The sequence below is a fragment of the Halopseudomonas pelagia genome (assembly GCF_009497895.1).
Classification (GTDB): Bacteria; Pseudomonadota; Gammaproteobacteria; order Pseudomonadales; family Pseudomonadaceae; genus Halopseudomonas; species Halopseudomonas pelagia_A.
In genome coordinates this window covers 57,672-173,014 of record NZ_CP033116.1, presented here as the reverse complement: position 1 = coordinate 173,014, position 115,343 = coordinate 57,672, and the positions used below count along the sequence as shown (strand labels likewise).

Sequence of the window (115,343 nt, the reverse complement as noted above, 5' to 3'; positions counted from 1 at the left end):
CGCATGACGCTCTATACCATCCTCGGCAGCTGCATTGGTTTTATCATCGTCATTGCCCTGTCGATGTTCGGGATTGGTGCGCTGCTCAACGCATCGCTGGCCTGGCTCACCGTGCTCAAATGGGTCGGCGGCGCTTATCTGGTCTGGCTTGGCATACAGGTTTGGCGCTCACCGCCCATCGGTATAACCGACTACACCGCAGTAGCATCCAGATCTCCAGGTTCGCTGTTTCGCCAGGGCGCACTGGCGGCCATCAGCAACCCCAAGGTGATTCTGTTTTTTGCCGCCTTTCTGCCGCAGTTCATTGATCCGTCTCGCAGCCTGCTGGTTCAGTTTGTCGTATTGGCGGGCACTTTCGCTGTCGTCGAATTCAGCATCGAGCTGGTGGTCGCCAGCCTGGCCAATCGCATCAGCAAGTGGCTTACCAAGGTTGGCCGTCGTTTCAATCAAGGTTGTGGTGCTGCGTTTATTGCGATTGGGGTGGCGTTGCCGTTGCCGTTGCGGTCTTAGGTTACGGTAGGCTCTTGATGTCGGCTTCTGGTCGCAAACCGCCGCTCGCAAAAATCTGGGCACAAAATCAGTCAAAGAAAAACGGAATTGGATATTTCGGTAAGGGAAGGAAGTGACTGTTTGGTGCGCACAAAACCGTGCTATCGATGACAGGCTGGATTGGCTGCGAATCGCTTTGGCGATTCTTGGGGCTGTGCCCCGTCGCTGAAGCTCCGCCCAAATCGCGGTGCGATTTGTCGAACGTTTGGTTCTCATCTGCAATCCGATCCACCATACAAACGACAAGGCCCAGCATTTGCTGGGCCTTGTCGTTTGTATGGCGCACCCGACTGCCTTCGGAGGGCAGTACCGCCTAAATGGCTTGATAGGTCTTAATCTGTATAATCTCATGTAAACCGCATATGTAAAGCCTTTCAGAAGATTTATCAGCTTTGAAATTTAAATCAATTAGCGTAAATTAATGCCTATATCTTTGGGCCCACGAGAATAACGGGCACAGGATGCAGACAAAAAGCGCTCAAAAATACAATAATTTTGAGTATTGCCTAAAATTCCGGGTCGCAGATTAACCTCCTGCCTCGTCGGTGATGGTCGCGAACTCCTGCCGGCACCCGATACAGGTGCTAGAGGGCGTGAGCCCAAGAGATCATCGAAATAACCAACCCCTGGGCCCTTTAGGAAAACACGATGCCGTCGTACAGAGACCTGCAGCTCAGCAACCTTGTCCCCCACCCCGTAATAGCAGAGTCGGTGAATGCATCCCTGGCGTTCGAGGACCCGCAACATCTCGCGCGATTCAGTGATGAAATGTTGGAGGTCTTGCAACGATCACAGCCCGCGCATGTTGTGCAGGAAAAGCCAAAGCCCGAGCATGACGTGCAGGAAAAGTCACAGCCGGCGAGATATCTGTTTTTTGCTGGGTGGCGCCTGTTTCATGAACTGCGCCGACGCGGCGTCAAAAAGATCTGCGCGGTTGTTCATGAAGAATCCCCGCTAAATATGGAGGCGTGGGCAATAATGGCTGAGCTGGGGGTGCTGAGCGCCGCGGGCAATAATGAGCGCTACAGAACAGAGGCCTACCGTCTGCTGAGTACCCAAAAAGCGCTATGGCCAAGAATTTTCTCCGGTGACAGACCACGTACACCGGCTACAGCGCTTGAACGTCTGTGTGGTATATCACGAGCTGCCGCACAGAGAATCGCCAACCCAGCAGACACCCAGTTAGAACCAAGCCTGTTAGAACAAATACTGAATGAAACGCGAGAGCAGCAGTGATTCAAATACTGATGAGGCTGGAGCATGACGCACACACTACTAATGTCCTCGTGCGACGGGCGAACGAAATTCTATCTGGATGCGTGCTGGATTCTGAATATGGTAATGATTTAAAAGGCCTCGCAGAGCAGTATGCCAGTGCCTACCCGCACGATGATGATCCTTGTGAGGAGCATTTAAAAAACCTTCTTGGACAGCTGCGGGAGAAGAAGCAAATCACGGAGGCGCAAGCCGAGGCTTTTTTGTGTACACCTCCTCCGTCAGCATCACTACAAAATTTGCAGTCCTTCGTCCTATTAGCCGCCCTTGAACACCAAAAGACATTTGGAGATTTGGGAAGGACGCTGCGAGCAATGTCTGCGTATCGTCTACTCGTCGAGGATCGTACAAAAACTAGTAAACGTCTGAATAGCCTCGAGGTTGAAAAGCTGCTGCCTATTGCAAGCCGCACCTTGGAGAGCCTGTTAGGAAGCATTGATCTGATCTTGGGCAGCCTGGCCGCCTCACATAAAAGCTACGCCCAGCAGCGGCTGATGCCAGTGCGGCGAATACTGGAAGATGTCGTTTCGAGAAATCTTAAGAACAAACGTACACGACGCAACGCTTCTGAAGATGAGGGAACTGTCTCGGTCGGCGGTCAAAGAAGCGGTGGTTCTCTGATATATACAGTCTCTCAATCAGTCAGCACGCGATATGCGCTTGAGACAGACGAAACACCAGGTTATATCGAATTGTCGCTGCAGACGACCCTGTCGGACGTAACACAAGAGACCTCAGAGTACCGTGCGGACCACCAAACCCCGGGTGTTTTTCTGGCAGCACAGGCTGAAAAAAATGCTCCAGCCAGTTTGCGGAGATCGTATGCCCTGAGTGCTATGCACGCGAAGATCGTAGCCGGCGCCCTTGAAAGGCGCGAAAAGAGACTGGTTTGCCTGACTAACAGACTAACCAAATACGAAGTGGGGATACTGCTGTCGGAGCTCGCAAGCCGGATGGAATTCTGCGATGTTTCATACATGCTATATCTGGTACTGGCGACAGGTCGTAAGCCCGAAAAGCTTCTACAGGCTAGGCAGGTAGCTCGAACCGGTGATTTTCATGAAACCGGCGATGCATACCGTTTAGGACAGTCAGGCAGTATCTACTGGCTATACCGCTACGAACTACCACCTCATCGGCTACCCGAAAAGCAACAGCGACTGCTGGATCAGCAAAAAGCTGCCGTGGTGATGCCAGTGCCCTGCGCCGCGAAGGCGGTTCGTACCCTTCCTGATGGCAAAGAGTTAGAGCTTCAAGCTGAGGAGCTTCTCAAAAGGATCAATAAAGCGAACTCTACCAAGTTGTCGGTCAGCAAAATTGCTGATCACTTGGCGAATTACCTACATCGTCAGGGAGTAGATGATGTTCTGACCGCCCTGATTATTGGAAGCCCTGACATCCAGGAGGCAGGGCTTTATTACACCCAATATGACACCGTTTCCATCTATAGGGCTTATCAAAGTTACCTGAAAACCGAGCTGAGGACTGAAACTCCAGATCCAGATGAGAGTAAATCTGAGCTTGGCGGCTCGCAGTTGGTGGTCAAGGAAGAAGCAGTTATCGCAATTTTTGACCACCTACAGAAAAGCCTTCAGCGATTAAAAGACCGAAGCTGGATCGAAGCACACAACCGGTACGTGATGTACACAATTCATCTCTTGAATATTGCTACTGGTCATCGCCCCGTTACAGATCCCTTTGATGACATCGACCACATCGACCTAATAAGTAAAAAAATCTTCATTTCAGATAAGGAGTCGCGACTGACGTCCAGCTCTGCGCGGACCCTCGTTCTGCCAGACACCGCCGTAACCCAAATCAAGCTCTACAACAAACACCTGGAAAGACTGCATATCCAGATGCAGAGCTTATCCCCTACATTTGCTAAACAGCTCGGAGACGCACTCAATGGGAAAGACCGACTGTTCTTCTTCATACGGCAAGGTGACATGACTGACGAGTTCAGCATGGTTTCTGTCTCCCCTAAAAGTGTTGAAGATCTCTGGGAGGGTACTTTAGGTCTGCCATCGAACTGGCACCGTCATTTTTTACGCAGCTACCTGCTAAGGCAAAAAGAGGTTACTGGGGAATCAATCGATACCTGGATGGGTCATGCGAAGCCAGGACAGGAAGGACTAACCCGATATAGCGGAATGAGCATTAAGGCGCTGGAGACGATTGCTCTGGTGATAGAGCAGCTCTTCAGTAGGTTGGGAATTATCCCTCTTACCGGCCAAGGTCGTGCTCATGAGTAGGCCTCTGTATGGCTCGGCTTTGCGGGCAAAAAGAAATAACATAAATTACTCGAATGCTGAAGCGCAGGTGCATGACGCTATGCCCGGCTTGATAGCTACTCACCTGCCTGCACTATCGGGATGTCCACTTGATCGTGAGGAGTTTGGTGCTCAAGTACATAACTTTCAACGCTTTCTCAGGACGGAATACCCTGATATTAAAAGGTTTAAGATCGCTTACGAGTTTCTGGCTGATTTTGTAGCGAAAGGCAATGAGCAAGGTTTATGGCAACTGGACATACCGGCAATTATTGTCAGTGTTTCGAGGACGACCACTAGCCGAAGTCATCACAATTTCAAGGCAGGCATCAGGGCCGGCAAGCTGTACCAGAGTTGGCTGCACCAGTTGGCTATCGAAAAGCATTCATCAGATCCAGAAACCAGGCTGGCCGATGTACTTATTTCAGCACTTTTTTATGGAGGCTTGGCAAATCCCCGAGCAGTTACCAGCCTCGCCAATGTGCTCGTTAGTGAGCCTAAGCCATTACAAATTGCCGGGGACAACGGTGCGTTTGCTTGGATAGATTTGATCTTAATTGGTGATAAAGACCCCTTGAATGATAAGGCTTCTGACGAAAGCGGTACAAAATGGCAATCACTCCATAGGTTTTATCCAGACAACAGAACACTCGGACAGCTCGTTCAGTTTCAGCACATAAAGAAATACACCGACCTAAGAGAATCTGGAGAGCGTAATCAATCTGACGTTTGGGAGATTCTGAGGAAGAGGCTGGCAGGCAGCACTCAAAAAAATTCGATCACTAGTCTCAGCGCCTTCTGCCAAGGTGCTCAAGCGGTTACAGAAACATTACCTGATGTTGAGTTGCCGCAAGCATTGCTAGAGTGCGCAGCGGGTCGTGTTGGTTCAGTGTCGCTACCGTCGAAATTGTTACAGAAGTGGCTTCTGATAACTCTTGACGACGCCACGCCGAAGACGTTTTCCCTAAGCGGCGTGCAGATCGCCTGGAAATGTGGCCAGCCAAAAACCTCTCTAAACCACGGAACCCAAAACAGCTACTCAGATTCCGGCGAAAAGAGATCAGTAGACGCTCTTATAAAGCAAATTAGTGCTGCTTTGCAGGCAGAGATTTCCGGAGTAAAAAATACGCCAGCTCGTGCCATAGCGCGGCTGCAGGAAATAGGTGGTCAAGCGCTCCCGTTGAACGCTGCCCTTCTGGTCGACTGGCTCCTCGACTGTCTTGTCACACGCAAAATCAAGGTGTCTTCGGCTTCGCGTTACTTTTCCGAGTTGGGAAGTCTTTGGCTGTTTCATACAAACGAAGCTGACATCGATGATATGGATGAAAGCGAGCTCGAACAGGTCTATCGGCAGATACTTACTTTCAAGCCTGGGGAGAAAATCAAGTCCCTGAATTATCTCCAAGCTCGCTTGCGGGATTTACATCGATTCGCAACCCAGTCGGATCATTACGGACTACCCGAGTTAACCGGCTTTTTTGAGTGCGCGGGCGATACACAGTTACAGCCACAGGTCAGGACAGGGTACATCCCGGAGCACAACTACCAAGCCATGATTCGAGGCGTGCGAAACCTGACGGGCGTTGACCGAGACACAAAGGAAGGTCTTGCTGTGCTCCTGATCCTGGCATACCGCACCGGCCTGCGGCGAGGGGAGCTGCTCAAGCTGAGACTGTCAGACATCGAAAAGTCTGATGAGTACTGGTTCTATGTGGTAAATAATCGCTACGGGAACAATAAAACCGACTCGGCACGTCGAAGAATTCCCGTTTACTTACTGCTGCTGCCTAACGAGCTAGAACGGTTTCGTCAGTATTTAAACCACCGTCTTGCTCAAAACAAGAATCACATAAACACACTGCTTTTTTCAGAACCGCATGCAGTGAGTGTACCGTATAGAGGCAGCATCGTTTCAGGCCTCACCAAGGACCTTCTAAGCTTCCAGGGCCTGGATGAGCTGTCATTCCATCACTTCAGACACAGTACTTTGACAAACATATTTGTCGTGATGGAGGAGAATCCGGACTTAATTCAAAAGCTGACCGGATACAGTGTTGATCAGGCCAAAAAAATACGCTCTGAGTTGTTCTGCTCAAATCCGATGAGTAGTCGAGACAAGTACAGTGCGATAGCCGGGCTTGCTGGGCACCTGGTGCCTGATACAACATTTTTGTACTACGTTCATGAGACAAGCCTGCTCTTCTGGCAGCAGCTTGCTAAATTCGATCCAGTGCTGGACAAAGAGCAAATTTCTCGTCTAAGTGGTCTTTCGTCTAAGGCCATAAATCCGTATTTCATTGCTAATGACGAAACAGTCAGGCTTTCAGCTATGCGGCCCGAGATTTTGAAACGGCTTGCGCCGATGTCTCGGACCTTTAAGACAAAAACGTTAAGCACTGTTGCGACTGAAGAAGCTCCCTACACGCCTTTGAGACCGAAGCCAACAGTTCGTGATTGCCACGCTGTACTTCGTGATCTGGAGGATGGTGACCCTGTCCTTACGCTTTCTGTGCGTTATGCCATTGATAAAAACAAAATACTTGGATGGCGTGAGGCTGCTAAGGAAATACAAAGTTTAACTACAAAGGCCGGAAACAGTCGACACTTCCCCAAGGATGTGGTCCCAAAGGCCATCGGAATCCCCTTGGCGCCGATAAGACCTCAAGATAGAGCGACCGCGGCTGAGACTGATAAGGTGATCTCGCTTCTGCGGGACGCATACGGCGAAGACAGTATAGGAATTAGGTGGTGTATAGAATATTGGAAAAATAACACGAGCCAAGCGAAGCCAGGTACACGGTTTACCCATTTTGAAGATGCAGCAAAATTTGTAAATTCACTTGAACGGGTCATACCTAAAGGACGCTGGGGCTTGAATATTTTAGTAGCTCCAAAGGTTTCCATTGAAGAGCTGGATACCTGGCGTTCGCTAGGCATAAGCTACCAAATGCAAGAGGTCTCCCAGGGCAGCTCGGTTCAGGCATATCTGAGATTAAGGCATATCAACGAAAAAGAAATCATTGGTAAAAGGAAGCACATAAAGCAGTTTTCCTCGCAGCTGCTGAACTATGTGTTTCACATGCTTGCGATAATGGTCGACGGAGTCGGTTATGAGCAACCGCAGTGCGCCGGCGCAAAGCAGTAAATAGTTAAGGTTGGAAGCAAGTATGTGTGTCCAATTGCCGATAAAGATTAGGAGCTATTCCACGGTCTATGGTGCTACCGTATGGAAAGAATCATGAGCTTATGAAGAAATTGCTGCGCTGACTCGCCAATGCGCCATCGAAGAGGCAGTCCGCCAGCTAAAAGTCTGAAAAGATACAAAGTGCTGGATATAAGGCGTTCAAAGAGGCACGGCGGAATATAATTTAATACTGATGATGAGCTAAACTCGGCTGAGATCGCGTCAGCCCAGTGGCGGCTTGGTAGCCGCCAAGCACAGGAAGATTTGATGACTGTCCCGAATAAGTTGACCACTATAAATCCTCTCTCAAGAAGTCAGTAATAACACCGCCTTCAAACCCATAAAACCTGACCTTGTCGGAATATCCCTGTATGCAGAAAGGGCAAGTTAACCACTCTATGGAATTATTGATGTTTTTGCCTGGACTCAGCTTTTCGGCATTACGATACAGGTAGGAGTTCACTCCACGCCACTCAAAGAATGCTGACTCTGAGTCATCGCGTTCATCTCGCTTTCTAAATTTATATGCCTTGAAGCCATAAAGTAGGATGTTTAGTTCATGCTCGGATAAAGTTACAGCAGGCTTTGAAAGATCAAATAGCTCCTCCTTGGCGAAACGCTTAATCGTCGCCTTAGGGATCACTTTATGTAAGGGGTAGTGCATGAAATCACTTTCGAGAACGGAGCATGAGGAATTGATCCACTCTCTTAAGGGGTAGCTCTGAATGTGGCCGTAACCGCTGCAATAGTGGCAGGAGTTCCTATATAAATTAAAAGCGAACTCGTGAGGGAAGGCTCGATCTACTACGCGCTCATGAAGGCTTAATAAGCGTACTGTGTGATAGTCAAAGTTCCCGTTTGTCCTAGGCACTATTACCACGCCGGCTCCATTCAAGTAAGCTGACTGCAGCGAATCGGCACACACCCTAAATGACCAAGGATTATCATCGCAGTCGATATTGCGCTTGTCGAATTTCTTGAGAATTTCTCGCTGCAGTGATATCGGTACTCGTGGGAAACGCTCTAGTAGCGCAATGAACGGATTGAAGAAAAACCGGCGCTCCTTCTGCAATGCGCGCTCCAACGCTTCTCGACTTCTGTGTAAAAAAATATTGTCATCAGGGGTTACAAGGTTAAAATATTCACTGAATTTCTCTTCGAGAGCAAAGTTTTTCTGCTTGATAAAAAGTGGAAGGATTAACCCATAACGTTTTCCGTTTAGCTCCTTAGGAAACTCGTCATCCTCGATGTGAAGATCAGTTTCTTCACAAGGAATTAGAAGACCGTTAGGCGAACCAGACTCTGTCAATATCCGCGCGTGATTGAGACTGGGGAATTCTTTCTCTCCTATTTGCCCTTGAACCACCGTGGAGTCGTCTTTAAGCCCAGAGCCCTCGCCCATATCTATTATGAATTCGCACCTGTATATAAAATGAGGATTGTGCTCGATTACTAATACAGTCGCATCTGACAGAAAATCCTTCAGTGTTTCGAAAAGGTCTTTCACTGCTTGAGGGTCAAGCCCACGGCAAGGCTCGTCCAGGATCACAAACGAGCTACTAGAGTTGCGGTCAGACTGATGCGCCATTAAGAATCTGGCGACTTTTAGTCTCTGCAGTTCGCCACCGCTAAGACTTCCGGTCTTTCGCCCCAAACTAAGGTGAGAAAGAGAAAGCCGTTTCAAAATATTTATCGCTGCAGAGAGAAAGGCTAGTCCGCCGTCCAAAGGAATTTGGTCTAGGTCGGCGGCCAATAGATCAGTAAGAGTAATTCCCTCAACACCTAATAGCGCTATTTCAGATCTGAAGCGACTACCAAAGCACAGACTGCAGACCTGTTCGGCAACAATACCCGTGCCTTGGCAGTGACCGCATGCCCCCGTTGAATTAAAACTGAAATCGCTTTCAGCTAACTCGCAACCGTCACTTTGGGCATAAAACTTTCGTATTTTATCGAATACGTTAAGGTAGGTAGCCACAATAGAGTTTGAGGCGCCACGCGGTGGAGTGCTGTCAAGCAGAACGACGTTTTCACTACGCTGCAGTAGTGCCGGGTAGATTAGTTCGCGACATAATGTAGACTTTCCTGCCCCACTGGATCCGATAATTGCGGTGAAAGCACTATAAGGAATACGTACCTTTTCCAAATGTAGAGATCGTAAGCGTTGTAACTCGAGGGTGATATATTTAAAATCGGCTGCTGGCTTGAAATTTTTAACCAAATTGCCCAAGCCAGCGACTGATTGAGCGTAATCGTCAGCTACGCAGTAAAAACCGCCCCTATGTCCCGGACCAGGTCCAATCTTTACTGTCCTATCAGCGATCGTGCGATACACCGGGTTATGGTCCACAATGAGAATCGAATTGTTGCGCGCTCTTAGCTGATTGATGAGTTGGAGTATTTTTAGGTTGTCACGATATTGTAGGTTCGAGGAGGGCTCATCAATAATTACGAGGCGTCCTGAATATTGATTGATTAGTACAGGCAGTAACCTCATTCTTTGAAGTTCACCTGAGCTCATGCTCAAAGTAGGTCTGTTCAGATTGATGTGGTCAATGGACAGCGCCGATAGGTAATCCAGCACGACTCGTAGCTTGTGCATGCCATCATCCTTATTAGTAACCGGAAATAGTAACTCGGTAAGTAATTTGGATGGTGTTAGCCCGAAAAAGTAGGCTATGGACTTTCCATTGAAGGTGACCGATCGAGCCTGCCAGCCTAAGCCACTTCCCTCGCAGTCATTGCATGGCTCAATAGAAATAAATTGCTGAGCTGCGGGGTCGTTATTGTTTCGGGCTAGCTTGTCTTTCAAAATATTCAGAATTGTTGATTTGTGCTCATTACTGAGAGAGCAATATGACTTATTAACATCGATTCCTTCCTTCTTCAGCAAGGCTAAGAGGCCAGAAGGTAGAAACTTAAAACCTTTGTAACGTCCCGATGGGGAGAGCGGGACATTCAGGAAACCGTTTTTTAATGGAGCCTGTCCATCAACGGTCCGTTCAACATCGTAGTGAGTCACAGTTCCAGTGCCGCCACATACTCGGCAGCATCCTGAGTGGGACGACATTGCTGAGCGTGAAAACAACAGTTTGGATGGCAACCTAAAGACCGTCCCGTCTTCTAGCGCAACGCCGCATTCGTTGAAATCTATCTCAAGGGAGTCATCCATCAGTACTGGGACTGCTTTGCTTTTTTTCAACAGAGCTGGGGCATCGCCAATATCTAAATCAATGAAGACCTCACATGCAGTAAGCTTGGAGGTGACCAGCTTGCCCAGAGCAAGTGGCCTCAGTGCATGTTTTCCTTCTGCCCGAAGGAAAACCTGCTTGATCCCAGCATTACGTAGAAGGTCTATTTGGGTACGTCCAATTTCCTCATAGCGAGCAATGCAACCTAGTATTCGAGCCTGCGGGTGATACAGCTGACGAAACTGTATGATAGTCTCAATACTCGGTTTAGAAATCGTGCTCCCGCGATAATGAATCTCGCCCCGCTGAACGAATAGCCTGATCAGCAAATCATTGAGTCCTGTTCGTGTTCCGAAGGTCGATGACGCAGAAGGCATGACGGAGCGCTGAGAAATTATGGCTGACTCAGGCATGCGAGTTGCGGCCTGAAAATTAGGGCGGACACAGTAATCAAAGAGATTATCGCTCTTGCGGCGTAGCTTGCTCTGCCGCATTGCCTCAGCCGCTATTACCTGATTGACTAAGGTGGATTTTCCAGACCCGCTAACACCATTAATCAAAATCACTTCTGCGGCTTCTGCATAGAAGTCAATGTTCTTGAGATTGTTCTCGGTAATACCGGTGATTTCAAAGAAGGTCTTTTTCGCGCTCATATAAATCGAATACCTGCCTGATGATCTTCTTGTAGGATTGGCACATGGGACTCTTTCCCTCTACACGATAGAGAGGGCAACCACCCGCACAAATCAGTCGGTACTCGCATTGCTGGCAGTCATCGCTCAAACCAAAGTGTCTTTCCCTGCCTTTTTGAATAATATCCAGAAGCCCCTTGTCATCATCGAGATGCCCCAGCGGCTTACCCTTGCCAAATTCGGTATGGCAAAAATAGACTGAGCCATCTAGATAAATGGCTGCAGCATTCTTACCCATCGAGCAGGGGGTTGAGCTGGGGTAATGGGTACGCAAATCGGAGACAACAATACGCCTACTTACTGGAAAGCCATCATCCACACCGGCTTGGATCACATCAGAGACTTTCTCCATAGCAGAAAGGAACTCACCGGGATTAATGTACCCGCCTTTAGCATCGGCAAGACGGAAGGTGATATCGTTCTCTATTAGATAGCCCACCAGATCCGGAATGCCCTTGTGATTTTCTGACGTTACTGTGACCATTACACTTGGAGTGATACCCGCATGTTGCAACCGTTTGATGTTCTTATCGACAACCTCAAAGGTACCCTTTTGTGTGCCCGTGTAAATTCTGTTCTTGTCATGGTAGGCGGCGAGGCCATCAAGAGAGACTGAGATTGCAATATCGTATTCCTTAATGAAATCGATCATCGAATCTGTCAGTGTTGTAAGATTGGTTATTAGCCGCAGCTGCAGTTCGATTTTCTCTTCCGCCAGTACCTTCTTGAGTTTGGCAACATTCGCATGCCACTTTTTGAACGCCATCAAGGGTTCGCCACCTGCGAGTTTGATGCTCACAGTACGCAGGCCTTTTACCTCCAATAGCTTGCGCGTAAGGACGTCAAACAGATCGGAGCGAAACAGCTGATTGCTATTCAATGATGGGATATAGCAATAGCTACAAGCTAGATTGCAGCTATCCGTTACCTGCAACCAGAAATTGAGATCTTCAACATATGGAAGATGTTCTAAGGAGTCAGAAGGAGTGAAGGGGACTAAGATATTTTCGCCTACTAGTCGTGCGAAGGTGGCTTTGTCCGCATCACTTTCACTGATTCCCCCTGTTTTTTCTGCTCTTTCTAATAGTGCAACTGAGAGTTCATCTAAGACGACTATATCGTCTCGATGCTCTTTTCGAATAAAAAAAACTATCCCGTGACCTGCAGCGGTCTGATTCTCAATACTGTACCGAGTGTTGAAGCCATAATTCATAGGTTAAACCTGATGCTAGCCATTTTCCGTGCGTGCCATTCACCGGTCAAACCTTCGAACTTGATACTGCACTCTCCGCGTCGGTGCAGAACATGATGATTTGATAAAAGCAGCAGATCGCCGCTCTCTAGGCATATGTCAGACGTGATATCCATCATTACAGCATGCAGCATGCTCACCACGGACATTTCGGCCGAGCCCCACTGCATCTGTTTTTTACCCAACAACAGTTCGTGAAACCGGAAAATGGTTTTTCCGTCTAGATCGTCTAGGATCGGTTGCTCAAAGCGGCCTCGTTCAGCAAGGTCATACACTAATCTGTATTCCTTAAGGTCCTGCTCGCTCAACCCAAACGCTTGCTGCACCCGCTCAACAAAAGATCGCATGTGTACCACTTGGTTGCGGCCATAAAGTGGGTGCCTGGGGTCTTGTTGAAGACAAAGCAATGCAATGTAGGCTGGAGGATTCGGTTGGAACATGAAATCCGAGTGGAAACCACCGCAAAGCATCTGCTCAGAAAAATTTGGGCTCTCAGGAAGTACGCTGTATTGGTGGCAAAGCACTCCCATCCGGTTGGAATAATACAGCTGGCCACCCGATAGCCGATCCAAGTCACATTCAAGCCGCGAAACATCAGTTCCGTATTGGCGTATAATTTGGAAGCCATTTTCGGAGAGCGCAACTTGGTCCAGCTGCAGAGCGCTGCTCCGAATTTTCTTTTCGCCGGGCCAACGCACCACATTATGGCTGATAGGGTGCTCACTCACCGACACGAATCACGCGCGTCTAAGGGCATCAGACAGTCCTGACGATGTGATCGTCAAATCGTCGATATGGCAGGGGCAAACTTGTGGACATTTTTGTGCGGCACTATCGGCACCGTAAAGCGGCTCGTCAAATAGCTGCTCCCATAGGCTTGTAGACACGCTTTGTACCTGAAGCCATTGCTGTCGGTTCTCTTCGCCGAGCATGCCGAAATAAGGATAATGGTGAAGGTACTCACCAAACAGCGCATTGCAATCATCCATATAGGCTCTGGTATCAAGGATATGTAGGTGCCAAATTTCATCAATATCCCCGTTAGGCACCATTTGCACACCACCCAGCGCCTTAGTCACTGCCATGTAACGCTTATAGTTTTGCACGGCTTTTTTGGCACGCACTTGAGTCCATTCTCCCCTTTTCACATCCAATATTTTTTCAATAGCTAAACTGAAATCCCAAGCTGCAGTCACCGCCAAGGCTTGCTCAAATACCGCTTCATCAAATTGTTGGGACACGATAATCTCCTTTTTCTCGCACTCCGAAGCGCAAGGCCTGTTTAATTTATTTTTGGGCCAATGTGTTACAGCCGCATCTAGGGTAAGACACCTGTATAACATGCTAAGCGGCGGACTGCGGCGACGCAAGGCGTATTCTCGTCTCGGCGGTCTCGAGGGCCATATACGCATTTAACAACTGACTAACGGATCATCCTGATGGTAGTGCAGAGCGAAAGATTGAGCCTGCGCTTAATCAGCTATAGATAATATCGTTATAAATTTCTAGTTTGCTGCAATAACGGCTCACGAGGCTGAGTCTTCAAATCGGTAGCCACACGGCTTCCTGCTCGAGTGCCAGTCCCGTCTGGCACATGCGAACCGTTAGCGGGCTCAGGTACTGCGGTAATAGCGACACAACACTGTTGAACTCGCGATAAGTATCCTGCCATAGCCTGTGGCTGCCGTAGCGTTCCAGCCTGGTTTGCCAGTCAGGCATCAACCAGCATTCGCAGGCTTCACCGAGCAGCGCGACAAGCCGCGCAACATTGGCCAGCCCGACACCGTCATAGTCCGGGAACAGTATCACGCGGCTGGCGCGTGGTTGCCTCGCCAGCCAGGCTAGGAGTCGGCCATCCAGCTGTCCGCCGTAGTACAACAAGGTCGCTTGGGTATCTGCCGGCAGCCAGTCGGTACGATCGAACAGCGCCTGGTTTTCCACCAGCCAGAGCGGCTGTGAGGTTTGCCAGCTGTCCTCGGCCTGTAGTCGCAAGCTGGCTGCGCCGTAATTCTGGGTCAGCTGGCTGAGGGGGAGCTGGTTGCCGTTTTCGTCCTGATGCCAGAACACTCGGTCACCGACTGCCTTCAGCTGGGGGTAGTAGCTGTCATGCTGGTGATTGCGTGCCTTGCTGTTTCGCGCATGAGCGATGTGTTGCGCGCGAAGCGGTAAACTTTCAGTGTTTGGCATCTCGACCTGGGGGGAGAGTCCGGCTAGGTGGATGTTAAACAGTTGCGAATCGCTGACGCGGTACACATCGCCGCGCCCCTGCCGTTGGCAAGTCACCGCGCCGGTTTGCCGGGCAAAGCCATCAAGGGCGCTGCGTTGAGCGGGGGTGAACTGGCTGGCGGGCAGTGTTGACTGGCCGTGCAGCTTGAGCAAGGCGGCGCGCAGAGTGCTATCCATGCTCAGGCTTCCACTGGTTCGATGATCTGCCAACTGAAGCGGCTGATCTGGTTGCTTCCATTACGCTGGTGGATCGGGACGCAATAGCGCACTGTGGTCAGCGGCGCGGGGGAGGCAAAGATCAACGAAAAACCGAACTCCGCAGCCGTGTCGATCAGGCTGCGCTGGTTGCGGGCATCCAGAGCCAGCGCCTCGTCCAGGTAACAGATGCCTTGAATGGGCCGGCGCTGATCTTGCATCAGGTGCAGCATTGCCAGACCGGTCACCAGCTTGGCCATCAGCACGGTGCCGTTGGAGGCGGCACTGTCGAGGTCATCAAAGCCTTCAGGCTCACGATCCGCCTTGCCGACCCAGAAACGCAGGCGGAACAGATCAGCCACCCGCAAGCCGTGACGTGCGTTGCCCTCCTCGATCAGCAGGGCCTTGGCACGGTTTAGCTGGTCATCGTCGAGCACACTCTGCTGGTTGAACAGCTCGAAGGTATCTCCATTGTTCACGGTGGCCGCGGTATTGATCAGTAACTCGATGGCTTCGACCAGGGTGGTTTCGTCTTCCGGTTCGATCTTAAACACCGCCAGATCGGACAGTTGGCGCCCGCTGATCTTGCGGTTGAACTCGCGCATGCGCCTCTTGAAGGCAAGCAGCCCGTCGCGCAGCTCGCGCAGGCAGGCAGCCACGTTTACTACCGCCGAACGCACTTTCTTTTCCAAGGCTTCGGCTTCTTGCGGCAAGTGATGGGCAAATTCAATCAGGCGGGCGATTTCACTCTCCTGATCGCCAACAAATTGATATTTGGTCAGTCCGCCGGTATGGATTTCACCCAGCAGTTGGCGAATTTGTCCATCGAGATCCAGCAACTGGCGGCAGTCCTCCAGATAGGTCTTCAGGCGCTCAGCCAGCTGTTCCAGCGGGAACTCGGGTTGTGCCAACCACGGCTGGTGCGGTAGGTCGGCCAGCCAGATAAAGGAACCTTCGTGATCAATGCGTTGGTTGCGGCGCTGTTCGATCTGCCGGTGCTGTTGCTGCAAGACATCTAGATCCTGCTTTCGCTGTTGACGCTGCTGATCCAGCGCCCGGTGCCTGTCTGCCGACTGCGCCAGGCTGGCAGAGAGTTCGACGAGCCTGTGCGTCAGGGATTCAAGCCGATCCTGGCGCGCGGCTTTGCTGTGTTGCAAGTCCTGCATGTGTGTGTAATCGCGTAGTTCACTATCCAGCTCTGCCAGTTCTCGGTCCAGTGCATGGCATTGCTGTTTTACACTTTCCAGTTCCCGGACAGTCGTCAGTTGCTCTCGAAGCAGAGCCTGTTGCTGCTGTAAGTCCTGTTGTAGCTCGTCAAGTTCTTCCAAGGTGCGTTGTTGATACTGTGTTGGCAGGGCTTCCAGCCGCAGGCGCAGGCCGGATAAGTTGAGCTGCCCGGTATCAGTGCCTGCCAGCGCCACTGCCAGTGCATGGCTATCGAGCTGGTAATCCACTGCGCCTAGGGTCAGCACCGGTTTGGCCAGTAGCCTGGTAAGTCCATCAAGTTGTTCTGCCGGGATCAGGCTGGCCAGTTGCTGATACAGATTCTGTCCCTGGGTACGTATCTCCTGGACCAGTTGGGCCAGCTCCGTATCCAGTCGAGCCAACTCTCGCTCAATGGCTACTGGTGAGCGTTTCTGTACCTGACTGATACGTCCCATTAGCGCATCGCGCTGTTCCTGGAGTTTGCGGCGGCGCGACTCAAGCGTGCTGCGCTCGGGAATCAGGGCAAAGCGTTGCTGCAGTTCGTGCAATTGTTCGCATTGCTGCCGCAGCTGTGCCTGTTCCTGTTTGCACTGGGTCTGCTCTACTGCCGACTGAATGTCTTGCTCGCGCAACTGCTGTAGCGCTTCATCGCAATGCACCAGCTCATGCTGCAGTGTGTGTCGGCGGGTCTCATAATGCTGCTGCCACTGCCCCAGCGCCGCATCAATCAGCGGACGCCAGCACAGCAACTTGCCGCGCAGTATCTGTCGGGCATCCTGTCGCCGTTCCAGTTCGCTCAAGGAGGGTTGCTGGCGCACGGCGGCTTGGTACTGGCTGCGCTCGGCGTTGAGGTCGGCGAACGCCTTGTCCCACTCAGCCTTGAAATCTATGCTGGCATCTGGCAAGTCACGGCGGAATATCTGCAGGAGGTAGTCCTTCACTTCGCTGGAGCGCAATTTGTCCAGCCTTAGTGTACGGGTGAGCACGCGCTGAAAAACGCTGGCGTCGTTTGCGTGCTCGAGTCTGAACACGCAAAAGTCCTGTTGGCTAGTGAGTTTGCGGCTGCGTCCCCCGTACACCATGTCGGCGAATTCGCTTCCGCTGTAGCTGAATACCCTGCGTCCGTGGCTGCCCAGATGGCTGGCTAGTTGAGGCTGCGCAACCAGTGTGCCATCCGGCAGACAGAACTGTTCGGTCTTGAGCGGGCCGGCATAGGCAAAGTATTCGTAGTCGAAGCTGACCCCTTTGCCTACGCAGCCGAGTACCACTGTTCCGGACTCCGGCAGGGTGACTTCCAGGAGCACATAGGCGCTGTTGTTGGGGAAATAGAAACGCCGGCTCTTCTCCACATCGTGCGCACCAAAGTCCATGCGGCGCCGGTCGATAATCAGCAAGAACTGCAGGGCATTGATCAGGCTGGTCTTGCCGGTGTTGTTGGGGGCGACCAGTGAGACAGCGCCATCCAGTGGCAACTCGGCGCGCGAGTACCCGGCACTACCCAGCAAGACAAGGCGTTGGAAGCCGTACTGCATCAGTCCTTCTCCCCGTCGTCCGTTATCTCAAGGGCAGTATCCTCGTCAGCAACCGGGCTTGCCTCATCGCTGTCGTCCTTGGCGGTCAGTGCCAGGCCTTCGAAGTGGTCAAGGTAGCGGCACACCGCAGGCAGCAGTCGCCAGCCGTTTGGCTCGGCCACGGCGAAGCCCAGGTTGCAGGCGCGAACCAAATGATCTTGAAGAGCATCAGGGTGCAGGCCCTCAGCGTCCAGCAGCTCTTGCTGTTGCTTGTAGACTTCGCTCAGCCAGTCGCTGTCGATCAGCCAGTCAGTAAAGCGTTGCAGGGCTTTGCCTGCATTGGACTGGGCGTCGAAGATCACCATGAAAAGCAAGGCCAGCTGGCGGCTGGCTTTGCCTATGTTGCTGTTGGCTTCTCCGCTGTGGAACCAGGCAAAACCTCTGGCATCCAAACGCAGGTCAAACCCCAGCGCGACAAACAAGGCGGTATAGCTGTCTTCTTGTTGTTCCAGTTCAGCCCACAGCGCAGGCTCTGCCAGCCGGTTCAGGTGCTTGCCGGAAAGAAACAATCGAAATAGCTCCGCCAATGCCGGCATCTGCGACAGTGTGCCTGTCAAAGGGTGAGAAATTGTCATTCTGGCGTACTCACACGGTGGGGGTGGTGCAACACACGGATTGTCTGTAGACGGGTTTTTACGGGGTGCGCTGCCGGCTCGAACTGCCAGTCTGGTTCGTGTTGCAGGTCATGGAACAGACGCAGCAGGGTGGCATCCTGTAGGTCAGCGTAATGGCTGTTCAGCCAGTCGAGCAGGTCTTCCACCGGCAGGCTTCGGGCCAGGTGTGCACGAATAGCAGCTTCTTCGACGTGCTCCAGCAACTGCATGGCCTCACTGGGCTCGTCCTGTGGAAAAACCACGGCCTGCGGTTGGTAGGCTCGTGCGGCAGCCATGACCATGCGCACTTCGTCGCCTAGCTGCAGCTTAAAGCCGCGCTCGTTGCGCCAGACGGGGAGTGCCGTATTGTCGGTATAGCGAGACAGAGCACGCCGCAGCCCACGCTTGCGAACCTGGCCCAGCAGCAGACTGATCGCGCTACTCAGCACATTGTGTTGACGTAGCTCTTCGCGCAAGGGCAGCAGAGTGTCGGCACACTGTTGTGCGACCAGTCGACCAAAGCGCCGCAGCTCTTTGGCTTGATGTGCTACCTGACGCAATTGCAGGCGATGCGAATAAAGCACGCCTTGTACCGAGAGCCTTTCCAGCCCCAAATCGAGGGCGTGCTCCGCGTCCTCCAGGTAATGATAGAAGGTGCCCTGCGGGCCGGTGTCCATCATCTGGTTCATTGGTTCCACATACTGATCATAGGCTTCCAGTACACGGCGGTAGCGCTGGCTGATCGGCATACTACTATCGGCGCTTTTGGCGTTTTCGGCCAGCTCAAGCAGTGCGTGTCGGTCCTGATCAAGCTGCAGGCTGATCTGGCGAAAGAGTTCAGCGAGCTTGTTGGCGGCGGAGCGCACGCGGTCCATGTCTGCTTCCGCCATCCCTTCGTTGAGTACCTCGGTGGCCTCGCGGATGGCGATGACTCGTGCCTGCAGCACAGCAGCCAGACCGAGTTCGTGCTCGCGGGTGAGGCCCCGCACGAACTCCAACACATAGGCGTTTAGCTGAAGATCACTACTGCGCGGTAGAGTTTGCAAAATATTGGCGTTGACGAGCGCACGCAGCACAGCACCCTGCGCTTCAACATCAGCTTGTGCAGACACCCTGGCGATGCTGTTCAATACCTGATCGCTGGTCAGCACGGCAAATTCGCGTGATAGCCGCATCAGGATCTCCACGGCGTCCCAGTGTGTATAAAGTGAATGGACCAATGAGCGTGGAGTAGTGGTCACCTTAGCCTTGCCTTCCATGTGTGGCGTTGTGATTTCTGCGAGTGTTATCCATAGCTGCATTGTGCACTAATTGCATGGGATTCTGCAGGGCGGTCTCAGGGACCAAGTGCAACACATGAGATAGAGTGCTGCCAGAAAATCGCCTATCTTGTTTGTATCAATAACCTGAGTGGGTGTTGTCAATGATTGATATCTCGGAGTCTCTCAATAGGGTTCCTGCCAATCAATTGAAAGTCGGCTTTTGGCAGGCTGCAGAAAGCTTGGCGAAACTAAGAGAAGCCGAGCACATAGCAATCATACGGACAGGGCTGCCTTCGGCGACGATCCGTATGGCCGCGGCGGCTCTCAACGTCAATCGCCAAGTCTTGTGCCGCGCACTGAGCGTGTCTATATCGACGGTCAATCGGATACTAAAGAACGGCAAACGGCTGGATGCTGTGGCTTCAGAACGCGTCGTTCGATTGTTGCAGATAGCCCTATTGGCGCGTGACTTATTTGAGAGCGAGGAACGGGCTGCGCATTGGCTGTTAACTCCTAATGATGCGTTGGGCGGAGCGAATCCCTTCACCTTCTGCGACACGGAGCTAGGTGCGAGGCAAGTTCGGCGCACCCTTCGCTCAATCGAGTGGGGACATGCGGCATGACATACCTCAGTTGCTAGAGCCAACCAGGCAGAAAAGTCACATAGCGGATGCTATTTCCGTCTAAGCTCCACATAAGATTTATTCGCCCTTGATTCTATAGAAATGTTGACCGGCCGCTATAGACCGATTGTTCGGCGTCTACATCAGCCCAGCAGATTTCACTGAAGGGCGGTCTCAGGGACCAACAGCACACCGGCCAGAGTTAAACTAGACCGCCTCCATAATACTCAGTGTGAATCAGGTGTGTAGCATTAACTGAAGATCCACAATAATTAAACCGCTAAAAGTAGTAAGCACAAAACCAGTATAGCTAAGAAAACCGTTTCGGCGCATAGCAATAGAATTGGCCGCCACCCAACTATCGCCAGCTCTTTTAGTGATGTCTTCACCCCTAATGCCGAAATAGCCAGCATCAGGCAGCCACGCGATATCTCACCCATGGTATCCGTTAACAAAGAGGGGATCACACCCACGCTGTTGATCACTACCAGTACCGCAAAAGCAATCAAGAACCCCGGCAGCAACTGAGCGCGGTTTTTTCCGAGCACTTTTTGTTTTGATTGACGGCGGTAAAAGAGCCATCCAATAATCATTACAGAAGGTACCAGCAAAGCTACGCGCATTAGTTTGACGAGCGTCGCTGTATCACCCGTCAACGGCGAGATCATATAACCTGCACCTACTACTTGTGCAACATCGTGAATGGTTCCACCCAAAAATACTCCCGTCTGTTCTTCTTTAAGCCCCAGGAAGGCAGTTAAGATGGGATACAGAATCATCGCCAAAGTCGAAAGCCCGGTTACTCCGACCACCGTCAACAACGTGTCTCGCTCACTGTTTTCATGCTTGGGCAATATGGCCGAAATAGCCAGCGCTGCCGACGCTCCGCAGATAGCCACTGCTCCACCCGTTAGCACTCCAAAGTCTGATCTCAGCCCTAATAAACGAGCAGCTAGCCAACCGAAGCCTATAGTTGCCGCCACTGCTAGTATCGCACCCAGCATCACGCTAGAGCCCAACCCACCAATTTGGCCAACGGTGATACGCGCGCCCAGCAGCGCAACGCCTAGGCGTAATATTGTTTTGGATGCGAATTCTATACCTGGCACGCAACGTCCGTCGTCGATGAGAAAATGACAGGACATACCGAACATCAGCGCAAACAGCAGTGCTGGCCCACCATAGTGCTCGGCAATAAAAGAAGAGGCCAGAGCTATGACTAGGCTGATGAGTATTCCTGGCAGCAGCCCACGGGCCTGGCTCAACAATGTGCGAAAGTAATCGGAAAAGGCGTGCTGTGTATATTTAGTCATTTACCCATCTCTGAGCATGCCTCGCATGTTTCGCATTGAGGGCTCCGAACAGGCGTAGCTGTGTATGCCATTAGCTGCATAGTGGCGAGAAGAATTGAACTGGCTTCACAACCAACTGCGTTAAGTTATTTTTCTGCTGTCGTTGCACTGTGAGCTTGCCATCGCTGAGCTTGCTTAGTGGTGGCTGCAAAACCTTTACGCGCGCTGATAAATAAAACGCAGCCAAGCCCACTTGAAACGAGTGTGACTATTAGAATGGCGTACTTGATATCTGTCGGGTCACCCAGCACATAGTCCGTCAACACCCCTACGCTAACCGGACCTATGCCCGCGCCGATGAAGTTGAGAGCACCAGTGAAGAGGGCGATGAATTGTCCGCGCATAGGCAAAGGTGACATTTCAATGATTAGTGCTGGGCCTATCCCAAGTAGACAGAACCATAGCGTTGCTATCAATGCGACGAAGGGCAATGCCATGCTTGCGTTTGCCGATAACAGCAGGGGCGGGCTGACTATAAATAGAGCTCCACAGACGAGTATGGCCACCCTCAGGTTACCGTTTACTATGCCGCGATTACGCCAGTACTCGCCAAGCCAGCTGGCTGCCATAACCCCAATGGGCGAGCAGATACACAAGATAAGGCCCATCCAAGTGCCGATCCGTGCGTAGCTCCAACCATACTCACGTACAAAGTAGGTTGGCAGCCAGGAGCTTCCACCATACGTCGCGGCGTAGAAACAACCTGCGCCGAGAACAATACCCGTGAAGCTGCGCTTATTTGATCTCAGATATGTGAACACTTCAGGGAGGGGTACGGAACGGCTCATGGCATGTGTGGCGACAGATCGTCTGTCCTTCCTTGGCTCTGGAACCCCCTGCATCAACACTAGTACCACCAGCCCAGGTAAGCCGATGCACATTAGCGTCAGTTGCCACGGCTCCAGCTGTCCTATAAAGGGCAGTGTGAGTGGATGGGCAGTAAAATAGCCAAGCACCAAGCCTGTGGTCAGCAAGCCAATGCCAGCACCAAAAGGACCGGCGGTACCAAATGCCCCTAATGCTCGTCCACGTTTTTCTGCGGTAAAAAACTCGCTTATTAAAGACACTGCTCCGGGAAGTAGCACGGCTTCACCCACCGCGACGCAGGCACGTGCCAGCAGCAAATGCCAAAACTCAGTAGCGAGACCACTTGCAGCGGTAGCGATACACCAGAGGCCAACACCGACGCTGATAATGAGACGGCGGTTGCCGCGATCAATCAAACGCGCGATAGGCAGACCTACGATGGAATAGAACAGAGCGAAGGTAAAACCATGCAATATACCCATCCAGCTGTCATTGATTTGCAATGACTGCTGGATGGGACCGATCAGTAAGGTGAGGACCTGGCGATCCATAATCGAGAAGATATAGCCCAGCAGCAGAACGCCGAGAGAGTAAACCGCCCGGTTGCGACTAGGCAAAAAGGCCTTTGCTGCGAGCTGGCTGGCATTGATCAGATTGGCATCGGTACTCATTTTATGTAGGCCCGCGTCGCAAAAGTTGTTTAACCGTGGGCGCAGATAACCCGTGCATCGGTCCCTTGGGCTTAGCCATTTTTATGGCTTCAATTAACGACCTGCTGCCATAAATTATTTGCCTTCCAGATTCTTTCCTTCTGCCAATGTGCGGGCAGGTCAGCCCCAGTGTGTTGAATTACCTTACCAATGAGGCGTCTCAGCTCAAGCGTCTCCGTCAGGTCAAGACACTCTAGCCCTTGTATTTCAGCAGATCGCGCCGAGTTGAGCCATTGCTTCGCCAAGCATTGGCCCTCCGGGGTAAAATATGCGCGATCTAGCCCATCGTGCTCTCGCCGAAATTCTAGAAAGCCTTTCGTCACCCATTCGTCGAGATGCTCAGGAGTCAATTGCTTACCTATAAAGCCGTGTAGTTGGTAGAGTTCCTCGGCAGTCCTACCATCACCAAGACTGAGTATTGCTAGCAGCTCGTAGTCTTCGTCCTGTAAATCTTGACGAACCAATTGCTGCCTAATAAGCAGCTGAATCTGGTAATAGGCGCGACCAAACAGAAATCCCAACCAATCGTTTTGGGAAGCTGAGTCGGCGTGGTCAGCCTGTTGTTGCAGTTGCCGATATCCACCACTATGAAAAACCAAAGGTGCGGCGACGCGATGTTCAAATGAAAGCACCTCCCCAACCAAAATTACGTGGTCTCCACCTTCATATTGATGGACAGCCCGGCATTCGAAGCGGGCGGAGCAGTCTTGTAACAGGGGTACCTCGCCCTTACCCCGTGTAAGCGATAAGCCGGCGAACTTATCACTGCCGCTTTTGGCAAATCGGTTTGATAGCGAGGTTTGATCTGCCGCTAACACATGCACCGCAAAGTGATCGGATGAAATGAAAGCCGGTGCGGATAAAGCGTTATGACTCAGGCTCCATAACACCAAGGGTGGATCCATGGAAACTGAGTTAAAGCTGTTGGCAGTAAGGCCATAGTCCAAGCCATCCTCGCCGCGAGTGGTAATGATCGTCACACCTGTAGAAAAGGTGCCGAGTGCTGTACGCAGCTGCTTGGCGTTGAATTCAGGAGCATTACTCATAATGTGATCCTCGCATGTGTTGGTCCAGTGGCTAACAGGAAGCTGATCAAGAACACAACAAAGGCATCACCAAACGGCCGAACCGTTCTGCTTCTTCATGGTGTGGATAACCTGAAAGGCAGAAACCCGAGCAACCAGCATCTACAAATTCCTGCAATTGCGAAGCAACCTGCTGCGGGTTGCCCACCACCGCAACGCCAGCTCCAGGCCGGACCTCGGTAATACCAGTCCAGAGATGGGGAGTCATCTTGCGTCCGACTGTTTTGGATAGTTCGGCTGCACGCCTGTTAGCAACGGAATCGGCTTTTGCCGCTGTTTTCGCCATCTCAGCCATGGCAGTGTTTTCTGTCCCCGCAATCAATGCGTCCGCAGCAGCCCAGGCCTCCTCCTCGGTCTCGCGGCAAATGATCTGGAGCCGCATGGCGAAATCAATGTCATCCCGCCGACCATATTTGGCTGCACGGTCACGCATTTCCTTGATCTGTTCAGCAATGCGTTCCGGATAGTCGCCCCAGAACAGGTGGGTAGATGAGTGACGGGCGGAAATATCAGCGGCTTGTTCAGACCCGCCGCCTAGGAAGAACGGCGGATGCGGCTGCTGGAAGGGCTTCGGCATGATCTTCGGGCCGTGTACTTGATAGTACTTGCCGGTGTGCTCCACATCTTCCTCAGTCCACAGCCGCTTCATCAGCTCCACTTCTTCCAGCATCTGATCGTAGCGATCCTCTTTGGCCTCCAATTGGCCTTCAGCAAAGGCATCCTTTTCACTGATACCGGCAATCAAATTCAAATAGATACGTCCCTTGGACATCTGGTCGAAGGTCGTAATCATTTTGGCTTGTACGACCGGATGTACGTTCCCTGGCTTGACTGCCAAGAGCATTTTCATCTTTTCGGTGCGTGCTGCCAGATGACTGGCGACTACCCAGGCATCCCAACAGACTGAACTGACTGGGATGAGCATGTACTCGAAACCCGCTTCTTCAGCGGCGAGGGTAACTCTTTCAAAATGATCTAAAGATTGGGGAATACTCTGGTTAGGATCACCAAATGCAGTGGTATCGCCCAAGGTAGGGCAAAACCAACCCATGGTAAGCGGCTTTTTATTTGACATTATTGGGCTCTCTGCTGTGTGGAGGACAGTGTTGAGTAGAGCAATTTAATTGCGATGTTTGAAATGAATATGTAGGATTTCAAGTATGAATGAAATGCATATCCGTAATATCGATCTTAATCTCTTAGTACTGTTTGTGACCCTTTGGGAGACGCGCAACGTCACTCGAGCCGGCGAAAGGCTCGCCCTGAGTCAGTCCGCAGTCAGTCATGGTCTCCGTCGTTTACGCGAGCGGCTGGGAGAGGAATTGTTTGTCTATGGGCGAGAGGGGCTTCTGCCTACGCCTAGGACTAGCGAGCTGATAGTCCCCATACGAGAAGCGTTGGAGAAAATAGATCAGGCTTTACGAGGTGGTGATCATTTCATACCCGAGCTAACCCAGCGTAAGTTTCGTATTGCAGCCAGCGACTATGTCGAGTTTGCGATTATGCCCAAGCTTATCGAGCAAATTAGTCGCCTTGCGCCTGGCGTAGTTTTGCAAATGCAGCCACTCCCGGCTCCAAATACCGGGCAGATACAGAGCATGCTTGAAAGTGGTGAGATTGACTTAGCTATAGACGTTAATCCAATCACCGGCGCCACCATGCGTTTTGAGCACTTAACTGGCATACCATTAGTTACTTTAGTATGGCAACGCGAAGGGCTGCCCTCTGGGCCTGTACCGCTGGATCTTTACTTAGAGCGTCCGCATGTTGTGATTGGAATGCAGAGCTATGGTGGTAGCGTAATTGATCAAGCTCTCACCGCGCAGGGGTTAAAAAGGCGTATTGGTGCCGTGGTCCAAAACTTTATGGCTATGCCCGCTATTGCGGCTCAAACTGGCTATCTCTGCAACCTGCCCAGCCCGCTTGCACGAGTATTTGCTGACGTCTTCAAATTGAGCTGCCACGCTACGCCTGTAATATTCCCGGAGCCCGAGCTCAAGCTATATTGGCATAGCCGATTTGACAACGATGACAGTCTGCAATGGTTACGCGGTCAGATGTATGACTGTGCCACCCTGCCTATTCCATAAATCCCCGTGTGGTTTAGTAACATGCGATGGAATGCCCCGGGTTTTTGGACACGTTGAAGCCTCATGCTGAAGCGGCCTCGAAAGCCTCTGGGCTTAAGCCGCCCAGATGGTTGTGGCGCCGATTTCGATTATAAAACACTTCGATGTAATCAAAGATATCTGCGCGAGCTAAGTCTCTGGTTTTGTAGATGCGCTTCCTAATGCGCTCTTTTTTCAAACTACTAAAAAATGACTCCGCGACAGCATTGTCCCAACAATTGCCGCGCCGACTCATACTGGGTTCAAGGTTGTGGTGATGACAGAATCGTCTCCAGTCGTCGCTACCATATTGAGACCCCTGATCTGAGTGAACCAGCACTCGGCTAGTGGGTTTGCGACGCCAGACAGCCATCATGAGCGCGTCTAGAACAATCTCGCGTGCTAGCGTCGGTTTCATGGACCAGCCCACTACTCTGCGTGAGAACAGATCCAGTACGACTGCCAGGTATAGCCACCCTTGCCAGGTCCTAATGTAAGTAATATCGGTTACCCAAGCGGTGTCTGGTGTGGTCACCTTAAATTCCCGGTTAAGCGTATTGGGTGCCAGGATCGATGGTCGGCCGTTCACAACTCTTGGCTTTTTATAACCGTGTATCGCTTTGATATTATTGGTCTTCATGATGCGATGGACTCTGTGCTTACCGCACGTCTCACCAGCCTCTTTCAGGTCCATTGATATCCGCCGATAGCCATAGACGCCAAAGCTGGCACCGTAAGAAGCATGTATCAAAGGCAGCAGCCGAGCATCTTCGACAGCTCTGTCGGACAACGGCCGGAAACGCCATGCGTAGTAGCCGCTTCGCGAGATATCAAGCAGGTTGCACATGGTGCGCACCGGAAACTCGCTACTGTGGTCAGCAACAAATCGGTACTTCACTCGGGTTGGCTTGCGAAGTACCGAGCGGCCTTTTTTAAGATATCTCGCTCCTCCTCAGTTCGTCGAAGCTGGGCTCGCAGCTTAAGAATTTCCTTCTTTGCGTCGTTGAGCTCTGAGGTCTGTTCGTCGGATTTACTTGGCTTGATGGCCTTGACCCATTTGTGAAGGCTGTGGGCAGAGACACCCAGTCGCTCCGAGACCTCGGCTACTGGGTAACCCCTCTCGACGATCTGCCGGACCGCTTCGTCTTTGAATTCGGGTGAATATCGCTGGTTACTCATCACTTCCTCCTATGCTCAAATAATAGGCTAGAAGTGTCCAGGTAACCCGGGGCATTCCACGAAAACCCTGGAGGGGTCTCCGAAACTTGGGGCTATTCATTCGGTGGTAGCCTTGACCACTAACCATGAACGTGAAAAATTTTCTCCGACAGCGCGCTGACCATGCCCCGCGATGCTCATTCTCATTCACAATGTTAGCTTTTGGGGCTGGCAACTATCATTAATGACGGCCACTTGTGACCGATATCTGGCCCTCAGTGCAGGCTACAACCGGCTAAAGCCTGCCATTTCTCAATTCAGGCCAATGGTTTGTTCAGCGAGTTATCGAATTCCCGTACCGTACGCTCTTAGAACGCACACTGTTGCATCATTTTTAAATAGCACCATTGCCGATTGACGTCGCAGACTCCGAGCACTATGGTCTGAATAGAATCAACTCAGCATGCAGAACATCATGATGGTTATCGCTCAAGAACATAGTCTCCCTAGCGAGAATGCGAAGCACATGATTGGCTTGCGCGCGGCCGTTACTATTCTTGAGCATTGGAAAGCCAACCGTAACCAGATCCAGCAGGTATTACGCATTTCCCGGGCTACCCTGCTCCGAACAAAGGGCGAAGCAACCGCATCGAGGCTGGACTGTGACCAGCTTGAGCGCATCAGCATTGTGCTGAACATACACGCAACCATGCGCACTCTTTTTAAAAATCCAGCAAACGTCTATGGCTTTATGGGGCGCCCGAATGGCAACGAGTTTTTTAATGGGCGAGCACCGTTGGACGTTATCTCACATGGCAGTATGCTGACGCTTGTTGAAACCTATCGTCGAATTAATCGACTGCGCAACGGCCTTTGGTAAATCCTGAGAGGCCAGCTGTCGTTTATCCAGCACGTGCTGGCAGCACGCTATAGGCGATAATCAGGCACTCAGACAGGCGATGGCTTTTCACCAATTTCGAGCTCCAACACTATCGGTGGATTATTTGGCTCGTATCGCTCATTACAGGTACTCGCATTGACCAGGCTTAGCGGTCCCCGCTGGTAAACGCCGTAACCTTCATGAATATGTCCAAATATATGAGCTTTTAAGAAAAGACGGTCAATCCGCTCCAGAAGGTCAAGACATCCTACATTTCTAAACCCAAGCCCCATCTCGACTTCATCACCAATACCCTGTGGTGGCCCATGGGTAATAAGAACATCAGTGTCGTCAGGGATGAGTGCCTAGGCACCATAAAGCGGTTGCCCCCGGTCCAGCATTAAGGCCCAATTCCAAAAGATGGGTGTCCAGGGCGAACCCCAAAATCTAACACCCTCAATCACAACACCGCTATCTTCCAGGTAAATCGCGTTGCTAAGTACGTCGCTTGCCAGCTCTGGGCTGTCTTGAAAGGCCCAGTCATGGTTGCCGGCAATGACGATCTTGTGTTTGTGAGGCAGAGTGCCCAGCCAATCATCTAGCTCATGAACATTGTCCAGTGTGCCTTGGCCAAGACTGTCTCCTGCGTGAATAAGGACATCGCCATCTGGAATGTCCCGGATGCTGCTGTGCATGCTATGGGTGTCGGATATGCATACTAGCTTCATGGGTTTCTCACATTAAGAGCCTTCAACTGCTCCTGCAGCCGTAGCTGGGTTTCAATTGATGAAAGGCCAAGCATCGGATCTGTCTGCACGAGGTTTTGATGTTGGCCAGAGGGCCATCCGGCAGCGTCATCATCGATAGCCAGCCAGGGCATAGCAATGGCTCGCCGACTGAGGTGCGCAGAAATCTGGTCGTAACGAGATTGCTGATCCCACTCAATGATGCCATCGGGGGTTGTGCTCATCGCTGAATGCCAGGTGGCACCAATAACCCTTTCCGCGAGGTGAGCAGGCAAAAAGGCTAATGCTCGACGAAACCCCAATTCTCGTACCCAGCTGGTGGACAGGACAATGCTCAAGTCGGGATACGGGGCCAGAGCTTCAATAAGTACCGGCGCCCACATGAACAGCTCGCCCGGAGCTCTTAGCTCAATGTGCCCATTCAAACGGCGGTATACGGCATCCGGGTGTAGGACCCCGTCATAGTCGAGAAAAATGAGTATCTCAGTTTTCATCCAGATCGTCCGCCAGCGACCAATTTAGAAACGGCAGCAACCGTGCGATGTTCCTCGCATCATCTATGCCCCGGTGTGGCTGACCGTCAAATGTCAGTCCGTGGTAAGCAAGGGCGCTGGCAAGGCTGGTTTTTTTGCGCTGCTTGGTTGTGCGTCGCCAGAGCTTTTTTAAATTGAGGTGCGGAAGGTGCAGTAGCTTCGAATCAGCGTTATCGAGGGCGCACTGAGCTGTAAGGTGATTCAAGTCGTAGTTGCCCCAACTACACCAGATTAAGTCTGTTCCGGTGTCCTCAAGCCAGACGTTCATTTGCGCAATAACACTCGGCAGCGTCAAGGCGTTATCAACCATGCCTTGAGTAATATGAGTCAGCTCGGTGCAGAACGCACTGAGTACAGGCTGGCGTTCAGGCCGGACAATGAAGGCGCGCTTATCCAGCACCGCGCCCTGTCGATTGGTCAGCGCGCAGCCAATCTCAATAATTTCCATGGTGTGGATGCTCTGCGGCTCACCCTCTGGCGTTGCTGACTGCCAGCAGGTTGCTTCAAGATCAACCACAAGAATGGGCGAGTGTTCGTCTGGCATGGCTAACCCTTGAAGTAGTTATCGCGTTCTACCAAGCCAAAAGGCGCGCTTGACTCACCTGTTTCGTTAGCAGTGTCATCAACCATTTTCTGACGGCGCAAATGAGATAAGGTGGCGAAAAAGCACGGCTCGCACAGATGAACCTCATATCGTTCACCATCATGCTGGGATCCATAGCCCCAGTCGGCAGATAACACCCCAAACTCCGCTGAGCCGCCAGGGGGTATTGTTGAGCAGCTGCAGACATCACACATCACATCGGTGATGACTGGAGACAGTTTTTCTTCAATGATCTTCATGGTTATCCGCTGTAGTCATTGTTAGGAGAGATGACTGGTCATGATTGGTAGTTGCTGAGCGGCTGAATTCCTTGAGCGCTGCTCAGAACACGTATCCCTCAATGATCCTGAACAGGTCTTCTATGACCATTTCACAGGACGCGTCGCTATCTTTGATGCAGGCCAACGGGGTAGTTCCTGCCAATCTCGACGTTCGCTTGTGCAAATAGTGTCTTGCTTCATCAGGGGTGCCAAAGGTCAACAGTGTTAGAGCCAGGGTTTCAGTTGCCTGCCGATATGCAGGTCGAGCGCCGGAGGATCGAAGTTCCAGGATATTTAGCATGGCTGGGACGCGGCTTACAGTGCTTTCAAATTCGGCTAGCCGTGACGCCGGCAAACCATCACGAATGTTCATCTCGCAGACTCCCTCTTGCGGTAGCAGCCGGTGACGAAAAAATCGCCGCCGGCTGATGCTCAGAAAATACTCATGATCGCTTCGAAGGAGGTGGTCTTACGCTTCCCATCACCCACCAGAATGTAGACGGTGTTACTAGTTTGAAAAAAGCAGGGCGGTGTAAATTTAATCAGGGGCGAGGTCCTAACCCAATTGCCCGACTCGAAACGCCGACTGCTGTCGTACATGACGTGATGTGCATACACCATCACAGGTTTGATATTCCGCGTCTCCAGATCCTTGATGATTTTATCGTCGATATCCAGGTCAGCCCAAATCCAGTCGCGTACGATGCAATAGGGCATGTACTTGGCAAAGGCTTGCCCCTGTTCTTTGGCTTCTTCCAACGTAAGGGTGCCGCCCTGCATGGGTTCGCCCTCACCGTATAGCAGGTCTGTCATTTCTTTAAGATCAGTCATATTAGATTCCGTCATGTATGCCTTGGCTATCAGTGGTGGTACGCAAGAGCCAATAGCTGTATGTATAGCCAGTATTTATACTGGCATGGCTTTGATGCTTGTCAAGCGACCGAGCCGCTTTTGAACAGGCCAGTTAAGGGCAGATGCTCAGTCGGGCCGCGCCTCTGGTATTCAGGGCTTACACTACAAACCCTGAATACCACATGACCTACGGCGGGCTCGGCAGCCAGTAGCTGCTGGTGGGCCCGGGGCCTTGATCCTTGGCGAAGGTTTGCCACGCGGGTAGCTTGCTGAACGCCCTTTGACGATTGCTGGCGGCAGCGCTCATTACGTCAGCTTGTCTAATGGTTAGCGCAATCGGCATCAAAGGCCTTTGCTGTTTGGGGCGAAGTATCCAGTCAAACAGGTAGCGCAGTGCATTGGCTCCGTCAGGCCAATGCGTGTCGAGCTGAGCTAGCGCTGGTAATGCCAGTTCCAGCCCCAGTAGTTCATGGCTTACCAGATAACCCGTCTCGGTTCGGCTTCCGTCAGGATGAAAGCTGCGGACCTTGCCGAGGTCATGCAGCAGCCCGGCAACCGCTGCTAGCCAACGTTCATGCTCGGGAAAACAGCCGCTTGCGGCATAAACCGATTGCGCGACTTCCAGGCTGTGTTCGGCCAGCCCACCGGGATAACAGTGGTGATGGCGGGCACTGGCGGGAAGATTGAAAAAAGAGCAGCCAACTGCGGGCACTCCCAATACCTGATAGACAAACCTCTTCAAGGGCGGAAACGGGCAGAGCTCCAGCCATTGCTCAACGCCCATCACAGTATCCATCGAGCTGACCCGGCTGACTGGCAGGTGACATAGCGATTCAAAGTTCTGCGGTGTCATTACCTGACTATCCTCGCCGAGCAGATAACTACCGTGTCTGGTCGCCTGCATGCTGACGGCAACCAAACCTTTGGAGGGCCAAGTCGCAGGGTGATCTTCCACGCCCAGCAGTACCTCATGGCAGCCGAACAGATTTTCTAAAACAAGAAAGATGGCTGATTTCAGAGGTGACACCTGGTAAGCCTGCTGCGGTACCAAGCAACCGGCCAGGCAGAACACCTCATGATCCTGCCCATGAATAATGGGCGGGTTATATTGATTCATCAGGCAGCCCCCCAGCGTTCCATCGTGCTTTCCAGGTGGTCCAGCAGGTAAGGTAAAACTGCTTTGCCGCACTCTTCCTCCAGCTGCGGAAGTGTCTCTTTAACCCAGGTTTCCAGGGCATCGAGGTTGGATGCCTCATGTCCGCGACCAATCAGAAAGACCAGCGAATCACCGTCAGGGATGCGCAAAGCGACCTGAATAGCGCTGGCAAGGCGGCGGCAAGTGCGGTTAGAGACGTTAAGCATGGTCCTTCTCCTGTGCTTCAGTCTGGCTGGTGTGGTTAAGCTCATTCATTAACAGACGCTCCATCGCTGAGCCGTCACGGCGAGTCAGATTGGGTACATAACGGGAATACACACGGAACAGCATTTCTGTCGTGGTATGCCCCATTTGCCGTGCGATCCATTCGGGCGCCTCGCCTGAAGCAAGCCAGAGTGTCGCCGCAGTATGTCGGGTCTGATAGGGCCTGCGTTTTCTGAGGCCTAGATGACGTAATAGCGGATACCAAACCCTCTGGGTGATATTGCGATGCGCCATTGGCTTGCCGTTTCGTGTACTGAACACATATTCGAACTCGCCGGTGGCTTGGTGTTGGGACTGTAATGCCTCATAGACCGGCCCCGACATATCGATGGTGCGGAACGAGCCATCATTTTTGGTGTAAACCAATTCATCTTTGACCAGCGCCTGGCGTACCAGGATCTGCCGTCGTTCAAAGTCAACGTATTGCCACTGCAGGCCATCAATTTCACCAGTGCGCATGCCGGTCAGAAACCGCACGATGTAGTAGTTCTTGAAGTCGGCCCTGACGGTGTCGAGAATTTGCTTCACCTCATCGAAGGTGAAGGGCTCAACATCCGTCCTGGGTACCTTTATGGATTTGATGCCCAGATAAGGTGAGGTAAACTCGAAGCGGTCGGCTGCTTCATTAAGGATCATGCGCAAAGGCGTCATGATGTGGTTGATTCGCTCGGCTGAGAGAGGCTTGTCTTTTCCGTTTCTGACTTTGGCGAGCTGGGACCGAAATGACAAAATCTCTGCTTTGGTGATGGAGCCGACCTCTTTTTCTCCGAACATCGGTTTCAGATGTGCGCGCAAAGTCGACTCAATCGTGCTTATGTGTGAGTTGCGCCATTGAGCACTCATTTCCGACAACCAGACCTCGGCAAAATCAGAAAATAGCGGGGTGGCTTTGACTTGGGCCCTCGCCCTCTGGTTGGCGGCCTCGTCAAATTTCTTAGCGTTGCTGCTACCTGGAAAGTACCGGCTGTACTCGAAGGTGCCCAAGGTGATTTCCGCCTCGATCCTTTTTAGAATTCCCTCCAGCTTGCGTCTGTTGACAGGATTGTCGTCCAGGGCGGTCTGCTCTCTGCAACGGGTGTTCTGGAAGCGGAAGTCGAAGAACAGCTTCCCGGTCGTATCTCTCGCTCGAATGCTAGCCATGCATCACACCTCCATTTGCCATTGGGATGCTGAAACTGGAAGCGCCGGAACTTACTGCCATATCCCGCTCAATGGCGTCCCACAGGTACAAGATTTTTCGGCCCCCAAAGGGCCGGATGTAATGGGTGCCTTCAAACAGCACGGAGTCCTTGAGGCGATCGCGAATGGTACGGGCGTCGTATTTGATACGTGCGGCTAGTTCGTCGGTAGTTAGGTATATCTGTGACATGGCAATGATCCTCTGGTAATGTTTGTTGCTGGAGGTCATCAGGTCCTCTTGAAGAGCGATATGATCTCCTGAAGATCATTATGCATGCAAAAAGACCTTCTGCAAGTCTTTTTGTTCTCCTGGGGGTCAAATAGTCTTTTGGTGGGAAAATGATCAAGTGCCATTTGTCGAGATTGATGGGCGAGAAAAAGCTCAAAGTAATCGACGTCGCTCGGGATACAGGTATTAACCGTGGAACCATTACGCGCCTGTACCATGAAACAGCCACCCGTATAGAGCTGGATGTTATTGAAGAGCTTTGCAGATACCTGGGCTGTGAGGTGGGGGACTTGCTTGAGCTTCAGTCAAGAACTGAATCACCCTTGGATTCATAGACACCCCCCGAGCGACAGCTGGGTTCTACCCCGTTTCCTCGGACGGTTATAAAACGGTTACGAGCTTTCAATCCTGGGCATCAACTCTTCCTCGAACTGATGTACTAGGGGCCATTGTCCCAGGGGATTAAAGTCGGCTTACCGGCCATTCGATGATCTGGTTTAAGGCACTGATCACACGCTCGGAAGACATTGACAAATTCATCTCCATTCCACGTCTTTGACGGTTAGCCACCCAGCGTATTGAACAGGCGATAGCTTCGACCGTTCCTGAAGTGGTCGTGCATGAAGTCCATGGACAACACTCGTTGATCGCTGAAGGCACCGATGCTTTCGGGGGATTACGGCACCCAAGGGGTGCGCGCCGCTCCGCAGACTCAGTCAGAGACGTCGCGCGTGATGCTAACTCGGCGTTGATGCGGCTGTTTCGAGCGGGCCGGCTAAATCAGTCCGTTGGCCATCGCAGCCGCCGCGGCCTGAGCCCGATTGTTCACGCCCAGCTTGGCGAAAATATTTTTCATGTAGCTCTTGACGGTCTCCGGAGTAATGCCAAGCAGTCTGGCCATTTCCTTGTTTGACTTGCCTTGGGCAACCAGCGCAAGAATGTTGCGCTCTTTGCCGGTGAGGCCGATGGCGGCATGTTGCAAGATAGCATTGGTACGCGATTCCCTGGAGGGGAGTGCGTAGCGTTTGAGCTGGGCTTGCTGGGAGTCGCTCAGGGCTTTGCGCTCCAATCCGTGGGCGGCCAGCTCTTCTAGTGCCTCGCGTACGGGAAAGTCTGCGAGAAGTTGTGGCGCTTCACAGGCCTCGGCGAGTCGGCACGCCTCCAACAGGTAGTCGATTGCGCCATCTGGCGCGTTGCGTCGCCAGTGCAGCAAAGCCAGTCCTGCATTGAGTTGAAGTTGCATCAGGCGGCGGTTGCTGCGCTCGGCGCCTTCGATCAGCGCCTCGGCAGCGCCAGTGCTGGCCTGCAAGGGCAGGCCAGCTGCTTCGCACCAGAGTATTGCGAGCGTGGTCTGGTATGAATATCCCTCCCATTGGCCGGGGCTGGCGGCCGCGTTTAGTGCTTCGAGTTTCCGGGCGCAGGCCAAGGCTTCGTGCTGCTTGTTTTCAAGTAGGCTGATGCGCGTGCGCTCAAGAAGTAATTCCGCACTCAGTCGCGGCCAGTCTCGGGAGTGCGCGAGACGTTCGCCCTCATCCAGGTAATGGCGAGCTCGTTGCTCGGCTGCGTTGTGGCTGCTGAGGCGGCTGGCGGTGATGATCGTGCTGACGACGCAATCTAGGGATCCGCCTAGCTTGATGAGTTCGGTGCTTTTCAGGTTCAGCCGCCCAGCCTCCACAAGGTCGCCCTGCTGATAGCGAACCGTCGCCAGAAAACTTGACGGCAAAGCACGCAATACCGGGTGCCCCCAGGCCTCGTCATTAGCCAGGCGCAGGCCTTCCTTGTAGGTCGCCGCGGCCTGCGAAAGACGCCCCTGCACGTGCTCACCCAAGCCCACCACGCATAGTCTGTACACCTTATTGAACAGGCAACGGTGGCTATCCGAAGGAGGGTAGAGCACTGGCGGGACGCTATAAAACGCTTCCCAGTTATTGGCGTGTAGATGGCTGAAACACACCACATTTAGAAGCGTGTTGTAGATCCACGGACTTCGTTCGAGATGCTGCAGGCTGGCCTGGGCGAGGCGGCCGCCTGCTTCGGAATGATCTTCCATCGACAGGATCATCCCCTCAAGCGCCTGACATTCCCAGTACAGCTCGCTATTCTCGATCTGCGTTGACTCGGATCGGACGCTTTCCAGCTGTTCGCGCGCTTCAGTGCAGCTCATGGCCAGACCGGCAGCCCACGCCAGGGCAAGCCTTAAGGCTACTGATGGCCGCAATAGGCGGTCGCGTAGTTGGCGTTGCCAATCAAGCAAAATAGCGAAGTCGCCGCGCTCCACCATGCCCATGGCGCAATAAGCGATCCATTCCTGCGCGCTGTCATTATCGCCGGCCGCTAGGGCGCAACGCACCGCGTCAGTCCAGGCGGATTGATCGGCAAACCACCAAGCAGCTCTGCGCAGCGCTGCGATGATGTCCTGCGGGGAAAGGCGGCGCTGAAGGTGCTCGCAAAAGAGCGGGTGGAGGCTGAACCACTCACCGGTCTCGTCAAGCCCGGTAATGAACAGCTGAAGCCGCTCGAGCTCCGCAATGAAAGTTCGCCCCTCTGCTCCGTCGATCAGGCGTTCGACCAGCGGCGCGTTGAACTTCTTGACTGCAGCCAGGTGCGGTAATTGCGCTGAGAGCTCTGGCGTCAGTCGATTGATCAGCTCGTCGAACACACCGCTGATGCTCTTTGTCAGTCGTGGGTTGTCGGCACGACGTTGGGGGTGGTTGATCAAGCTGGCGCGCAAAGCGGTGATCCATCCCTCGGTGGCAGCGTGCAGGTCAAGTACGTCGCTAGCGTCGAGAATCGGCACCCCGGTGCGCAGCAGCAGATCCCGAGTCTCCTCGACATCGAATCGGAGTTGATCGGTGTTCACCTCCAGACAGGCATGGCAATAAATATGAGCGAAGAGGCAGGCAGGTAGATTGGTACGACCGCAAAGCACCAGATGCAGATTGTCCGGTGCAAAGCGGATCAACTGCTCTAAGGCTTCGGTGAGCACCGGTTCGGGAACGCAGTGGTAATCGTCGATGAATAAGAAGCACTGCTCTCGCCGCCGCGCCAAGGCGTTCAGCAAGAGCGTGCTCAAGTGGCCGGCCGGAATCAGCGATAGGTCTTTGGGCAACTCTGCTTCGTCATCACCTTCAAAACCTCGTTCAACGGCGGCAGCCACGTACCGGAGAAGCCGCTCCGAGGTGTTATCGGCTTCGTCTAAGGAAAGCCAGGCGACGCGTGCACCACGAACGACTGCGGCTTCGGCCCACGCGCTGGCGAGCGTGCTCTTGCCAAAGCCAGGAGGTGCTTTGATAACGGTCAGAGTGGTTTCTGCAACCCGCTCGATGAGTTGTTCGAGCCGAGGGCGCGGCAGTGTCCCTCGACCTTGACGGGGGGGGACCAGTTTCGTTCTCAGCAAGGGCGATATCATTGTTTTTGTTCTGGCGTCGTTACTCATCTCATCTCGCGCACCCCATCAGGGGGGGCAACAATAGATTTTCCGATCAGTATTGTTTTTGTCGGTATGGCTGTGACAGCAATATCACGTCGCGCGTTTCCATTCCACCAGCAAGAAAACGCATGTCCGATTCGGCCATGCGCCCGACTCGAACTGAAACGGAGAACGACCATGACCAGCTATCTAGACCAGAATCGTTTGGACGGCAAAGTCGCCCTGGTTAGCGGCGCAGCGCGGGGCCTGGGCACCGAAATTGTCGAAGCCTTGCTGCAGGCGGGGTGCAGCGTAATGCTGACGGATGTGCGCGTTGAGCTGGGGGAGAGTCAAGGCGACTGACCTGGCTAATGCTCGCGCTGAATTCATGCGTCATGACGTAACGCAGGAAGTGGAGTGGGTAGCTGCGGTCGAGGCGACGATCAAGCGCTTTGGCGGCCTTGACATTCTAGTTAACAATGCCGGAATCGAGACCTCGGCGTTGGTGACTGAGTGCGAGCTGGAGGATTCTTAGCGAACTATGGCAACTAACGTGGATGGTGTCTTTAGGGCATGAAGCACGTCCTGCGCGCTATGCGTCCGGGCGGGGCAGGCGGGCGCGGCGGATCAATCATCAAGTTGTCTTCGATAGCCGGCCTGGTCGGCTCGCCGAGCCTGACGGCCCATTGCGCTCCAAAAGGTGCGGTACGCCTGATGACCAAGGCGGCTGCTATCGAGGTGGCCCAATTGGGCTATGGCGTACGGATCAACTCGGTGCACCCCGCGATCATCAAGACCTACATGGGCACCAATGTGGTGAACAACCTGGTGCGGGTCGGCCTTGCTCCGGACGAGGAGAGCGCCGATGCGTTTGTCCAATCCCTGCACCCGATGGGATATGGCCAGCCTCGTGATGTAGCCGCAGCCGCGCTTCACCTCGCCAGCCCGGCTTCAGCATGGATGACCGGAGCCGAACTGGTGCTCGATGGTGGTGTAACAGCTACCTGATTGCGGCATAGTTAGCGACACGATGGGGGCAAAAGGAAAGGAACGCTTCGAGTCAAAGTCGGAGCGTTCTTTCTTGCCGTTCACTTCAAAAAGCCAGGGCTCTCGAAGGCAGGGTTCGGATAGGTATAGATACCTTTTCCGTTCTGTTTTCCCATTCTCCCCTTGTCTAGGAACTCACGCTTTAGCCACTCAGCGATCCTCGCAGCGCCTTCATCTCCCGCTTCTGCATAGGCCTTGTTGAGGTTGTAGGGTGTATTAGGGCCTATCATGTCCAGAAATCCGAACGGACCCAGTGGAGCACGGCTGGAAATCATCCAGGTCTTGTCTACCGTTTCCGGTTCCGCAACCCCATCAACAACCAACTCCAGGGCGGCCCTCAAAAACGGTACCAGCAACGTGTTCAAAACATAACCGGGTTGCTCTTTGTGAATAGGGATGGGAACCATGGCGATCGCCTTGGCGAACTCGATCACCTCGTCGAATACCTCAGAAGAGGTGCCGGGATGCTTCATGACCTCGGCCACGTTGAGTTTCGAGATATCATTGGCAAAATGCAGGTGCAGGTACTTCTCAGGGCGGTCCGTATGGTCTATGAGCTGGCTGGGGATGAAGGTGGAAGAGTTGGAGGCGAAGATGGCTTCCTTGCGTGCGACTCGTGATAAGTGTTCATAGAAGCCTTGCTTGACTTCGAGCACCTCGGGGATCGCTTCGATTACCAGGTCAGCTTGTTCTACCGAGGCTGCCAGGTCGGTGTACGACGAGATGCGATTGGACGCAGCGTCCAGCTCTTTTTCTGTTCCGTATTCATCTTCCAGGTATCTTGCCTTCAAAGCGTTGAATCGGTCTCGAGCCTTGTGCACGGCTTCGTCATTGATGTCGTAGACCGAAACGCTGAACCCTTGGAACGCTGTCTGGAAGGCGATTTGACTACCGAGTACGCCACTTCCAGCTACAGTTACACGCTTGATATTCATATGTAGTCCTTTCAAGAGTAGTTTCCAATCGACCTTGGGCCGGCCGGCAGCGAACTCGCTGTCATGCGTCCAGTTGGCGATATACGCCAGCTTCGAACTGGTTGAATACTTCCATCATCGCCGGATCAGCAAAGGGCAGAATCTGGGTCATGATCACTCCGGTTACTTGCCTGGCCGGGTCCACCCAGAAGTACGTATTGGCCAGGCCGGCCCAACCGAGGCTCCCTGCGCTACGGCCTTCAGGCGTGGCCTCGGTGTTGATCAGATAACCCAGCCCCCACCTCTTCTCCATGCCCGGGAAGAACTCCACATCCTGGGTTAACTCGGGCATCGCTGAGGTCATCTTTCCGGCTTGCAAGTCACCAATGTGGTTCTGTGCCATCAGCCGAACAGTCTCGGGGCGGAGGATCTGCAAACCGTTGAAAGTGCCTTCATTGAGTATCATTTGCAGCAGCTTCAGATAGTCCCGTGCGGTACCGAACAGACCGCCGCCGGCCAGGTAAAACTCTGGGTCTTCAGGTAACTCAAACGGGATCGGCTGCAAGGAGCCGTCTGGCAGACGGGCGTGCATGGGCATCAGACGCTCACGTCGTTCCGAGGTCGGTGCGAAGGTGGTGTCCACCATGCCCAAGGGGCCGAAGATGTGTTGCTGAAAATATTCCTCGAGGCGCTGTCCGCTGGCCGCTTCTATGACCTTCCCGACCCAGTCCAGGCTAATTCCATAGTGCCAACGCTCGCCAGGATCGAACATGAGTGGCAAGCGAAAGGCATTCGGGGTACACGTGGTTACGTCCGGAATTGCTTCTTTTTGAACATATTTCAACAGTTGGGCTTCGCCAAAGGCATAGCCGAATCCCGAGGTATGGGTGAGCAATTGCCGCAGGGTGATCGGCCCCTTGGCAGGTCGCATCAGCGGACGACCGTCAGTGGCGAAACCCTCCAGTACCTGCGGATTGGCCAGCTCAGGTAGCAGCTCTCCTATGGGCCTATCTAGCTGCAGCTTGTTCTGTTCCAGGAGCTGCATGGCGGCGATAGAGGTGATAGGTTTGCTCATCGAAGCAATCCAGAACATCGAGTCGGCACTGACTTGGACGCTTTGCTCCTCGCCGGACTGACCGTAGGCGCCCTCATAAACAACGTTGTCCCTAGTTGCGGCCATCGCCACGACGCCAGGGATATTTCCACTCTGCACAGCCTGAGCGAGAGTTTCATCAATAGTGAAGCCGGCATCCGAGTTGGGGCTCACGCCATGCTCTGCCGGCTGTTCTACGATATTCGTACTCACAGTGTTGCCTCCTTCAGTTTGCATCTGACCGAGAATTGAGCCGCCAGCGAGAGTGCCTTACAAGCGGCCCAGCACCTGGTTTTTGCCTGATCCGCTCAGCGAGCGGTCGATTATTAACTCCAGATCTGACCTTACGGAGTGGCCTCGGCCAGGTCGGCGCTTGCTGTCTGAGCTGGCTGGGCGCTTTCGATCCGATCACCCAGCATCAACGTGCCTTTAGCGTCGATGCGGGCGACATAGCCAGACGGGAGCCATTCGTTCTGTTCGACCGGGACTGGGTTGTCGAGCGACCCATCCCCACAGGTTGGCCCGCAGACCAGCAACTCGCCTTCGGTAACGCCATCGTTAGGCAGAGTCTGGCCGTTCGTGTCCACGATCTTGATCTCGATGCCATGCATGGCCCGCGCATTTGCGGTTTTGAGATCCGGCTCGCCTTCCTGCACTGGGTAGATGTCCTTCTTCGGCGCTTCGCCGATATCGATGCCGGCGGTGCGCAGCTCGTTTCTCAGATCCTGGCGGAACTGATGGTACTCAACCTGGACCGCATGTCGCTGGCCGCCCTCGAACTCAACGTGGGGATTGTCGAGCTGATGCTGTATAGCTGCTTTCATGTCGCTCGGGCGCTGATACAGCCCGAGGATTTCGGCACAAGCCAGTTTCGCCTGCCTGTCCGCCATGGGCCAGATACAGCCTGTGGGCTGGAACAGCCCGATGAAATACAGGTTCTGGTAATCGGCATGCATCATCTTGTGATACAGCGGTACCTTCTCCAGGTGTTTGAAGTTGATGAAGTCGGTATCAAAGAAGGGGAAGGTGGTCCAGTAACCCGTGCAGGCACAGATAAGATCGAATGCCTCCCGCGATCCGTCGGTGAATTCCACCTCCTCGCCATGCAGTGCCTTGATGCCTGGGCGCGGCTTTACCCGACCGTGGCGGATGAAGTCGAGCAGGTCCGAATTCAGGGTAGGGTGGTGGCTCATGACTGGGCGCTTGGGCTCGGGCAGTCCCATCTTTTTATAAGATCCCTGCAACATTCGAAGCAGGTTCGAGACCATGTACTGGCCGACCGCTGTCGGCACCCAGGGATCCCGGGCCATATAAGCATCAGTCGGTACGCCCCCGAACAGAAACTTCGGCAGGAACCATTGAGGGCTGCGCATCGACAGGCAGACCTTGCTCGCAATGCGGGCGGATTCTACAGCGACGTCGCAAGCGGAGTTGCCTGCACCAATCACCAGCACATTTTTACCGCGCCATTCCTCGGTCACGCCCTTGAAGTCATGCGAGTGCATGAACTTTCCGGAAAACTCACCTGGATAGCTGGGGTTTTTGGGGTCCCAATGGTGCCCATTGGAGACCATCATTACGTCGAATATTTCTGTGTGTTCGACGTTTTGATTATCAAGATAGCAAACCTGCCAGAGACCAGCAGGAGTGCGACTAACACGCTGAACCGTATGGTTGAAACGAATCTGGTCGTAGGCTCCAAAGTGTTTCGCATAGGACTCGAAGTAGGCCTGGAGCTGACGATGATTGGGATACTCCGGGTAGTCGTCCGGCATGGGGAAGTCTTCGTATTCAGACCAGGCCTTGGAACTGATGATATGGGTATTCTCGTAGACGCTGGAATGTCCTGTCTTAGAATTGAATACCCAATTGCCGCCGACTTTGTCGTTCTTCTCGAAGACCACCACATCCAGTCCGGACTGCACGCAGTTCTTGGCGGCGGCGATGCCGCTAGGCCCGGCGCCGATCACGCAGACTCGCCGGGTCTCGTCGAAAGTTTTTTGTTGTTTCATCTCGTTCCCCTGCAATTGGTTGATAGGATCCGCCGCAGCCGATCTCTATAACCAAGGTGAATGAAGCTGCGTCCGGCTTTAACCACCCGTTTGGGGGAAAGGAGAGCGGTTCGCTATCCGGAATGGCGCAAGGTTTATTTTCGCTCCTGGTAGCTGCCGGAGCACTACCGGGTGTTTGTGGGCGCAGCCCAATGGCAGGCTATCAACCTATAGAAGCTGATATCCCTCCGTGCTTGGCTAGTCCTGAAGTAGCGCGGACCGGTATCTCTTCGGGTTTGAGCGCCAGCACTTTTCGACGATGATGATCTCTTGCGTGACTCCATACACTGCTCTCTACGCTAGTTCATTGCAAAACGCCCTGGCACTGGGAAGAATCTGGATACCGACAAACTGAAAGCAGAAAAAATCAAAGCCAGTGTTCGTGCCAAGCTCGAGCATCCCTTCCGGTACATCAAGCAGGTTTTCGGCTATAGCAAAGTCCTATCTAGTCCTGGCCAAGAACAACAACCGGCTGCATTTCCTGGCCGCGTCCAGCCACCTGCAGATCGGTGAAAAATACCTGTTGGCGTAAGGCTAATGCGCTTGTTTTCCGCCACAAAATGGGGGGAACGGAAAAAACACAAAAATAATAGAAAAAGAGCGTCTGAATCTTCGATTCTTTGCTGGTAAAAACCAAGATCGCAAAAAATCACCGCAGAGCTTCCCTTTTTGCAGAAATCGGATGCAGGAGTGCTAAAAATGGCTATTTTCCGGGGGGGGAGGGCATGCATTGTCTGTACTGCTAAAACAATAATAAAGGGACATGACGATGAACCAACTTAAGAATGCAACCCGTCTTTTACTGTGCGCTGGTACCTGTCTACCGCTCAGTGGCCTGGCCGCCGACGGCGGTTTTTTCGAGGACGCCACGGCCACCCTGCAGGCACGCAACTACTATTTCAGCCGCGACTTCTCCGACATCGTCGGGCCCAACCAGCAGTCCAAGGCGGAAGAGTGGGCCCAAGGCTTCATTATCAAAGTGAATTCCGGGTACACGCAAGGCACAGTCGGTTTCGGTATCGATCTGCTGGGACAGTTGGGCATTAAGCTCGACAGTAGCCCTGATCGGGCGGGTACCGGCTTGCTCCCCCTGGATAGCGGCGAGGCGGCTGATGATTACAGCCGTCTTGGAGCGGCGTTGAAGGTGCGCCTGTCGCAGACCGAGCTTAAGGTTGGCGAGCAAACCCCGAACCTGCCAGTGCTTACCTTCAGTGATATCCGCCTGCTGCCCCCGACTTACCAAGGCGCTAGCATCATTTCCCGAGAGTTTGATGGATTGACCCTGCAAGGAGGTCAGTTCCGTTCCGGCAGTTTACTGAATGCGGCTGGCGAAAGCAAAATTCGTGCCAAGCTTGGCCATTTGCCACAGCTGGGGGCTGGTGTTGCGACTGACCGATTCAACTACGCCGGGGCCGATTATATCTTCAACAGTAAGCGTACCTCGGTCGGCGTCTGGTACGCGCAGCTGGAAGATATCTATAACCAGCGTTTTTATAGCCTCAAGCACAGCGAGCCGGTGAGCGACTGGGTACTGGGCGCGAACATAGGCCTCTTCGACTCCAAAGAAGACGGTGAGCAGTTGCTGGGCAATATCGACAATCAGGCGGCTTTTTCCCAGTTTTCGGCCAAGTTTGGCGGGCACACCTTCATGGTCGGCTATCAGGCTATGTTCGGCGATGACGCTTTCCCTCGCGTCTTCAACAACGTCTCGCCGCTAGGCAATGAAGTCCCCACTTATGAGTTCGCCGGAGCTGACGAGCGCTCGTGGCAGGTTCGCCATGACTACGACTTCGCTGCTCTGGGTATTCCCGGCTTGGTAACCACCGTGCGCTACATCAATGGCAACAACGTTGACACTGGCAGGGGCTTCGAGGGCAAGGAGTGGGAGCGTGATCTGGATGTTGGTTACAACTTTCAGCACGGCTTGCTTAAGAATCTCGGCTTGCGTGTGCGCAACGTCACCGCGCGCTCCAACTACCGCTCCGACATCAACGAGAACCGTTTGATCCTCAGTTACACCTGGAACTTACTGTAAGTCTTGCTTCCCGGCGGCCGGTCCGTCGGGAAGCAAGGCGAAAACCGATAAGAACAGCCTTGCAACCTTGGAGAGTTACCATGTACAAGAATAAGAAACGCCCTGTTATCTTCAACAGCCTTCTGATCGGCGCCCTGCTCGCCGCTCTGTGCGGGCAAGCTCAGGCGGTGGAGCCTATCAAGATTGGCCTTTTAATGTCCTACAGCGGCACATTTGCCGCCCCTAGTGAAGCTACTACCAATGGTTTGAAGCTGGCTGTTGAGCAGTCCGGCGGCCTACTTGGCGGACGTCCAGTCGAGTACGTAGTGGTCGATGATGAAGCTAATCCAGGTAAGGCGGTGCAGAACATGCAGCGCTTGGTGTCCGGCTCCAATGTCGATGTGGTGGTCGGCCCGGTACATTCCGGCGTAGGCATGGCTGCGGTTAAGGTCGCTCGCGAAACCGGTGTGCCGCTGATCATTCCCAACGCCGGTTTCAACGCGGCCACCGGCCCGCTGTGCGCACCGAACATTTTCCGAACCTCCTTCACGTCCTGGCAGACCGCCTACCCGATGGGCCAGGTGGCGGTGGACAAAGGCTACAAAAACATCGTTACGCTAGCCTGGCGCTACGGTTTCGGCACAGAATCGGTGGATGGCTTCAAGGAGGGCTTCGAAAAGGCCGGCGGCAAGTTGCTCCAGGAGATTTACTTGCCATTCCCGGATGTGGAGTTTCAGGCTCAGCTCACTCAGATTGCCGCGCTCAAGCCGGACGCGGTCTTCGTTTTCTTTGCCGGTGGCGGCGCCGCCAAGTTCGTCCAGGATTACGCGGCGGCCGGTCTGCAGGGCAAGATCCCGCTGCTCGGCTCAGGCTTCCTCACCGAGGGCACACTGGCTGCCCAGGGCAAGGCGGCCGAGGGTCTCCTGACCACCCTCCATTATGCTGAGAGTCTGGCTACCGAGAAGAATCTAGAGTTTCGCGATGCCTACCGGCAGAGGTTCAACAAGGAGGCGGACGTCTACGCGGTGCAGGGCTACGACACCGGACTGCTGCTGGCTCAGTCGCTGCAAGCGGTCGGTGGCAACAGCCGTGACCGCCAAGCCTGGATCGCTGCGATGGAACAGACTCGGGTCGACAGTCCGCGCGGTGAGTGGGGTTTTTCCAAGGCGCATAATCCGGTGCAGAACATCTACCTGCGCGAAGTGCAGGGCGGCACCAACGTCGTGGTTGGTACCGCCACAGAGTCGTTGGCCGATCCGGCGACGGGATGCAAAATGAACTGAGGGGGAGCGCTTCTTCCCCCCAGCCTATCTCCCCTCGGACAGGTGGCTTCAATGGAACTATCCACTATTCTCATCCAGCTCCTGAACGGTCTGCAGTACGGCCTGCTGCTGTTTCTCATCGCCAGCGGCCTGACCCTGATCTTCGGCATCATGCACATCATCAATCTGGCTCATGGCGCGCTCTATATGGTCGGCGCCTACTTGGTGTACTGGTTGACCGGGCTGGTCGGCGATCTATTTCTTGCCATCCTCATCGGCGTGCCCATGGCGGCCGCACTGGGGGTACTGATCGAGCGTTTCCTGATTCAGGCGCTGTACAAGCGCGATCACCTCGACCAGGTGCTGATGACTTTCGGCCTGATCATGGTGATTGACTCGCTGCGCAGCATCATCTGGGGTAACGACGTGCATAGCGTGGCCATCCCCGCGCTGCTCAGCGGCTCGATCCAATTGACCCAGACCCTCGAGTACCCGGTGTACCGGCTATTCATCTCCGCAGTGTGCGCAGTGATCGCCCTGGCTATGTACCTGATCCTGCAACGCACCCGCCTAGGCATGATCATTCGCGCCGGCTCCAGCAATCGCGAGATGGTCCAGGCCCTGGGTATCGATATCCGCCTGATCTACACCTTGGTGTTCGCCGCCGGGGCGGCGCTGACTGCCTTCGCAGGAATGATCGCAGCGCCGGTGTCCTCGGTGTATCCGGGCATGGGCAATCAGATCCTTATCATCGCGTTCGTGGTGGTGGTAATCGGCGGCCTAGGTTCGATTCGCGGTGCCTTTTTCGGAGCCTTGCTGGTGGGCATGGCTGCCACCTGGGGCGCGGTGCTGGTGCCGCAATACGCCGGCATGGCGGTGTACGTACTGATGACCGCGGTGCTGTTGTTCAAGCCGCGCGGGCTGTTCGCCTAATAACCAATTTCAGGACTTTCTTATGCAAAAATTACCTCGCCCGGTCCTGCTGCTGCTTGCGCTGTTGCTGCTGCTGATGGCCGCCTACCCGTTGTTCGGCGTAACTCTGGCAGGTGAAAAGCACGACTTCTATCTTCAACAACTGACCAGCATCATGATCCTGGCCATCGTCGCACTGGGCCTCGACCTGCTAGTCGGTGTCAGCGGCATGGTAAGCCTAGCCTCCGCCGCGTTCTTCGGTATGGCCGGTTATGCCCTGGTGCTGTTCTCCCCCGAATACGAGGCGCTGAGCATCTGGATCGCCTTACCGTTGTGCTTAGGCCTCACCGCCTTGGCCTCGCTGCTGATGGGGGTGCTGATTATCCGCACCTCGGGGATCTTTTTTATCATGGTGACCATAGCCTTTTCGCAGATGCTCTATTATTTGTTTCACGATGCTACCTTCGCCGGTGGCTCGGACGGTATCTACCTGTTTATGAAACCGGAGGTCGCTATCGCCGGCGTTCAGTTGCTCGACCTAGGGAACCGTACTACCTTGTTCTATGTGGCGCTGGCCTCCCTCGGATTTTTGTTGGCGCTGCTGCGCACCTTCCTGCGTGCGCCCTTTGGCCGGGTGTTGCTGGGCATCAAGGAGAATGAACAACGGGTCCGCGCGATGGGCTACAACCCATTATTCTACAAACTGGCGGCGTTCGTCATTGCCAGCACTATCGCCGGTTACGCCGGCATGCTGTCGGCAACCCAGTACGGCTTCGTCAGCCCCGATCAACTGAGCTGGCAAATGTCGGCACACATCTTGGTAATGGTGATTCTCGGCGGGATGGGCACCCTGTTCGGGCCGATTCTCGGTGCCTTCGCCTTCGAGGGTCTGCACCACTGGTTCGCCAGTCTGACCCCACACTGGGAGCTGCCGATGGGCGTGGTGGTAATCTGCATGGTTTTGTTGTTGCCACGCGGGATCGCCGGCCTGTTGCTGCAACTGGCGCAGCGCAAGCCGGGCGACACCACCAAGTCGCTAGCGGATTCCGTCAGCGAGGAGGCTGAACAATGAGCGACCTGATTCTGGAAACCCGTGGCCTGACTAAAACGTTCGGTGGCCTGACCGCCGTCAGCGGAATCAGCCTGCAAGTGGCCCCCCGCGAGATCCACGCGATCATAGGGCCCAACGGGGCGGGCAAGAGCACCATGGTCAATCTGCTCTCCGGTCACCTGCTCCCCTGCGCCGGCCAGGTGATATTCAACGGCCAGGACATCACCGGCCTGGCGCCGAACAAGGTGTCGCACCTGGGCGTAGGGCGCAGCTTCCAGCGCACCAACATCTTTCCCAGCTTTACCTGTCTGGAAAACTGCCTGCTCGCCGCGCAGTCACGGCTGAAGAACTCCTTCCGCTTCTTCCGCCGCGGCGACCGCTACCCGCTGGTGCGCGAGCGCGCCGAAAAAGCCTTGGAGGCGTGCGGCCTGAGCAGCAAGGGTCACAGCATCGCCAGCTCCATGAGCTACGGCGAGCAGCGCCAGTTGGAGATTGGCATGGTGCTGGCCACCGAGCCGAGCTTTCTATTGCTGGATGAGCCGATGGCCGGCATGGGCAAGGAGGAGTCGAACCGGGTGGTTGAACTGCTCGCCGAGCTGTCGCGCGACTACTCGCTGTTGCTGGTCGAGCACGATATGGACGCGGTGTTCAGCATCGCCAAGACCCTGACCGTGATGGTCAACGGGCAGATGCTGGCCAGCGGTCCTCTGGATCACGTGCGTAACGACCCGGCGGTGCAGGAAGCCTATCTGGGTGACGGCGAGGAGCAGTTCTGATGAGGACTACAACGACAGCAACCCCGTTGGTCGAGGTGCGTGGCCTGCACACCTTCTACGGCAACAGCCATGTGCTACATGGCGTCGACCTGCAAATCGCGCCGGGGGAAACCCTGGCCCTGCTCGGGCGCAACGGCATGGGCAAGAGCACCACCATACGCTCGCTGCTCGGCCTAACGCCGGCGCGCAGTGGCGAGGTGCGGATCAAGGGCAAAGACGTCACCGGCAGCGCCCCGCACCAGATGATCCGCCGTGGCATCGGCTATGTGCCGGAGGGCCGCGGCATGTTCCCCAACCTGACGGTGCGCGAAAGTCTGCTGATGGCCGCACGTCCCGGGGTCAACGGGCGCCGCGGCTGGAGCCTGGATCGGGTGCTTGAAACCTTCCCGCGCCTAGGGGAACGCTTCGCTCATCTTACCGGCAATCTCTCCGGTGGTGAACAGCAGATGGTCGCCATCGGGCGCGCACTGATGACCAACCCCGAGCTGATGATTCTCGACGAAGCCACAGAAGGCCTAGCACCTCTGATCCGCAAGGAAATTTGGGAGGTGATCCGCTTGATCAAGGCCAGCGGCATCGCTACCCTAGTGGTTGACAAGAACGTCAACGTGCTGCTCGACCTTGCCGACCGCAGCATGATCATGGTCAAGGGTCGGGTGGTCTATGACGGACCCAGCCAAGATCTCAAAAGCCATCCCCAGATCCTGCGGACACATATCGGTCTTTAGTTCCGGGAAGGATGCCCTAGTGCCCGGCTCTGGCTACGCCGATACCTTGCAAGGGCAACTGTGTCGACCCTTGCAAGGAGTGTCATTTTGACGTTCTTTTCGGCCCGTCAGGCGGGAATGCCTGGAACTCCGGACGTATCTATCCCATGCTCAATAACCGTTTGCGGGTCATCCACAGGTTGGCTAGTGCGAACAGGGTCTACAGGCGGCAGTATTTTTGGGTTTTTCACGGAAGTCCGGGACAAGCTCGGACTTTTCGTTTTCGAATGAGGTGAGGCGGTGCCATCTCGGTCATGATGGTTGTGCGACTAACGCCACGATTCGAGAGCGCCGCCTCATATCAGATCATACCGATTGGCTGCCGTTATGGCAGGATTTTCACGTTCTCTACCTGCAAGTTTTTGATGACCATGTCTGCGTCTCGCTGATACCGGACGGGGCGCGGTTAACCTGCGGTGTCTGCGGTAATCCCTGTCGCCAGATCCATGAGCGCGTCAGGGGGCGCCTCAGGGATCTCCCTATGCTTGGCCAGCCGGTGATTCTGGATCTGGACCCTCTATCGCCTGGACTGCAATGGCTGTGTACCCTGGCTTGATCGGCTTGATCGGCATGCTCGGCTGAGCCTGCGCCTAGGCTCAAGCTGCAGCTAAATGCCGCGCTTGCCTGCCGGTAGACCACGTGGCAGAAATGTTTGGCTTGCATTGGAATACGGTCAGACGATTGGATCCTCAGCGTCTCCAAGCACTGGTGGCCTCACTGACAACAGTCCAACCGCGAGGCTTGATCATGGATGAGTTCGCCCTGTTCAAGGAGCATTGCTACGCCAGTGTGATCCTTGGTGCCAATACGCGGCGCGTTCTGTATGTAGCTCAGGACCTCACACGCCGGGCCATCCAACCCTTCTTCGAAGAGCTTGGTCCTCAGGGTTGCGCCCGGATCGAAGCCGTGCACATGGACATGAACACCGCTTTCGATCTAGAGGTGCGAGCCCAGTGTCCGTGGGCACGGGTCGTCTATGACCTGTTCCATGTGATCGCCAAGTACGGCCGTGAAGTGATCAGTCGGGTTCGCATGGACGCCGCCAATCAGTGGCGTCATGACCGACCTGCACGTCGCTTGGTGAAGCAAACGCATTGGTTACTGCTCCGTAACCCGACCTCACTCAACGAGCGGGAATGGGTTCGACTCGACGAAGTATTGCGGGCGAACAAGCCGATGATGACGGTACACGTTATGAAGGAAAGTCTGCGGTCGCTCCGGACAATGCCTTATGCCTGGGAATGAAGAAGACGCTGGCAACAAAGGGCATGCCCATACTGCGGAAAGCGGCATCCCAGCCTTGATGCGATTCGCCTCGGTGCTGAAGCCTTAATAGCGAGGAATCCTGGCGAGAGTGCGCTGGCCGATGCATACCGGCCAGCTTGAAGGTATCAACAACAAGATGGGTGCTACCCCGTTTTATAAGGTTCGAGGAGGCCACATTCTGGAAGTGAGGCGGCGACAGCGCTTGAATCAACCGCTGTTTCTGGTCTTGCAAGAAACGGATGCAGTAGTGCGGAAAGTGGCTATTTTCCGAGAGGCGTAACTCTTAATCTTTATAACTTAAGCAATAACAACGGAGTCATGGCGATGAATCTAGAATTCGAATACCTTAATGGTCTGCTTGAAGAAAGCAAGGATGAGGGCATCTACCGCTGCAAGCGTGAGATGTTTACCGATCCTCGGCTGTTCGACTTAGAGATGAAGCACATCTTCGAGGGCAACTGGATCTATCTTGCCCACGAGAGCCAGATCCCTGAGAAGAACGACTACTACACCACGCAGATGGGCCGGCAGCCGATATTCATCGCACGCAACAAAGACGGTGAACTTAATGCGTTCATCAATGCCTGCAGCCATCGCGGCGCCACGCTCTGTCGCTTCAGAAGCGGAAACAAGGTCACTCACACCTGTTCGTTCCATGGCTGGACCTTCAGTAACTCTGGCAAGCTGCTCAAGGTCAAAGACCCCAAGGACGCCGGCTATCCGGACAGCTTCGATTGCAACGGCTCGCATGACTTGAAGAAGGTTGCGCGCTTTGCTTCCTACCGCGGATTCCTGTTCGGCAGCCTGCGCGAGGATGTCGCCCCGCTGGATGAGTTCCTCGGCGAGTCGAGGAAGGTCATCGACATGGTCGTCGACCAATCGCCCGAAGGCCTTGAGGTGCTGCGCGGTTCCAGCACCTATGTTTACGAAGGTAACTGGAAAGTGCAGGTAGAGAATGGGGCCGACGGCTACCACGTTAGCACTGTGCACTGGAATTACGCCGCCACCCAGCAGCAGCGCAAGCTAAGAGAAGCGGGCGATGATATTCGCGCCATGAGCGCCAGTAGCTGGGGCAAGGGTGGCGGTGGTTTCTACTCCTTTGAAAACGGCCATCAGATGATCTGGGCGCGCTGGCCCGACCCGAAAGACCGTCCGCTGTTCGCCGAGCAAGATCGGTTAGCCAGCGCGTTCGGTAAAGCTCGCGCCGACTGGATGATTGGTATGTCCCGCAATCTCTGCCTCTACCCGAACCTCTACCTGATGGATCAGTTTGGCTCGCAGTTGCGTATCACTCGGCCGGTGTCGGTGGATCGAACGGAAGTCACCATCTATTGCATCGCGCCGAAAGGCGAAGGCGCCGAAGCGCGTGCCCGCCGCGTCCGTCAGTACGAGGACTTCTTCAATGTCAGCGGCATGGCCACCCCGGACGACCTTGAAGAATTCCGCGCTTGCCAGCAGGGCTTCGCCGGCAGGGGAATGAACGACATGTCCCGTGGGGCGACGCACTGGATCGACGGTCCCGACGAAATTGCTAAGGAGATTGATCTGCACCCGCTGATGAGTGGCCCGCGTATCGAGGACGAAGGCCTATTCGTCATTCAGCACAAGTACTGGCAACAGCAGATGATCAAGGCAGTGAAGGCGGAACAAGATCAGCTGATCCATGTGGAGAGTGCGTAAATGACCATTTCCTACGACACAGCGCGTGATTTTTTTTACCGCGAAGCACGCTACCTCGACGACAAGCAGTGGGACAGCTGGCTGGAGCTGTATGCCCCCGACGCCACCTTCTGGATGCCGGCTTGGGATGACCGCGATCAACTGACCGAAGATCCGCAAAGCCAAATCTCGCTGATCTGGTACGGCAACCGCGGGGGTTTGGAAGACCGCGTGTTCCGCATCGAGACCGAGCGCTCCAGTGCCACCATTCCGGATACCCGTACCAGTCACAACATCAGCAACATCGAGCTGCTCGAGCAGGCCGATGGTTTCTGCAAGCTGCGCTACAACTGGCACACGATGAGCTTCCGCTACAAAACCGTCGACCATTTCTACGGAACAAACTTCTACACCCTTGACGTGCGGGGTGCGACTCCGCTGATTAAGGCCAAGAAGGTCGTGCTGAAGAACGACTACATCCGCCATTTGATTGATGTATACCACTTCTGAGGTGCCTCTATGACACACAAGGTTGCACTGAACTTCGAAGACGGCGTCACTCGTTTCATAGATGCCGCTGTCGGCGAGGCTATTGCCGATGCGGCTTACCACCAAGGTATCAACCTCCCCCTGGACTGCCGAGACGGTGCATGCGGCGCCTGCAAATGCTTCGTCGAAAGCGGACGCTACGACCTCGGTGAGGAATACATCGAGGATGCGTTGAGCGAAGCCGAAATAGAGCAGGGCTACGTGCTGACCTGCCAGATGCGCGCGGAAAGCGACTGCGTAATACGCGTCCCGGCCGCATCGGTCGTCTGCAAGATCCAGCAGTCCAATTATCATGCCGCCATCAGCAATGTGCGTCAGCTGTCCGAGAGTACCATTGCGTTGTCGGTCAAAGGCAACTCGCTGAGCCAGTTGGCCTTCCTGCCCGGACAGTACGCCAATCTAAAGGTGCCCGGCAGCGATCAGGTTCGTGCCTATTCCTTCAGCTCACTGCAAAAGGATGGCGAGGTTAGCTTTCTAATCCGCAACGTGCCGGGCGGACTGATGAGCAGCTTCCTGACCAGCTTCGCCAAGGTTGGCGATAACGTCAATCTGGCCGGTCCGCTGGGCGTGTTCTATCTGCGCGATATCAATCGGCCGCTGTTGCTGCTTGCGGGTGGCACCGGTCTCGCGCCGTTCACCGCAATGCTGGAAAAAATCGCTGAACACGGCAGCGAACACCCGCTGCACCTGATCTACGGCGTCACCCATGACCACGATCTTGTGGAGATCGACAAGCTCGAGGCCTTTGTCGCGTGCATCCCCAACTTCACATACAGCGCCTGCGTGGCCAGCCCGGACAGCGTGTACCCCCAGAAGGGTTATGTGACCCAGCACATCGAGCCCCAGCACCTTAACGATGGTGAAGTGGACATCTACCTCTGCGGTCCGCCGCCGATGGTCGAGGGGGTCAGCGAGTACATCCGCGAACAGGGCGTTCAGCCGGCGAGCTTTTATTACGAGAAGTTCGCAGCCAGCGTCTAACAGTACCTTTGGTTCGCGTACTGGGTAATGGGGTCTGTTTTATTCAAGTAGTAACCAGGAGGCGATATGGGTTGCTCTGTCGCATCCCCTGGGTTTCAGTCGGGCTACGCCTGCCACCCATTAATTGAGGTCTGGACTATGAACAAGCGTTTTCAAGACAAAGTCGCCGTGATCACCGGGGCTGCCCAGGGCATCGGTCGCCGTGTGGCCGAACGGATGGCAGTTGAGGGTGGTAGGCTGCTGTTAGTAGACCGCTCCGAGCTAGTACATGAGCTGGATGACGAACTGGCCGGCGTCGCTGAGGTGCTGACACTGACCGCCGACGTCGAACAGTTTGCCGAGTGCCAGCGGGTGATGGCAGTGGCGGTCGAGCGCTTTGGTCGTCTGGACATTCTGATCAACAACGTCGGTGGCACCATCTGGGTCAAGCCGTTCGAGCATTACCACGCCGACGAGATCGAGGCCGAAGTGCGACGTTCGCTGTTCCCCACTCTGTGGTGCTGCCACGCCGCGCTGCCACTGATGCTCAGGCAAGGCAGCGGCGCTATCGTCAACGTTTCCTCCGCCGCCACGCGCGGAGTCAATCGCGTGCCCTACAGTGCGGCCAAGGGCGGGGTCAACGCACTGACCGCCTGCCTGGCCTTTGAAACCGCCGAGCGCGGCATCCGCGTCAACGCAACCGCACCAGGTGGCACCGAGGCGCCGCCACGGCGGATACCTCGCAACAGCGCTGAGTCGAGCGAGCAGGAGAAAGTGTGGTACCAGCAGATCGTCGACCAGACTCTCGACAGTAGCCTGATGAAACGCTACGGCAACATTGACGAGCAGGTTGGGGCGATTTTGTTCCTCGCTTCTGAAGAGGCCACCTACATCACCGGGGTAACTCTCCCCGTGGCAGGGGGAGACCTCGGCTGATCTTCATGTCTAGTTAAGGAGCGTTGAACATATGGAGTCGCTAAACATGAAGTCTCTGAAGCTCATTATCGGGGTTACTCAGGTATCACTCTAGAGCTGTTAGTGCGGCTTCCGTCATGTTTCGGTACGTCTGAGGTGAGCCATGGGCAACTGGTACGAGGTGCGTGAGCGGATTAGCGGCCAGGTTTTCCGCTGCCTGCCGGAGCAGTCGGTGTTGCGCGCCATGGAGATCCAGGGCAAGCGCTGCCTACCGGTGGGTTGTCGGGGTGGTGGTTGCGGCTTGTGCAAGGTTCAGGTGATCAGCGGTGAATACCAGTGTGGGCCGATGAGCCGTAAACACGTGCCCGACGCTGCTCTTGCCTGCGGCGAAGCGCTGGCTTGCCGTCTGTATCCGCTGAGCGACTTGACGATTGAGTGCCGCACGCCAAAGGCGTCGGCCGAGATACAACAACAAACCCAATGAGGAAATAGTCATGAGAAAAGGTGTAATGCGCCCCGGTCACGTACAGCTTCGCGTCCTCGACATCGACGCTGCAGTTAAACACTACACGGAGTTGATGGGCCTAATCGAAATGGATCGCGACGCACAGGGCCGTGTGTACCTGAAAGCCTGGACCGAGGTCGATAAATATTCCTTGGTGCTACGCGCTGCTGAAGAGCCTGGCATGGACTTCATGGGATTCAAATGCATCAGTGAAGAAGCGCTGGATAGCCTGCGCGCCGGCCTGGTTGCGTTCGGTTGCGAGGTAGAGGACATACCAGCGGGGGATCTGCAGGACTGTGGTCGCAGGGTGCGCTTCGTGGCGCCTACCGGACACAACTTCGAGCTGTTTGCGAGCAAGAAACAGACCGGCAAATGGGGCATCAATAACCGCAATCCGGAAGCCTGGCCCCGCGAGTTGGCTGGCATGCGAGCCACCCGCTTCGACCATTGCCTGATGTACGGTCCGAACCTGGAGGAGACTTACGAGCTGTTCCGCGACGTGTTGGGATTCGATCTGGCTGAACAGGTGCTGACACCGGACGGGAAGCGGGTAGCACAGTTTCTCACGGTGAGTACCAAGGCCCACGACGTGGCGTTTATCGAACACCCTGAGCCGAAATTTCATCATGCGTCCTTCTATCTGGACAACTGGACTGACGTGCTCCGTGCGGCTGACCTGATTTCAATGACCGACACCTCGATCGATATAGGCCCGACTCGGCATGGGCTGACTCATGGGCAGACCATCTATTTCTTCGATCCATCGGGTAACCGCAACGAAGTGTTTGCCGGAGGCGACTACCACTATCCGGATCATGAGCCTGTGACCTGGGATGCCGAGGCATTGGGCAAAGCTATTTTCTACCACGACCGGGTTCTAAACGAGCGGTTTATGACTGTACTGACTTGACCATTTTGTTTGTCACCAGGATTGCGCAACTATGAAAGACATCAAACATTTCATTGACGGTGAGTTCGTCGGTTCGACGAGCGGTAAAGCCTTCGACAACGTTAACCCAGCCAATGGCCAAGTGTCGAGCCGGGTACATGAAGCAGGCCGTGAGGAAGTCAATGCGGCAGTGGCTGCCGCGCGAGCTGCGTTCAAAGGCCCCTGGAGGCGGATGACCGTCGACCAGCGCACCGAGATACTGCACAAGGTGGCAGACGGTATCAATGCGCGGTTTGAGGAGTTTCTTGAGGCGGAATGTCAGGACACCGGCAAACCCAGATCGTTGGCCAGCCATATCGACATTCCGCGCGGCGCCGCCAACTTCAAGGTGTTCGCCGATTTGATCAAGAATGTTCCAGCCGAGTCGTTCGAGATGCCCACGCCAGATGGCACGGGCGCCTTGAATTATGGCATCCGTCGACCCAAAGGTGTCATTGGCGTCATCAGCCCATGGAATTTTCCGCTGTTGCTAATGACATGGAAGGTCGGCCCCGCACTGGCCTGTGGCAACACCGTGGTGGTCAAGCCTTCCGAAGAGACACCCACGACTACGGCGCTGCTGGGTGAGGTGATGAAAGCGGCCGGCGTCCCAGATGGGGTGTATAACGTGGTGCATGGTTTCGGTGGCAATTCCGCTGGAGCTTTTCTCACCGAGCATCCGGATGTAGATGCATTCACTTTTACCGGTGAAACCGGCACTGGCGAAACCATCATGAAGGCCGCAGCTAAGGGCGTGCGCCAGGTCTCTCTGGAGCTGGGCGGCAAGAACGCCGGCATCGTGTTTGCCGATTGTGATATGGACAAAGCCATCGAAGGTACGCTGCGCTCGGTCTTCGCCAACTGCGGTCAGGTGTGTTTGGGCACCGAGCGTGTTTACGTCGAACGCTCGATTTTCGATGAGTTTGTCTCCCGCTTGAAGGCCGGAGCGGAAAGTCTGGTGATCGGCCCGCCGGATGATGAAACCAGTAATTTCGGTCCGCTGATCAGTCTTAAGCATCGCGAGAAAGTGCTGTCTTACTACCAGAAAGCCCGTGACGAGGGCGCCACTGTGGTTACCGGTGGCGGCGTCCCTGACATGCCGGCCGAGCTGGCGCACGGCGCCTGGGTGCAGCCGACCATCTGGACCGGGCTGAAGGATGATTCGCCGGTGGTGACTGAAGAGATCTTCGGCCCCTGCTGCCATATCCGCCCGTTTGACAGCGAGGCCGAAGCCGTCGAGCTGGCCAACAGCCTGCCCTATGGACTGGCTTCGGCAATCTGGACCGAGAACGTTACCCGCGCGCACCGCGTTGCGGCGCAAGTCGAAGCAGGTATTGTCTGGGTCAACAGCTGGTTTCTGCGTGACCTGCGCACCTCGTTTGGTGGTAGCAAGCAGTCCGGCATCGGCCGTGAAGGGGGTGTGCACTCACTGGAGTTTTACACCGAACTTAAAAACATCTGCATAAAGCTATGAGGCGGCCATGAACGCACCACTGACTACCAACCCAACCAGCCCCGAACTGGGCCGTGAAATTCTCGCTGGCGGGTATCGCACTAACGTACACGACAATGGTGAAGGCTTCCCGGTGATGTTGATTCATGGCTCTGGGCCTGGCGTCACGGCCTGGGCTAACTGGCGGCTGATCATGCCGGAGCTGGCGCAACAGCGCCGTGTGTTAGCACCTGACATGCTCGGCTTCGGTTACAGCGAACGCCCCGAATCACCCAATTATTGTCGCGACACCTGGGTGGAACATGCCATCGGTGTGCTTGATGCGCTTGGCATCGAGCAGGCCGACGTGGTTGGCAATTCCTTCGGCGGCGGTATAGCCCTGGCGTTAGCAATCAAATATCCCCAGCGGGTACGACGGTTGGTGCTGATGGGCAGCGTCGGGGTCAGCTTTCCGATTACCAAAGGGCTGGACGAGGTATGGGGCTACGATCCGTCTTTCGCCAATATGCGCCGCCTGATGGATGTGTTCGCCTTTGATCGCAATCTGGTCACTGACGAGCTGGCCGAATTGCGTTACCAGGCCAGTATTCGACCCGGTTTTCAGGAGTCGTTTGCGCAAATGTTCCCGGCACCTCGCCAGCGCTGGGTAGATGGCTTGGCAAGTGATACTGCGGCAATACAGGCTTTGGACCACGAAACCCTGGTGATTCATGGTCGTGAAGACCTGGTGATTCCCCTTCAGGCATCGCTGGAACTGGCCAACCTGATTGAGCGAGCACAGCTGCATGTCTTCGGCCAGTGCGGACATTGGACCCAGATTGAGCACGCCGGGCGCTTTGCGCGGCTGGTTAACGATTTTCTCACCGAAGCGGACACCGCTTCAGGAGCGCACTGACAATGGAACAGCAACAAATTGAACAGCTCGGAGATGAGCTTTATCAGGCAATGAGCAAGCGCGAGATGGTCAGCCCTCTGACAAGCCGTGGCTTCGACATCAGCCTCGATGACGCCTACCACATTTCTCTGCGCATGCTGCAGCGCCGCCTTGACGCTGGTGAGCGGGTAATCGGCAAGAAAATCGGTGTTACCAGCAAAGTAGTGCAGAACATGCTGAACGTGCACCAGCCGGACTTCGGCTACCTGACCGATAGCATGGTTTACAACAGTGGTGAAGCAGTGCCCATCAGTGAGCGGCTCATTCAGCCTCGCGCCGAGGGCGAGATCGCTTTCATCCTGAAAAAAGACCTGATCGGTCCGGGTGTAACCAATGCTGACGTCCTGGCTGCCACCGAGTGCGTGATGCCTTGTTTCGAGATTGTCGATTCACGCATCCAGGATTGGAAGATCGCGATTGAAGACACAGTAGCGGATAACGCGTCCTGCGGCCTTTTTGTATTGGGCGACCAGGCAATCTCCCCGCGTAAGGTCGATCTGGTCACCTGCGGCATGGTGGTTGAGAGGAACGGCCAGGTGATCAGCACCGGCGCTGGTGCAGCGGCGCTGGGCTCGCCAGTCAATTGCGTGGCATGGCTGGCAAATACCCTGGGCCGGTTCGGCATTTCACTGAAAGCCGGTGAGGTCATCCTCTCAGGATCGCTGGTGCCGCTGGAGCCCGTCAAGGCCGGTGACTTCATGCGCGTGGATATCGGCGGCATGGGCAGCGCCAGCGTGAGATTCATTTGACCTGATCTCAGGTCATTGGCACAGACAGCATTTCCCCTAGAGGGTAATAAATCATGAGCAAGAAACTGAAAGCCGCGATCATAGGCTCAGGCAATATCGGCACCGATCTGATGATCAAGATTTTGCGTAACAGCCAGCATATCGCCATGGGTGCCATGGTCGGCATCGACCCGGAGTCCGATGGCCTGGCGCGCGCTGCGCGCATGGGCGTGGCCACCACCCACGAAGGAGTGGATGGTCTGGTCAAGATGCCGGAATTCGCTGACATAGATTTCATTTTTGATGCCACCTCGGCTGGTGCCCACAGGCACAATGAGGTGCTTCTGCGCGGCCACAAGCCGGGTTTGCGGATCATCGACCTGACCCCGGCTGCCATCGGCCCTTACTGTGTGCCGGTAGTTAATCTGGAGCAGAACCTGCATGAGACTAACGTCAATATGGTCACCTGCGGTGGCCAGGCAACTATACCCATGGTCGCGGCGGTATCGCGCGTAGCCAAGGTGCACTACGGCGAAATCGTCGCCTCGATAAGCAGCAAATCTGCTGGACCAGGCACCCGCGCCAATATCGACGAATTCACCGAAACTACTTCCAAGGCGATTGAGGTGATTGGCGGTGCAACACGTGGTAAGGCGATCATCATCATGAATCCAGCCGAGCCGCCGCTGATTATGCGCGATACCGTGTATGTGCTCAGCGAGTTGGCCGACCAGGTCGCAGTCGAGGCCTCTGTTGAAGAGATGGTTCAGGCGGTGAACAGCTACGTTCCTGGATATCGTCTGAAGCAAAAAGTGCAGTTCGATATCATCCCCGAAGATCAGCCACTGAACATTCCCGGTCTCGGTCACCTGAGTGGATTGAAGACTTCAATCTTCCTCGAAGTGGAGGGCGCAGCCCATTATCTGCCGGCCTATGCCGGTAACCTCGACATCATGACATCTGCAGCGCTGGCGACCGCCGAGCGCATGGCGCAGTCGATGAATCAGGCCTGAGGAGGACAAGACCATGACATTCAATCCCGGCAAGAAACTCTATATCTCCGATGTGACCCTGCGTGACGGCAGCCATGCCATCCGCCACCAATATTCGATCAAGAACGTGCAGGACATCGCTCGCGCGCTGGACAAGGCCAAGGTCGACTCCATCGAAGTCGCCCACGGTGACGGACTGCAAGGCTCTAGCTTTAACTACGGCTTTGGCGCTCATACCGATCTGGAGTGGATCGAAGCCGCCGCTGACGTTATCAGCCATGCCAAGATTGCCACGCTATTACTGCCCGGGATCGGCACTACCCATGATCTGGATAACGCCTACCAGGCCGGCGCACGAATTGTGCGCGTGGCCACCCACTGCACAGAGGCTGACGTATCCAGGCAGCATATCGAACACGCACGAAAACTGGATATGGACACCGTCGGGTTCCTGATGATGAGCCATATGCAAACCCCGCAGGGCCTCGCGCGACAAGCGAAGATGATGGAAGACTACGGCGCCACCTGCCTTTACGTGGTCGACTCAGGTGGCGCAATGAGCATGCAGGACATTCGTGATCGGTTTCGTGCATTGAAAGATGTGCTCAAGCCGGAAACCCACACCGGTATGCACGCTCACCACAACCTCAGCTTGGGTGTGGCCAACTCCATCGTCGCGGTGGAGGAGGGCTGTGACCGCATCGACGCTAGCCTCGCCGGTATGGGCGCCGGCGCCGGCAATGCGCCGCTGGAAGTTTTCATCGCCGCTGCTGAGCGCCTAGGTTGGGAGCATGGCACCGAGCTGTACACGCTGATGGATGCTGCCGACGATATCGTTCGTCCACTGCAGGACCGCCCGGTACGAGTCGACCGCGAAACCCTGGCGCTGGGTTATGCCGGAGTTTATTCAAGTTTTCTGCGGCACTCTGAAGTGGCCGCACAGAAATACGGCCTCAAAGCCGTGGATATTCTCGTCGAGCTGGGAAAACGCCGTATGGTCGGTGGCCAGGAGGACATGATCGTTGACGTGGCGCTGGACCTGCTGGCCGCCCGCAAGGAGCAAACAGCATGAGCGAACAACAACGTACCTTGACCCGTGAACAGGTGCTGGCACTGGCCGAGCACGTGGAAAACGCCGAGCTGAACTGCCAGGACATCACCAAGGTCACCAATGACTACCCAAACATGACCTTTGCCGATGCCTATGACGTGCAGTGGGAAATTCGGCGGCGCAAGGAGGCCCGAGGCAACCGCATAGTAGGCATGAAAATGGGCCTGACATCCTGGGCGAAGATGGCCCAGATGGGCGTTGAAACACCGATATATGGCTTTCTCGCTGATTATTTCAGCGTGCCGGACGGCGGGGTGGTGAATACCGCAGAGCTGATCCATCCGAAGATCGAAGCCGAGATATCCTTTGTGACCAAAGCTCCGCTTAAAGGGCCAGGCTGTCATATCGGCGATGTGCTGGCGGCGACCGACTATGTGGTGCCGACGGTTGAGGTGATCGATTCGCGCTACGAGAATTTCAAGTTTGATCTTATCAGCGTGGTGGCCGATAACGCCTCTTCCACGCGATTCATTACTGGTGGCCAAATGGCCAGCGTCGAAGATGTTGATCTGAAGAACTTTGGTGTAGTGGTTGAAAAGAACGGCGAAGTGGTAGACGTCGGTGCGGGCGCTGCAGTGCTCGGTCACCCAGCCTCAAGCGTGGCCATGTTGGCCAATCTACTTGCTGAACGTGGCGAACATATCCCGGCCGGCACTTTCATCATGACGGGCGGCATCACCGCGGCGATATCGGTGCAGGCTGGTGACAACATCACGGTGCGCTATCAAGGTTTGGGCAGCGTGTCGGCCCGCTTTATCTGAGGGTTTTCAATATGCCAATCGCACAGCTACATATTCTCGAAGGACGCACGGACGAGCAGAAAGAAATACTGATCCGTGAGGTCAGCGAAGCGATCTCTCGCGCGCTGGATTCTCCGATGCCCAGCATTCGGGTCATCATCAGCGAAATGCCCAGGACCCATTTTGGAATCGGGGGCGAACCGGCCAGCAAGGTCAAACGCTGATGGACGGGGTGGGCGTGCAGCAGGCCGCAGCGCCCACGCGCGTGCCGGCCCTGTATGTGTCCTGCCGCGACGGCCTGAGGCAAGCTTTACGAAATAGAGCGACAAACCAAAGACTTACCACCGGATAAGATGCAGGCCACGAGGGCTGCCAAAGCCCGCCCTCTTGCTGAGTCAACTAAGAACAGCGCTATCGACGAGATACTGCCGCATAACTGGATACCAGCGATCCAGGTGTGATCGCCGGATACGTACATCAGGACCTCGTCGACACTGTAGTAACGCGCAGTTAAGAGAGGGGGCAGGCTCTCCTAGGGAACAAGTCCCTTGATTTTGATTCGACGCAAGGTGTCGGAAGGATGCTCGAGGTAAGTACTCCTATAGTTTTCGGCGAAACGTCCCAAATGAAAGAAGCCGTAGTCTAGGGCCACTTCAGTGACACTACGCACATTAGCACTGGGATCGCTCAGTCGGGCGCGTACGCATTCGAGCTTGCGGTTGCGTATGTAGTTCTTCGGCGTGGTGCCCGCATGTTTCTCGAACAAGGTGTAGAGCGAACGCGGACTCATCAGCGCGAGCTCCGCCATCCGCTCAATGCCGATGTTCTCTTTGATATTGTTATCGATAAACTGAACGACTCGCTCGAAGGACGGGCAGCTCTCGCTGAAGGCATCGCGGCTAACATTACTGTCCAGCATCTCGAGCAGCTTGGTAGCAATGAGCCCCGTATAGTACTCCTGGACTCGAGGCATCGACTTATTACGCTCTGCTTCATCACAAACCAGCCCGAGCAGATTGATAAAACCATTGAGTTGCTGAAGGTTATGTCGCGGGGTGAAGCGGACCCCCTCACTCGGTTTGTTCCAGTAGCTCTCACTGCATGCCCGATCAAGGACCACCGAGGGCAATTTGAGGATGAATTTTTCGCAATCCTCCGAATAAGTCAAATCCGCTCGCTCATCCGGATTGATCAGCAATAGTTCGCCAGGCGCAAAATCGTGTTTTTGGCCACAGCCACTCCACAGGCAATGACCCTTAAGCAATACCTGCAGGTGATAGCAGGTTTCCAAGCCTGGGGAGATCACCCTTACGCTACCGCCATAGCTGATTCGACACAGCTCGAGGCTGCCTAAGGTGCTGTGGTTCAGGTTGGCCTCCAGCCGCCTGCTCTTGGGCCAGTGAATATTGTGCGTACCGATATGTTGGTTAACATAGTCGGAAACTGCATAAGGATCTGAATTGACAAAAATCCGGCTTTTCTCGCTTAACAAGTGAATGCCCATAACTCACGGTGCTCTTGTTTTTATTTATGTAGGTTACGAATGATTCGAGACTAAGGCAGATTGTCACACACTTCTGATACGCTAGCCATATCTCACACCAGCTGTGCTTGTCAACATAATTGACGCGTAGACTGTTCATTTATACCGAGTCGTTACCATTTTGCTAGGGAAGCGCTGAACCAATGATGTTTTGGAGCCCAACGCGCCGTTCTACCGATTTTTCAAAATGCGAACGCTCGTTGCGTCAGACAATTCGAGGCAAATCCTTTGCATCACGCGGCTTTTTCCTCGTATTTGGCCCGTCCCGGGATTATTTGGCCCATCAGGACGCACCTTGGGTGCAAACCTCCAACAATCGTCGGCGCGCCAATACCAGATTGGCCATATTGAACATGGTAAACAACTTCGCCTCACTCTTTGACAGTCCCCGGTAGCGCGTCACCCTGTGCTTGAAGAGATTCTTGACCACGTGGAAGGGATGTTCGACCTTAGCCCGAATGCTCGCTTTGACTTTCTCGGCCTTTTCGCGTAGTTGACCACGCTCGTCGCCCGGCAGAGCCGTGCGGTGGCTTCTTTTCATCGCCACATGCCAGCTCACCGGGATGTCTCGATTTTCTTCACGCTTGCGCACCCCCTGGTAGCCAGCATCGCCAAATACCAGTGTTTCCTCTCCACGCAGCAGCGCACAGGTCTGGCTCACATCGCTGACGTTGCCCGCCGTGCCAACTACCGCATGCACCAGGCCCGACTCAGCGACAATTATCTTGGCCGGTTGATCTGATAGGGTCCAGCACAGCAGAACGGAGGAGTCGCTGTGTCGGGCGAACACATTACAGATCAACAGATCAGGTTATTTATGCATCATCGCAAAAGCCATACACAGACAGTCGCGGCGGCGAAGGCTGGTATCTCGGAACGCTCCGTTCGCCGCATAGACCATCAAGCACACCAACCCCTGAAGAAAGAGCGTGCCTGGGGTACCCGTAAAGACCCGCTGGCGGAGGTCTGGGACAGCATCGTGTTGCCGCTGTTGGGGTCATCGCCCGACCTCACCCCGGTGGGTATTTTTGATCACCTTTGTGAGAACCACACAGATCAGTTCGATCCCCGTGCACGACGTACATTGGAGCGGCGTATCGGTCCCTGGCGACAATTACACGGACCGGCGCAGCCGGTCATGTTCCTCCAGACCCATGGAGACTTGGGCATTGCTGACTTCACGTGGGTTAAAGAGCCGGTAACCATTGCAGGCGAGGTCTTGCGGCATAAGTTATTCCACTACCGCCTGGTCGCCAGCGGCTGGGCATACGGCCAGATCACCTATGGTGGTGAGAGCTTCAGCGCGTTGTCAGACGGCTTGCAAGAAGCCTTCCGGAGTAGTCGCGGCGTGCCGCGACAATTACGTACCGACAGCCTGCGTGCCGCCTACAAGAACCGACAGGAACAAGACGACTTCACCGAGCGATTTAACGAGCTCTGTGGTCATTACGGGGCCCAGGCTACCCGTAATAACCGGAGGCGTGGCCCACGAGAATGGTGCCATCGAGTCGCCCAACAACTACATCAAGCGGCAGCTCAAACAAGCTCTGTTGCTGCGCGGCAGATATGAATTTAGCACTTCTGAGGCCTACGAGAAGTTCGTTCACACCGTGGTGGAAAGGCGTAACCGCTGGATCAGTACCGCGTTCAAGGCAGAGCAGCAAAACCTCCAGCCACTGCCCCACCATGACAGCAGCACCTACAGTGAACATATTCTGCGGGTCAGTCGCACCAGCACCATCGCATTGAAACGGGTGACCTATACCGTGCAATCACGGCTGATCGGTAGCCGGCTAATGGTGCACCTGTTCGATGCCCGGTTAGAGCTATGGTGTGCAGGTGTACACACGCTGACGCTGTCTCGCATCTACGCCAGCGCAGCGTCAATTACCACCATGTGATCGAATCGTTAATGAAAAAGCCTCGCGCGTTCCGCCATGCCCAGTGGCGCGACGACCTGCTACCCAGCGACGATTACCAGCGTATCTGGCAGCATGTCGATGAGGCCTTTAGTGCGGACAAAGCCTGCCTCTACGTCGTAAGGCTGCTGCACCTGGCCAAGAAGAGCGGCCGCGAAAGCGCCTTGGGGCGCTATGTGCTCGCCGGCATTGAACGCGGCAAACTCCCCAGCCTGCTGGAGTGTGAGGACCGCTTCCTGGGCTTGAATCTGGCCCTGCCGGTCATGGTGATCCATCAGCATGCACTGGCCGACTATCAGGCGCTGTTGCGCACAGGAGGCCGCCATGAATGACGTAACGGCTTCCTTGCCATTGATGCTAAAACACCTGCGTCTGGGCAGCATCAAGGATCACTGGCAGCCTCTAGTGGACAAGGCTGTGACGGAGCACTGGCGTCCGGAACAGTATCTGAGCGAGCTCTGCACGCTGGAGCTTGCCTTGCGGGAAGACAAGCGCTTACAACGCTATCTGAAAGAAGCCACGTTACCGCCCGGCAAGCAGCTGGGCAGCTTTAACTTCGCCGTAGTGACCGAGGTGACTAAACCCCACATCAGCCAACTGATTAGCCAGACTGACTGGGTGAAGCGCGGTGGAATGCCCAAGGCAGGATTTGCTAAAGATGAGGCAGCACAGGCAGCAAGTTTTGGATCTCGTCTAGCCAGTAATGCTAATTGATCAGCGAAAATGTCATCAAAACCCCGTTGTGTACTCAAAACTCTTCCAGAGTCTCTTTTTGCACAATCGATTAGTGTTTTCAGTTTTGCCATTCCACGGCCAATGAAAAGATACCACTTGCCATCTACCTACTGATAGGTAGTATAATTGTAGAGGATCCACTCTAAACCCATACAGGCTACCTAATGAAAATCTACGACACCGAAGGCTTCCCGAACCCGCTGCGCGTTCGTATCGCCCTGGCAGAAAAAAACGCAACTCACAAAGTGGACTTCATCCCGGTGGACGTGATGGGCGGCGAGCACCGCTCTGACGCGTTCAGAATAAAGAACCCGGATGCCACCGTACCACTGCTGGAACTTGATGACGGCACCTGCATCGCCCAGTGCAACGCCATCACCGAGTATATCGACGGCATCTTTGATGGCCCGTCTCTCACGGGCACAACCCCAAAGGAGCGCGCACGTATCGCGATGATGAATCTGCGGGCAGAAAACGGTCTGATGAACGCCGTAGGTGCCTATTTCCACCACGCCACCCCTGGACTTGGTCCGGATCTGGAAACCTGGCAATGCGCCGAATGGGGCAATAAACAGAAAGAATTTGCCAGCGCAACCATGGCCTACCTTGACAGCGTTCTGGCAGACAATGATTTTCTCGCAGGCGATAGCTTCTCGGTCGCTGACATCACCGCCTTTGCCGGCCTAGGGTTTGCGGATTTCGCGAAGGTCGAGATTCCCGAGGCCCTGACCCACCTCCAGGCCTGGCGCGCAAAAGTCGCAGCCCGTCCTTCAATTGCCAGGTAATCCGAAACCTTCAGCTTTAAAGCAAGCGTTGAAGACATGAACGGCGCAAGAGGGATGAATATCATGAAGATCAATGCAGATTTCTCCAAACCGGTTGTTGTGCATTCCGACCAGCTTGAATGGCAGTCCTCCCCCATGAAAGGAGTAGAGCGGCGCATGCTGGACCGGATCGGGGAGGAAGTTGCCCGAGCCACGACCATCGTGCGTTATGCGCCGGGTAGCCATTTTTCGGCGCATACCCATACCGGTGGAGAAGAATTCATCGTACTCGATGGCGTGTTCCAGGACGAGCACGGTGACTTTCCTGCCGGGACTTATGTGCGTAACCCGCCAACCACATCACATATTCCTGGCTCTGAAACGGGCTGCACGATATTTGTGAAACTGTGGCAGTTCGATCCGGCCGACCGCACCCAATTCAGCAAGAATATGGAGGCCGAAATAGGCGCCCCGGTGGACGGCGTTGCCACCGCAAAGTTGCATGAGAACGATCGTGAGATCGTGACCTACAGCCAGCTCGATGCGGATGCGACGCTGACTTCTGAGGCACAAGGCGGAATCGAGCTGCTGGTGATCGAGGGCTGGGTTACCACCAATGACGAGTTGCTGGCCAGGCATGACTGGCTTCGCCTCCCTGAAGGACACAGATTGTCCTTGACGGCCGGGGACGACGGCGCTGAAATCTGGATGAAAACGGGGCATCTGCGATTTGCCAGGTCACCGACACTATAATGCACTAATTCAGGGTTGCAGGACTACGCGGAAGGTGATCAGAAGAAACCCTGGTCATTGGTTGCGACCCGATGTTTGCTGGCTATCGGGCCACCATCAAGCCTGACAATAGCGCAATTGAAACACTTTAACAGGCGAATGACCATGAACCGGGATACCAGAAAAGACCTTATGGATCGTGCAGAACACATAGTCCGATCACGAGGCTTTGATGGGTTCAGCTATGCTGACCTGGCTGAGGCCATAGGCATCCGAAAAGCCTCGATTCACTATCATTTCCCCACCAAGGCGAAGCTCTCCGAAGCCTTGATCGAGCGCTACCAGACCAGTCTGCAGCATGGTCTGGCCGAGATCGAGGCAGCTCGTGCCAGCGCAGGCGAGCGCCTCAAGGCACTCATTGCCCTGTACCGCGGAGCTTTGCATGATGGACAAACCGTGTGTTTGTGTGTTGCCTTTTCGACCTGCCGCGAAAGCCTGTCCGAGACCGTCATTGCCAGAGTCGGCGCCATACGCGAAATGATACTGCAATGGCTTATGACTATGTTCGAACTGGGACAAAGAGATGGATCCGTCTCGGCCATCCACGATTCGACCCCAGAAGCACATGCGACTCTGGCCATACTGGAAGGCGCCCATCTCGCCGCGCGCACAGAGCAAAACCCCGCGGTGTTTGATGCCGCAACGCAGCTATTAAGGGCCCGCTGCCTGCGGACTTCTGTATGAGAGCAGCATATCGGGTCAGTGATTGATTCCGAGGCAGCTCATTCGAGAGCACGTAATATATCAACCTTGCCGGATCATCTTCGTACTCAAACATTTGATGCAACCCAATAGGAGAAAAAACAGATGATGAGCACCCTTAAAACAGCACTGACAGTGGCAACGCTGGCACTCACTTTTGGAAGTACCCAAGTATTGGCAGAAATGCAAACCAGAACCATCGAGTACCAGGTTGGCAACGAAACCTTCACCGGCTACATGGCCTGGGATGACGAATTCGAGCTAAAACGTCCGGGCGTTCTGGTGGTCCATGAATGGTGGGGGCACAATGAATTCGCGCGGAATCAGGCAGAACGGCTTGCTTCAGCCGGCTATACAGCGTTTGCGCTGGATATGTATGGCTCCGGCAAGCAAGCCGACCATCCCGATACCGCCCAGCAGTTCATGCAGGAAGCGACTAGGGACATGGACCAGGTCAAGGCTCGGTTCATGAAGGCGATGGACATCTTGAAGAACCACGAAACTGTTGATGCGTCCCGAATTGCGGCACAGGGTTACTGTTTTGGCGGCGCAGTCGTTCTCAACATGGCGCGTATGGGCGTTGATCTGGACGGCGTTGTCAGCTTCCACGGTGCGCTCGGCAGCCCACTCACGGCTGAACCCGGATCCATAAAAGCCAGGATCCAGGTGTACACCGGCGGGGCTGATAAAATGGTCCCATCGGATCAGGTGGCGAGCCTGGTCAAAGAGATGCAGGATGCCGAAGTCGACCTGACACTGGTGAGCTTTCCCGGAGTGCTGCACTCATTCACCAACCCTGGCGCCAACAAGATCGCCGAGGAGTTTGGCATGCCAGTTGGCTACGACGAAGGGGCCGCCATTCGTTCCTGGGATGGGACCATGCGTTTCTATAAGGCCATTTTTACCCAGTAATAAAGGCGCGAAAAACCAAACCGCAGACCGCAAACCAGCGATATTTTCATTACGTTCTGCATTAACAACCCAGAACCATGACGAGGTGCAATATGGCAACAGACAGCCTGCCGCGATTCCATGAAGATAACCGTTTACGCTACAAAGCGCTCGGCAACTCGGGCCTTTTGGTGTCCGAGCTTTGCCTGGGCACCATGACGTTCGGCGGCGATGAGGACATCTGGGGTCTGATCGGCCAGTTACAGCAGGAAGAGGCCGACGTATTGGTCAAGATCGCGCTGGAGGCGGGGATCAACTTTATCGATACCGCCAACATTTATGGTTTCGGCGCCAGTGAGCGCATGGTCGGCCAGTCCTTGAAGAATCTCGGCGTTTGCCGCGAAGACGTGGTGTTGGCCACCAAGGTGCTTGGCCCTATGGGGGATGGCCCCAATGCCCGTGGCGCTTCCCGTGGTCATATTATAAGTGAATGCAAAGCGAGCCTGGAGCGCCTGCAAACGGACTATATCGACCTGTACCAGATCCACGGTTTTGACCCGGCCACGCCGATCGAGGAAACCCTGGAGGCACTCAACACCTTGGTGCGGCATGGCCATGTGCGTTATGTTGGTCTATCCAATTGGGCCGCCTGGCAGGTGATGAAAGCCATCGACATTACGCGGGCCCGCCATCTGTGCCCGATTATATCCATGCAGGCCTATTACACCCTCGTGGGTCGCGACCTGGAGCGGGACATCATTCCGATGCTGGAATCCGAGAAGGTCGGGCTAATGGTTTGGAGTCCGCTGGCAGGCGGGTATCTCTCTGGCAAATACGAGGGACCGGACGTGTCCGAGGAAAACCGGCGTGCCAAGTTTGACTTTCCGCCCGTCAACCGTGAGCGGGGCAGCGAAGTCATCAGGGTCATGCGGGAGATTGCCGACGGCAAGCTGATCGACGGCAAGCCGATCAATGTGGCCCAAATAGCCCTGTCATGGCTGCTTCACCAAAAGCCTGTCACGAGCATTATTGTTGGCGCCAGACGGCCCGGCCAGCTCAAGGAAAACATCAGGGCGACTCAAGTGCGCCTGTCGGACGACGAGCTCGCCGCCCTGAGCGAAGTAAGCCGCCTGCCCGAGGAGTATCCGGGTTGGATGATGAAAATGATGGCGGGGTATCGGGATTCGACGGAAACGTGATCGCTGGCGCCGAGACGGAATAACGAGGTCTTGGGACGACATTCTCCAAAACGATTTGCTGGTCAATCGCCCGCGCGTCGGGAGGTGACAAGCCCTCGGCTGCCGAAACAAGAGCTCAACGCTTGCGCTCTAGCGTTATCCATCTGCACCGCGACAGGTTAGGCATCTTTATTTATCACACCCTCAATTGCGATCTGCCAGATAAAATCGCCAATGGCGTCAAGTGAGTGAGCCCCCTTCGGGTCGAACCAGGTGGCGACCCAGTTGAGTGCCCCAAGACCGATCAGACGAAGCAAGCGGCCGTCAACATTCTTTCGGACCACGCCTTGTGCAATCATCGTCTCGATGATACTGGCCCAAAGGGATTCATATTGGTCTCGCAGGTCGATAACTTCCTCTCGAGCCTCCGGGCCCAGCGCTCGCCATTCAAACAGCAAGACGTAAACCGCGTCCGAGTCGACCAACAGCGCACGCAGATGCGCATTGATACAAAGACGCAATTTCTCAACCGGATCAGCCGAGCAGGCGTATGCGATTTCCACTTCTGCGGTAACCAGGTCGACCCCCCGACGCATCAGCTCGACAAGGAGCGCTTCCTTGGTGCTGTAACGATAGTACAGACTCCCCGGTAGCATATTGCAGGCCTCGGCGATCTCCTTGAGCGAGGTCCTTTCAAATCCTTTCTCACGAAAAAGCCGGGCGGCGTTAGACAATAGGTTGCCCTGATTGCCGCCCTTGCCTGCAGGTGGAACCTGTCCGTAAACCATAGCCTCAATATCTCCTTGACTTTTAGTTGGCGAACCAACCAAGATTAAATCATAACGATTATGGACGAAAATGACATGCGACGTCGTATAAGAACAGCCACCTTCAGTTATTCGTGCCCCTGCGCGAAATGCATAACAAGGCTAGAGACACCTGATGACTGAGTCAAAAGAAGTTCAGCGCGGTTACGCAGAGAAAATGGCGTGGCAGTTCACCGAAAAGGTTCCTCATGGCAAAGATCTGGGCATGCAGGTTATCTCCATAGATCACGGCAAGGTCTGTATGCGCCTTGTTCCTAAGCCGTGGATGCTCGCAGCCGCCAGCACTGACGAAATCTGCACCAGCGTCCTGTACTCACTCGCAGATTCCGCCGGAGGGTTGGCGGTATTCGCGGGGGCCCTCGAGTTAACTCCCATTGCCACCCTGGATTTGCGCATGGATTATTTGCGAGCGGCGAGTAGCGAGCATGCGCTGTTAGCGGTGGCCACCTGTCTTCATTTAACGAACGAGGTCGCATTCATCCGTTGCGACATACGCTGCGAGGCTGATAGCGAGCTGTTAGCGACGGCAACCGCCACGTTCATACACAACAGCCGTAATCAACGATTTTCGTCAGGTAGTCGAGAAAAGGAGCAAACATGAGCATTACCTCCGACTCCTTACACCAAATCTCAGGACCTAGCGAAATCAGCAGCTTATTTTACATCTGGCAGACGCTGCTGGTGAGTATTCCCTATGCACAGCACCTTGGGCTTGAAGTCCAATCGGACGAGACAGATTTAGTGGTTCATCTACCTTATCGTGAGGCCCTGATCGGCAACTTCATGCTGCCTGCTCTCCATGGCGGAGTTCTGGGGGCGCTGATAGAACTATCCGCCCGACTGGCTGCGCAAAGCCATGATAAAGAGAAACGTTGTCCACGCGTTCTCGACAGTAATATTAATTACCTTCTCTCGGCGCAGGCACGCTCGACTTTCGCTAGCGCCGAAATTGTCCGGCAGGGCAGGCGCATCAGCCTGGTTCAAGTGACCTGTTGGCAGGGCGACAGGACAACACCGATTGCCAGTGGAAGGGTTCAATTGCTGCTTCCCACCATGGACGTCAAACAATCAGGCGCTCATGAATAATAAGCACAACAACCTCGAACGCGGCAAATTCACAGCCCCGGACGGTCAGGAAATTTCACTTTGGCGCTGGCCGCAATCCAAGGGGCGCCCCACGCTGCACTGGGCGCATGCCACAGGCTTCCATGGCCGCTTGTACCAGCCGCTGCTTGACGACCTTGCCACTGTCTCTAATGTCCTGGCCTGGGATATGCGGGGGCACGGGACCAGCGCTAGCGCAGCGAACGTTTCCACGTTCCGGGGTTGGGAAACCTACTATCGGGACATGACCGCTCTGCTGGAAAGCCTGGATGAGCCGGTCTGGCTTGCGGGCCATTCCATCGGTGCCACTGCCAGTATCATGGCTGCTGCCCGACGGCCAGACAAAGTGCTCGGCCTGATTCTGGCCGAACCCGTGATCATGGATCCGGGACAAGGCCTGAAATTGTGGCTGGCCAAGCTGTTCCGCCAGTCAAGCCGATTATCACTAGCCGCCGGAGCAGCACGTCGGCGCAGACTATTCGATTCGCACGCTGCTGCGCTGGACAATTATCGCGGCCGCGGTGGTTTCAAGACCTGGCCCGAAGCTTGGCTGGAAGCCTACGTTCAATACGCATTCGTATCGCAAGGCGATCAAGTTCAGTTGGCATGCAGCCCGGAGTGGGAAAGCAACACTTTTGCCCATACTGAACACAATCCCTGGCCGGCGATTCGCCAGCTACGGTGCCCGGTGATTGCGCTGGCCGCAGAGCGAGCATCTACGTTCTCGCAAAAGGCACGAAAGCGCCTGCAAAATTTGCTGCCTTCGGCTGAAGTAAACGTTCTTGCAGGCACGACCCATTTTTTGCCTATGGAACGATCTGAGGCAATCCGTAATATCCTCCAGCCAATTATTGAGAGGGACAAGGTCTGACTCTGAGATCCAGTAATTCGCCTTTATGCACTTCACTCTTTTTCTTCTCGGTTCTGGCTTGATCCTGATCTTTGCTGGGGACCGGATTGCTTGCGCTGTTGGCGTCTGGATTATGCATGGAAGTATCCTCATACGTGACCACTAATGGTCGGGAGATAACGAGCGAAGCATTACCTAATAACTACTCTGTGGTTCACATAAGGTTCAGGCAATCTAATACAATTTGTCTGCTCAGACGTGATGCGGGAACCCGCCAAAGCAATGCACCAACTGCTCAGCCTTGCGCTGACCTACGACCGCAACGGCAGCGCGACGCCAATGGCAATAAACGCAGCACCACAACCTTGATTGATACGACGTCCCACCTTGGCAAGCCACTTGCTGATGCGATTGGCCAGGCTGGCTACGACCAGTTCGATGCTGCATTCGACGATGGCGAAAGTGCCCGCCAGGACGACAAACTGAGCCAGCAGGCTGCGAGACGGATCGATGAACTGCGGCAGAAAGGCGGCAAAAAACAGAATGACCTTACGGATACTAATGGCCGCCAGAGCTCCCTAGCGAAACAGCGAACCTGGAAATCTTGATGCTGCTGCGGTGTGGTCGGTTATACCTATGGGCGGTGAGCGCCAGACCTGTATTCCGAGCCAAGCCAGGGAATGCGTTAAGCAGAGCACCAATCCCGAACATCGACAGGGCAATGACGATGATAAAACCAATGCAACTGCCGAGAATGGTATAGAGCGTCATGCGGCGGCCATGCAGCGCGCCATGCGTCAGCGCCAGCAAACCGTTTGGGCCGGGCGACAAGGACAAGCCAATAGCCGCCAGCAGATAGATTAACCAGGTTTCAAATGCCATGGCCCAGTGGTGCTCCAAGGGTTGATCATATAAAGGCCGCCGGTTTACCCATCAGCCCCTTTCTTCAGCCAAGCACAGCACTAGAGCTGAGAGTCTGGCCGTCTCGGATCAATACGTTGGGCATCTTCAGAGTTAACGCACTGCCCATGTTCGGGCCGTCGCTCGAGGCTTCAATACTGCCACCATGTAATTCTATCAACTGTTTGACCAAAGCAAGACCTATACTCAGCCCCCATGAGAATGTGCGGTGTGACCTTCGGTAATCCCCACGAAAAACAGCGGTGATCAGAAGTAGAATTTTCCGTAAGCTATTTGCAGGGAGACTCTGCATGAAAACATCACGTTTTACCGACAGCCAGATTCTGGCAATCCTGAAGCAAGCCGAGAACGGTGTGCTGGTTCCTGAGCTTTGCCGCGAGCATGAATTTAGCAGTGCAACCTTTTACAAGTATCGCTCCAAGCTCGGCGGCCCGGATGCATCCATGATGGCCAGGCTCAAAGAGCTTGAAGACGAAAACCGTCGGCTGAAGAAAATGTATGCCGAGGAGCGCTGGTACGTGAGAAACCTGAACCATGGCGGTACCTACTGCGATCAACGGGTGTTGGTCCATGGACTTCATGCATGACCAACTCAGCGATGGGCGTAGCTATCGCCTGATCAATGTGCTCGATGACTTCAACCGTGAAGGGCTCGAGATTGAGGTTGATTTGTCACCGCCGGCCAAGCGGGTTATCAGAGCCTTGAACCAGATCATTGAATGGCGTGTTAAGCCAGCCCAGATCCGCTACTACAATGGCCCTGAATACATCAGTGGAAAGCTGGCAAAGTGGGCGGAGAAACGTGGCATTAGCATCAGTTTTCATCGAGCTTGGAAACCGCAACAGAATGCCTAGATTGAGCGCTACTACCGAACCGTCCGTTATGACTGGCTGTCGCATTATCTGTTCGATCCCATTGAACAGGTCCAGGGCTTCGCGACGAGTTGGTTATGGACATCCAATAACGAATGGCCAAATATGGCCTTGGACGGCATCACGCCGCGACAGAAGTTGACCATGATGGCCTCATTCTACCTCTGAATCCCGCTAAATATGGGGGGATTACCATTCTGGGCGTCGGCATCATGTTCATTACCGGCGCGATGTTCACCGGCGATACCGTTACTATGGAGCCGCTGTTCAGTGTCGAGAACGGCGTAATCTTCGGCATCATGATGGTGATGATCATGTTGCCCTTCATGTTCGTCGGCTTTGACGTGATTCTTCAGGCGGTGGAAGAAGTCAATCTGCCTTTTCGCGAGATTGGCCGAGTGCTGATGTTATCGGTGCTGATGGCGGTGTTCTGGTATGCGCTGATCATTTACGGTACCTCGATGATGCTGACGCCGGTGGCGATGGCGCAGAGTTCATTGGCTGTGCCGGATGCAATGCAAGCGGTATTCAACGCGCCCTGGGCCGGTAAACTGATGGTATTTGCCGGGATTGCCGGGATCATCACCAGCAGCAATGCGTTTTATATCGGCGGCTTCAGAGCCATTTATGCCCTGGCGCATTCGGGCATGCCCCCGGCGTTTCTGGCCAAACTGCACCCCGAATACAAAACCCCAGTGAATGGGAATGGATGGTGTTTGCCGGCTGGATACTGCTCGGTCTGGGCATGTATGCCTGGTCGCGCAAGCGCTATGGTGTAGTTTACTCTGATGCAGCGATGCGTAGAGAGCTGGAAAGGTAAGATCTTTGAACTGGCAGGCCAGCAGAACTGAGTCTTCTGTACGCTGCGGATATGGCGCAGCGTACAGACTCTGGTCAAAACGCCCGCGCCACCACCAGCGACCCAAATTGATCGGGTTCAGTCTGGCCCTTGAACTCCCGGGTGCGCCACACACTGGCAAAGCTCACTTGCCAGCGCTCCCAGGTCAGCGCGATACCCGCTTGCAGATCTCCAACCCATTGCTCCCGGTCTACGGAATGGCTGTTGCTGAAGGTGTTTCCGTCCAGCAGCATGTTATGAGCCATGTAACGGCCATCCAGATTGACGTAGCCGAACCAGGCGAACGATTGACCTGGCTCGAAGTAGGCACCGCTACCATAGCCCGGGTTGATAGACGGTAACCCCAAGCTGCGTGCCAGCCCTTTGCCAAAGCGCAAACCAAGGCCGCTGGAAGCATAGGTGTAAAGATTGCCGACCGCCGCCCCCAGTGCGGGCCCGTATTCAAGCTCCAAAGGTCCCAGCTGGGACTGCCGCCACCAACGCTGCCCGTAGGCCATGTTAAAAAAGGGTTCATTCTCAAGCTGATTATCCCAACCTTTGGGCTCATCACTGCTGGTGGCACGGTGTACCGCGCGCTGGAATCGCTCGCCTCCGGCACCCGGACCGACCAGCCCCAGATCCATGTGCCAGGCGCGACTATCGCGCCATTGCCCCTGGTCCCGGGATTGGAAGATCGACAGGCCGGCATAGGCCAGGCCCGCATAAGGGCGATCGTTTTCTATCAATGCCGCTATTTCGATGTCATCGGGGGTGTAAATCTGATGGCCGAAGCGATAGCTGGCCACATCCAGGTTGGCGGCAGACCACCCCAGGCCCTCGGTCATGGCCCGGGTCCAGTGCGCTTTATCCGGCACGAACGAGTAAGCAACTTCAATGCCGTTGGAGTAATGACCATCGCTGTCGGCAGCGATTATGTCATTTTCGACTTTAACCGCCAGTACCGCATCAGCGGCACTAGCGATGCCTGGCAGACAAAGAATACTACTCATCAGACCTAAACCAACAATCAACAATTCTAAAATTTTCATGGAATGGATAAGCCCTTCAAGATGGATTCAAATCACTAGATTGCACAATAGACAAATAGTTCTATTACTGCGAAAAACAACTCATCTGCTCTAATCCTTCGCCACTGGCCCCGGTGTCAGGGTAGTTGTCGCCTGATCGGTTTTATCTAAATCAAATCCCGGGGACGGTATGAGTCACGCAATGCCGAGTTACGCACCTGAGAGCAAAGAAGCGTTATTGAGAAAGCTATTACCGCCGCACAACCTGTCGGTGGCCGAGCTGGCCCAGCAGGAAGGCATGTCCGAGCAGACGCTATATAATTGGCGCAAACAAGCCAAGGCTGGAGGAGCTGCTGTGCCCGGAGACCTAAAGCTGACTGACAACTGGTCGGCAGAAGCCAAATTGGCAGTCGTTATCGAAACCGCGCCTCTCTCAGAATTGAACTGAGCGAATACTGGCGCTGCAAAGGGCTTTTATCCTCAGCAGGTTAAAGCCTGGAAGACGGCCTGCTTGAGCGGCCAGCACAGTGCCAAAGCACTAACCCAGTCTGACCGCGAGCAGGCAAAGGCCGACAAGAAACGCATCCGGCAATTGGAGCGTGAACTCAATCTCAAGGAGAAGGCGCTGGCAGAAGCCGCAGCCCTGCTGGTGCTGCGAAAAAAGCTGGGGCGACGACAGTGAGGACAGTTGATCTCGTTGCCAGTCAGGCAGACCTATGTCGAGTGGCACACCGATGCCATTACCAGCGGCGCTCGTAAGCGACGCGCATGTGACGAGCTAGGCATTATTAGCCTGCGCACCTTCCAGCGCAGGGCTGAGGTGGACACCATGAAGACCGACGGTCGGGTTACTGCACTACGCTCCACACCGGCCAACGCGCTAACCGAAGTTGAGCGTCAGACGATCCTGGAGCTGTGTAACAGCAAGGAGTTGCATCCTCAGCGAGAAATGCCTGGGCCAGCCGCTGGTACTGCACTCCGATAACGGCGCACCGATGAAGTCTGTCACCTTGTTGAGCAAGATGAACGATCTGGGTGTGACGCCTTCGCGCGGCAGGCCACGTGTGAGCAATGATAGCGTCTTCTCGGCGTCGCTGTTTCGAACCTTGAAATACTGCCCTCAATGGCCCAAGAACGGGTTTGGGAACTTGGATGAGGTCTAGGGCCTGGGTTAGAGACTTACTGCGCTGGTACAACACCGAGCATCGGCATAGCCGGATCCGCTTCGTGACGCCTGCACAGGTGGATCAGGGCTTGGATGTTGCCGTTCTGGCAAAGCGACACGAAGTGTATAAACGGGCCTATGCTGAAAGCCAGGAGCGCTGGGCACAACACACAAGAAACTGGCAGCCTATTGGGGATGTAGCACTGAACCCTGAGAGGCTTGAAGTAGCGCAGAAGGAAGCTGCGTAAATGAATGGTCTACGCGACAACTACGTTGACGAACACAGCTAGAGAGCAATTCGATTGAACGTTTTAAAATCTCTTTGGTCAATAATTCTGACAATTTGGAACAACCTAATGTGAGAGAACACGATATGAAGAAATCCATTCTGGCGAGTATTTGCGCTCTGGGCATGCTGACTCTGGTTGGTTGTGCCAGCGATTATGTAATCAGCACCAACGATGGCCGCATGATCGATAGCCAGGACAAGCCCGAGATCGACGAAGACACCGGCATGATCATGTACGAAGATGAAGAAGGCCGGGAAAATCAGATCCCACAATCTGACGTCAAGGAAATCAAGGAGCGCTGAGTTTCGCCAGCTTTCTCAACCGCCGCCCACTCAGTGGCCGGCGGTTTTTTTGTTCTTTGCGGTTTAGAAAATGGCAGCAACATGAAAGTTAAAATGGATTCCCGCCTGCGCGGAATGACGGGGCTTGGAGTGCCCGTGGTTACAGGAGTGAGGCTCGGCCAGATATCATGGGGGCGATGCGGCCGCACCCGCTGGCGGTTGACTGGCCCGTTGCTCAAGACCATCAGCTTTATGCTGTACAACATTCCAGTCGGCGCGCTGCAGCCGCTGCAGGAGAACAACGAGTACAGGGAAAGGGTACTGCACCTGGAGCTGATTATGCGATGGCTGCCTATCTGCACCCCATAGAAATGCGGTACACCACCGGCTGTTTAACCGGCGGTCCTGAAAAGTCAGGCCGTTCGCAGTGCCGGGCTCAGGCGTAACATATCCAGAATCCCGTCAGCCAAGGTTTCCGCCTTCGCCTCCAGATCAAGCCCCTCTGGTACCAACAGCCATTGATCCAGCACACCGGTGATAAAAGCGTGTACACAGCGGCTGGACACCGCCAGATCCAGATCTTCAGGTAATTGCCCTTTAGCGACCGCGTTACTCAAGCTTAGTTCTATGTTGTGATTATATTCTCGACGAAACGCTTGCATCCATTGGCGCAAATTTCCTAGGTCTTCAGTGTATTCGCATTTGTGAAAAAGAATCTCGCTGACCCGTCGCACTTCCGGATCAGTGGATACGCGGCGAAAAATGGTTACCAGTAAATCGCGCAGACACCCCAGCGGATCGGGCTCATTGGAGTTGCGGCTGGCTTCACTAAGCGGTTGCAGAGGTATATTAACGCGCTCAAGCAGCGCCCCCACCAGCTCGGATTTGTCCTGAAAGTGCCAGTAGATAGCGCCCCTTGTCACTCCGGCGGCAATAGCAATCTCGGCCAAAGAAGTGCGTGAAATACCTTTGCGACAGAAACACAGCTCTGCTGCCGAGAGTATCTGGCTGTAGGTCACCTGCGCCGCTTCTTTTGTCCGCCTAACCATATGCTCTATCATCCGCTCATCGTCTAAACCCATACAGCCTGTTTAAAAGCTTTTACACGCCAATAAATAATGTTACCAAAGGTATCGAGTATTTACAAACATCCATGAGTGTAGGTATATTGTTAGCCAATCGGTCATATCTATCCTTGCTGAACCATAAAACTCTGCGTTGCATCCTTAATGAGGATTTTTCATGCTTATCCCTATTCCTGTGAAGGTCGGACTCCTTCCCTTGGTAGTCCTACTCGGTCTGCTAAGCGCCTGCGGGCAGCAAAATAAGCCTATCTCCGCTCAGGCGGGATCAAAACAGGCTGTTGAAGTAGGCATCGTGGTCCTCGCAGCAGAGCCATTTGAACTAACCACCGATCTGCCGGGCCGAACGGCGGCCTTTCGCATGGCCGAAGTGCGCCCCCAGGTAGACGGCATCATCCAGAAGCGTCTGTTTGAAGAAGGCAGCGAAGTAAAGGCTGGTGAGCAGCTGTACCAGATCGATGCGTCGGTCTACCGCTCCGCTCTGAACAGCGCAAAAGCCGCCCACTTGTCCAGCAAAGCACTCAGCGACCGTTACGAGCAATTGATCGAAGATCAAGCCGTGAGCCGCCAAGAGTATGATGAAGCCCGCGCCAGCAGCCTGCAAACCCAGGCCGCGCTGGAGCGTGCCGAGATCGATTTGCGTTATACCCAGGTCAGAGCGCCCATCGATGGGCGTATCGGCCGCTCGGCGGTCAGCGAAGGCGCGCTGGTGAACAACGGCCAGGCCGCGGCAATGGCGACTATTCAGCAGCTGGACCCTATCTATGTGGACGTGACCCAGCCCGCCCGCGACTTGCTAGCGCTGCGCCGTGATCTGGACGAAGGTCGCCTGCAGAAGGCCGGTGACAACGCGGCCCAGGCGACCCTGCAAATGGAAGACGGCAGCGTTTACCCGCATCAGGGCACGCTGGAATTTTCTGAAGTATCGGTCGACGCCGGCACCGGCTCGGTGACCTTGCGTGCTGTATTCCCCAACCCGGACAATATGCTTCTGCCGGGTATGTTCGTGCACGCGCAACTGGTCGCCGGTACCCGCTCGGAGGCCATTCTGGCGCCGCAACAAGGGATCACCCGTACCCCCAGAGGCCAGGCCACGGCGCTGGTGGTCAACGCCGACAATATCGTCGAGCTGCGCGAGGTACGCACCGAACGCACCGTGGGCAATCGCTGGCTGATCAGCGAAGGGCTGAATGACGGTGATCGGCTGATCACTGAAGGCCTGCAGTTCGTTAAACCGGGCGATGAAGTCAAGACCGTTGCGGCCGGTAATGTATCCGAGCCAGCGCCCGTCGCCGGCCAGGAAGGATAATTAGCATGCCTCGTTTCTTCATCGACCGTCCGATCTTCGCCTGGGTAATTGCCTTGGTGATCATGCTGGCAGGCGGGCTTTCCGTGCTGAGCCTGCCAGTCAATCAATACCCGAGTATCGCCCCACCGGCTGTGGGTATCTCCGTCAACTACCCCGGCGCGTCGGCACAGACGGTGCAGGACACTGTAGTCCAGGTGATCGAGCAGCAACTCAACGGTATTGATGGCCTGCGCTATATCCGCTCGGACAGCAACTCCGACGGCAGCATGGAAATCACCGTGACCTTTAACCAGGGCGTGGATCCAGACATCGCCCAGGTACAGGTGCAGAACAAGCTGCAGCTAGCCACCCCTCTGTTGCCGCAGGAAGTCCAACAACAGGGCATCCGCGTGACCAAGTCGGTGCGCAACTTCTTGATGGTCATCGGCGTGGTCTCCACCGATGGCAGCATGAGCCGAGATGACCTCTCCGATTACATCACTTCCAATATCCAGGATCCGGTCTCGCGTACTACCGGTGTGGGCGACTTCCAGGTATTTGGTGCGCCATACGCCATGCGCATCTGGCTGGATCCGGCCAAGCTGAATAACTTCCAGCTCACGCCCACCGACGTCAGCGCCGCGATTCAGGCGCAGAACGTACAGATTTCCTCCGGCCAGTTTGGTGGCCTGCCGGCCGTGCCCGGGCAACAGTTAAGCGCGACCATCATCGGCAAAACCCGCCTGCAAACCCCCGAGCAGTTCCGCGAGATACTGCTCAAAGCGAATCCGGACGGCTCGCAAGTGCGTTTGAAAGATGTCGCCCGAGTCGAACTGGGCGCTCAGAACGCGAATATCTCCGCCCAGTTCAACGGCATGCCCGCCTCCGGCCTGGCAATCAAGCTGGCCACCGGCGCCAACGCACTGGATACCGCTGCAGCGGTAAAAAAGACCATTGCCGATCTGGAGCCATTCTTCCCGCCCGGTATGAAGGTCGAATACCCCTATGAAACCGCGCCGGTTGTATCGGCGTCGATCACAGGTGTGGTGCATACCCTGCTCGAAGCTGTGGTGCTGGTGTTCCTGGTGATGTATCTGTTCCTGCAGAACTTCCGCGCCACGCTGATTCCGACGCTGGCGGTGCCGGTAGTGATTCTTGGCACCTTCGGTGTGCTTTCGGTATTCGGCTTTACCATCAACATTCTGACCATGTTTGCTATGGTGCTGGCCATCGGTCTACTGGTGGATGACGCCATTGTGGTGGTCGAGAACGTCGAGCGCGTGATGGCCGAGGAAGGCCTGTCGCCGGTGGAAGCGACGCGCAAGTCGATGGATCAGATCCAGGGTGCGCTGGTGGGTATCGGCCTGGTGCTGTCCGCAGTATTTATCCCCATGGCTTTCTTTGGTGGCTCCACCGGGGTGATCTATCGCCAATTTGCGATCACCATTGCCTCTGCGATGACCCTCTCGGTGCTGGTGGCAATGATCTTTACCCCAGCGCTCTGCGCGACCATGCTCAAGCCGATCCCCAAGGGCGGCCACCATGAGAAGCGCGGTTTCTTCGGCTGGTTCAACCGTACCTTCAATCGCGGCGTCGGCCGTTACGAGCGTGGCGTCGCCAGCATGCTCAAGCGCAAGACGCCCTACGTGTTGTTGTATCTTGTCATCGTCGCGGTCATGGCCGTGCTCTTCACCCGCATTCCCACGGCTTTTCTGCCGGACGAGGATCAGGGGGTGCTCTACGCCCAGGTGCAGACCCCAGCCGGCTCTACCGCCGAACGTACCCAGCAGACCATCGACACCATGCGCGATTATCTGTTGGAGGAAGAGGGCGACGTGGTCAATTCGGTCTTTACCGTCACCGGCTTCAACTTCGCTGGCCGCGGGCAGAACTCGGGATTGGCCTTTATCGGCCTCAAGCCCTGGGATGAACGAGCCGACCCGGACCTCAGCGTATTTGCGCTGGCCGAGCGCGCCCAGGCTAAGTTCAAGTCCTATCGTGATGCCATGGTTTTCGCCTTCGCCCCCCCCGCGGTGATGGAGCTGGGTAACGCCACCGGCTTCAACCTGTTCCTGCAGGACAATGCCGGGGTCGGTCACGACACCCTGATGCAGGCGCGCAATCAACTGCTCGGCATGGCCGCGCAGCACCCTGCCCTGATGGCTGTGCGCCCCAACGGCCTGGAGGACGAGCCGCAATACCAGTTGACCGTGGACGACGAAAAAGCTCGCGTGCTCGGCGTGTCACTTGCCGAAGTGAACAGTACCCAATCGATTGCCTGGGGCTCCAGCTACGTCAATGACTTTATCGACCGCGGCCGGGTCAAGCGCGTGTATTTGCAAGGCGAGGCCAGTGCCCGTATGGGCCCTGATGATCTGGGCAAATGGTTTGTGCGCAACAGCAGCGGCGAGATGGTGCCGTTCAATGCCATCGCCAGCGGTGAATGGATTTACGGCTCACCCAAGCTGTCGCGCTACAACGGTGTGGCTGCGATGGAAATCATGGGTGAGGCCGCGCCCGGTTACAGCACCGGTGACGCCATGGCGGCGATAGAAGAGATCGCCCAGAAGTTGCCGCAAGGTATCGGCGTGGCCTGGACCGGTCTTTCCTACGAAGAGCGTATCTCCGGAGATCAGGCGCCGATGCTCTATGCGCTGTCCTTGCTGGTAGTATTCCTCTGTCTGGCGGCGCTGTACGAGAGCTGGTCAATTCCGCTGGTAGTGATGCTGGTGGTGCCGCTGGGTGTGATTGGTGCGCTGATGGCCACTTTGGGCCGCGGGCTGACCAATGACGTATTCTTCCAGGTAGGACTGCTGACCACCGTCGGCCTGACGGCGAAGAACGCGATTCTGATCGTCGAGTTCGCCAAGGACCTGCACGAGCAGGGCATGAGCCTGTTTGACGCCGCAGTGGAAGCCTGCCGCATGCGTCTGCGCCCGATCATCATGACCTCGCTGGCCTTCACCCTCGGCGTCGTGCCCCTGGCGCTGGCCAGCGGTGCGGGTGCCGGTAGCTCGCATGCGATCGGTACCGGCGTGATCGGCGGCATGATCACCGCTACCGTGCTGGCGATCTTCTGGGTGCCGCTGTTCTTCGTAATGATTTCATCGCTGTTCGGCGGCAAAAAAGCCAAGGCCGAGAATGACCAGGCCAGCACGCAGTCAGACACACAGCAAGTTAACAAGGAGGGCTCGCCATGAAGCGCATTTTGATCGGGGGCGTGCTGACCCTGGCGCTGACCGGCTGCTCTATGATGCCTGATTATGAGCGCCCGGCCTCACCGGTGGCCAAGGTATGGCCAGAGGGTGAAGCCTATGAAAACGCCGCAGCCGAACCACTGACTGCGCCGCCGGCATGGCAGAGCTTTTTCCGCGACGCGCAACTGCGCCAGTTGATTGATGTGGCGCTGGAAAACAATCGTGATCTGCGGGTGGCCGCCCTGAACGTGGAGGCAACCCGAGCGCTCTACCGCATCCAGCGCGCCGACCGCTTTCCCAGCCTGAGTGCTGATGCGGGCGGCAACCGCACCCGCACGCCCGATGACCTCAACGGCACCACGCAAAGCGGCATCACCAGCCAGTACAGCGCGACACTTGGCGTCGCCTGGGAAGTGGATCTGTTCGGCCGTCTTGGCAGCCTGCAGCAACAGGCTCTAGAGGAGTACCTGGCCACTGAAGCGGCGCAGCGCAGCGTTCAGGTCAGCCTGATCGCCAGCGTGGCCAATACCTACCTGCTCTGGCAGGCGGACCAGGCGCTCCTCGACGCAACCCGGGCGACCCTGGAAACCTATGACGAGAGCCTGCGGCTGACCCAGCGCAGCTTCGATGTCGGCATCGCTTCTTCCCTGGAGCTGACTCAGGCGCGTACTGCTGTGGAAACCGCGCGCAGCAGCCTGGCGCGCTATACCCGGCTGGTCGCCGAGGATCGCAACGCGCTGGCCCTGCTGCTTGGCCAACGGGTGCCGGTGTTGCCTGCCGAACAGCCGCAACTGGATAGCGACCTGCTTGCCGAACTCCCGGTCGGTCTGCCCTCCGACGTACTCCTGCAACGCCCGGATATTCTCCAGGCCGAGTACCAGTTGCGTGGAGCCAATGCCAATATCGGCGCGGCGCGGGCAGCGTTCTTCCCTAGCATCAGCCTGACGGCCAATGCCGGTAGCGCCAGCAGTCAGTTATCCGGCCTGTTCGACAGTGGCTCGGAATACTGGAGCTTCTCGCCCAGCATCAGCCTGCCCATTTTCAATGCCGGGCGGCTGCAGGCCAACCTGAACTATGCCGAAGTGATTCGCGATGTGCGGGTGGCCGAGTATGAACAGGCCATTCAGGTCGCCTTCAGCGAAGTGGCCGACGGCCTCGCCGCACGTGAAACCTACGTGGACCAGGTGGGTGCGCAACAACGGCTGCTTGAGGCCAGCGAAGATTACTTTCAGATCGCCGAACGCCGCTACCGCACTGGCGTGGACAGCTACCTGATCCTGCTTGATGCGCAGCGCCAGCTGTTCACCGCTCGTCAACAGCTGATCACCGACCAGTTGAACCAGCTGACCAGCGAGGTTGATTTGTTTCGCGCGCTGGGTGGTGGCTGGCCGAGTGCAGACGCCCAGCCAGAATAAAAATCTTGCAAGGAGGCGTCTTGTTCACGATGTTGCCGTGAACAAGACGCTCTATGAACACGTGGTTGATCACGCCCTTCCTTGATGCTGGCTTCCCGTCATTTCCATTTCAGATCCGGCTAAAGGCGATAGGGTCGCCAACCTTGTGAGCGAGCCCCAACTCGCCTGACAATCCTGCGTTCTGGTTTTCCACCCATCGCTATATCGGCACCCGCTGCCAGGCCCAAACCGATCCCTCAGTGCAATAATCACAATGCCGAGCGGCATCACTACGCGCTGATAAAACTATTGCCTGCGCAGCAAAAAAGTCACCGGGACCACCGCCATCACCCTAATTGGGCCAACTCCACCTATATTGCAGCTCACCAGCGCAATCATGCGTGAGGAGGTATCGCTCATGAAATCCGCCAGCACGCTGGCAAAACCGAAACCGAAACCGAAGCCCATCAACTACCTGCGTTGGCCCAGAAAAGGGCAGATGATATTAACGGCGGCAGCGACGATAGACAGCGCGATAAAGGTTTCCACCCATTCGACAGGCAACCTTACGATTCCCAGAGTGGAAATGACCAAGGTGACTGAGTGTGCTACCGTGAGGGCGGTCGCAATCAGCGCGACGTCCTTGCCCGCCTTGCCGAGCCGGTCCTCTGGAATGCCCCGGGTTTTTGGACACGTTGAAGCCTCATGCTGAAGCGGCCTCGAAAGCCTCTGGGCTTAAGCCGCCCAGATGGTTGTGGCGCCGATTTCGATTATAAAACACTTCGATGTAATCAAAGATATCTGCGCGAGCTAAGTCTCTGGTTTTGTAGATGCGCTTCCTAATGCGCTCTTTTTTCAAACTACTAAAAAATGACTCCGCGACAGCATTGTCCCAACAATTGCCGCGCCGACTCATACTGGGTTCAAGGTTGTGGTGATGACAGAATCGTCTCCAGTCGTCGCTACCATATTGAGACCCCTGATCTGAGTGAACCAGCACTCGGCTAGTGGGTTTGCGACGCCAGACAGCCATCATGAGCGCGTCTAGAACAATCTCGCGTGCTAGCGTCGGTTTCATGGACCAGCCCACTACTCTGCGTGAGAACAGATCCAGTACGACTGCCAGGTATAGCCACCCTTGCCAGGTCCTAATGTAAGTAATATCGGTTACCCAAGCGGTGTCTGGTGTGGTCACCTTAAATTCCCGGTTAAGCGTATTGGGTGCCAGGATCGATGGTCGGCCGTTCACAACTCTTGGCTTTTTATAACCGTGTATCGCTTTGATATTATTGGTCTTCATGATGCGATGGACTCTGTGCTTACCGCACGTCTCACCAGCCTCTTTCAGGTCCATTGATATCCGCCGATAGCCATAGACGCCAAAGCTGGCACCGTAAGAAGCATGTATCAAAGGCAGCAGCCGAGCATCTTCGACAGCTCTGTCGGACAACGGCCGGAAACGCCATGCGTAGTAGCCGCTTCGCGAGATATCAAGCAGGTTGCACATGGTGCGCACCGGAAACTCGCTACTGTGGTCAGCAACAAATCGGTACTTCACTCGGGTTGGCTTGCGAAGTACCGAGCGGCCTTTTTTAAGATATCTCGCTCCTCCTCAGTTCGTCGAAGCTGGGCTCGCAGCTTAAGAATTTCCTTCTTTGCGTCGTTGAGCTCTGAGGTCTGTTCGTCGGATTTACTTGGCTTGATGGCCTTGACCCATTTGTGAAGGCTGTGGGCAGAGACACCCAGTCGCTCCGAGACCTCGGCTACTGGGTAACCCCTCTCGACGATCTGCCGGACCGCTTCGTCTTTGAATTCGGGTGAATATCGCTGGTTACTCATCACTTCCTCCTATGCTCAAATAATAGGCTAGAAGTGTCCAGGTAACCCGGGGCATTCCACAACCGGCCAACTTAATTGACGCTGGACCGGACAAGATAGTTGACGCTAGATAACCGCGCCCGCAACCGGGTGAAAATCCTGTACTGGGAGCGCAACGGTTTCTGTCTCTGGTTGAAGCGATTGGAAGCCGAACGATTCAAAGCGCCACCTGATCCTGGCGACGATGCCATTGAGCTGACCGCCGAAGAATTGAACTGGATGCTGGACGGGTTTGACCTCTGGAGAAACAAGCCGCACAGGGTGTTGAGGCCCCGTTACGTGGCCTGATTTTGGTATAATCCACGGCATGATTTCCTTGCCCGACACCCTGCCCAATGACCCGGATTTGCTCAAGCAGATGCTTTTGCAGATGCAGTCTCGGGTGTCGTTGTTGCAGGAAGAAAACACCCTGCTGCGTCACGTCTGTTCGGTCGCAAGTCGGAACAAAGCGTTGATCCGCAGTCGCCTCAACTGGCGATGTTCAACGAAGCCGAAAGCCTTGCCGCTGAAGCACCGGCTGAAGAAGACGAAGAAACCGTTGCTCCAGAGTCCGTTAAAAAGCGTGGCAAGCGCAAACCGCTACCAGCGGAATTACCCCGAGTCGAAGTCGTTCATGAGCTGGGAGAGCACGAGCTGACCAGTGATTGCGGCTGCCGCAAGCAGGCGATCGTTGAAGAAACCAGCGAACAGCTGGAAATCATCCCGATGCAGATCCGCGTCATCCGGCACATTCGCAAGGTCTATGCCTGCAAAGTCTGCGAAAGCGCGCCGGTAACCGCTGACAAGCCCGCTCAGTTGATTGAAAAGAGCATGGCCAGCCCCAGCGTGCTGGCCATGCTGCTGACCACCAAGTATGCCGACGGTCTGCCATTGCATCGGTTCGAGAAAGTACTCAAACGTCACGGTGTTGAGATACCTCGGCAAACGCTGGCCCGATGGGTCATGCAATGTGGCGCTCATCTGCAGCCACTGGTCAATCTACTGCGCGACAGGCTGCTGGAAAGCCCGGTTATCCACTGTGACGAAACACGCTTGTAGGTACTCAAAGAGCCGGATCGCGATCCCGGCAGTCAATCCTGGATGTGGGTACAGACCGGTGGTCCGCCAGCGCATCCGGTGATCCTGTTTGAGTACACATCAAGCCGTGCCCAGGAAGTGCCGCAGCGCCTACTGGAGGGCTACCGTGGCTATTTGATGACAGACGACTACGCCGGTGACAACGCCATTGCTGCGCAGGACGGCGTAGAACGTCTGGGCTGCTGGGCGCACGCCCGGCGCAAGTTCATCGATGCCCAGAAAGCACAGCCCAAAGGCAAGACAGGTCGTGCCGATATGGCACTGAGTCTGATCAAAAAACTGTATGGCATAGAGCGAGAATGCAAAGAGCTCGACGAAGTCAGCCGCCTGCAAGCACGCAAGCACGCAAGCACGCAAGCTCAAGAGCGAGCCCGTGTTGCAAAAGCTGAAAGCCTGGCTGGATAAAGCCCATCCCCAGGTCACACCGCAAAGCGCCCTGGGTAAAGCGGTGGGATACCTCGCCAGCAACTGGTCGAAACTGATCCGTTACACAGAGGCAGGTCACCTGCCCATCGACAACAACTCCGCAGAGCGGGCCATCCGCCCGTTCGTGATTGGCCGCAAGAACTGGCTGTTCAGTGACACACCCCGAGGCGCCCAGGCCAGCGCGCTGATATACAGTCTGATCGAGACTGCCAAAGCCAACGGGCAGGAACCTTATGCCTGGCTGCGCCACGTGCTGGAACGGCTACCGCTGGCAGCGTCCGCCGAAGATTACGAAGCACTACTGCCCTGGCGCTGCGGCCCGGTTGCTTACCGATCTGCAACGATCATCGCAATACGGGGTTTATGGATCGCTTACAGATGATGTGGCGGCCCTCCGGTCTGCACCCACATCGAAGATTGACTGCCAGGATCTCGGTCCGATTCTTTGAGTACCTACAAGCGTGTTTCGTCACAGTGAATGACCGGGCTTTCCAGTAACCTGTCGCGCAGTATATTGACCAGCGACTGTAGATGATCGCCGCATTGCATGACCCATCGAGCCGGGGTTTGCCGGGGCGACTGCGGATCAACACTCTGCTCGGATTTGCGCCCGAACAGGCGCTGACGAAGCAGTGTGTTTTCTTCCTGCAACAGCGACACCCGAGACTGCATTTGCAAAAGCAACTGCTTGAGCAAATCCGGATCATTGGGCAGAGTGTCGGGCATGGAAATCATGCCGTGGATTATACCAAAATCAGGCCACGTAACGGGGCCTCAACACCTTGTGAGGCTTGTTTCTCCAGAGGTCAAACCCGTCCAGCATCCAGTTCAATTCTTCGGCGGTCAGCTCAATGGCATCGTCGCCAGGATCAGGTGGCGCTTTGAATCGTTCGGCTTCCAATCGCTTCAACCAGAGACAGAAACCGTTGCGCTCCCAGTACAGGATTTTCACCCGGTTGCGGGCGCGGTTCAGAAACACAAAAAGAACCGGGTCAAATACCGCCGCCTTGATATCCAGCTCGAACAGGGCTGAAAGGCCGTCGATGGATTTTCTGAAATCCACCGGCTTGGGGTACAGATAGACTTTCTTCACTTTAGCGCCAGGCCGCATCATGGGGCAAACCTCCAGCAGGAATCAGGGAGGCCAGCTTGGCGATGTGGGCGTGGCGGTTCCAGGTCGGGTTTATGGATCGCTTACTCTGGGCTTACAGTGCTTGCGTGCATTGGCGCGCCTGTCATGGCATTTGGCGGCAGCTTGCACGGCCTTGTAAAGGCCTACAGAGCTGTTTCGTCAGATCTCCCGAATGACCTCCGATGTAGGAACACCAATCTGCTGGACAATGCCCGACAATGCCATGCCAGAAGCCAAATCTGCTTCAATCTGGTAATGTTGGCCCTCTGCCTATCGTTTCAATCGTTGCACTTATTCTATGAGTTCAGGCCCTGAGACAGCTTTAGATAGCTTGGCTTGCCGGGTGGGAAGATTGACTGTTTCAGCTGCGATCATCCGGTCTCCAGAGAAGAGCCAGAACTCACAGGCATTGTCACTCTCTGTGGGACGCCGCTGAATTCGGTCGTATCCAGTGGCAATTCCAATACACTGGACTTTCATGCCGTTGAGATCTGACCAAAAACGAGGAGGAGAGCCAGGCGGAGAAGGTTTACCACAAATATGAGCCGCCGCAATTTGTGCTTGAAGCATGGCATTGTGAATAGTTTCTATTCGGATGGGTGTATTGGTGGAAACGTTCACGGCTTTAGCGCAATCTCCGATAGCAAATATGTCAGGGTCGGAGCTACGCATGCTGCTGTCTACTATAATACCATAGTCGCATTCCAGGTTTGCGTCTTGCGCAAGTTCGGCGTTAGGGATGGCTCCTATACCGATAACAACGACGTCTGCGGGTTTGGTAGTGCCGTCGGACAAACGGATACCGGAAACTCGGTCTCCCTCAGTGAGAATCTGGTTGACGCTAGCATTAAAGTAGAACAATACACCGGCGGAGGCCATGCGGTTTCTGACAAAATTACTTGTTAATGGTGACGCTACTCGACACATCGCTCGACTGTTGGCCTCAAACACAGAGACTTGTTTTCCCTGTAAGTTGGCAGCGGAGGCGACTTCAAGCCCGATAACACCTGCGCCGAGAACGGCGACCTTCTTGCATTCCGGAGCTAACAGGGCATTACGTAATGCGGCGGAGTGGTCCAGATTCCTGAGATAGAAAACATTTTTTGCGCTCTCACCAGGTAAATCAATAGGACGTGGCCTCGCTCCTGTTGCCAAAATCAGCGTGTCGTATTTAATTTTCCTGCCGCCTTGAATCACTACTTGCTTTGCCGATCGTTCAAGCGCTATTACTTTACTGCCTTGTTCAAATTCAACTTTGTTGTCCCGAAAGAAATTAGGAGAACGGATCGGAGTTGGCGACGGCAACTCATCTGAGGTCAAATAGGCTTTGGACAACGGGGGACGCTGGTAAGGCAGCGTGTTTTCCTCGCCCAAAATGGTAATCGTTCCGTCGAATCCATTCTGGCGGAGAGCCTCTGCGGCGGTCAGGCTGGCTATTCCAGCGCCAATAATAACTATTTTTTGCATATTCGCTCGATCCCTCTTTTGTTTTTGTAGCACTATAAAAGTCCGCGCAGTCGAGCTTCAGTGACTGCCTGAACCCGGTTGGTTGCTTTAAGTTCGCTGAAAATCTTCTTCATATGCCATTTGACGGTATCCTCCGTCACAAGCAGCCGTTCAGCGATCTCTCTGTTGGTCATTCCGTTGCTTACGCATTTCAACAGAGAAATCTGCTTTATCGTGATGGTTGAGTGGGCATTGCCGGGCATAGATAGCACGCTGGAGTCTTCTATCTTGACATCGGGATCCTTCGTAGCTTTAGCTTCAGAGTCGTCTGGCAGATCGTTAAAAAGATCCTGAGCAAGGGGACTAAGAGAAAGTAGCGCTTCTTTGATCCAGAGCCGTGTGAAGTGACAGTTCAAATGTGCCGAAAGCAGGTTTGCATCAAGAATCGTGCGCTTCGCCGATTTTGATGAACCGAGGGCAAACGCTGCCAGGGCCTGACAATAGTGGGCGGCGATCCTAGTTCTAGCGTCTGAAATTGCGCTGGCGCTCTGTAGTGCTTGTTTGGCATATTTTTCGGCGACACCAAACTGTTTCCCAAGCCGTAGTCTATACATTGAGTTTACCAGGGCTATACGTGCTTGAATGGCCTGGTTTTGATTTGGCAGAAACGTCAGCTCACATTCATCGGGGAGTATAGGTGGACCCAATTCCTCGTTGTTCAGGAGAGTAAACTCAGCTAACTGAACTTTAGTCAGGATATTTAGACGGGACAGCTCTCGCTCGCAGGCGGCTAAGCGGGATTGTTCCAACAAGGCCATGGCTCTATCTTGGAACCCTTGGTGGTACAGAAGACGGCTGTAGGCCTGTGTACACCCCCACAGAATATCTGTAACGCCATAATTCAAAGCGAAATCGAACGAAGCCTGTGCGGATTGCTGGGTAACCAGGTGATGGTTCTGTTCGTGTAGGATTTGTAACTCAAGGGTGCCAAACATTTTATTTAAAAAAGTTTTTGGCACCTGAATATTTTCTGCTGTTTTATTCGCTTGAAGCAACACACTCCTTGCTCGGGCGATGTCACCCTTAAACAGTTCACCCTGAATTTCTGCAGTTTTAAGCCAAATAAAAGCGTAATGTTGATTGGATGACTGGATGGCCACAGCCGCTCGATGGGAAAATCGTTCCAAATCTTCAAAATCGCTGCCACTGGAGGCAATGAATGCCTGGCAAGTAAGTGCTGCGCCTTTGCCAACCATGTTACGGTCGCCAAAGGAGTCTATCCATTTTTGACAGAGAACCTGACTCTCCAGTAATTTATCCTGTGTAGCTTTGCCTATCGCATTAACCAATTCCCGCCATCCTTCCTCATCAAGATTGCCCGCCCCCCTAGAGTTGCGTATTCCGGCGAACGTGACCGGTCATTCCGGTGATCGTGACCGATTTGCACACGGCCTTCACGCTGGAACGGGTTTTGTACTCTGAGCGGTCACGATGGGTCAATCGATACCGCGTTTTGAGCGTTAGCCTTTCTCAGTGATTCCCCCTTCAGATTGAGCCGGTGGGCGCCGTGCAGGAGCCGGTCCAGGATGGCGTCGGCGAGCGTGGCGGAGCCGATGTACTCGTGCCAGTGTTCGGTGGGTAGCTGACTGGCAATGAGCGTTGAACCACGTCCATGACGGTCCTCGATCACCTCCATCAGATCCTGTCGTTGCTGGGCATTGACCTTCTGCATGCCCCAGTCATCTAGAATCAGCAGATCGGTTTTCAACAGCTGCGTCATCAGGCGGGCGTAGCTGCCATCGCCGTGGGCGATCCGCACTTGCTCGAACAGCCGTGGCACCCGCAAGTAGCGGACGGATAGCCCTTGGCGGCAGGCCTGGTTGCCCAGGGCGCAAGCCAGCCATGTCTTGCCACAGCCGGTGGGACCGGTGATACACAGATTCAGCGATTGACCGATCCAGTCACAGCTGGCCAGGCCTGCCATACGGGAACGTTCCAGCCCTCGCGGGTGGCGATAGTCGATGTCTTCGATGCAGGCCTGCACGCGCAAGCGAGCAGCCTTCAGTAGCCGGTCCAGCCGACGGTTCTCCCGGTGCAGCACTTCCCGGTCTACCAGCAGGGCCAGGCGCTCCTCGAACGCCAGGTCATGGGTTGCGGGCTGCGCCCGCTGCTGTTCCAAGGCGTCGCACATGCCCGTTAGCTTGAGGTGGCGCAGGGTGTTGAGTGTGTTGTGAGTCAGCATAGGTCTCTCCGGGATCAGTGGTAGTAATGCGGGCCGCGAACGTTGGTGTGCGCCGGCAGGTCGGTCAGGTCACGCTCATCGTCGGCCAGAGGCAGCGGGAACTGGTCCAGCCCCTGTTTCAGGATCGAGGTGATGCTCTGGTAGCTGGCCGAGTTGATCGACAGCGCCCGGGCACAGGCTTGTTCAAGGCGTTCACGGCTGTAGCGCCGACTGAGACTCAGCAATCCCAAACAAGCGCGGTAGCCATGCTCTGGATGAGGGCGGTCCTTGAGCTGGCTCTGCACCACCTCCAGCGTGCCGGGGCCGATGTCCTTGGCCCAGTTGAGGAAGCGCTGCGGCGACCAGTCCTTGTGGGCCTGATGCGCCTTGGGCATGTGTTCGGTCAGGGTTACGAAGCGGCTCTTCCCGTGGCGGGGATGTAATGCCACCCGCTGGCCCTTGTGCATGACCTCCAGGGCGGTATCCGTTAACCGTACGTCCAGAACCAGCCCCACCAAGGCGTGAGGTACGCTGTACAGGCGTTTGTCGACCTCGATGTGGTAGTCGATGCCTGGCCTGGCCTTGCGCCATTCGGCGTAGGTATAGGGCGCTACTGGCAGAGGCCGCAGTGCCGGTCGATCAAGTGCGTCGAACAGGCTCTGACGGCTCTCGGTTCGACCCTGGAACAGGCGCTGGTTCAGGGCTGGTAGCAACGCTGCAATGGCGGCATTGAGTTCGGCCAGGGAGAAGAACATCTGATGCCGTAAACGGGCCAGGATCCAGCGCTCGACCAACAGCACCGACGTCTCGGCCTTCGCCTTATCCTTGGGCTTGTAGGGCCGTGCTGGCAATACCGCCGTCTGGTAATGGCAGGCCAGCTCAGCATAGGTCTCGTTGATCGTCGGACTGTAGCGGTCCGCCTTGGTCACCGCCGCCTTGAGGTTATCCGGAACCAGCAGTTCCGGTACCCCGCCAAAGAACCTGAACATCCTTTGGTGGGAGGCGATCCAGTCTGGAAGGCTCTGGCTCCAGGTAGCCTCGGCGAAGGTGTAACTGGACGCGCCCAGCACTGCCACAAAGACCTGGGCCTTGCGCACCTCACCGGTAGAGCGGTCCACCACCGGCACAGTAGGGCCGCAGTAATCGATAAAGATCTTCTCGCCAGCCCGGTGGACCTGTCGCATGCTGCGGCGCTGCCGGCCACGCCAGAGCCGGTAGTGGTGGCAGTACTGGCTGTAGCGATACGCCTTGTCGCCGTGGCGTTCTACGTATTCGGCCCAGAGCAGTTGCAGAGTGACGCCTTTGGTCTTGAGCTCTTGATGAACCTCGAAGTAGTCGGGCTCGGCAAAGCGTGACGGTGGCGCCTTGGCCGGGAACAGCAGCGCGTACAGCCGAACCTTGTCCAGGTCCTTCGGCAGTGGCCAGGTAACGCCCTGAACCTGGGCCAGGCTGACGTACTTGCCGACCACGCCCTTGGAGAGTCCGCAGGCACGAGCAATGCGCTCGTGACTGAGACCGGCTTCGTATTTGAGGCGCAAGACCTCGATGATCTGTCGCATGGAAATCCTCGCAGCCGGCATCCGCTCTTCCTCGTGAAAAAAGGAAGCGGTATGCGCGATTAAGTTGAAGAATTCCAGTGTGTTGGCAGTGATTCCGGGGGAACGTGACCGACGATTCCGGCATCGTGACCGGTGATTCCGGGATATCACCCAAAATCGGTCACGATAAAACGGAATGAGCGGTCACGTTAGCCCGGAACAGGCGGTCACGTTCAAACGGAATGGGCGGTCACGATGGGCCGGAATATGCAAGAGCTCGGATGAAGCGAACTAACCAGTATTTCCTCTGCTTGACGAGCATGTTGGCTGAAATACAAAATCCACGCGTAACCTATGCTCAAGGCAGCGATTTTTTTTATCGTACGAGCCGGTACTTTTCCAAACCAGGTGCGAAGTACTTCGATTTCACCCTGTCTGAGCGCCACGTCCAGAATAATGCTGTCACTTACGACGCGCGCCCATCGATGGTCACTGGCTTCCAGAGCTGCATTGATTGAATGGAGGTACTCTCCCCTACGCCAATGCCAGAACGCGACCCGTTTCAGTACATACGAGCGACGTTCTCGTTGGGTGGTGTTAAATAAACTACGCAAATACTCTCGCAGCACAGGGTGCATATCCATACGATCAGCAGAAGTCCCGGTAGGAGCTAAAAGAGCATAATGTTCGTTAAGAAACGTAATTTCCCGGTCGGCCTCTTCTGTCTTATAGACATAGCCATAGCATTCAGCGCTGATTACTTCGAGCATCGCTGCATTGCAAAGAAAGGTCCTCGTACTCTTGGGCAGTCCAGGTAAGAGGTTGTCCCTGAAATACGAGCGAGTTTCCGGCCAACTCGCTGCGGGGAGATTTGGGTTTGGGGTTCGGCACATAAGCCTGACAAGTGCTGGCCATCCACCGGTGGCTTTTATGATGTTGCTGGCTTCGAGACCACCCATACCCGATAATTCACTAACCTCCTCTTCTGTAAATACAAGTTCATCAGCACCATACGTTACAACACCCGCCATCATAGACAAACGTGGCAACGCCCCAACGCTACTCGGTGCAATGAAAAATTTAACATTGCTCGGTGTTTCACAGATTAAATCCTCAATCAAATCCGCGGTATGTTTAGCCTCGCCAATCCCATCAAGGCAAATTCTTATCGTCTTTTTTGCATTACACAGTGCGTTCCGAAGAACTTCGATGGTGTCGATGTCACTCTTTATCTTGCGCCAAGATTCAACTCCTTCGAGTTGATATAAAACTAACGCTGCAACCAAGCTGTCATTAACGTCACGTGAGTCAGGGAACGATCGGGTGTTGATGTAAACGGCGCTCTCAAGTTCCAGTTCGCGAGTGTTTGCTGCCAAGGCCACTTGTACAGATTTTCCATAGCCGAGCGGGGCCCGATACAGAACTGCCTTTGATTCAGGCGTAGCAGAAGCGCTCAGGCAATAGCGGTCTATACACCCTTGAGTAATGAAACACTGACGAGCCCACATCCTTTCAGACATCCTCCGACACCAGTCTTCCAAGCTATGGCGGGTCATGACAATTCGATCTCCTGCTTCGTCTCCCGGAAACGGGAGGGCGCTATGAGGTGAAAGCATATTGATAGATGACTAGCGCGGAAACTACCCATTGGAGTAGTTGTTTGATCTCCGGTTCTAGCCGAACCTGTTCATGCCTACAAAACGTCCGTTCACCTGAGGGACTCGGTGTTTGCACAATGTAGAAAAATGATCAAGCTGAAAACAATAAGGTGATCCTAATGTCAATGTCAGAAAATGTCTTAACAACAGAGTCTCTTCAGAGAGACCCTGATGCCGAAGGTTATGTGGACAGAAAACGCCACCTGTGGGTCCTTTCTGTCCTGTGGCCAGCGACGCCTCTTATTGGCCTTTATTTGGTATCCCAGACTGGATGGAGCATCTGGTACGGATTGGTGTTGATCCTTTGGTATGGCGCAGTTCCCTTGATAGATGCCATGTTTGGAGAGGATTTTTCCAACCCCCCCGAGTCGGCTGTGCCTCGGCTTGAACAGGATCGTTACTACCGGGTACTGACCTACTTGACTGTTCCTATTCACTATGCCGCCTTGATTGTCAGTGCCTGGTGGGTATCCACGCAACCAATGAGTGTTTTCGAGTTTCTGGCATTGGCCCTTTCCCTGGGAATCGTGAATGGCCTGGCTCTGAACACAGGCCACGAACTCGGCCATAAAAAAGAAACGTTTGACCGTTGGATGGCCAAGCTTGTCCTCGCCGTGGTCGGATATGGTCACTTCTTCATTGAGCATAATAAGGGACATCACCGTGATGTGGCGACGCCGATGGACCCCGCGACATCCCGCATGGGTGAGTCCATTTACTCATTCTCACTGCGTGAAATTCCGGGTGCTTTCAAGCGGGCATGGGATTTAGAGGAACAACGCCTCAGTCGTTGTGGAAAAAGTGTCTGGAGTCTGGAGAATGAGGTTCTTCAGCCCATGATTTTGACCACTGTGCTTTATGCGGGATTGCTGGCATTTTTTGGTCCGCTAATGCTGATATTTTTGCCCATTCAAATGGCCTTTGGCTGGTGGCAGTTGACAAGCGCCAATTACATTGAGCATTACGGATTGCTACGGGAAAAGATGTCGGATGGGCGTTATGAGCGTCAACAACCGCATCACTCATGGAACTCCAATCATATTATGTCGAACCTGATTCTGTTTCATTTGCAACGACATTCCGACCATCACGCTCATCCTACGAGGTCATATCAATCGCTTCGCGATTTCAAAGACCTCCCTTCCTTACCTTCGGGATACCCCGGAATGTTTCTGGCAGCAATGTTTCCCTCTTGGTTTCGTTCGATAATGGACCGTCGGGTACTGGATTGGGCTAAAGGAGATCTCGATAAGATTCAGATTCAACCCGGCAAGCGTGAATTCTATGAGCGTAAATTTGGAGCGGCTAATTCTGAATCAGTCGATACAGCAGGGGCTAAATGATCGACTGATCAGAACTTATATACCTCGTTTTATTTATTTACGTGATAGAAAAAAGAGCCTCTGGCGTGCGCCCGAAAGCGGGTTGTGCGTCGGATGCTGCCAAAAAAAGACAATAATATCGTTTGAAAGGTGCTCTAAATGGCTAAATATCAATGCCCGGACTGTGGTTATGTATACGCCGAAGTCGTTGGTGATCCGCGCGAAGGCTTTCCTGCAGGAACGACATGGGGAAAAATTCCTGAAGACTGGTCCTGTCCAGACTGTGCCGTCAGGGATAAGGTTGACTTTGTTGCGGTTCAAGAAGCGAACTCGGAACTTTCGGTGTCCTCAACCAATACAGCGGTTCGCCTTGCCAGCCAGGTTAAGACCGAGGGAGGCTCGCAGAAAGAAACGGACAGATCTACTCCTTCAGCTAAACATAAGACAAAGCCCAAATCGAAACCAAAGCCTACCTCTTTAAAATGGTCTAAAGACTCAACTCAAAAAAATACCTATCGAAAGTGGGTCTGCATCACTTGCGGCCATATCTATGATGAATATCTCGGAGATGAAGCCGAAGGGTTCCCTCCCGGCACGCGCTTTGAAGACATTCCAGACGATTGGTGCTGTCCGGACTGTGGTGCCACAAAAGAGGACTATGTCCTCTATGAAGACTAATAAAGCCATTGAAAATAACAAAAGTCCCGTTCGGAAACAGGTAGTTTTATAATGCAGATTGCTAGTCTAGCTGAGGCTGGGGTGATCAATGTGTTAACCAGCGATACGATTGATTCAACGTTCGCGGCCCTACAGCGGTCGCAACTAGCGCGTCGCGGAAGTTTCACCTTAGAGGCTCGAATAGCGCAGATCGACCAGCTGCGGGATTCAATTAAACGCTACGAGTCAAAGATCATTGCGGCTTGCGCGGCGGATTTTCGAAAACCCGCGCCAGAGGTCAAATTAACTGAACTCCTGCCAGTTCTTCAGGAAATTCGACACACTAAAAAACACTTGCGTAAATGGATGCGTCCGAAGCGAGTGGCTGCGTCCGTTGGTGTTATTGGTATGAAATCTTATGTTCGGCCAGAACCAAAGGGAGTGTGCCTGATTATCGCCCCGTGGAATTATCCGCTCAATCTTGCGCTCGGACCTCTCGTTTCAGCGCTGGCTGCAGGGAACGGAGCCATCATCAAACCCTCGGAAATGACACCCCATACATCAAAGGTGATTGCCAACATTGTCGCTGAAACCTTCCCTCCCGATCTGGTTTCCGTGATTGAAGGTGATGCCACGGTAGTGCAGAAACTTTTGGCCTTACCCTTCGATCATATATTCTTCACGGGCATTTCTGCGGTAGGTAAGGTGGTCATGCAAGCTGCTGCCAAAAACCTTTCTTCAGTGACACTGGAACTGGGGGGTAAGTCCCCGACCATTGTCGGTCCAGATGCCAACATAAAGAGGGCTGCAAGAAGCATTGTCTGGGGTAAGTTTTCTAATAATGGACAGACCTGCATCGCCCCAGACAATGTTTTTGTACACGTTAATATTGCAGATCAATTTAATAAAGCGCTGAAAAAAGAAATTGGGCGAGTCTATGGAAAAACACCAGAAGCCCAAAAATCGACCGCCGACTATTGTCGGATTGTAAATCAACGCCATTTTCAGCGAGTTTCAAGCCTGATAGACGATGCCAAAAGAAAAGGTGCAAGAGTCTTTGAAGGCGGTATTACAGATACTAAAGAGAACTTTATTGGACCGACGTTGATTTCAAATGTAACCAGCGACATGGATATTTCACGTGAGGAGTTATTCGGCCCGATCTTACCCGTTATTGAATTCAATGATATTGATCTGGTTATTAAGAAAATCAACGATAACCCTAAACCGTTGGCGCTTTACGTATTCGCGAAAAGCGAGTCTTTTGCCAGGGATATTATCGAGCGAACGAGTTCCGGCGCAGCAGGAGTCAACCTTACCGTCGTACACTTTTTACATCCGGGTCTGCCATTTGGTGGAGTTAATAATTCCGGGATAGGGGCAGCACACGGTGAATACGGTTTCCGCGCTTTTTCGCATGAAAAGGCGTTGATGGAGGATAAATATTCTCTTATACATCTTCTTTTTCCACCCTATACAGCCCGGGTCCGGCGTTTTATAGATGCTGCCCTTCGTATTCTGAGCTGAACATAATCAACTTATAAGAGAGCTATTATGTACGATTACATTATTGTCGGTGCGGGATCGGCGGGTTGTATATTGGCTAATCGGCTTACGGCGGACCCCTCAAAGCGAGTGGCATTGCTAGAAGCGGGCCCAAGGGATAAGAACCCGTTCATACATATGCCGATAGGTATTGCACTCCTTTCCAATAGTAAAAAACTGAATTGGGCTCTTGAAACCGAACCTCAAGAACATCTGAAGGGACGCCGCTTGTTTTGGCCTCGTGGAAAAACACTTGGCGGCTCTTCTTCTATCAACGCCATGGTTTATATCAGAGGTCACAAAGCCGATTATGACCACTGGGGTCAAGTTGCCGGGACCGACCTGTGGGGCTGGGATCGCGCATTAAAATTGTTTCGTCGACTGGAAGATAATAAACGTTTTGGCGCAGATTCTTACCATGGGGAGGGCGGTGAGCTCACCGTAAGTGAACTCAAATCAGTCAATCCGTTGAGTCGAGATTTTGTCCGAGCGGCACCTCATGTAGAGCTCCCGATAAACACAGACTTTAATGGAGAGACGCAAGACGGATTGGGACTCTACCAAGTGACACAAAAAAATGGTCGGCGTTGGAGTTCAGCGCAGGCATTTCTGCGTGTCGCGGAGAACCGGCCTAATCTTGATGTGCTAACGGACGCGCGGGTAACCCGGGTGGTAATGGACGGTAAGCGGGCAGTCGGCGTGACCCTGAACCAGGGGGGCGAATATCGCCAGCTTAGACTCAATAACGGTGGTGACGTCATATTGTCTGGTGGTGCGGTTAATTCACCACAACTACTTATGCTTTCGGGAATCGGTGATAGCGAAGAGCTTAGAAAACACGGGATCCCCCTTGTGCATCATCTTCCTGAGGTCGGCCAGAATCTGGTTGATCATTTGGATATTACGATCATGCACGCGGCGAACTCACGTGTGCCCATTGGCGTTGCTCCCAGTTTCCTGTTTCGGGGCGTGAGCGCATTATTCTTATATATCTTTGCGCGACGTGGATTTCTTACCAGTAATGTTGCCGAGTCCGGAGGCTTTGTTAAATCCGAGGGCTCGTGCGAACGGCCAAATGTGCAATTCCACTTTTTGCCAACTTACCTGAAGGATCATGGACGAAAAGTGATGGCCGGGTATGGGTACACTTTGCATATTTGCGATCTAATGCCCAGAAGCCGCGGTTTTATTGGCCTCAAAAGCCCTGACCCATTGGCCGACCCGTTGATTCAGCCCAATTATCTCAGTAACCCCGAAGACATCAAAACAATGATCTCGGCCGTTAAATTTGGACGACGGATACTCGGGGCACCAACAATGGCTTTACATAGTAAACGCGAAATTAAGCCCGGAAACTCGGTGTCTTCGGACGGTCAGATTGCGGACTTTATCCGGGAAAATGCAGAGACTATTTACCACCCCGTTGGCACTTGTCGTATGGGCGCGGATACGGATTCAGTCGTTGATCCGGAATTGAAAGTCAGAGGGATTGAAGGGCTAAGAGTTGTCGATGCCTCGATAATGCCCAGTTTGGTTGCCGGTAACACCAACGCACCCACCATGATGATCGCCGAAAATGCAGCCGACATCCTCCTGGGAAATGTTTAGGTTCAAACCCGGATTATGCCTTCCACATTGGACCTTAATGACGCCAGATACTCGCGTCAACCAACTACCAAAACGACAGGAGATAAACGTGCTTGGCCAAATGATGAACATGGAACTCACCGTGAATTCCTTGATCGACCATGCTGCTCGCTACCATGGAGACGCTGAGATTGTGTCGATAGGAACGGATGGAAATCCCAGTCGATCTTACTGGGCAACTGTTTCGGAGCGGTCGCGACAACTTGCGTCAGCGCTTCGAACGGCAGGCTATGTCCAGGGGGATCGGTGCGCGACTATTTGTTGGAATAACGTAGGACACCTAGAGTGTTATCTTGGCATCTCTGGTGGCGGGATGGTGTGTCACACCATTAACCCGCGACTGTTTCCAGAACAACTCGTTTACGTTATCAATAATGCTCAAGACAAAGTCATATTCTTTGACAAAACGTTCCTTCCGATTGTTTCAAAAATCCGAGACCGACTGGAGACGGTTGAGAAATTTGCATTGATGTCCGAACCGGACGAAGAAATTGCAGCACAATTTCCAGGATTGTTGTTTTATGAAGAGTTTCTCCAGCGAGGAACGCCTAACGCGAATTGGCCTGAAATCGCCGAAAACCAGGCCTCAAGCCTCTGCTATACATCGGGCACCACCGGAAATCCCAAAGGGGTGCTCTATTCACACCGCTCCACCGTTCTGCACGCGCTGGTAGCTGCTCAACCCGACGCACTGAATTTATCGGCACGGGACGTGGTGATGCCGGTTGTTCCTATGTTTCACGTAAATGCGTGGGGGGTACCCTACATTACGGCGATGGTTGGAGCCAAACTTGTGTTGCCTGGTCCTGGCCTGGATGGGGAAAGTTTGGTCAAGCTGATCGATTCAGAAAGCGTAACGATTGCGCTGGGTGTGCCTACGATTTGGCAGGGACTTCTGTCGGCTTTGGACGAGCTTGGCTCCTCGGCACAGTCGCTTAAACGGACGGTGATAGGGGGTAGCGCTTGTCCGCCCTCAATGATGTCGGAGTTTCGTGGTAAATATGGCGTAGAAGTTGTCCATGCATGGGGAATGACAGAAACATCACCGATCGGAACCGTCAACGCACTGCTGTCGAAACACAATACTCTTTCGGAAGAAGGAAGAAACAAAATCCGTGAAAGCCAGGGACGGCCTCCCTACGGGGTGCAGCTCAAAATTGTGGGAGAAGACGGTCATCAACTGCCCGAAGATGCCATTGCTCAGGGAAATCTCCGGGTAATCCCCCCAAAAAACAGCGGTGATTAGAAGTAGAATTTTCCGTAAGCTATTTGGAGGGAGATTCTGCATGAAGACATCACGTTTTACCGACAGCCAGATCATGGCGATTCTGAAACAAGCCGAGAGCGGCATACCGGTGCCGGAGCTCTGCCGCGAACACGGTATGAGCAGTGCCAGTTTTTACAAGTGGCGAGCGAAATTCGGCGGCATGGATACGTCCATGATCAAGCGCATGAAAGAGCTAGAAGATGAGAACCGGCGGCTGAAAAAAATGTACGCCGAAGAGCGCCTCAAATCCGAGTTACGCAAGGAGGCTCTTGAGGGAAAGTGGTAAAGCCATCTCTTCGCCGCGAGATGGCGCAAAAAACTGTTGCAGCTGGTCGCTGTAGTATTCGCCTGGCCTGTGTAGCCTTCAGTGTCAGTGAGTCCTGCTATCGCTACCAGGCCAGGCTCAACAGTGAGAATTCCGAGATCGCGGACCTTCTGGTTCGGTTGACCCATAACCAGCGCAACTGGGGTTTTGGATTGTGTTTTCTGTATCTGCGCAACGTAAAGGGATACCTCTGGAACCATAAACGTGTTTATCGAATTTATCGGGAACTGGAACTGAACCTGCGCATCAAGCCCCGTAAACGCTTGGTACGCGAGAAACCCGAGCCACTCGCGGTGCCCACGGTAATCAATGCCAGCTGGTCTATGGACTTCATGCACGACCAGTTAGAAGATGGTCGCAGCTACCGGCTGTTCAATGTGATTGACGATTACAACCGGGAAGGTCTTGGCATTGAAGTAGACCTGTCGCTGCCTTCTGAGCGCGTCATACGGGCTCTGGATCAGATCATTGAATGGCGAGGAAAGCCCGTCCAGATCCGCTGTGACAATGGACCGGAATACATCAGTGCTACGCTGGCTGCCTGGGCTGAGAAGCAGGGCATTGCACTGGCCTTTATCCAGCCCGGCAACCCGCAGCAGAATGCGTACATCGAGCGCTACAATCGCACCGTGCGCTACGACTGGCTGGCCCAATACCTGTTCGACTCCATTGAGGAGGTTCAGGAATATGCAACTCGGTGGCTATGGACCTACAATAATGAACGGCCAAACATGGCCTTGGGTGGTATCACGCCCCGACAGAAGTTGGCCATGGTGGCCTGACTCTACTTCTGAGCTCCGCTAATAATGGGGGGATTACCTCCGCATCCGTGGTCATTGGGTAGTAGCCGATTACTTCGGTGTTGAACCAAATCAAACTCTTGAGGAAGACGGTTGGTTCGAGACAGGTGATGTTGCTTCGATCAATGATGATGGATTTATGACAATACGTGACCGCTCAAAAGATATTATTAAATCTGGTGGTGAATGGATATCTACAGTCGAATTGGAGGGAATCGCAATGGGCCATTCTGCCATCAATGAAGCTGCCGTAGTGGCGGCCTCCCATGATAAATGGGACGAACGCCCGATCCTGTTGGCAGTAAAAATACCCGACGCAAATATTACTGAGGAGGAACTTCTTGCTCATTATCAGGGGAAAGTCGCCAAGTGGCAGATCCCGGATCGCGCGATCTTTGTGGAAGGATTGCCACGCAATGCCACTGGGAAAGTATTAAAAAACCAGCTGCGTTCTGAGTATGGGGAAGTACTAGTCAATAAACCGGCAAGCTAGGATCAATGAGTGGAATTTGTGTTACGAAAAATTGCAGTTTTACCTAAAGCCAATTTGCTTTAATACCAAAAAGGATAATAAAAAAATGAAACCTAAAATAATTAGTAAAGTCTCGTTAGTGGCGTTCCTTTTACTTTCACTTGCTGCGAGCCTGGCCAACGCTCAATCTGAGCCGGTTTACAGTAGAGGTGACTGGGTGGTTGGGCTGAATGCCACTAGAGTTCTAACCGATGAAGATTTGCGATCAGCCTCTGCGGGGGGTGCCCCCGTTCCACATTCCAACCTGTCTATTAACAACGATACGACCGTTTCATTCGACGTGTCGTATTTTCTGAGTAATCAGCTGGCATTTAATATTTTTGGCGGCATTCCCGCTAGTGCGGACCTTCAGGGCGAAGAGTCTCTCTCCGGTCTTTTTCTTGGTCAAACAGATTATGGTCCGGTAATTCTTTCGCTTCAGTATCATGTCTTGACGGGTAGCAACATCTCTCCGTACTTTGGAGCGGGTGTAGGACGGATTTTCTTTTTAGATGAGAAGGATCGCGCATTAACTAGCTTCGACGTCGAAGATACTTGGTCTGCTGCAGTTCAGGCCGGTTTCCGCTGGAAAATGTCCAATAACTGGTCGACAAATTTTGACGTTAGATATGCACCCTTCAAAGCGGATATCACCGGCAACTTGGGTCCAGCTGCTGTTGAGGCAGAAGTGAAAGTTAATCCCGTTATCGTAAGCATCGGTATCGCACACCGATTATAAGTAAAGGTTGCTGTCAAAGGCGCACAAACGCGCCAAGAAAAACTCAAAGCCTTAGCTGGACTGTCGATTCCGAAAAAGGTCTCGGAATCGTGAGTTCAGATAATAAATCCGAAACTTTAGCGTGACTCATTAGAAGAAGGGGGTTATCGCCTCCTTTGCTTGCGGCTTTACCATGGCAGCCGTTGCGAAAGCTGTCACAGCACGTCCGCGAACCTCAGGGGATGGGAATTGGTGTCAGATGAACATAACTCGTCTGATCGTCCGCGGTTAACAATTTTTCTGCTTTGATCAGCTTACCGGAAGTGCCATGTCCGCTGCTGGTTCGTTAGAAATTTTCATCTGACCCCAGTCTAGCCACTGATTGAGCAGCGCAATCAGGGCACTTCCCAGCAACACGCCTGCAGCGCTGGAAAGGCCGACCACATAACGGATATGCCCCGGATCCAGAAATGGGTGGTCGTCGCCACCAGGATCGTGCTGGCGACCACAAGCACGATACCCCAACGATATAACAGGTCCTTGAGTCGCAGATCACTGATGAACGACGCCAGCAAGGCGCCGCTCAGATAGCCAACGTAATTAATTGCTGCCAGCCGACCCGACTCGGCCACATTGAGTCCGGCCTAGGCCTGCACCTACGGCAGCATCGGTGTGTAGGCAAATCGCGCCACACCAAGATTCAGCATGAGGCTGAAAAATCCCGGCGCAGAGCACCTGCAGGCGTTGGGCAGCAAGTGTCATGGCATGAGTATGCATGCCTGCCAACCGATGGCCCTGCGAACTGTGGCGCGAACAACCGTTCGCGCCGGCTACTACTCAAGCGGTCTATCCCAGGCGAAGCGATAAATCGGATCTGTCACCAATGTATCCTGGCATTTGCCGTTATCTGCGTCTGCCTGGACAAGATACCAGTCCTCTTCGTCGCCATCGCTGATGTGCTCTGCCTTGTCTTCCAGAAAGCACCTGGAAAGATCATAGGGTCTGATCATGGCATAGTCGTCCGGATGCCCCCGCAGCCATTCCACAGCTCGCTCCGCCTGATTGGCGCCCGCCATACCGAAATGGACCAGCGGCTGACGAGCATAGAGCCAGTGGCCCTCGCGCCAGTTGGTCAGAACCAGATCGGCATCGCCGGTTCTTTCCGCCACATCAGCCATCAGCTCCTGGCGTTTGTTGCCGCCCACCACCACCGGTTCGACGAACCCGCGGGCAAACCAGGCACAGAACCAGAAAAGGGCAAGGCCGACAAAAATCCTCCGTCTGCGTGGATGCCCTACGAACCAGTGACGCAGCAGCCAGGGCAGAAGGGGCGCCATGGCCAGCACCAGACCGGGTACCGCAGGATAGATATAGAGTTTGCGCTTACCCGAACTCAGGCTGAAGAAGATCAGAACCAGTACCACCCAGCCGATCAGCACCAGATAACGGCCGTCCCGCTTGTTCAGCTCGCGGCGCCAGGCGGGAACCAGCCAGGGCAGCAGTAGCACCAGGGGCAACCAGTTCTTGGGAATCACCTCCGCGAAGAAATACCAGAACGGCTCCCGATGATGCCAGGCATCGACGTAGCGCTCGGCGGTCTGCGTCAGAAGAATTTCATAAAGATAATCGTGTTCGGCCGCGTCACCAAAAAATACCACCTTGATGGCCAGCGGCACCAGCCAGGTGGCAATGGCCGCGAGTGTTATCAACAACCCCAGTGCCCACGCCCGCCCTCGTCCGGGCATGACCGCCACGCCCTGCCAGCCCCGCCGAACGGCGTAGGCGTAGGGGATGAGCATAAGGGCAGGCAGAAAACCCACGCCCTTGCTTATAATACCGAAACCCATCGCCGCACAGGACAGATAGAACCAGCCCCATGCCGGTCCCAGCAACAGATGCCGCACCATGCCGTAGAAGCCAATGACAATCCATAGCAAAAGGAAACCGTCGATCTGCCCCGCCCGCTGAACGCTGTAGGTCTGATATGTGGCAAGAAATAATAAGGACGCAATGATCCCGATACGGCGATTCCATATGCGTGAGCCAAGATCGTACAGACAGGCCGTCGCGACCACACACGCCAGCAGCGCCGGCAGGAACAGCGCTATGATTGGCGGTATGCCGATCTCGATCAGCGAGGCAATGGCCCACATGAACAGCGGCGGCTTGTCTGGGTAGATTTGGCCGGCACGATGGGGAATCAACCAGTCATTGCCTTGAATCATCTCCAGAGCAACACCGAGAAAACGCTCTTCATCGACATTCGATGGCTCCCGCAAGCCAAGGCCGGCACTGACCATGACCGCAGCAAACACCACCAGCAATAGCAGGGTGGCGCGCCGCAGGCGGCTCAGACGCCATAACCATCTTTTTTCCAGAAGGCCAGAGAGATTGTTCACTGTCAGATCTCCAGTTCGCGGGGGCGTGCGCTCAGACGGGTGCGCCGGATCAACCACCACACGCCGAACAGATCGAGGATTCCTACCAGGGCCCGGTCAAGATTGCCGTATTTGGATACGCCGGCACCACGCTCACGGTGGTTGACCGGATGCACCAGCATACCGCCCTGGTGGCGCTGGATCAGCGCCGGGATAAAGCGGTGCATATGATCAAAGTAGGGTAGGCGCAGAAAAGCATCACGTTCGACCAGCTTGAGGCCGCAGCCGGTGTCCGGCGTATTGTCCTGGAGCAGGCGACCGCGCAGCCGGTTGGCAAACAGCGAGGCCCAGCGCTTGCTGGCGGTGTCACGCCGATTGACTCGGTGACCGGCAATCAGCTTGATATTCGCGGCGGGCTCCGCGGCGCGGACAATGGCCAGCATGCCGGGAATATCCGCCGGGTCGTTCTGGCCATCGCCATCCAGGGTAGCCAGCCAGTCGCCCCTTGCCGCCAGAGCGGCGTGGTATAGGGAGGTACTCTGGCCCAGGGAGTGGTCATGGCTGAGCAAGCGCAGCTGATGGTAACCGCCGCGCTTGAGCTCAAGCAGACGGGCCGCCGTATCATCGGTGCTGCCATCATCCACAACAATGACTTCGAAGTGCTCGTCACCAAGTGCAGTGCGCACTTCCTCAAGCAGGGCGGGCAGGTTGCCGGCTTCATTCTTGGCCGGGATCAGGACAGAAAGATCGGGCTGGGTCAACATGTGGTTTCCCTGGAGGCATGTTCATTGGCGGCACCGCAGGTGCCGGGCGAAAGTATCGGGTGCGTCATCGGGGCGGGCGTTGGCAGGCGCTCATTGCGGCTCGCTCTCGCCCAGGGCTATATCGACCTCCTCGTCAATGCTCAGGCCTCGGCGGTAGCGATGATACAGATAGGCGCCGAGCATGCCGGAGGCCACAAACAACACCGCGGCACTGGCGATCCGCACCACGGGAGCAACATTGATGCCGCTGCCAACCAGCGCAAACACAAGTGTCTGTGGCAGATAGCCTATGAAACTGGCAGCCAGAAAAGGCAGCAGAAGGACGCTCGATGCACCCGCCGCAAGATTGGTCAGTATATTGCTGCCCACCGGCAACAGGCGAATCAACAGCGTCATCGAGAAAGGATGCTCGTGGACAAAGTGGTCGAGTCGCGCCGCGCGACGGCCAAGACGGCGACGCAGCATATTGCGACCGAACAGGCGCGCATACAAAAACGCGATCAGACAACCGAGCAGCGCAGCCAGGGCGCCCAGCAGGGTCCCGGGGAGCAGGCCGAAGGCATAGCCGGCAAGAAAGGCAATGATCTGCCGCGGCAGGCCAATGGCGGTGAACAGCCCGCCCATACCCAGAAAGAGCGCAGCACCGGCGATTCCCTGGCCGCGGATATGCGCGTCGATCCAGGCCTCGTTGATGGCCGTTCCCAGGTCGGTGGAGTCAAACAGATACCCGACCAGGGCCAGGCTCAGAATCAGCATCAGACCCTTTATGGCAACGCGCAGCCTCAGCATCGTGCTTGCGCCCGGTGCAGGGTGCCTGGCTGACGCAATGCGCCGGACAGCCCAGGATATATCCTAAACGCCATAGAAATCCCGGTACCAGCTGACAAAACTGGCAACCCCCTGTGCAAGCGTGGTGGCTGGACGAAAGCCGGTCCTCTGTGCCAGCGTCTCCACATCGGCCCAGGTGCGCGGCACATCCCCCGGCTGCATCGGCTTCATCTGCTTGATGGCCTGCATACCGGTAGCGGCTTCGATGCAGCCGACAAAATCGAGCAGATTGACCGGTGCACCCAGACCGATATTGAACAACCTGGCCGGCGCATCCAGACGAGCCGATTCTGGCTCGTCGGCATACGGCGGCGGACAATCCTGTATGCGTATTACCCCTTCGACCACATCATCTATATAGGTAAAGTCCCGCGACATGTCCCCGCCGTTGTAGACGTCTATCGGCCGACCTTCGAGGATCGCCTTGGTGAACTTGAAAGGGGCCATGTCAGGCCGGCCCCAGGGGCCATATACCGTGAAGAAACGCAGGCCGGTGGTGGGAATCCTGTAGAGGTGGGCATAGCTGTGGGCCATGACCTCGTTGGCGCGCTTGCTGGCAGCGTAAAGCGAAACCGGCTGATCCACGGCATCCCCCACAGCAAAGGGCACCTTGGCATTCATGCCATATACCGAACTGCTGGAGGCGTAGACCAGATGGCCGACCGCCTCCTGACGACAGCCTTCAAGCACATTGAGAAAACCAACCAGGTTGGCATCGGCGTAGGCGTAGGGATTATCCAACGAATAGCGCACACCGGCCTGAGCCGCCAGGTGGATAACGCGCTCGAAGCGATGGCTGCGAAACAGCGTCTGCATACCCTCGCGATCGGCTATATCCAGGGCAACAAACGCAAAGCCCGGCATGTCCCGTAACCGCTGCAGGCGTGCCTGCTTGAGTTCGACACTGTAATAATCATTCAGGTTGTCGATGCCGACTACGTCATGGCCCGCCTGACACAGACGCACAGCGCAGTGATAGCCGATAAACCCGGCTGCTCCGGTAACCAGGAACTTCAAACCTTGCCCCCGGAGCCCGAGGCACGACCGATCGAATAATAACCCAGCCCCTCGCCAACCACCTGGACCGGATCCAGCAGGTTGCGTCCATCGAATATCACCCGGTCTGCCAGCGCCTGGCGCAGAAGACTGAAATCGACAATGCGAAAATTCAGCCATTCTGTGACGATCACCAGAGCATGGGCGCCCTCCAGCGCGGCTTCCTTGGAGTCGGCAAACGTCAGATGCTGAGCATCAGCATAAATGCGCCTAGCCTCGTCCATCGCCTCAGGGTCGTAGGCACATACGCGGGTGCCCGCCGCCAGCAGTGCTTCCAGGGCCACCCGGCTGGGTGCCTCGCGCATATCATCGGTGTTTGGCTTGAATGCCAGCCCCCATAATGCAAAGGTCTTGCCGGCGAGATGTCCCTGGTAATGGCGCTGAATATTCTCGAACAACTTGTGTTTCTGACGGCGGTTGACGTCTTCGACGGCCTCAAGCAGCTGTGCAGAATAGCCCACCTGGCCAGCACTGTGCAGCAGCGCCTGGATATCCTTGGGAAAGCATGACCCACCGTAGCCGCAGCCCGGATAGATGAAGTCATAGCCGATACGCGAGTCCGAGCCTATCCCTTTGCGTACCATTTCGATATCGGCACCCAGGCGCTCTGACAGATTGGCTATCTCGTTGATAAAGGAAATCTTCGCTGCGAGCATGCTGTTGGCCGCGTACTTGGTCAGCTCGGCACTGCGGCTGTCCATAAAGATCAGCTTCTCGTGGTGACGCCCAAAGGGCTTGTAGAGTGCGCGGATCAGCTCGACATCGCACTCGCCATCGCTGCCGATGATTATCCGTTCGGGCCGCATGCAGTCCTCTACCGCCGATCCTTCCTTGAGAAACTCGGGATTGGAAATGACCTGCACGGCAAAATTGCAGCCGCGCTGCACCAGCGCCTCGAGAATACGATCCCGGATACGTTGTGCCGTTCCCACAGGCGAGGTGGATTTGTTTATCACCAGTTTCTGCTCATGGGCCCGGGCAGCAATGCTGTCGGCCACGGAGAACACGAAGCGCATATCGGCACTGCCGTCCTCACTGGCAGGCGTGCCAACGGCGATAAAGATGATCCTGGCAAAATCAACGCCCTGCTGCGCGTTGGTAGTGAAGCTCAGCCGGCCTGCGGCCAGATTCTTTTGCAGCAGTGCTTCCAGACCGTTCTCGAAGATCGGAGACACTCCCCGCTCAAGCTGCGCTATTCGGCTCGCATCGGTATCGATACAGCACACCCTATGCCCCACTTCTGCCAGACAGGCCGCCTGGGTCAGCCCCACATAGCCCGTACCGAAAATGCTTATTTTCATCTATTAACCGTCTACGCCTTGAAAACTTTGACCGCCTAGAATGGAGCCCAGAGCAGCTCGCCACCCCGATGGCAGTACGAATGTATGATGGCAAAAAGCATTAGTAAACCAGACATTGCTCTGAAATGCCTTTTTTGTCTGATGCGGGTGACACGCGACTGCCCAGGGCCTCACTCACTCGCCTTTGAGCCGGCACCAGGCAAGAATACGGGTACTGCACTCACCCTTGCTGATCGCCAGTTTTACCGCATCCACGTCGACCCTGTTGAGATAGCCTATTGCATCTGTCATGCGCTGAGGTGGTCCGAACCCGCCCTCCACCATCTCCGCCATGGCTTGCTCCCGACTCCAGCCGTCATACACGATACGATACATGGCGCTTATCAGCCCGGTTCGGTTCTGGCCATGCTTGCAATGCACCAGCACGCCTCCCCGCTTTTCCCCTTCGCGAATGGCGCCCAGCACAGCAATGACCTGGGCATCCGTAACCCTATCCCCACGCAAGGGCATATGCACGCTGCGAATATCATTTACCGCCAGCCAGGGGTCATCGCTCTGCTGATGCAGGTTGATCACTGTGCGAATGCCATTCTCCTGCAGCGCGACGATATCGCCCCCGCTGGGCAACGCACTGCGGTAAAGCGTTGGACTCAGCGCGTGGAAAAGAAAAGTTGGGGCCAGCGGCTGGGCCCAGGCAGCAGGTCGAGCCTGCTGGTCCGTGAGGGTCGGCCGAGGTATTTCCACGTGACTGCTGCGCAACACGTCCGGACGCCATAGAGCGACTATAGCCAGAATAACCAGAGGCAAAGCCAGCCAGGCCGCCAGGTGTACAAGGCGCCGCCGGGTCATGATATGCATGGGGTGCCTACGCCGGTAGTCGCAGCCGATGCAGCTCCGGGTGAGCGGTACAGGAGCAGTCGGTAACAGATTACGCAGATGCACCAGTCAAACAGCAGCGTCCAAAGGTTATGCGACAAGAAATGCGCCCCCTGCATGGTGCGCCCGACCGAGAATATCACCCCGAGGGTCAGCGCCAGAATCAGCGCCCCACGCGCGGTGCGCGGATGCCGATCACGGAGCATGAAAAACAGTGCCAGCAAGGAAAACCCTGAGGAAGCATGGCCGCCCGGCCAGCACCGGCCAGCCTTATCGCTCGGAGGCCGTTCGCTCAGTAATGGTGTATGCACCTGATCACCACCGTATTGCTGAAGGCTCCAGGGGCAGTGCACATTGGTCAGCGCCTTAAGGGGCGTCACGAGACTGGTGCATAGCGCCATGGCTCACACCAGATAGCCAAGCGACCGCCGGTAGACCCGCAGCCGCGTAGGTAAAAGGCTAAGCAGAAACCCCACGATGGCCAACACACCGATCACTATGACCGCCTGCTTGGCGCGGTCATGCAGAATATCCTCCAGAAAGAAGCTGTGACGGCCAATGAAGCCCTCCCCTGGCTGATAGAGCAGGTTGGAGATGGCCACATCCAGCGGACCCGGATCAACCAGCAGCATCAGAGCCATCAAACTGAGCGGTAGTGCCAGCCAAAGTCGGAAATTGAATGGTCTGGAAACCTGTATTTGCGCCCTCATCTCTGGCTGATCCGCGCTTTGGGTTCCATCAGGGCATGCCAGGCCAGCAAATCATGCCCGAAGGCATAGCTGGAGCCCTCGTAGTAGGCAATGCTCCTCGCGATCAACGGATCGCTCTGGTCGGTCGTACTTTCAAGACTGTCACCCAGCGCATCGTCGTGCATACGCGTCAATTGACGCGGGCTGAGAATCGCCAGATTCTGGCCATCAAATAGACCCAGATGCTGATAATTGCCAATCAGGGCGCGTCCTGGCGCTGCATCCTCGCGCAGTACATTGCGGCCAAAGAAGGTCGAGGTGTAATCCATGTTCAACAAACCGAGCAGCGTAGGAGCCAGGTCAATCTGGCTGGTCAGAGTGGTCACCTCAGCTGGCTTTACCAACTGCGGCGCATAGATGAATAACGGAATGTGATAGCTGCTGACAGGCAGATCTTCCTTGCCGGCACTGCCCGCCGTATGGTCCGCAATAAACACAAATACCGTGTTATCAAACCAGGGCTTCTGCCGCGCTGCGCGCAGGAACTCGCCGATAGCATAGTCGGTGTACTTCACAGCTCCTTCGCGACCGCTGCCTGACGCAATATCGATGCGGCCTTCCGGATAACTGTAGGGTCGGTGATTGGAGGTCGTCATCAACTGCAACAGGAACGGGCTGCCCTTGGCAAAGTCGGCATCAGCTACTTTCAGGGCCTGGGTATACAGGTTTTCATCACTCATGCCCCAGGCATTGGTAAAGGTAACTTCACTGTCCGGCACACTGGCCTGATCGACAGTGCGATAACCATTCCCCTCAAAGAAGGCGTTCATGTTGTCGAAGTAGCCACGCCCGCCATACATGAAGACGCTGTCATAACCCTTAGCGGTAAATTGCTGTCCCAGGCTGGCGAAACCGCTTTCGCGGCCAACGCGCTTGACGATCGAGCGGCCTGGGGTTGGCGGGATCGACAGAGTAATTGCCTCCAGCCCACGCGTGGTGCGGGTCCCGGTCGCGTACAGATTGCTGAAATACAGACTCTGCTGGCGCAGCGCGTCCAGCTCCGGACTTAGCCCACGGGTGTCGCCTTCACTACCGAGGTATTTAGCGCTCAGGCTTTCGATGGTCACCAGAATCACGTTCATGGGCACGGGTTGGCCAGGGTTGTCGATAAGCCGGCGAATGCTCAGGGGATTACTGTCCACAAACACGGCATTGGGCTCACGCACTTCATCGCGCATGCGTTTGGCGACCTGCTTCAACGGCAGCACAGGATAGAACTGTTCGTAATCCAGCTGATTATTACGAAAGGCCGCAAAAAACTGATAGGGCCCGTTGGCCGACAACTCGTGCTGATAGGCGTTACCACCGCTATTGCGCGGAAAGTCCTGACCCACCACGCCGACGCTCAGCGCTAACAACAACGCCCAGCTGCCAAGGACCATACCCCGTTGGCGCCACGACAGCAGGGGCGCCAATGCAACACGGCGCATGGCACCACGCAGGCTCAAGGTGATAGCGACAGCAATCAATGCCAATACACCCAGCAGCGGGTAAACCGGATAGGATTCGA

General features: G+C 54.8%; 103 protein-coding genes and 8 pseudogenes (2 of these 111 cut by a window edge). 60 read left to right on the top strand and 51 right to left on the bottom strand.

What is annotated here, in order from left to right:
* The 4 genes from EAO82_RS00820 to EAO82_RS00805 all read left to right on the top strand — a co-directional run.
* Positions 1-510: the 3' portion of a LysE family translocator gene (locus EAO82_RS00820; protein ID WP_153274260.1), read on the top strand. It extends 108 nt beyond the left edge of the window; only the last 510 of its 618 coding nucleotides appear in the window; its start codon lies off the left edge, out of view; its stop codon occupies positions 508-510.
* A gap of 750 nt (positions 511-1,260) precedes the next feature.
* Positions 1,261-1,785, top strand: a complete 525-nt coding sequence (locus tag EAO82_RS00815; RefSeq protein ID WP_143520313.1) for a hypothetical protein — start codon at positions 1,261-1,263, stop codon at positions 1,783-1,785.
* Positions 1,782-4,079 carry a hypothetical protein gene (locus tag EAO82_RS00810; RefSeq protein ID WP_096346715.1) on the top strand — a complete coding sequence of 766 codons (2,298 nt, stop codon included), beginning with the start codon at positions 1,782-1,784 and terminating at the stop codon, positions 4,077-4,079. The genes EAO82_RS00815 and EAO82_RS00810 overlap by 4 nt, the downstream gene beginning before the upstream one ends.
* The gene (locus EAO82_RS00805) at positions 4,072-7,242 is read left to right on the top strand and encodes a tyrosine-type recombinase/integrase (protein WP_096346716.1); all 3,171 of its coding nucleotides are present in this window, start codon (positions 4,072-4,074) and stop codon (positions 7,240-7,242) included. Before EAO82_RS00810 ends, EAO82_RS00805 begins: the two co-directional genes overlap by 8 nt.
* Positions 7,243-7,573: 331 nt before the next feature.
* Here the strand turns inward: EAO82_RS00805 and EAO82_RS21070 are convergent, their stop codons facing one another.
* The 8 genes from EAO82_RS21070 to EAO82_RS00765 form a co-directional block, all read right to left on the bottom strand.
* Entirely contained in the window at positions 7,574-11,125 is a 3,552-nt protein-coding gene (locus EAO82_RS21070; RefSeq protein ID WP_096346717.1) for an ATP-binding cassette domain-containing protein, read from the bottom strand.
* A complete protein-coding gene (locus tag EAO82_RS00795; RefSeq protein ID WP_096346718.1) occupies positions 11,100-12,377 on the bottom strand; it encodes a radical SAM/SPASM domain-containing protein in 1,278 nt (425 codons plus the stop codon). The genes EAO82_RS21070 and EAO82_RS00795 overlap by 26 nt, the downstream gene beginning before the upstream one ends.
* The gene (locus EAO82_RS00790; RefSeq protein WP_143520314.1) at positions 12,374-13,144 is read right to left on the bottom strand and encodes a TauD/TfdA family dioxygenase; all 771 of its coding nucleotides are present in this window, start codon (positions 13,142-13,144) and stop codon (positions 12,374-12,376) included. Before EAO82_RS00790 ends, EAO82_RS00795 begins: the two co-directional genes overlap by 4 nt.
* A gap of 9 nt (positions 13,145-13,153) precedes the next feature.
* Positions 13,154-13,657 (bottom strand): glycine-rich domain-containing protein, encoded by a 504-nt coding sequence (locus tag EAO82_RS00785; protein WP_096346720.1) that lies wholly within the window; start codon positions 13,655-13,657, stop codon positions 13,154-13,156.
* A 301-nt stretch (positions 13,658-13,958) separates the two neighbouring features.
* The gene (locus tag EAO82_RS00780; RefSeq protein WP_096346721.1) at positions 13,959-14,819 is read right to left on the bottom strand and encodes a hypothetical protein; all 861 of its coding nucleotides are present in this window, start codon (positions 14,817-14,819) and stop codon (positions 13,959-13,961) included.
* Between the two features lie 2 nt (positions 14,820-14,821).
* The gene (locus tag EAO82_RS00775; protein ID WP_096346722.1) at positions 14,822-17,575 is read right to left on the bottom strand and encodes a hypothetical protein; all 2,754 of its coding nucleotides are present in this window, start codon (positions 17,573-17,575) and stop codon (positions 14,822-14,824) included.
* On the bottom strand, positions 17,575-18,189 hold the full coding sequence (locus tag EAO82_RS00770) for a condensin complex protein MksE (protein WP_096346723.1): 615 nt from the start codon (positions 18,187-18,189) through the stop codon (positions 17,575-17,577). The genes EAO82_RS00775 and EAO82_RS00770 overlap by 1 nt, the downstream gene beginning before the upstream one ends.
* Positions 18,186-19,382 (bottom strand): hypothetical protein, encoded by a 1,197-nt coding sequence (locus EAO82_RS00765; protein ID WP_231703261.1) that lies wholly within the window; start codon positions 19,380-19,382, stop codon positions 18,186-18,188. Before EAO82_RS00765 ends, EAO82_RS00770 begins: the two co-directional genes overlap by 4 nt.
* Before the next feature lie 248 nt (positions 19,383-19,630).
* On the opposite strand from EAO82_RS00765, the gene EAO82_RS00760 reads away from it, so the two are divergent.
* Positions 19,631-20,092 (top strand): antitoxin Xre/MbcA/ParS toxin-binding domain-containing protein, encoded by a 462-nt coding sequence (locus EAO82_RS00760; RefSeq protein ID WP_096346725.1) that lies wholly within the window; start codon positions 19,631-19,633, stop codon positions 20,090-20,092.
* Between the two features lie 272 nt (positions 20,093-20,364).
* Here EAO82_RS00760 and EAO82_RS00755 read toward each other — a convergent pair whose 3' ends face one another.
* The 4 genes from EAO82_RS00755 to EAO82_RS00740 form a co-directional block, all read right to left on the bottom strand.
* Positions 20,365-21,405 carry a YeiH family protein gene (locus EAO82_RS00755; RefSeq protein WP_096346726.1) on the bottom strand — a complete coding sequence of 347 codons (1,041 nt, stop codon included), beginning with the start codon at positions 21,403-21,405 and terminating at the stop codon, positions 20,365-20,367.
* Positions 21,406-21,530: 125 nt separating this feature from the next.
* The gene (locus EAO82_RS00750) at positions 21,531-22,922 is read right to left on the bottom strand and encodes a spinster family MFS transporter (RefSeq protein ID WP_096346727.1); all 1,392 of its coding nucleotides are present in this window, start codon (positions 22,920-22,922) and stop codon (positions 21,531-21,533) included.
* 89 nt (positions 22,923-23,011) lie between these two features.
* Positions 23,012-24,007, bottom strand: a complete 996-nt coding sequence (locus EAO82_RS00745) for a flavin reductase family protein (protein ID WP_096346728.1) — start codon at positions 24,005-24,007, stop codon at positions 23,012-23,014.
* 46 nt (positions 24,008-24,053) lie between these two features.
* The gene (locus tag EAO82_RS00740; RefSeq protein WP_096346729.1) at positions 24,054-25,121 is read right to left on the bottom strand and encodes an LLM class flavin-dependent oxidoreductase; all 1,068 of its coding nucleotides are present in this window, start codon (positions 25,119-25,121) and stop codon (positions 24,054-24,056) included.
* An 85-nt stretch (positions 25,122-25,206) separates the two neighbouring features.
* On the opposite strand from EAO82_RS00740, the gene EAO82_RS00735 reads away from it, so the two are divergent.
* Positions 25,207-26,136 carry a LysR family transcriptional regulator gene (locus EAO82_RS00735; protein ID WP_096346730.1) on the top strand — a complete coding sequence of 310 codons (930 nt, stop codon included), beginning with the start codon at positions 25,207-25,209 and terminating at the stop codon, positions 26,134-26,136.
* A 61-nt stretch (positions 26,137-26,197) separates the two neighbouring features.
* Here EAO82_RS00735 and EAO82_RS00730 read toward each other — a convergent pair.
* A protein-coding gene (locus EAO82_RS00730; RefSeq protein ID WP_221412494.1) for an IS3 family transposase occupies positions 26,198-27,333 on the bottom strand; the annotation gives its coding sequence in 2 pieces (ribosomal slippage) (positions 26,198-27,093 and positions 27,093-27,333; 1,137 coding nt in all).
* A 505-nt stretch (positions 27,334-27,838) separates the two neighbouring features.
* On the opposite strand from EAO82_RS00730, the gene EAO82_RS00720 reads away from it, so the two are divergent.
* Entirely contained in the window at positions 27,839-28,192 is a 354-nt protein-coding gene (locus tag EAO82_RS00720; RefSeq protein WP_410402913.1) for an antitoxin Xre-like helix-turn-helix domain-containing protein, read from the top strand.
* Positions 28,193-28,557: 365 nt separating this feature from the next.
* Here the strand turns inward: EAO82_RS00720 and EAO82_RS21065 are convergent, their stop codons facing one another.
* The 10 genes from EAO82_RS21065 to EAO82_RS00670 form a co-directional block, all read right to left on the bottom strand.
* On the bottom strand, positions 28,558-28,887 hold the full coding sequence (locus EAO82_RS21065; RefSeq protein ID WP_218838534.1) for a metallophosphoesterase: 330 nt from the start codon (positions 28,885-28,887) through the stop codon (positions 28,558-28,560).
* 29 nt (positions 28,888-28,916) lie between these two features.
* Positions 28,917-29,432: an HAD domain-containing protein gene (locus EAO82_RS00710; RefSeq protein WP_096344648.1), complete on the bottom strand. Its 516-nt coding sequence runs from the start codon at positions 29,430-29,432 to the stop codon at positions 28,917-28,919.
* Positions 29,422-30,015, bottom strand: coding sequence for a 3'-5' exonuclease (locus tag EAO82_RS00705; RefSeq protein ID WP_096344647.1), 594 nt, complete (start codon positions 30,013-30,015; stop codon positions 29,422-29,424). The genes EAO82_RS00710 and EAO82_RS00705 overlap by 11 nt, the downstream gene beginning before the upstream one ends.
* Positions 30,016-30,017: 2 nt before the next feature.
* Entirely contained in the window at positions 30,018-30,314 is a 297-nt protein-coding gene (locus EAO82_RS00700) for a hypothetical protein (RefSeq protein ID WP_096344646.1), read from the bottom strand.
* Positions 30,315-30,396: 82 nt separating this feature from the next.
* Positions 30,397-30,708 carry a hypothetical protein gene (locus EAO82_RS00695; protein WP_096344645.1) on the bottom strand — a complete coding sequence of 104 codons (312 nt, stop codon included), beginning with the start codon at positions 30,706-30,708 and terminating at the stop codon, positions 30,397-30,399.
* Between the two features lie 59 nt (positions 30,709-30,767).
* Positions 30,768-31,166 carry a DUF6957 family protein gene (locus tag EAO82_RS00690; protein ID WP_096344644.1) on the bottom strand — a complete coding sequence of 133 codons (399 nt, stop codon included), beginning with the start codon at positions 31,164-31,166 and terminating at the stop codon, positions 30,768-30,770.
* A gap of 208 nt (positions 31,167-31,374) precedes the next feature.
* Positions 31,375-32,304, bottom strand: a complete 930-nt coding sequence (locus EAO82_RS00685) for an HD domain-containing protein (RefSeq protein ID WP_096344643.1) — start codon at positions 32,302-32,304, stop codon at positions 31,375-31,377.
* Positions 32,304-32,549, bottom strand: coding sequence for a hypothetical protein (locus EAO82_RS00680; protein WP_096344642.1), 246 nt, complete (start codon positions 32,547-32,549; stop codon positions 32,304-32,306). The genes EAO82_RS00685 and EAO82_RS00680 overlap by 1 nt, the downstream gene beginning before the upstream one ends.
* Positions 32,542-33,747: an Arm DNA-binding domain-containing protein gene (locus EAO82_RS00675; protein ID WP_096344641.1), complete on the bottom strand. Its 1,206-nt coding sequence runs from the start codon at positions 33,745-33,747 to the stop codon at positions 32,542-32,544. The genes EAO82_RS00680 and EAO82_RS00675 overlap by 8 nt, the downstream gene beginning before the upstream one ends.
* Positions 33,740-33,976 carry a hypothetical protein gene (locus EAO82_RS00670; protein WP_096344649.1) on the bottom strand — a complete coding sequence of 79 codons (237 nt, stop codon included), beginning with the start codon at positions 33,974-33,976 and terminating at the stop codon, positions 33,740-33,742. The genes EAO82_RS00675 and EAO82_RS00670 overlap by 8 nt, the downstream gene beginning before the upstream one ends.
* A 149-nt stretch (positions 33,977-34,125) precedes the next feature.
* Between EAO82_RS00670 and EAO82_RS00665 the strand changes: the two genes are divergently transcribed.
* Entirely contained in the window at positions 34,126-34,350 is a 225-nt protein-coding gene (locus EAO82_RS00665; protein WP_096344640.1) for a helix-turn-helix domain-containing protein, read from the top strand.
* 440 nt (positions 34,351-34,790) lie between these two features.
* Here the strand turns inward: EAO82_RS00665 and EAO82_RS00660 are convergent, their stop codons facing one another.
* Positions 34,791-37,451, bottom strand: a complete 2,661-nt coding sequence (locus tag EAO82_RS00660) for a LuxR C-terminal-related transcriptional regulator (RefSeq protein WP_096344639.1) — start codon at positions 37,449-37,451, stop codon at positions 34,791-34,793.
* A gap of 171 nt (positions 37,452-37,622) precedes the next feature.
* Here EAO82_RS00660 and EAO82_RS20870 point away from each other — a divergent pair, with 171 nt between their 5' ends.
* From EAO82_RS20870 to EAO82_RS20860, 3 genes are read left to right on the top strand one after another with little or no spacing between them, the layout of a single operon-like run.
* Positions 37,623-37,787, top strand: coding sequence for an SDR family NAD(P)-dependent oxidoreductase (locus EAO82_RS20870; protein ID WP_218838533.1), 165 nt, complete (start codon positions 37,623-37,625; stop codon positions 37,785-37,787).
* On the top strand, positions 37,759-37,959 hold the full coding sequence (locus tag EAO82_RS21060; RefSeq protein ID WP_218838532.1) for an SDR family NAD(P)-dependent oxidoreductase: 201 nt from the start codon (positions 37,759-37,761) through the stop codon (positions 37,957-37,959). Before EAO82_RS20870 ends, EAO82_RS21060 begins: the two co-directional genes overlap by 29 nt.
* A gap of 38 nt (positions 37,960-37,997) precedes the next feature.
* Positions 37,998-38,432 carry an SDR family oxidoreductase gene (locus EAO82_RS20860; RefSeq protein WP_218838531.1) on the top strand — a complete coding sequence of 145 codons (435 nt, stop codon included), beginning with the start codon at positions 37,998-38,000 and terminating at the stop codon, positions 38,430-38,432.
* 80 nt (positions 38,433-38,512) lie between these two features.
* Here the strand turns inward: EAO82_RS20860 and EAO82_RS00650 are convergent, their stop codons facing one another.
* The 3 genes from EAO82_RS00650 to EAO82_RS00640 form a co-directional block, all read right to left on the bottom strand.
* Complete coding sequence (locus EAO82_RS00650) at positions 38,513-39,406, bottom strand: 3-hydroxyacyl-CoA dehydrogenase (protein ID WP_096344638.1); 894 nt, start codon at positions 39,404-39,406, stop codon at positions 38,513-38,515.
* A gap of 61 nt (positions 39,407-39,467) precedes the next feature.
* Positions 39,468-40,691, bottom strand: coding sequence for a serine hydrolase domain-containing protein (locus EAO82_RS00645; RefSeq protein ID WP_218838530.1), 1,224 nt, complete (start codon positions 40,689-40,691; stop codon positions 39,468-39,470).
* Positions 40,692-40,822: 131 nt separating this feature from the next.
* The gene (locus tag EAO82_RS00640; RefSeq protein WP_096344636.1) at positions 40,823-42,490 is read right to left on the bottom strand and encodes a flavin-containing monooxygenase; all 1,668 of its coding nucleotides are present in this window, start codon (positions 42,488-42,490) and stop codon (positions 40,823-40,825) included.
* A gap of 808 nt (positions 42,491-43,298) precedes the next feature.
* Here EAO82_RS00640 and EAO82_RS00635 point away from each other — a divergent pair.
* The 20 genes from EAO82_RS00635 (at position 43,299) to EAO82_RS00540 (ending at position 62,275) form a co-directional block, all read left to right on the top strand.
* Entirely contained in the window at positions 43,299-44,564 is a 1,266-nt protein-coding gene (locus EAO82_RS00635) for an OprD family porin (RefSeq protein WP_096344635.1), read from the top strand.
* A gap of 80 nt (positions 44,565-44,644) precedes the next feature.
* Entirely contained in the window at positions 44,645-45,826 is a 1,182-nt protein-coding gene (locus tag EAO82_RS00630; RefSeq protein ID WP_096344634.1) for an ABC transporter substrate-binding protein, read from the top strand.
* Positions 45,827-45,877: 51 nt separating this feature from the next.
* Entirely contained in the window at positions 45,878-46,738 is an 861-nt protein-coding gene (locus EAO82_RS00625; protein WP_096344633.1) for a branched-chain amino acid ABC transporter permease, read from the top strand.
* Positions 46,739-46,760: 22 nt separating this feature from the next.
* Positions 46,761-47,789 carry a branched-chain amino acid ABC transporter permease gene (locus tag EAO82_RS00620; protein ID WP_096344632.1) on the top strand — a complete coding sequence of 343 codons (1,029 nt, stop codon included), beginning with the start codon at positions 46,761-46,763 and terminating at the stop codon, positions 47,787-47,789.
* Positions 47,786-48,544, top strand: coding sequence for an ABC transporter ATP-binding protein (locus EAO82_RS00615; protein WP_096344631.1), 759 nt, complete (start codon positions 47,786-47,788; stop codon positions 48,542-48,544). Before EAO82_RS00620 ends, EAO82_RS00615 begins: the two co-directional genes overlap by 4 nt.
* Positions 48,544-49,272 carry an ABC transporter ATP-binding protein gene (locus tag EAO82_RS00610; protein WP_096344630.1) on the top strand — a complete coding sequence of 243 codons (729 nt, stop codon included), beginning with the start codon at positions 48,544-48,546 and terminating at the stop codon, positions 49,270-49,272. Before EAO82_RS00615 ends, EAO82_RS00610 begins: the two co-directional genes overlap by 1 nt.
* A 687-nt stretch (positions 49,273-49,959) precedes the next feature.
* Positions 49,960-50,556, top strand: coding sequence for a transposase (locus EAO82_RS00605; RefSeq protein ID WP_231703386.1), 597 nt, complete (start codon positions 49,960-49,962; stop codon positions 50,554-50,556).
* Between the two features lie 345 nt (positions 50,557-50,901).
* The gene (gene benA / locus EAO82_RS00600) at positions 50,902-52,257 is read left to right on the top strand and encodes a benzoate 1,2-dioxygenase large subunit (RefSeq protein ID WP_096344627.1); all 1,356 of its coding nucleotides are present in this window, start codon (positions 50,902-50,904) and stop codon (positions 52,255-52,257) included.
* Positions 52,258-52,746, top strand: a complete 489-nt coding sequence (gene benB / locus EAO82_RS00595; protein ID WP_096344626.1) for a benzoate 1,2-dioxygenase small subunit — start codon at positions 52,258-52,260, stop codon at positions 52,744-52,746.
* Between the two features lie 9 nt (positions 52,747-52,755).
* The gene (gene benC, locus EAO82_RS00590) at positions 52,756-53,766 is read left to right on the top strand and encodes a benzoate 1,2-dioxygenase electron transfer component BenC (protein ID WP_096344625.1); all 1,011 of its coding nucleotides are present in this window, start codon (positions 52,756-52,758) and stop codon (positions 53,764-53,766) included.
* 138 nt (positions 53,767-53,904) lie between these two features.
* Positions 53,905-54,681: a 1,6-dihydroxycyclohexa-2,4-diene-1-carboxylate dehydrogenase gene (locus EAO82_RS00585; protein WP_096344624.1), complete on the top strand. Its 777-nt coding sequence runs from the start codon at positions 53,905-53,907 to the stop codon at positions 54,679-54,681.
* A gap of 142 nt (positions 54,682-54,823) precedes the next feature.
* A complete protein-coding gene (locus tag EAO82_RS00580) occupies positions 54,824-55,144 on the top strand; it encodes a 2Fe-2S iron-sulfur cluster-binding protein (RefSeq protein WP_096344623.1) in 321 nt (106 codons plus the stop codon).
* Between the two features lie 10 nt (positions 55,145-55,154).
* Complete coding sequence (locus EAO82_RS00575; protein WP_096344622.1) at positions 55,155-56,075, top strand: catechol 2,3-dioxygenase; 921 nt, start codon at positions 55,155-55,157, stop codon at positions 56,073-56,075.
* A 31-nt stretch (positions 56,076-56,106) separates the two neighbouring features.
* Positions 56,107-57,567 (top strand): 2-hydroxymuconic semialdehyde dehydrogenase, encoded by a 1,461-nt coding sequence (locus tag EAO82_RS00570; RefSeq protein WP_096344621.1) that lies wholly within the window; start codon positions 56,107-56,109, stop codon positions 57,565-57,567.
* 7 nt (positions 57,568-57,574) lie between these two features.
* Entirely contained in the window at positions 57,575-58,441 is an 867-nt protein-coding gene (locus EAO82_RS00565) for an alpha/beta fold hydrolase (protein WP_096344620.1), read from the top strand.
* Positions 58,442-58,443: 2 nt separating this feature from the next.
* Entirely contained in the window at positions 58,444-59,229 is a 786-nt protein-coding gene (gene dmpE / locus EAO82_RS00560; RefSeq protein ID WP_153274259.1) for a 2-oxopent-4-enoate hydratase, read from the top strand.
* 53 nt (positions 59,230-59,282) lie between these two features.
* Complete coding sequence (locus EAO82_RS00555) at positions 59,283-60,221, top strand: acetaldehyde dehydrogenase (acetylating) (protein WP_096345073.1); 939 nt, start codon at positions 59,283-59,285, stop codon at positions 60,219-60,221.
* Positions 60,222-60,234: 13 nt separating this feature from the next.
* Entirely contained in the window at positions 60,235-61,272 is a 1,038-nt protein-coding gene (gene dmpG, locus EAO82_RS00550; RefSeq protein WP_096344927.1) for a 4-hydroxy-2-oxovalerate aldolase, read from the top strand.
* A complete protein-coding gene (gene dmpH, locus EAO82_RS00545) occupies positions 61,269-62,072 on the top strand; it encodes a 2-oxo-3-hexenedioate decarboxylase (protein WP_096344928.1) in 804 nt (267 codons plus the stop codon). The genes dmpG and dmpH overlap by 4 nt, the downstream gene beginning before the upstream one ends.
* 11 nt (positions 62,073-62,083) lie before the next feature.
* The gene (locus EAO82_RS00540) at positions 62,084-62,275 is read left to right on the top strand and encodes a 2-hydroxymuconate tautomerase (RefSeq protein WP_096344929.1); all 192 of its coding nucleotides are present in this window, start codon (positions 62,084-62,086) and stop codon (positions 62,273-62,275) included.
* A 308-nt stretch (positions 62,276-62,583) separates the two neighbouring features.
* Here the strand turns inward: EAO82_RS00540 and xylS are convergent, their stop codons facing one another.
* Positions 62,584-63,555, bottom strand: a complete 972-nt coding sequence (gene xylS, locus EAO82_RS00535) for a XylDLEGF operon transcriptional activator XylS (protein WP_096344930.1) — start codon at positions 63,553-63,555, stop codon at positions 62,584-62,586.
* A gap of 322 nt (positions 63,556-63,877) precedes the next feature.
* Positions 63,878-64,309 (bottom strand): annotated as a pseudogene (locus tag EAO82_RS00530) (transposase); the annotation flags it as partial.
* Positions 64,310-64,369: 60 nt separating this feature from the next.
* On the opposite strand from EAO82_RS00530, the pseudogene istA (EAO82_RS00525) reads away from it, so the two are divergent.
* From istA (EAO82_RS00525) to EAO82_RS00495, 7 genes and pseudogenes are all read left to right on the top strand, one after another.
* Positions 64,370-65,845, top strand: a pseudogene (istA, locus tag EAO82_RS00525) (IS21 family transposase).
* Positions 65,838-66,227, top strand: coding sequence for an ATP-binding protein (locus tag EAO82_RS00520; RefSeq protein ID WP_096344931.1), 390 nt, complete (start codon positions 65,838-65,840; stop codon positions 66,225-66,227). The pseudogene istA (EAO82_RS00525) and the gene EAO82_RS00520 overlap by 8 nt, the downstream one beginning before the upstream one ends.
* Before the next feature lie 185 nt (positions 66,228-66,412).
* Positions 66,413-67,033: a glutathione S-transferase family protein gene (locus tag EAO82_RS00515; protein WP_096344932.1), complete on the top strand. Its 621-nt coding sequence runs from the start codon at positions 66,413-66,415 to the stop codon at positions 67,031-67,033.
* 63 nt (positions 67,034-67,096) lie between these two features.
* A complete protein-coding gene (locus tag EAO82_RS00510; protein ID WP_096344940.1) occupies positions 67,097-67,765 on the top strand; it encodes a cupin domain-containing protein in 669 nt (222 codons plus the stop codon).
* A 144-nt stretch (positions 67,766-67,909) separates the two neighbouring features.
* Complete coding sequence (locus EAO82_RS00505; RefSeq protein ID WP_096344933.1) at positions 67,910-68,488, top strand: TetR/AcrR family transcriptional regulator; 579 nt, start codon at positions 67,910-67,912, stop codon at positions 68,486-68,488.
* Positions 68,489-68,611: 123 nt separating this feature from the next.
* Positions 68,612-69,418: a dienelactone hydrolase family protein gene (locus EAO82_RS00500; protein WP_096344934.1), complete on the top strand. Its 807-nt coding sequence runs from the start codon at positions 68,612-68,614 to the stop codon at positions 69,416-69,418.
* Between the two features lie 92 nt (positions 69,419-69,510).
* Positions 69,511-70,596 carry an aldo/keto reductase gene (locus tag EAO82_RS00495; protein WP_096344935.1) on the top strand — a complete coding sequence of 362 codons (1,086 nt, stop codon included), beginning with the start codon at positions 69,511-69,513 and terminating at the stop codon, positions 70,594-70,596.
* 158 nt (positions 70,597-70,754) lie between these two features.
* Here EAO82_RS00495 and EAO82_RS00490 read toward each other — a convergent pair whose 3' ends face one another.
* A complete protein-coding gene (locus tag EAO82_RS00490; protein ID WP_096344936.1) occupies positions 70,755-71,363 on the bottom strand; it encodes a TetR/AcrR family transcriptional regulator in 609 nt (202 codons plus the stop codon).
* Between the two features lie 154 nt (positions 71,364-71,517).
* On the opposite strand from EAO82_RS00490, the gene EAO82_RS00485 reads away from it, so the two are divergent.
* Genes EAO82_RS00485 through EAO82_RS00475 form a run of 3 tightly spaced genes read left to right on the top strand, consistent with a single transcriptional unit; the run spans position 71,518 to position 73,377 of the window.
* The gene (locus tag EAO82_RS00485) at positions 71,518-72,003 is read left to right on the top strand and encodes a PaaI family thioesterase (protein ID WP_096344937.1); all 486 of its coding nucleotides are present in this window, start codon (positions 71,518-71,520) and stop codon (positions 72,001-72,003) included.
* Positions 72,000-72,488, top strand: a complete 489-nt coding sequence (locus tag EAO82_RS00480; protein WP_096344938.1) for a PaaI family thioesterase — start codon at positions 72,000-72,002, stop codon at positions 72,486-72,488. Before EAO82_RS00485 ends, EAO82_RS00480 begins: the two co-directional genes overlap by 4 nt.
* Positions 72,481-73,377 (top strand): alpha/beta fold hydrolase, encoded by an 897-nt coding sequence (locus tag EAO82_RS00475; RefSeq protein ID WP_096344939.1) that lies wholly within the window; start codon positions 72,481-72,483, stop codon positions 73,375-73,377. Before EAO82_RS00480 ends, EAO82_RS00475 begins: the two co-directional genes overlap by 8 nt.
* Positions 73,378-73,667: 290 nt before the next feature.
* On the opposite strand, the pseudogene EAO82_RS00470 reads toward EAO82_RS00475, so the two are convergent.
* Positions 73,668-74,238: pseudogene (locus EAO82_RS00470) on the bottom strand (LysE family translocator).
* A gap of 329 nt (positions 74,239-74,567) precedes the next feature.
* On the opposite strand from EAO82_RS00470, the pseudogene EAO82_RS00465 reads away from it, so the two are divergent.
* Both EAO82_RS00465 and EAO82_RS00460 read left to right on the top strand, forming a co-directional pair.
* Positions 74,568-75,318, top strand: a pseudogene (locus EAO82_RS00465) (transposase).
* Positions 75,246-75,929, top strand: a complete 684-nt coding sequence (locus EAO82_RS00460; protein ID WP_231703260.1) for an APC family permease — start codon at positions 75,246-75,248, stop codon at positions 75,927-75,929. The pseudogene EAO82_RS00465 and the gene EAO82_RS00460 overlap by 73 nt, the downstream one beginning before the upstream one ends.
* 115 nt (positions 75,930-76,044) lie before the next feature.
* On the opposite strand, the gene EAO82_RS00455 is transcribed toward EAO82_RS00460, so the two are convergent.
* The gene (locus EAO82_RS00455) at positions 76,045-76,998 is read right to left on the bottom strand and encodes a lipid A deacylase LpxR family protein (protein ID WP_231703259.1); all 954 of its coding nucleotides are present in this window, start codon (positions 76,996-76,998) and stop codon (positions 76,045-76,047) included.
* A 208-nt stretch (positions 76,999-77,206) separates the two neighbouring features.
* Here EAO82_RS00455 and EAO82_RS21160 point away from each other — a divergent pair, with 208 nt between their 5' ends.
* The 4 genes and pseudogenes from EAO82_RS21160 to EAO82_RS00440 all read left to right on the top strand — a co-directional run bounded on the left by EAO82_RS21160 (position 77,207) and on the right by EAO82_RS00440 (position 79,121).
* Positions 77,207-77,464 (top strand): transposase, encoded by a 258-nt coding sequence (locus EAO82_RS21160; RefSeq protein ID WP_410402937.1) that lies wholly within the window; start codon positions 77,207-77,209, stop codon positions 77,462-77,464.
* A gap of 18 nt (positions 77,465-77,482) precedes the next feature.
* A pseudogene (locus tag EAO82_RS00450) lies at positions 77,483-78,429 on the top strand (integrase core domain-containing protein); the annotation flags it as partial.
* A 125-nt stretch (positions 78,430-78,554) separates the two neighbouring features.
* Positions 78,555-78,773, top strand: a complete 219-nt coding sequence (locus tag EAO82_RS00445; protein ID WP_149331781.1) for a YgdI/YgdR family lipoprotein — start codon at positions 78,555-78,557, stop codon at positions 78,771-78,773.
* A gap of 81 nt (positions 78,774-78,854) precedes the next feature.
* Positions 78,855-79,121, top strand: a complete 267-nt coding sequence (locus EAO82_RS00440) for a hypothetical protein (protein ID WP_143520370.1) — start codon at positions 78,855-78,857, stop codon at positions 79,119-79,121.
* Between the two features lie 44 nt (positions 79,122-79,165).
* Here EAO82_RS00440 and EAO82_RS00435 read toward each other — a convergent pair whose 3' ends face one another.
* A complete protein-coding gene (locus EAO82_RS00435; protein WP_096347848.1) occupies positions 79,166-79,801 on the bottom strand; it encodes a TetR family transcriptional regulator in 636 nt (211 codons plus the stop codon).
* 205 nt (positions 79,802-80,006) lie between these two features.
* Here EAO82_RS00435 and EAO82_RS00430 point away from each other — a divergent pair, with 205 nt between their 5' ends.
* Genes EAO82_RS00430 through EAO82_RS00420 form a run of 3 tightly spaced genes read left to right on the top strand, consistent with a single transcriptional unit; the run spans position 80,007 to position 85,734 of the window.
* Positions 80,007-81,143 (top strand): efflux RND transporter periplasmic adaptor subunit, encoded by a 1,137-nt coding sequence (locus tag EAO82_RS00430; protein ID WP_410402950.1) that lies wholly within the window; start codon positions 80,007-80,009, stop codon positions 81,141-81,143.
* Between the two features lie 5 nt (positions 81,144-81,148).
* Positions 81,149-84,322, top strand: coding sequence for an efflux RND transporter permease subunit (locus EAO82_RS00425; RefSeq protein WP_153274258.1), 3,174 nt, complete (start codon positions 81,149-81,151; stop codon positions 84,320-84,322).
* Positions 84,319-85,734 (top strand): efflux transporter outer membrane subunit, encoded by a 1,416-nt coding sequence (locus EAO82_RS00420; protein WP_096347160.1) that lies wholly within the window; start codon positions 84,319-84,321, stop codon positions 85,732-85,734. Before EAO82_RS00425 ends, EAO82_RS00420 begins: the two co-directional genes overlap by 4 nt.
* A gap of 450 nt (positions 85,735-86,184) precedes the next feature.
* Here EAO82_RS00420 and EAO82_RS21155 read toward each other — a convergent pair whose 3' ends face one another.
* Together EAO82_RS21155 and EAO82_RS00410 are read right to left on the bottom strand one after the other, a co-directional pair.
* Positions 86,185-86,388, bottom strand: coding sequence for a HupE/UreJ family protein (locus EAO82_RS21155; protein WP_096347161.1), 204 nt, complete (start codon positions 86,386-86,388; stop codon positions 86,185-86,187).
* Between the two features lie 28 nt (positions 86,389-86,416).
* Positions 86,417-87,552 (bottom strand): IS3 family transposase gene (locus EAO82_RS00410; protein WP_221412494.1). Its coding sequence is split into 2 segments (ribosomal slippage): positions 86,417-87,312 and positions 87,312-87,552, totalling 1,137 coding nucleotides; the frame shifts between segments, so codons are not numbered across the junction.
* 99 nt (positions 87,553-87,651) lie between these two features.
* Between EAO82_RS00410 and tnpB (EAO82_RS00400) the strand changes: the two genes are divergently transcribed.
* Together tnpB (EAO82_RS00400) and tnpC are read left to right on the top strand one after the other, a co-directional pair.
* Complete coding sequence (tnpB, locus tag EAO82_RS00400; RefSeq protein ID WP_153274256.1) at positions 87,652-87,879, top strand: IS66 family insertion sequence element accessory protein TnpB; 228 nt, start codon at positions 87,652-87,654, stop codon at positions 87,877-87,879.
* 19 nt (positions 87,880-87,898) lie between these two features.
* A pseudogene (tnpC, locus tag EAO82_RS00395) lies at positions 87,899-89,476 on the top strand (IS66 family transposase).
* 2 nt (positions 89,477-89,478) lie between these two features.
* On the opposite strand, the pseudogene EAO82_RS20920 reads toward tnpC, so the two are convergent.
* The 7 genes and pseudogenes from EAO82_RS20920 to EAO82_RS00360 form a co-directional block, all read right to left on the bottom strand.
* Positions 89,479-89,670 (bottom strand): annotated as a pseudogene (locus tag EAO82_RS20920) (transposase); the annotation flags it as partial.
* 178 nt (positions 89,671-89,848) lie between these two features.
* The gene (tnpB, locus tag EAO82_RS00385) at positions 89,849-90,208 is read right to left on the bottom strand and encodes an IS66 family insertion sequence element accessory protein TnpB (RefSeq protein WP_231703258.1); all 360 of its coding nucleotides are present in this window, start codon (positions 90,206-90,208) and stop codon (positions 89,849-89,851) included.
* A gap of 309 nt (positions 90,209-90,517) precedes the next feature.
* Positions 90,518-91,693 (bottom strand): NAD(P)/FAD-dependent oxidoreductase, encoded by a 1,176-nt coding sequence (locus tag EAO82_RS00380; protein ID WP_096346304.1) that lies wholly within the window; start codon positions 91,691-91,693, stop codon positions 90,518-90,520.
* A 32-nt stretch (positions 91,694-91,725) separates the two neighbouring features.
* A complete protein-coding gene (locus EAO82_RS00375; RefSeq protein WP_218838591.1) occupies positions 91,726-93,021 on the bottom strand; it encodes a helix-turn-helix transcriptional regulator in 1,296 nt (431 codons plus the stop codon).
* 137 nt (positions 93,022-93,158) lie between these two features.
* Positions 93,159-93,914: an IS21-like element helper ATPase IstB gene (istB, locus tag EAO82_RS00370; RefSeq protein WP_153274255.1), complete on the bottom strand. Its 756-nt coding sequence runs from the start codon at positions 93,912-93,914 to the stop codon at positions 93,159-93,161.
* A 14-nt stretch (positions 93,915-93,928) separates the two neighbouring features.
* A complete protein-coding gene (gene istA / locus EAO82_RS00365) occupies positions 93,929-95,473 on the bottom strand; it encodes an IS21 family transposase (protein WP_174958648.1) in 1,545 nt (514 codons plus the stop codon).
* Positions 95,474-95,664: 191 nt separating this feature from the next.
* Entirely contained in the window at positions 95,665-96,951 is a 1,287-nt protein-coding gene (locus EAO82_RS00360; protein ID WP_218838624.1) for a hypothetical protein, read from the bottom strand.
* A gap of 257 nt (positions 96,952-97,208) precedes the next feature.
* Here EAO82_RS00360 and EAO82_RS00355 point away from each other — a divergent pair, with 257 nt between their 5' ends.
* The 8 genes from EAO82_RS00355 (at position 97,209) to EAO82_RS00320 (ending at position 105,902) form a co-directional block, all read left to right on the top strand.
* Complete coding sequence (locus EAO82_RS00355) at positions 97,209-98,432, top strand: alkane 1-monooxygenase (protein ID WP_321540959.1); 1,224 nt, start codon at positions 97,209-97,211, stop codon at positions 98,430-98,432.
* A gap of 138 nt (positions 98,433-98,570) precedes the next feature.
* Positions 98,571-99,089, top strand: a complete 519-nt coding sequence (locus EAO82_RS21150; RefSeq protein ID WP_096346982.1) for a rubredoxin — start codon at positions 98,571-98,573, stop codon at positions 99,087-99,089.
* 51 nt (positions 99,090-99,140) lie between these two features.
* On the top strand, positions 99,141-100,595 hold the full coding sequence (locus EAO82_RS00345; RefSeq protein WP_096346983.1) for an aldehyde dehydrogenase family protein: 1,455 nt from the start codon (positions 99,141-99,143) through the stop codon (positions 100,593-100,595).
* Positions 100,596-100,622: 27 nt separating this feature from the next.
* Positions 100,623-102,221, top strand: a complete 1,599-nt coding sequence (locus EAO82_RS00340; RefSeq protein ID WP_096346984.1) for a GMC family oxidoreductase — start codon at positions 100,623-100,625, stop codon at positions 102,219-102,221.
* Positions 102,222-102,258: 37 nt separating this feature from the next.
* Positions 102,259-103,506 (top strand): AMP-binding protein, encoded by a 1,248-nt coding sequence (locus EAO82_RS00335; protein ID WP_321540958.1) that lies wholly within the window; start codon positions 102,259-102,261, stop codon positions 103,504-103,506.
* 40 nt (positions 103,507-103,546) lie between these two features.
* A protein-coding gene (locus EAO82_RS00330) for an IS3 family transposase (RefSeq protein WP_096348146.1) occupies positions 103,547-104,634 on the top strand; the annotation gives its coding sequence in 2 pieces (ribosomal slippage) (positions 103,547-103,802 and positions 103,802-104,634; 1,089 coding nt in all).
* A 157-nt stretch (positions 104,635-104,791) separates the two neighbouring features.
* Positions 104,792-105,145, top strand: coding sequence for an AMP-binding enzyme (locus EAO82_RS00325; protein WP_410403000.1), 354 nt, complete (start codon positions 104,792-104,794; stop codon positions 105,143-105,145).
* Positions 105,146-105,230: 85 nt separating this feature from the next.
* Positions 105,231-105,902, top strand: a complete 672-nt coding sequence (locus EAO82_RS00320; RefSeq protein ID WP_096346379.1) for an OmpW/AlkL family protein — start codon at positions 105,231-105,233, stop codon at positions 105,900-105,902.
* A gap of 374 nt (positions 105,903-106,276) precedes the next feature.
* Here the strand turns inward: EAO82_RS00320 and EAO82_RS20855 are convergent, their stop codons facing one another.
* The 9 genes and pseudogenes from EAO82_RS20855 to EAO82_RS00275 all read right to left on the bottom strand — a co-directional run.
* On the bottom strand, positions 106,277-106,513 hold the full coding sequence (locus tag EAO82_RS20855) for a YbfB/YjiJ family MFS transporter (RefSeq protein ID WP_096346378.1): 237 nt from the start codon (positions 106,511-106,513) through the stop codon (positions 106,277-106,279).
* Positions 106,514-106,714: 201 nt separating this feature from the next.
* On the bottom strand, positions 106,715-108,181 hold the full coding sequence (locus EAO82_RS00310; RefSeq protein ID WP_096346387.1) for an ArnT family glycosyltransferase: 1,467 nt from the start codon (positions 108,179-108,181) through the stop codon (positions 106,715-106,717).
* 101 nt (positions 108,182-108,282) lie between these two features.
* On the bottom strand, positions 108,283-109,023 hold the full coding sequence (locus EAO82_RS00305; protein ID WP_096346377.1) for a glycosyltransferase family 2 protein: 741 nt from the start codon (positions 109,021-109,023) through the stop codon (positions 108,283-108,285).
* Between the two features lie 90 nt (positions 109,024-109,113).
* On the bottom strand, positions 109,114-109,812 hold the full coding sequence (locus EAO82_RS00300) for a TVP38/TMEM64 family protein (RefSeq protein WP_096346376.1): 699 nt from the start codon (positions 109,810-109,812) through the stop codon (positions 109,114-109,116).
* A gap of 63 nt (positions 109,813-109,875) precedes the next feature.
* Positions 109,876-110,868, bottom strand: coding sequence for an NAD-dependent epimerase (locus EAO82_RS00295; protein ID WP_096346375.1), 993 nt, complete (start codon positions 110,866-110,868; stop codon positions 109,876-109,878).
* The gene (locus EAO82_RS00290) at positions 110,865-112,208 is read right to left on the bottom strand and encodes a UDP-glucose dehydrogenase family protein (protein WP_096346374.1); all 1,344 of its coding nucleotides are present in this window, start codon (positions 112,206-112,208) and stop codon (positions 110,865-110,867) included. Before EAO82_RS00290 ends, EAO82_RS00295 begins: the two co-directional genes overlap by 4 nt.
* 174 nt (positions 112,209-112,382) lie before the next feature.
* Complete coding sequence (locus EAO82_RS00285; protein WP_096346373.1) at positions 112,383-113,066, bottom strand: dual specificity protein phosphatase family protein; 684 nt, start codon at positions 113,064-113,066, stop codon at positions 112,383-112,385.
* Positions 113,054-113,794 (bottom strand): annotated as a pseudogene (locus tag EAO82_RS00280) (phosphatase PAP2 family protein). Before EAO82_RS00280 ends, EAO82_RS00285 begins: the two are co-directional and overlap by 13 nt.
* Positions 113,791-115,343, bottom strand: partial view of an LTA synthase family protein gene (locus EAO82_RS00275; protein WP_096346372.1) — the 3' portion only. Its footprint extends 406 nt past the window's final position; only the last 1,553 of its 1,959 coding nucleotides appear in the window; its start codon lies off the right edge, out of view; its stop codon occupies positions 113,791-113,793. Before EAO82_RS00275 ends, EAO82_RS00280 begins: the two are co-directional and overlap by 4 nt.

What these genes read in the sequence shown, in the direction of transcription:
- benC (WP_096344625.1), top strand. Translation starts at nt 52,756, where the DNA reads ATGACACACAAGGTTGCACTGAACTTCGAAGACGGCGTCACTCGTTTC.
- EAO82_RS00490 (WP_096344936.1), bottom strand. Translation starts at nt 71,363, where the DNA reads ATGGTTTACGGACAGGTTCCACCTGCAGGCAAGGGCGGCAATCAGGGC.
- istB (WP_153274255.1), bottom strand. Translation starts at nt 93,914, where the DNA reads ATGCTGACTCACAACACACTCAACACCCTGCGCCACCTCAAGCTAACG.
- EAO82_RS00500 (WP_096344934.1), top strand. Translation starts at nt 68,612, where the DNA reads ATGATGAGCACCCTTAAAACAGCACTGACAGTGGCAACGCTGGCACTC.
- EAO82_RS00685 (WP_096344643.1), bottom strand. Translation starts at nt 32,304, where the DNA reads ATGAATCAATATAACCCGCCCATTATTCATGGGCAGGATCATGAGGTG.
- EAO82_RS00710 (WP_096344648.1), bottom strand. Translation starts at nt 29,432, where the DNA reads ATGAAAACTGAGATACTCATTTTTCTCGACTATGACGGGGTCCTACAC.
- EAO82_RS00565 (WP_096344620.1), top strand. Translation starts at nt 57,575, where the DNA reads ATGAACGCACCACTGACTACCAACCCAACCAGCCCCGAACTGGGCCGT.
- EAO82_RS00735 (WP_096346730.1), top strand. Translation starts at nt 25,207, where the DNA reads ATGAATGAAATGCATATCCGTAATATCGATCTTAATCTCTTAGTACTG.
- EAO82_RS00515 (WP_096344932.1), top strand. Translation starts at nt 66,413, where the DNA reads ATGAAAATCTACGACACCGAAGGCTTCCCGAACCCGCTGCGCGTTCGT.
- EAO82_RS00305 (WP_096346377.1), bottom strand. Translation starts at nt 109,023, where the DNA reads ATGTTGACCCAGCCCGATCTTTCTGTCCTGATCCCGGCCAAGAATGAA.
- EAO82_RS00485 (WP_096344937.1), top strand. Translation starts at nt 71,518, where the DNA reads ATGACTGAGTCAAAAGAAGTTCAGCGCGGTTACGCAGAGAAAATGGCG.
- EAO82_RS00740 (WP_096346729.1), bottom strand. Translation starts at nt 25,121, where the DNA reads ATGTCAAATAAAAAGCCGCTTACCATGGGTTGGTTTTGCCCTACCTTG.
- EAO82_RS00610 (WP_096344630.1), top strand. Translation starts at nt 48,544, where the DNA reads ATGAGGACTACAACGACAGCAACCCCGTTGGTCGAGGTGCGTGGCCTG.
- EAO82_RS00705 (WP_096344647.1), bottom strand. Translation starts at nt 30,015, where the DNA reads ATGCCAGACGAACACTCGCCCATTCTTGTGGTTGATCTTGAAGCAACC.
- EAO82_RS00665 (WP_096344640.1), top strand. Translation starts at nt 34,126, where the DNA reads ATGATCAAGTGCCATTTGTCGAGATTGATGGGCGAGAAAAAGCTCAAA.
- EAO82_RS00720 (WP_410402913.1), top strand. Translation starts at nt 27,839, where the DNA reads ATGATTGGCTTGCGCGCGGCCGTTACTATTCTTGAGCATTGGAAAGCC.
- EAO82_RS00760 (WP_096346725.1), top strand. Translation starts at nt 19,631, where the DNA reads ATGATTGATATCTCGGAGTCTCTCAATAGGGTTCCTGCCAATCAATTG.
- EAO82_RS00380 (WP_096346304.1), bottom strand. Translation starts at nt 91,693, where the DNA reads ATGCAAAAAATAGTTATTATTGGCGCTGGAATAGCCAGCCTGACCGCC.
- EAO82_RS00440 (WP_143520370.1), top strand. Translation starts at nt 78,855, where the DNA reads ATGAAAGTTAAAATGGATTCCCGCCTGCGCGGAATGACGGGGCTTGGA.
- EAO82_RS00445 (WP_149331781.1), top strand. Translation starts at nt 78,555, where the DNA reads ATGAAGAAATCCATTCTGGCGAGTATTTGCGCTCTGGGCATGCTGACT.
- EAO82_RS00625 (WP_096344633.1), top strand. Translation starts at nt 45,878, where the DNA reads ATGGAACTATCCACTATTCTCATCCAGCTCCTGAACGGTCTGCAGTAC.
- EAO82_RS00795 (WP_096346718.1), bottom strand. Translation starts at nt 12,377, where the DNA reads ATGAATTATGGCTTCAACACTCGGTACAGTATTGAGAATCAGACCGCT.
- EAO82_RS00570 (WP_096344621.1), top strand. Translation starts at nt 56,107, where the DNA reads ATGAAAGACATCAAACATTTCATTGACGGTGAGTTCGTCGGTTCGACG.
- EAO82_RS00510 (WP_096344940.1), top strand. Translation starts at nt 67,097, where the DNA reads ATGAAGATCAATGCAGATTTCTCCAAACCGGTTGTTGTGCATTCCGAC.
- EAO82_RS00605 (WP_231703386.1), top strand. Translation starts at nt 49,960, where the DNA reads ATGTTTGGCTTGCATTGGAATACGGTCAGACGATTGGATCCTCAGCGT.
- EAO82_RS00635 (WP_096344635.1), top strand. Translation starts at nt 43,299, where the DNA reads ATGAACCAACTTAAGAATGCAACCCGTCTTTTACTGTGCGCTGGTACC.
- EAO82_RS00455 (WP_231703259.1), bottom strand. Translation starts at nt 76,998, where the DNA reads ATGAGTAGTATTCTTTGTCTGCCAGGCATCGCTAGTGCCGCTGATGCG.
- EAO82_RS00775 (WP_096346722.1), bottom strand. Translation starts at nt 17,575, where the DNA reads ATGCAGTACGGCTTCCAACGCCTTGTCTTGCTGGGTAGTGCCGGGTAC.
- xylS (WP_096344930.1), bottom strand. Translation starts at nt 63,555, where the DNA reads ATGGGCATTCACTTGTTAAGCGAGAAAAGCCGGATTTTTGTCAATTCA.
- EAO82_RS00325 (WP_410403000.1), top strand. Translation starts at nt 104,792, where the DNA reads ATGACAATACGTGACCGCTCAAAAGATATTATTAAATCTGGTGGTGAA.
- EAO82_RS00480 (WP_096344938.1), top strand. Translation starts at nt 72,000, where the DNA reads ATGAGCATTACCTCCGACTCCTTACACCAAATCTCAGGACCTAGCGAA.
- EAO82_RS00690 (WP_096344644.1), bottom strand. Translation starts at nt 31,166, where the DNA reads ATGACTGATCTTAAAGAAATGACAGACCTGCTATACGGTGAGGGCGAA.
- EAO82_RS00420 (WP_096347160.1), top strand. Translation starts at nt 84,319, where the DNA reads ATGAAGCGCATTTTGATCGGGGGCGTGCTGACCCTGGCGCTGACCGGC.
- EAO82_RS00460 (WP_231703260.1), top strand. Translation starts at nt 75,246, where the DNA reads ATGGCCAAATATGGCCTTGGACGGCATCACGCCGCGACAGAAGTTGAC.
- EAO82_RS00615 (WP_096344631.1), top strand. Translation starts at nt 47,786, where the DNA reads ATGAGCGACCTGATTCTGGAAACCCGTGGCCTGACTAAAACGTTCGGT.
- EAO82_RS00580 (WP_096344623.1), top strand. Translation starts at nt 54,824, where the DNA reads ATGGGCAACTGGTACGAGGTGCGTGAGCGGATTAGCGGCCAGGTTTTC.
- EAO82_RS00520 (WP_096344931.1), top strand. Translation starts at nt 65,838, where the DNA reads ATGAATGACGTAACGGCTTCCTTGCCATTGATGCTAAAACACCTGCGT.
- EAO82_RS00755 (WP_096346726.1), bottom strand. Translation starts at nt 21,405, where the DNA reads ATGACTAAATATACACAGCACGCCTTTTCCGATTACTTTCGCACATTG.
- EAO82_RS00695 (WP_096344645.1), bottom strand. Translation starts at nt 30,708, where the DNA reads ATGAACATTCGTGATGGTTTGCCGGCGTCACGGCTAGCCGAATTTGAA.
- EAO82_RS00340 (WP_096346984.1), top strand. Translation starts at nt 100,623, where the DNA reads ATGTACGATTACATTATTGTCGGTGCGGGATCGGCGGGTTGTATATTG.
- EAO82_RS00675 (WP_096344641.1), bottom strand. Translation starts at nt 33,747, where the DNA reads ATGGCTAGCATTCGAGCGAGAGATACGACCGGGAAGCTGTTCTTCGAC.
- EAO82_RS20860 (WP_218838531.1), top strand. Translation starts at nt 37,998, where the DNA reads ATGAAGCACGTCCTGCGCGCTATGCGTCCGGGCGGGGCAGGCGGGCGC.
- dmpE (WP_153274259.1), top strand. Translation starts at nt 58,444, where the DNA reads ATGGAACAGCAACAAATTGAACAGCTCGGAGATGAGCTTTATCAGGCA.
- EAO82_RS20870 (WP_218838533.1), top strand. Translation starts at nt 37,623, where the DNA reads ATGACCAGCTATCTAGACCAGAATCGTTTGGACGGCAAAGTCGCCCTG.
- EAO82_RS00285 (WP_096346373.1), bottom strand. Translation starts at nt 113,066, where the DNA reads ATGCATATCATGACCCGGCGGCGCCTTGTACACCTGGCGGCCTGGCTG.
- EAO82_RS00425 (WP_153274258.1), top strand. Translation starts at nt 81,149, where the DNA reads ATGCCTCGTTTCTTCATCGACCGTCCGATCTTCGCCTGGGTAATTGCC.
- EAO82_RS00310 (WP_096346387.1), bottom strand. Translation starts at nt 108,181, where the DNA reads ATGGTCAGTGCCGGCCTTGGCTTGCGGGAGCCATCGAATGTCGATGAA.
- EAO82_RS21065 (WP_218838534.1), bottom strand. Translation starts at nt 28,887, where the DNA reads ATGCACAGCAGCATCCGGGACATTCCAGATGGCGATGTCCTTATTCAC.
- EAO82_RS00680 (WP_096344642.1), bottom strand. Translation starts at nt 32,549, where the DNA reads ATGCTTAACGTCTCTAACCGCACTTGCCGCCGCCTTGCCAGCGCTATT.
- EAO82_RS00770 (WP_096346723.1), bottom strand. Translation starts at nt 18,189, where the DNA reads ATGACAATTTCTCACCCTTTGACAGGCACACTGTCGCAGATGCCGGCA.
- EAO82_RS21070 (WP_096346717.1), bottom strand. Translation starts at nt 11,125, where the DNA reads ATGAGCGCGAAAAAGACCTTCTTTGAAATCACCGGTATTACCGAGAAC.
- benA (WP_096344627.1), top strand. Translation starts at nt 50,902, where the DNA reads ATGAATCTAGAATTCGAATACCTTAATGGTCTGCTTGAAGAAAGCAAG.
- istA (WP_174958648.1), bottom strand. Translation starts at nt 95,473, where the DNA reads ATGCCGGCTGCGAGGATTTCCATGCGACAGATCATCGAGGTCTTGCGC.
- EAO82_RS00345 (WP_096346983.1), top strand. Translation starts at nt 99,141, where the DNA reads ATGCAGATTGCTAGTCTAGCTGAGGCTGGGGTGATCAATGTGTTAACC.
- EAO82_RS00300 (WP_096346376.1), bottom strand. Translation starts at nt 109,812, where the DNA reads ATGCTGAGGCTGCGCGTTGCCATAAAGGGTCTGATGCTGATTCTGAGC.
- EAO82_RS00700 (WP_096344646.1), bottom strand. Translation starts at nt 30,314, where the DNA reads ATGAAGATCATTGAAGAAAAACTGTCTCCAGTCATCACCGATGTGATG.
- EAO82_RS00745 (WP_096346728.1), bottom strand. Translation starts at nt 24,007, where the DNA reads ATGAGTAATGCTCCTGAATTCAACGCCAAGCAGCTGCGTACAGCACTC.
- EAO82_RS21160 (WP_410402937.1), top strand. Translation starts at nt 77,207, where the DNA reads ATGAGTCACGCAATGCCGAGTTACGCACCTGAGAGCAAAGAAGCGTTA.
- EAO82_RS00505 (WP_096344933.1), top strand. Translation starts at nt 67,910, where the DNA reads ATGAACCGGGATACCAGAAAAGACCTTATGGATCGTGCAGAACACATA.
- EAO82_RS21150 (WP_096346982.1), top strand. Translation starts at nt 98,571, where the DNA reads ATGGCTAAATATCAATGCCCGGACTGTGGTTATGTATACGCCGAAGTC.
- benB (WP_096344626.1), top strand. Translation starts at nt 52,258, where the DNA reads ATGACCATTTCCTACGACACAGCGCGTGATTTTTTTTACCGCGAAGCA.
- EAO82_RS00660 (WP_096344639.1), bottom strand. Translation starts at nt 37,451, where the DNA reads ATGAGTAACGACGCCAGAACAAAAACAATGATATCGCCCTTGCTGAGA.
- EAO82_RS00640 (WP_096344636.1), bottom strand. Translation starts at nt 42,490, where the DNA reads ATGAAACAACAAAAAACTTTCGACGAGACCCGGCGAGTCTGCGTGATC.
- EAO82_RS00540 (WP_096344929.1), top strand. Translation starts at nt 62,084, where the DNA reads ATGCCAATCGCACAGCTACATATTCTCGAAGGACGCACGGACGAGCAG.
- EAO82_RS00670 (WP_096344649.1), bottom strand. Translation starts at nt 33,976, where the DNA reads ATGTCACAGATATACCTAACTACCGACGAACTAGCCGCACGTATCAAA.
- EAO82_RS00650 (WP_096344638.1), bottom strand. Translation starts at nt 39,406, where the DNA reads ATGAATATCAAGCGTGTAACTGTAGCTGGAAGTGGCGTACTCGGTAGT.
- tnpB (WP_231703258.1), bottom strand. Translation starts at nt 90,208, where the DNA reads ATGATGCGGCCTGGCGCTAAAGTGAAGAAAGTCTATCTGTACCCCAAG.
- EAO82_RS00750 (WP_096346727.1), bottom strand. Translation starts at nt 22,922, where the DNA reads ATGAGTACCGATGCCAATCTGATCAATGCCAGCCAGCTCGCAGCAAAG.
- EAO82_RS00495 (WP_096344935.1), top strand. Translation starts at nt 69,511, where the DNA reads ATGGCAACAGACAGCCTGCCGCGATTCCATGAAGATAACCGTTTACGC.
- EAO82_RS00765 (WP_231703261.1), bottom strand. Translation starts at nt 19,382, where the DNA reads ATGCGGCTATCACGCGAATTTGCCGTGCTGACCAGCGATCAGGTATTG.
- EAO82_RS00630 (WP_096344634.1), top strand. Translation starts at nt 44,645, where the DNA reads ATGTACAAGAATAAGAAACGCCCTGTTATCTTCAACAGCCTTCTGATC.
- EAO82_RS00435 (WP_096347848.1), bottom strand. Translation starts at nt 79,801, where the DNA reads ATGGTTAGGCGGACAAAAGAAGCGGCGCAGGTGACCTACAGCCAGATA.
- EAO82_RS00360 (WP_218838624.1), bottom strand. Translation starts at nt 96,951, where the DNA reads ATGTCTGAAAGGATGTGGGCTCGTCAGTGTTTCATTACTCAAGGGTGT.
- dmpH (WP_096344928.1), top strand. Translation starts at nt 61,269, where the DNA reads ATGAGCGAACAACAACGTACCTTGACCCGTGAACAGGTGCTGGCACTG.
- EAO82_RS00355 (WP_321540959.1), top strand. Translation starts at nt 97,209, where the DNA reads ATGTCAATGTCAGAAAATGTCTTAACAACAGAGTCTCTTCAGAGAGAC.
- EAO82_RS00555 (WP_096345073.1), top strand. Translation starts at nt 59,283, where the DNA reads ATGAGCAAGAAACTGAAAGCCGCGATCATAGGCTCAGGCAATATCGGC.
- EAO82_RS00575 (WP_096344622.1), top strand. Translation starts at nt 55,155, where the DNA reads ATGAGAAAAGGTGTAATGCGCCCCGGTCACGTACAGCTTCGCGTCCTC.
- EAO82_RS00335 (WP_321540958.1), top strand. Translation starts at nt 102,259, where the DNA reads ATGACGCCAGATACTCGCGTCAACCAACTACCAAAACGACAGGAGATA.
- EAO82_RS00290 (WP_096346374.1), bottom strand. Translation starts at nt 112,208, where the DNA reads ATGAAAATAAGCATTTTCGGTACGGGCTATGTGGGGCTGACCCAGGCG.
- EAO82_RS00475 (WP_096344939.1), top strand. Translation starts at nt 72,481, where the DNA reads ATGAATAATAAGCACAACAACCTCGAACGCGGCAAATTCACAGCCCCG.
- dmpG (WP_096344927.1), top strand. Translation starts at nt 60,235, where the DNA reads ATGACATTCAATCCCGGCAAGAAACTCTATATCTCCGATGTGACCCTG.
- EAO82_RS00585 (WP_096344624.1), top strand. Translation starts at nt 53,905, where the DNA reads ATGAACAAGCGTTTTCAAGACAAAGTCGCCGTGATCACCGGGGCTGCC.
- EAO82_RS00780 (WP_096346721.1), bottom strand. Translation starts at nt 14,819, where the DNA reads ATGGATAGCACTCTGCGCGCCGCCTTGCTCAAGCTGCACGGCCAGTCA.
- EAO82_RS00320 (WP_096346379.1), top strand. Translation starts at nt 105,231, where the DNA reads ATGAAACCTAAAATAATTAGTAAAGTCTCGTTAGTGGCGTTCCTTTTA.
- EAO82_RS00620 (WP_096344632.1), top strand. Translation starts at nt 46,761, where the DNA reads ATGCAAAAATTACCTCGCCCGGTCCTGCTGCTGCTTGCGCTGTTGCTG.
- EAO82_RS00805 (WP_096346716.1), top strand. Translation starts at nt 4,072, where the DNA reads ATGAGTAGGCCTCTGTATGGCTCGGCTTTGCGGGCAAAAAGAAATAAC.